Here is a 113558-nt window from a genome sequence, read left to right on the forward strand (position 1 = left end):
AGTACGGGATCACGTTGAGCCAGCGCGCCAGTCGCTGCATCTGCCGGCTCGGTTGCTTCGGCTGATTCATCGGGCGGCTCCCGCGAGGGCCGTGAGGCGGCCGGTCACCGCATCGCGGAGGCCGTCGGGCTCGAAGACCACCGCATCGGGCCCGAGTCCGGTGACCTCGCGGGCCAGCGCGTCCACCGACCGCACCTCCACGGTGAGCTCGGTGCCCGGGCGGCCCCGGAAGTCGGCATCGGCCTGGGTCGATGCGAGGCGGCGCAGGCCGTCGCCGCGGCCGCGGGCCACCCACAGTCGCGCGGTGCCCACCGGATCGCGCTCGGCGACGGTGGCCACCACGTGGGCATGCAGGTCGAAATCCTCGGGCGGCCGGACGGTGGCGGGACGGTCGAGCACTGCTCCCCCGCGCACCCGGGACAGCTTGAACGTGCGGACGGCGCCGCGGTCCACATCGTGGCCCACCGCGTAGGCGTTGCCGCGGAAGGTGACCACGCCCCACGGGTGCAGGGTGCGGTCGAGGAAGGGCTGCGTCGGGTTGGCGCGGTGGGCGAAGGAGACGAGGCGGCGGCGATCGATGCCCTCGAGCATCGCGATGAGCGCGGCCTCGGCCCCGCGGTCCGGAGCCAGGGCCGGGCCGACGCCCGCGCCGGGACCGTCCACATCGAGGCCACCGGCCCGGAGCTTCTGCACCGCGGACTGCGCCGCCGACGACATCTCGGGCGACTGCCACATGGCCGCGGCCACGGCCACGGCGGTGGCTTCCTCGGGGTCGAGGTCGACATCGCCGAGCGCGTAGTCGTCGAAGGCGATGCGGTAGCCCTGCGTGGAGTTGATCCGCGAGATCGGCGCCACCTCGATCGGCACGCCCAACTCACGCAGATCCGCCTTATCGCGCTCGAACATCCGCTCGAAGGCATCGTCGTCGGAGTCGCGGTCGTAGCCCGCCACGTTGGCACGGATGTAGTCCCGATCCACCGGGAACCGCGTGGACAGCAGGCAGATCACCAGGTTCGTCAAGCGCTCGATACGCGAAGTCGCCACGTGTCGATCTTACGTTCTAGGAGTCCGAATCGCTCACATCGACGCGATCAGCCTTTCCACCCGCTCGTCGACGTTGCGGAAGGGGTCCTTGCACAGCACGGTGCGCTGCGCCTGGTCGTTGAGCTTGAGGTGTACCCAGTCGACAGTGAAGTCGCGGTTCGCGGCCTGGGCGGCGGTGATGAAATCGCCGCGCAGCTTGGCCCGGGTGGTCTGCGGAGGCGTGTTGACCGCGGCGTCCACCTCCGCATCGGTGGTGATCCGGGCGGCCAGCCCGCGCCGCTGCAGCAGGTCGAAGACGCCGCGGCCGCGCTTGATGTCGTGGTACGCCAGATCGAGCTGCGCGATCTTCGGATCCGACAGGTCCATCGAGTACTTGTCCTGGTACCGCTGGAAGAGCTTGCGCTTGATCACCCAGTCGATCTCGGTGTCGACGCCGCTGAAGTCCTGCGACTCGACGGCGTCGAGGGTGCGCCCCCACAGGTCGACGACGCGGTTCAGCTGCTCGTCGGGCTCACGGGTGGTCAGGTACTCGACGGCCTTGGAGTAGTACTCGCGCTGGATGTCCAGCGCGCCCGCCTGGCGACCGCCCGCCAAGCGCACCTCGTGCCGGCCGGTGGTGTCGTGGCTGACCTCGCGGATCGCCCGGATCGGATTGTCCAGCGAGAAGTCGCGGAACTGCACGCCCGCCTCGATCATCTCCAGCACGAGGGTGGCGGTGCCCACCTTGAGCATGGTGGTGGTCTCGGACATGTTGGAATCGCCCACGATCACGTGCAGGCGGCGGTACTTCTCGGCGTCGGCATGCGGCTCGTCGCGGGTGTTGATGATCGGTCGGCTGCGGGTGGTGGCGCTGGAGACGCCCTCCCAGATGTGTTCGGCGCGCTGGCTGAGGCAGTAGGTGGCCGTCTTCGGGGTGAGCAGCACCTTGCCGGCGCCACAGATCAGCTGCCGGGTCACCAGGAAGGGCAGCAGCACGTCGGCGATGCGGGAGAACTCGCCCACGCGGCCGACGAGGAAGTTCTCGTGGCAGCCGTAGGAGTTGCCGGCGGAATCGGTGTTGTTCTTGAACAGGTAGATATCGCCGCCGATGCCCTCGTCCTGCAGCCGCTGCTCGGCGTCGAGCAGCAGGTCCTCCAGGACCCGCTCGCCCGCCTTGTCGTGCGTGACCAGCTGGAGCACGGAGTCGCACTCCGCAGTGGCGTACTCGGGGTGGCTGCCCACGTCGAGGTAGAGGCGCGAGCCGTTCTGCAGGAAGACGTTCGAGCTGCGGCCCCAGGAGACCACCCGCCGGAACAGGTACCGGGCGATCTCGTCGGGGCTCAGCCGACGGTGCCCGTGGAAGGTGCACGTGACACCGAACTCGGTCTCGATTCCCATGATTCGCCGCTGCACTTCTCGAACATACCCCGCCCGAGAGGGGCGCCGTCGTCGGCTCGTCGCTACGGGGCTCGACGACCCATCGGCGATCGCGATGCGCGCACGTCAGCCGTGCGAATCCGCTCAACTCCGAATCCCGTCGAGGCGGTCGCGAACCGCGGGCCTCGTGTCGGATTCGCGGATCGCTCTCAGTACTGCGTCCCGTTCCGGGGAGGGGCCGTCAGTAGGGCGTGGCGCGTTAGTCGCTCGCCTCCGCAGAGGAACTCAGCAGCTCGGCGACCCGCTCGTCCGTCAGGCGCTTGAAGGCGCGACGAGGACGGTTCCGGTCGAGCACCGCTACCTCCAGCTCGCCCGCCGCGAAGGTCTTCGGTTCAGTGGGGGCCGACGTGGAGGAGTTTCCGTTCGACGGTGCCGCGGCTCCGAGCGCCCTCGCAGCGAGCGCCAGTGCCGCGCCGAGTTCCAGGTCGTTCTCGTAGCCCTCGGTGAGCACCGGGCTGATCGCCTCGGTCTGTCCGCCCATCACGATGAAGGCCTTCTCGTCGCCGATCGAGCCGTCGTAGCCCACGCGGTACAGCCTCGCGGACGACGGGCCCGACGAATCGGGACCCGCGACCTCGGCCACGCACAGCTCGACCTCGAAGGGCTTGGCCTGCTCGGTGAACCCGGTTCCCAGCGTGGACGCGTAGGCGTTCGCCAGCGACCACCCGGTCACATCGCGGCGCGAGTACTGGTAGCCGCGGGTATCGGCGAACTGGATGCCCGCACGGCGCAGCGACTCGAACTCGTTGTACTTGCCCACGGCGGCGAAACCGATGCGGTCGTAGATCTCACTGATCTTGTTGAGCGAGCTCGGATTGTCGGCCACGAACAGCACACCGTCGGCGTACTTGATGACCACCACGCTGCGGCCGCGGGCGATGCCCTTGCGCGCCAGCTCCGAGCGATCACGCATGATCTGCTCGGCGGAGGCGTAGTACGGGAACGTCACTGGGCTCCTCCCCCGGGGTTCGTCGCGGAGCGCCGGGCGATCACGCGCTCGGTCGCCGCCGACACGGCCTCCTCGGACACCTCGACCGCACCGTCGGCGGTGATGGTGATCGCCGTGGGGTACAGATTGCGCAGCACGTCCGGGCCGCCCGTCGCCGTATCGTCGTCCGCGGCGTCGAACAGGGCCTCGGCCGCGACGTCGAGCGCACCGTCGGCGTCGAGGCCGGGCCGGAACCGCTTCTTGATGGACGACTTCGCCCACGCGGAGCCCGAACCGATGGCGTGATAGTCGATCTCGTCGTGCCAGTCACCCGTCACGTCGTAGGACACGATCCGTCCGCGGGTCTCGTCGTAGCCGACCAGCAGGGGCACCGCGACGAGACCCTGCAGCGCGGCACCGAAGTTGCTGCGCACCATGCCGCCGAGGCGATTGGCCTTGCCCTCGAACGTGAGTGGCACGCCCTCGATCTTCTCGTAGTGCTCCAGCTCCACCGTGAACAGCTTGACGATCTGCTTGGCGATGCCGGCCGTCCCCGCGATGCCGACGGCTGTCAGATCATCGGTGACGAAGGTCTTGACGATGTCGCGCTGCGCGATCAGATTGCCCATCGTGGCGCGGCGGTCACCCGCGAGCAGGACGCCACCGTCGAACTTGAGCGCGACGATCGTGGTGCCGTGCGGAACGTCGCGCGCACCGTCGGGCCCGGCGAGGCGACCCGGAAGCGCCTCCGGGGCCACGGCCGCCAGGTGCTCGACGAACGACGATCCGCCCGACAGGGGCGTCACTGGCCGCCCTTCTGCACGTAGGCGCGCACGAAGTCCTCGGCGTTCTCCTCGAGCACGTCGTCGATCTCGTCGAGCAGATCGTCGGTCTCGTCGGTCAGCTTCTCGATCCGCTCCTGGCCGGCACCCGACGGTGCACCCGTGGCGTCGTCCTCATCGCCGCCGCCACCACGCTTGACCTGTTCCTGAGCCATCTCGCTGCCTCCTTAGCGACCATCCGGGCTGCTCGGCCCGATGGTCCAACCCTACCGGCCCCGGTCTCGACCGCGCCGGTACACGCCGCCGATCGGTACGCTGAGAACCGTGGATCCGTACATGCCTCCGGGGTTGCCGGAACCGGTGCTCGTGACCATCGGGGACATCCATTGCACCCGCACCGAGGTGATCACGCCCGCCGGCACCTTCCCGATCGAGGGCACGCAGTGGGTGGTGGCCGATCAGACCATGACCACGCGCGTCACCCCGACATGGGCCGTGATCGTCGCCGTCGTCGTCGCGCTGGGTACCTGCCTGCTCGGGTTGTTCTTCCTGCTGGTCAAGGAGGATCAGACGCAGGGCTTCGTGCAGGTCACCGCGTTCGGGCCCGAGGGGCGTTCGTACACCACCGCGATCCCCGTGCAGTCCTTCGCGGCGGTCCAGGACACCTTCAATCGCGTCGACTACGCCCGCGGGCTCAGCGCCGGCTACTGAAGGTCCGGATCCCGCGCGGAGGCCCACTCAGAACCCGATGAACCCCGGGTCTCCCGTGGAGACCCGGGCGGTCGGCGAACACCGGCGGATCCGGCGGCGGATCCGCCACGGTCCAGGGCGAAAGCCGAGCGGGTAGTCGACCGACAGCCGGGGGAACTCCCCCGACCGAGTACGCAAGTGCCACTCGTGGTGATAAGTGAATCCACGGGCCGAGCGGGGCGCGTAGACGACTTCGGCGACATCCCGCCACGCCACGAATCGCGGCGCCATCGCCGCCGCAGGCGTGATGTGCATTCCGTCCGCGGTGAGTCGTAGCGGCGTCCGGCGACGCGCACGAAGGGCTCTCCTCAGCAGAACAGTCGTCCCCCAGACGAGGGCGACCGTCCCGACGCAGATCAGATAGGCGACTGGATCACCGCGCACTACTGCGTGGTAGAGCGAATATCCGGCCAGAAGCGCCAGGAGCAGAGCGCATGTCGCCACCACTGTGAATCCGACGCCGAACCGCATCCGGACACGCATCTCCGGCAGGTCCCGTCGAGCCGGGCCGGTGTTTAACATCAAGAATAGTCTATCCGATGCTGCGTGGCAGTCGAGCGGCAAGGGGCGCCGTCATCGGTCAGCGCCCTCCAGAGTACGGCGGTCGGGGGGCACGCAGGATCGCGGCGATGATCTGCGAGTCGAGTTCCGGCGCCGGGTGTGCGCCGTGGCCGCGACCGGCAAGCGCGAGGGCCCACCAGCCGCGTACCCGGCCGAGGGCGTAGCGCAGCACAAGGACGCGCCAGCCCGCCGACCGGTTCCCTGTTCGCCTTGTCCGAGGGCCCGGACGATCGGTGGACTCACGGAATCGCAGACTCCGCTGCTCCACCGATCGTTTGGTCAGGCTTCGCTCGCGCGAATCCCGTCGAGCCACTCGGACCGTCCCTGTACGTACGGGTCCAGTGGCACCACTTCAAGGTGCTGCACAAGCGATTCCTGAATTCCGAAGCCAGAGGCAATGACCGAGTACCGCTCGCCGCCGATCTCCACGTCCGGCACGGTGATCCGCCATTCCCAGGGACCGATTTTGGCCTCAGTGGACGCGTTGTGGCGCCAGCCCTGGGCGGAGGTCTCTCCGATCGAGATCGTTTCGCGGGCGTCATCCACGGCGGACTTGCTGTTGATCTGAATCAGCAGGCGCGGAACTCGGGCTACTGAAGACCAGTCCAGCTCGGAAGGACTGTCAACGAGGACTGCAAGTGTGGTCAATGACGCCGCGCTGTCTGTTGCCTGCTGACGCTGTCCTTGAGGTCCATCCGCTGTGCGGGTCATGGCCTGAACGCGTCCTTCGAGGAGTATGCGTTTCGAGATCTTCGGCAGCCCGCTCGGTTCAAGCGAGAAGGGGATTGCCCCCGTTCGACTTAAGTACGGATCCGGCTCGGGCGAGCCGCTGGTTGCAATCTGCATGCCCGCCACCCGGCTCAGGCGGGGCGCAGCCGGACCACCGGGATCGGGCGGCTGGTCTTGCGCTGGTACGCGGCGTAGCGGCCGCCGTTGTTGGAATCCGCCAGATCCCACAGCCGCTGGTAGTCGTCGTCGCCCGGCAGGAGCGCCGTCACGGTGGCCGGGAAGGAATCGGTGCCCACCTGAACGTTCACGGTGCCCGCCTTGACGATGTTGTGGTACCAGGCGGGATTGCGCGGGGCGCCGCCCATTGAGGCGACCACGATGTAGTCCTCACCGTCCTTGACGTAGGTGAGCACGGTGGTCCGCGGCTCCCCCGTCTTCGCGCCGACGGTCCGGATGATCAGGCTGGGTACCCCGAAGAGCAGCTTGTGGCCGATCCGGCCGCCCGAGCGCACGTACAGCTCACCGTGCGCCTCCAGAACCTTCGGGAAAGCCGTGGCGTACACCTTCGACAGTTCGCGCGTGATGTCCATGATCAGCCCTTCAGGGAGTCGACGAGTTCGCGGGCCGTGGCGGCGCCGTCGAGCAAGGCGCCCACGTGGTCCTTGGTGCCGCGCAACGGTTCCAGAGTGGGGATGCGGACCAACGAGTCGGCACCCACGTCGAAGATCACCGAATCCCAGCTGGCGGCCGCGACCTCGGTGCCGAAGCGGCGCATGCACTCACCGCGGAAGTAGGCGCGCGTGCTCTCCGGCGGCGTGGTGACGGCGGCCATGACCTGCTCCTCGTTCACCAGGCGTTTCATCGAGCCGCGCGCCACGAGCCGGTTGTACAGGCCCTTGTCGAGCCGCACGTCCGAGTACTGCAGATCCACCAGCGCGAGCTTCGACGCGGCCCAGCCGAGCCCCTCGCGCTGCCGGATGCCTTCCAGCAGCCGCAGTTTCGCGGGCCAATCCAGGGTGTCGGCGAGCAGCATCGGATCGTCTTCCAATGTGTCGAGCACCCGGACCCACGTCGCGTGCACGTCGAGCGCACGCGCGTCCTCGGAGCCCTCCAGGAACTTCCCGACCCGCTCGGCGTAGATCCGCTGGATCTGCAGCGCCGTGAGCTGCCGGCCGTCCGCCAGTTCGAGCGGGGCCTTGAGGGACAGATCCCGCGATACCTGGTGCACCGCGGTCACCGGGGCGGCCAGCTGCAGATCGGAGAGGTCCACACCGGCCTCGATCAGGTCCAGCACCAGCGACGACGTCCCCACCTTGAGGTAGGTGGAGGTCTCGGCGAGGTTCGCATCGCCGATGATCACGTGCAGGCGGCGGTACTTGTCCGGATCGGCGTGCGGCTCATCGCGGGTGTTGATGATGCCCCGCTTGAGTGTGGTCTCCAGGCCCACCTCGACCTCGATGTAGTCGGCGCGCTGCGACAACTGGAAGCCGGGCTCGTCGCCGTTGGCCCCGATGCCGACGCGGCCGCTGCCGGTGAAGATCTGCCGGGTCACGAAGAAGGGCGTCAGACCGGTGACGATCGCCGCGAACGGCGTGTCGCGGCGCATGAGGTAGTTCTCGTGCGTGCCGTACGAGGCGCCCTTGCCGTCGATGTTGTTCTTGTACAACTGCAATGCGGGCGCACCCGGCACCGTCGAGGCGTACCGCGCGGCCGCCTCCATCACCCGCTCCCCGGCCTTGTCCCAGATCACGGCATCGAGCGGATCGGTCACCTCGGGCGCCGAGTACTCGGGATGCGCATGGTCCACGTAGAGCCGGGCGCCGTTGGTGAGGATCATGTTCGCGGCGCCGATCTCATCGGCGTCGATGATCGGCGCCGGACCGGCGTTGCGCCCCAGATCGAAACCGCGCGCATCCCGCAGCGGTGACTCCAGGTCGTAATCCCAGCGGGTGCGCTTGGCCCGAGGCACGGCCGCGGCCGCCGCGTACGCGAGCACCGCCTGGGTGGAGGTGAGGATCGGGTTCGCTCCGGGATCCTTCGGAGCGGAGATGCCGTACTCGACCTCGGTACCGATGATGCGTTGCATACGGCCCAGCCTATCGGTGTGCGGTCAGTTCGACTTCCGCGAGATCCGGAACCACGTGACCGCCCAGAACACGGCCCCCATCACCACGAGCGCGCCGATCGCCAGCGCCCAGTTCTCGGGGTACGGATCCCACAGCGGATCGGCCGTGGTCACCTTCTGCACAGCGGGATTCGCCGGATCCGGGATCGAGGTGACCTTCTGCAGATCGATCGACGAGGCGCTCGCCGCGAAACCCCACCGCGAGGGGAACAGCCAGGACACCTGCTCCAGCCCGGTGCGACCGTGCAGGCCGAACAGGCCTCCACTCATCACCAGCTGCACCATGATCACCACCACCAGCAGCGGCATCACCTGCTCGCTCGACTTCGCGAACGCCGAGATCAACAGGCCCACCAGGGTGGACACACAGGCCAGCACCACGATGTCGAGCACCAGCTCGACCGAGGCGTTCTTGAACACCGCACCCTGCGTGCTCGGATGCTCGACGCCCGCCAGCACGATGCCCATCATGATGGCCGCCTGGATCGCGGCGGCGACGAAGTACACCAGCGTCTTCGCCGAGAGGTACGCCCCCGGGCTGAGCCCGACGGCGCGTTCGCGCTGGTAGATCGGTCGCTCACTCACCAGATCGCGGGAGGTGAGCGCCGCGCCCATGAAGCAGGCGCCCACCACCAACAGCACCAGGATCATCGCCGGACCGCCCGTGGTCTCCCCCGGCGCCAAGCCCGCGAGTCCGCGTTCGGCGGGCACGAGCAGGGTGATGCCGCCGAGCGCGATCGGCATCAGCAGGAGGAACACCAGGTAGCCGCGGTCGGCCAGGATCAGCCGGATCTGTCTCCGCGCCACCACCGACAGCTGTTTGCGGGTGGAGGTCTTCGGCGCCTTCGTCGGAGTGGGTGGCGCACCCGTCGGCGCGGGCGGGGGCGGCGCCGGATGCGCCGACCGGTACCGCTGCCACGCGACATCGGGCTGCTTGGCGACGAAATCGAAGATCTCGGCCCAGTCGCTGGTACCCATCGCCGCCTGGACGCCCTTCGGCGAACCGCAGTACGCGGTCTTGCCGCCGGGAGCCAGCAGCAACACCTGATCGCACATGTCGATGTGCGTGAGCGAGTGCGTCACCACGATCACCACGCGGCCGGCGTCGGCGAGGCGCCGCAGGGTCTGCATCACCTGCCGGTCGAGTGCGGGGTCGAGGCCCGAAGTCGGCTCGTCGAGGATCAGCAGCGACGGGCCCGTGAGCAGCTCCATCGCCACCGAGGCGCGCTTGCGCTGGCCACCGGACAGGCGATCGACGCGCGTCTTCTTGTGCTCGGTGAGCTGCAGCTCGGCCAGCACACCGTCGATCACCTGCTCGCGGTCGGCCTTCGACATATCGGGCGGCAGCCGCAGTTCCGCGGCGTAGCCGAGGGCCTGCTGCAGCGTGAGCTGGCGATGCAGCACATCGTCCTGCGGCACCATGCCGATGCGGGAGCGCATCGCGTCGTAATCGCGGTGCACATCGCGGCCCTCGAACTCGACCCGCCCGGCGGTCGGCGTCACCGCACCCGAGACCACCCGGGACACCGTCGACTTGCCGGCGCCCGAGGGGCCGATCACCGCGGTGAGCGTGCCCGGGGCGGCACGGAAATCGACGCCGTTGAGCAGCGTCTTGTTGCCCTCGACGGTGAGCGTGATGCCCTGCACCGCAAGGCCGGCGCCCGCGAACTCCTGGGGGCGCGGCCGGGTGAGCCTGCCGTTGTCGACCACGAGGTCGGAGTTGCCCACCGTGACCACGTCGCCGTCGCGCAGCGAGGTGGGGCCGGTGATCCGGCGGCCGTTGACCTGGGTACCGTTCGCCGAATGCAGGTCCTCGATGACCAGCCCCTGCGCGCCGGTGAGCAGTCGCGCGTGGCGCCGCGAGACCAACATGTCGGGGATCACGAGATCGTTGTCCGGGGTGCGGCCGATCGACAGCTCACCGCCGCCGGCGCGCGGCGCGGGGATCGGGGCCGCTTGGAACAGTCCGGTGTTCCCGGCCATCGCGCGCAGATGCGGCGCGAGCTCGGAGGCCGCCGAGACCGGCCGTGACTGCGGCGCCGGGGCCGGTTGCGACGGGGCGGGGCGGCTCGGCGGTGCGGGCTGCTGCGGCCGGGGCGGCAGCGGCTTCGGAGCCGACGGCGGGCGCTGCGCCGAGGGCATCCCCTGCGGCGCCCCGGTCGCGGGCTGCGACGGGTTCGACACCGGCGGCGTGGACCGCACGGGGTTGCTGCGCGGCGGCTGCGGCACCGGCGGATTCGACGGGCCCGACACCGGCTGCGGCGACGGACCGGATGCCACCGGCGGGCGTCCGTTCGCCGCGACGGCCACCGCGGCACCGGTGCGCGGATCGCCGAACATCAGCGACTGCGCGCCGTTCAACGCCACCGTCGGGCGGCGGACACCCGCGACGAACACACCGTTGGTGCTGCGATCCGTCAGCACCCAGCCCGTGGGCGTCATCGTGGCCACCGCGTGGGTGCGCGAGACCAGCGGGTGGTTGATCGTCACATCCGATTCCAGGGTGCGGCCGAAGGTCACCGTCTTGCCCGGCGCGAAGGTCAACGTCCGGCCGTCGACGGTGACGGTCAGAACGCCCGTATCAGTACTCATCACGCATCACTATAAAGACGCCCGTCTTGTCCGGCGCTTACGTGACGCTTGTTGCGCTTACAAGTACTGACCCGTGCTGCTCTCCGTGTCGATCGCGCGCGAGGCGCTGGCGTTCTTCCCGGTGACCAGCGTGCGGATGTACACGATCCGCTCGCCCTTCTTGCCGGAGATCCGCGCCCAATCGTCCGGGTTGGTGGTGTTGGGCAGATCCTCGTTCTCGGCGAACTCGTCGACGATCGATTCCAGCAGGTGGGAGATCCGCAGGCCGGGCTGTCCGGTCTCCAGGAAGCCCTTGATCGCGTGCTTCTTGGCCCGGTCCACCACGTTCTGGATCATCGCGCCGGAGTTGAAGTCCTTGAAGTACATGACCTCCTTGTCGCCGTTGGCGTAGGTCACCTCCAGGAACCGGTTGTCGTCGGTCTCGGCGTACATCCGCTCCACGACCCGCTCGATCATCGCCCGCACGCACGCCTCGCGATCGCCGCCGAATTCGGCGAGATCCTCCTCGTGGATCGGCAGTTCCGGCGTGAGGTACTTGGAGAAGATGTCGATCGCGCCCTCGGCGTCGGGACGCTCGATCTTGATCTTCACGTCCAGGCGGCCGGGCCGCAGGATCGCGGGATCGATCATGTCCTCGCGGTTGGACGCGCCGATCACGATCACGTTCTCCAGGCCTTCGACGCCGTCGATCTCGCTGAGCAGCTGCGGGACCACGGTGGTCTCGACATCGGAGCTGACGCCCGAGCCGCGGGTGCGGAAAATCGAGTCCATCTCGTCGAAGAAGACGATGACGGGCGTGCCCTCGGAGGCCTTCTCGCGGGCCCGCTGGAAGATCAGGCGGATATGCCGCTCGGTCTCGCCGACGAACTTGTTGAGCAGCTCGGGGCCCTTGATGTTGAGGAAGTAGGACTTCACCTCGCGCGAGTCCTCGCCGCGGATCTCGGCGATCTTCTTGGCCAGCGAGTTCGCGACGGCCTTCGCGATCAGCGTCTTGCCGTTGCCGGGAGGCCCGTACAGCAGCACGCCCTTGGGCGGACGCAGTGAGTACTCCTTGAACAGGTCCTTGTGCAGGAAGGGCAGCTCCACCGCATCGCGGATCAGTTCGATCTGCCGGCCCAGGCCACCGATGTCGGAGTAGTCCACATCAGGCACCTCCTCCAGCACCAGGTCTTCGACCTCGGCCTTCGGAATGCGCTCGAAGGCGTAGCCCGCCTTCGTGTCCACGAGCAGCGAATCGCCCACGCGCAGCTTGCGCTTCGGGACACCGAACTCGTCGTCGCCCTGCTGATCGCCGGTCTGCAGCGCCAGTGGCGCGGACAGGCGGACCACGCGCTCCTCGTCGGCGTGGCCGACGACCAGGGCGCGCGTACCGTCGTCGAGGATCTCGCGGAGCGTGCAGATCTCGCCCACGGCTTCGAAATCGCATGCCTCGACCACGGTGAGCGCCTCGTTGAGGCGCACGGTCTGGCCGATCTCGAACGAGGCCACGTCGAGGTTCGGTGAACAGGTGAGCCGCATCTTGCGGCCCGAGGTGAAGACATCGACGGTGTCGTCCTCGAAGGTGCCCAGGAGCACTCCGTAGCCCGACGGGGGCTGGCCGAGGCGTTCCACCTCCTCACGGAGCGTGAGCAACTGGGTCCGCGCATCGCGCAGCGTGTCGAGCAGCTTCGCGTTCCGGGTGGTCAGCGCGTCCACGCGTTCGCGGAGCGCGGCCTCGGAGCCGGCGGACGGGGAGGACGACGCCGGGGTCGTCGGACGAGTCGAATCGGATTCGGTCACGAATGCTCCCTTCGAGCGGGGTATATCTACGCTACCCCTTGTTGGATCGCCGCTGCGGACGCGGCGCGACCGTGCCGTCGGCCAACCGCCGGCAGGTGATGAGGAACGCGGTGTGGCCCTGCATCCGGTGCGACGGACGCACCGCGAGTCCCACCACGTGCCACTCCCTGACCAGGGCCTCCCAGGACCGCGGCTCGGTCCACAGGGCCTGCTCGCGAAGCGCCTCCACGACCTTCGACAACTGTGTGACGGTGGCCACGTACACGGTGAGGACGCCGCCGGGCACGAGCGCCTTACCCACCGCGTCCAGCACGTCCCACGGCGCCAGCATGTCGAGCACCACGCGGTCGACCTGCGGGCCGTCGTACTCCGCGAGATCCCCCAACTGCAGATTCCAGTTGTCGGGGCGGCCGCCGAAGAACTCCTCGACGTTCTTCGCGGCGTACTCCGCGTGATCCTCGCGGACCTCCCAGGAGGTCACGGAGCCCTCGGGGCCCACGGCGCGCAGCAGCGAGCAGGTCAGCGCACCCGATCCGGCGCCGGCCTCGAGCACCCGTGCGCCGGGGAAGATATCGCCCTCGGCCACGATCTGCGCCGCGTCCTTGGGGTAGATGACCTGCGCGCCGCGCGGCATCGACAGCACGTAGTCGGTGAGCAGGGGCCGCAGCGCCAGGTACGGCGTGCCGTTCACGGCCTTGACCACGCTGCCCTCGGGGGCGCCGATCAGCTCGTCGTGCCGGATGCCGCCCTTGTGGGTGTGGAACTCCTTGCCCGCTTCGAGGTGCACGGTGAACTTCCGCCCCTTGGCGTCCGTCAGCTGTACGCGATCGCCCACCTGGAAGGGGCCACTGTTTGCCATGGTCGACGATTCTCCCAGTACCTCGGCGCGCGAGCGCGGGGCGGTCCGCCGATGCTCGCTCCGGCGCTATTCGAGGACGATGAGGACGGTCTGATCATCCGCCGCCGCATCCGTGTAGAAGTCCCTGATCGCTGCGTAGGCGAAGACCAGGTAGTCGATCCCGTCCGTGGTGGTCCAGTCGGCGACGGGGCCGATCCCGTGCGCCGCTCGCACGGTCTGCGCGGTGATGACCTCGTCGGTCGGCCGTGTGGCGAGCACGCCTGCGATCGTGCGGACCTCGTCGGGCGGCACCAGGACGACGGGGCCGTAGCCGATCTCGGTATTCGGCACGGGGGCACCCGCATAGACCACGGGCACCGGTAACCGTTGTGCGGTGAGCACGGCGTGGAGCGCCTCGTGCGCTTGGTCGATGTCGATGACGCGGCCTTGCTCATCCCAGGCCTGCCGGGCCTCGTCGAACGCATCGAGGTCGAAATCGGTGGCGCGAAGGGCTGCGACCTCGGTGGGGGCGACGCGGAAATAGGCGGCGACGACGGACATACCGCCGACTCTAGCGCGAAACGGACACCCCGGCGGCGGGCGGAATCCGGTATATCGGTAGGACTGATACGTGGCTGACGACGCTTTCTTCCATCCCGCCGGCACGGCCGAGGCGCAGGGGCACGAGTACGAGGTCTTCGACCCCACGCCGGCGACGGCCAGCGTGTGGGCCGACACGATGCAGCACGGCGCGCCGCCGGCGGCCCTGATGGTGCGCTCGATGGAAAAGCTCGTCGGCGCCGGTGCGCGGGTGTCCCGGGTGACCATCGATCTGCTGGGCGTCGTCCCCATCACGCGGTCCCGGGTGCGGGCGTGGACCGTCCGTCCGGGGCGGACGATCTCGCTGCTCGCCGCCGAGATGGACTGCGTGGACGCGAACGGCGAGTACCGCACCGTCGCCCGCGCCCAGGCGTGGGTGCTCGCCGCATCGGACACCGCCGCGATCGCCCGGGACCGCTCCCCCGCGCTGCCGCCCGCGGGTGCCGAGCAGGGGGTGATGCCGGGATTCTTCTCGCACCTGCAGGACCAGGGCTTCCTGGCCGCGTGCGACTGGCGGTTCGTCGATCATCCCGACGGTCCGGACGGGCCGAAGCAGTGCTGGATCCGGGCGCGGATGCCGCTGGTCGCCGGTGAAGCCCCGTCGCCCCTGGTGCAGGTCTTCTCCGTGGTCGACGCCGCGAACGGGGTCTCCGCCTACCTCGATCCCACCGCCGTCACCTGGATGAACATGGACATGACGGTGCACCTGCACCGTTCGCCGCAGCCGGTGGACGGCTGGGTCGGCATCCTCGGTGACCAGCTGGTCGGAGGCGAGGGCATCGGCACCACGGTCTCGCGCCTGTACGACGGTGCCGGGGCCTTCGCCGTCGGCGCGCAGACCCTCCTCGTGGCCGCGCGCTGACTCATCGCCGCGCGCCGGCCGCGTTGGATCAGAAGCGGCAGCTCCGGATGTCGGTCATCAGAATCGCCTTCGCGCCGAGCTCCGCGAGATCGTCCATCACGTCGTTGGCGTTCGTGCGGAGCACCATGGCACGCACCGCGACCCAGTTGTCGTCGGCCATCGGCGCCACCGTCGGGGACTCCAGGCCGGGCGTCACGGCGATCGCACCGTCGAGCAGGGTGCGCGGGCAGTCGTAGTCCAGCATCACGTACTGCCGGCCGAAGACGACGCCCTTGAGCCGGGCGGTGAGCTGATCACGGCCGCGGGCGGTCACATCGGTCCGGGCGCGGTCCGAATCGGCGCCCCCGACCCGCTCGATGAGCACGCCCTCGGAGTCGCACAGGGACTCGCCGAAGGCCACCAGATTGTTCTGCCGCAGCGAGCGACCCGACTCGACGACGTCGGCGATCAGATCGGCCACACCCAACTGGATCGAGATCTCCACCGCACCGTCGAGCCGGATCACGTCGGCGTTGATCCCGCGCTGCGCGAGATCGCGCCGCACCAGGTTCGGGTACGAGGTGGCGACCCGCTTACCGTCGAGGTCGTCGACCGACCACGGCGTTCCCGCGGGGCCGGCGTAGCGGAAGGTGGAGCGGCCGAATCCGAGCGCCAGCCGCTCGGTGAACTCCGCGCCCGAGTCCAGCGCGAGATCGCGGCCGGTGATGCCCATGTCGAGCTCACCGGAGCCCACGTAGAGCGCGATGTCCTTCGGGCGGAGGAAGAAGAACTCCACCTCGTTGGCGTTGTCGATGACCGTGAGGTCCTTGGCATCCGAGCGGCGGCGGTAACCCGCTTCGCTGAGGATGGCGGCGGCGGCCTCGGAGAGCGCGCCCTTGTTCGGTACGGCGACCCGCAACATGGTTCGAGGTTCCTTCGGGAGAGTCAGAGGTAGGAGTAGACGTCGTCGAGCGTGAGGCCGCGCTTGATCAGCAGCACCTGCAGCCAGTACAGGAGCTGCGAGGCCTCCTCGGCGAGTTCCGCATCGCCCTGATGCTCGGCCGCGATCCACACCTCGCCGGCCTCCTCGAGCACCTTCTTGCCCAGGAAATGGATGCCGTTGTCCAGCGCTTCGACGGTCCCGCTCCCGGCGGGCCGCGTCCGGGCCTTCTCGGCCAACTCCGCGAACAGCGTCTCCATGGTCTTCACGGTGATCGATTCTCCCACGCCCACAGGACCGCAGGTGGGCGGGGCCCTAGAGTGGTCACCGTGAACGGTGCGACGACGGACGACGGGGCACCGTCGACCGCGCAGGACGCTCCGGGCTCCCCGCAGAAGCCGCCGAAGGGCGCCGCCCAGTACCGCTACGCACGGGCGCTGATCCGGGCGCGACTGCGCGTGGTCCGCGCGACCCGTGATCCCGACCGCTTCCTCCGCGAGAACTTCGACGAATTCGCGCAGCGGCATCCGTTGCTGGCCTGGGCGTGGGGCCTGCTGCATCTCGACTTCGCCGGCCTGTTCGTGGGTGGCCTGTTCCTCATGAGCAGTTTCACTGTCTCACTCGTTCCCCGGTCCTGGTTCTTCCAGGGCATCGTGGCCGGGATCAACGCGGTGATCGGCTACGGCATCGGCGTCTTCCTCAAGTGGGTGATCGTGGACCTGCTGGTGCGCACCCACCCCATCCGCGACGATCCGAGGCGCGCCCGGTTCGTGCCGCTGTGGCGGGCGCTCATCGTGCTGGGGGTTCTGGTGGGCGGGCTGTGGATGCTGGTGGTGTCGAAACGCTGGCAGGACGATGTGCGCGCGCTCATGGGCATGCCACCCGGCTCGAATCTCTGGTACCTGTTGACACCCATCGTCGCCTTCCTCGTGGCGGCACTGCTGATCTCGCTGTTCCGTGTGCTCCGGGACCTGGGGCTGTACCTGGCCCGACGGGCGAACCGGTATCTGCGCATTCCGCAGCCGGCAGCGCAGGTGCTCGGCTTCGCGGTGGTAGTGATCCTGGTGGTGATCGCCGTCAACGACGTGGGTGTGCGCGGCTTCACGGCGGGCGCGAACCGGCTCGCGTCGGCGTCGAACGACGAACAGGCCGCGGGCTTCCCCCGGCCCACGGCCCCGGAGCGTTCCGGATCGCCGGAGTCCTTCGCCGAGTGGGACGGCCTGGGCAAGGAGGGACGCAAGTTCGTCGCGGGCGGGCTGGGTGCAGCCGACCTGGCGCGGTTCACCACCGCGCCCGTGGTCGAGCCGATCCGGGTGTACGTGGGCCTGGAGAACGCGAAGAGCCCCGACGAGCGGATCGCCCTGCTGCACCGGGAACTGGCCCGCACCCGCGCGCTGGACCGCAAGTACGTGGTGGTCATCCCCACCACGGGATCGGGATGGGTGAATCCGACCGCCGCGCGCGCCGTGGAGCTGATGTACGGCGGCGACGTGGCGCTCGTGGCGATGCAGTACTCGTACCTCCCCAGTTGGATCTCCTTCCTCACCGACGGCGAGGCCTCGTTGCAATCCGGAAAGCGTTTGGTGGACGCGGTTCTCGGGGATGTGCGCGCCCGGCCCGAACCGGCACGCCCCAAGGTGCTGGTGCTGGGCGAGAGCCTGGGGACCCGTGCCGGTGAGGGCGCCTTCGACTCGCTCGTCGACATCCGGGACAAGGTGGACGGTGTGGTGTGGCTCGGGCCGCCCCGCGCCAATCCGATCCATTCGGCGGTCACGCAGCGGCGCGACCTCGGCACCCCGGAGGTCTTGCCCGCCTACACCGACGGGCTGATCGTGCGGTTCACCGACGGCGTGGTGCCGCTGTCGGACAACGGGGGCAGCGAGTGGCTGGCCCCGCACATCGTGTACGTGCAGCACCCGTCCGACCCCGTGGTGTGGTGGTCGACGGATCTGCTGTTCCGGCAGCCGGATTGGCTGCGCGAACCCGCCGGGCGGGACCGCAGTTCGGCGATGGCCTGGTACCCCTTCGTCACCTTCTGGCAGGTCTCCGCCGATCTCGCCAACGCCGCCGGGGTCCCCGACGGCCACGGGCACAACTACGGCACCGCCGTCGTGGACGCCTTCGCGGCTGTGCTCCCACCGCCGGGGTGGACGCCGGCCGATACCGAGCGGGTGCGGATGGCCGTCATGGCCAGCGCCGCGGTCGACGGTGCCGAGAAGTGAGGCGTACCGCCTTCGGCGCGTGATGCTGGACACCTTCCGGCGTTGCCGCCGTGCGTGTCCCGCGCGGGGCCGCTAGCGTCCCGAACATGAACCTTCGTTGGGTGATGGGTCGCGCCGGAGGTGCTCTGGCGGTGGGCGCTCTGGGACTCACCGCGATCACGGGGTGCGCCTCCTCGGATACCGATTCCTCCGATAGCGCCGTCAGTTTCAGTGCGGTCGCGCAAACGGGACCGGCATCCGCCGCCCCGTCCGCGCGGGCGGGCACAGGAGACCTCCCGGTCGCCGCGGCAGGAACGGTCTGCGGGTCGGTACCCACCGGAAACGGACCGGCCAGCGTGGTGGTGAAGACGGGGCACGCGAACTGCGTGGACGCCCTCCGGGTCGGAAAGGCGTACGCGGCGGCCGCATCCAACGCGCAGGGTCAGGCCGTCACCGTCGAAAGCGCCGGATGGCGCTGCGGCGCGCGGGTGACCGACGCGGTGGCCACCTGCTCGAACGGCGACAACGCTTTCACCGTCGGCTAACGGCTGAAGGTCTCCAGCCCGACGCCCGTCAGTCCGCCGAGGTGTTGCGCCCCGTCGGCGACGGGATGCTCGCCCACGGTGAGCACGGTGCATCCGGCGGCGAGCGCCGACCGCGCGCCGGTCGGCGAATCCTCGACGGCGATGCACTCGGAGGCGGGGAATCCCGCGAGCTCGGCACCGCGCAGATACGGATCGGCCGCGGGCTTGGGGTTCGGGATCTCGTCACCGCAGACGGTGGCGACGAACCGCTCCCGGCCCAGCGTGCCCAGCGCGTGCTCGGTGATCTCCCGGACCGTGTTGGTCACCAATACCAGCGGAACGCCGGCCTCCGCGAGCAGGTCGAGGGTCTCGCGCGCACCGGGCTGCCACGGGATACCCGCGTCGAACAGCTCGATCACGCGGCCGGACAACCACTTCTCGGCTTCCTCGTAGTCCCGCTCGGCCTCCGGCACGCCGGCGAAGTCGAAGATCTTGCGGAGCGAGTCGTCGACCGCATTGCCGAGCGTTTCCTCCCGGGCCTGCGCGGTGATCTCCGCGCCGAGGGACCGGGTGAACTCGGCCACCGCGATGTCCCACAGCTTCTCGGAATCCAGGAGGGTTCCGTCCATGTCGAACAGCACTGCGGAGGGAAGGCTCATGCGGTCAACCTTAAGATGCGTGCCCGCGTGCTCCTGCGGCGGCCGTGGACACCGAGCTGTTCAGTCATTCGTCACCCGCACGACCGCCGGCTGTGTTTGGGTTCGATCATGCGCAACCGTGCCCTGTCCTCCGCCGTCGCACTGACCGCTGCCGCCTCGCTCCTCGTGAGCTGCGGGACCGCCGGAGACACGTCCGCGCCGTCGTCGTCCTCGTCCGCGGCGGCCGCGGCGTTCACCGTGCCCGGTGTGGGCGATCTTCCGCCCGCCACGGCGAACCAGGTGCACCTGTTCGCCTTCAACGACTTCCACGGCAACCTGCAGCCGCCCACCGGCTCCACCGGGAAGATCGGCGGCAAGGATGCCGGCGGTGCCGCGTACTTCGCCACCGCCTTGCAGCGGCTCAAGCAGGCCTACCCGAACAACCTCACGCTGGCGGCGGGTGACCTGGTGAGCGCCAGTCCCCTGGTCTCGGCGCTGTTCCGCGATGAGCCCACGGTGAAGTTCCTGAACTCGGTGGGCCTGCAGGCCTCGTCGGTGGGCAACCACGAATTCGACCACGGCACCGTGGAACTGGAACGACTGCAGAAGGGCGGATGCGCGCCGGACGGCTGCGAACCGGGCGATCCGTTCACCGGCACCGCCTATCAATACCTGGCCGCCAACGTCACGAACGGGGCCGGCCAGCTCCCGCCCGGCACGGCCGCGTGGAAGATGTTCGAGGTCGCCGGCCGGAAGATCGCCGTGATCGGCACCGTGACCCCCGAGACCGCCACCATCGTGGCACCGGAGGGAGTGCGCGGCTACTCCTTCGGCGACGAGGCCGAGGCGATCAACCGGTACGTGCCGGAGATGAAGGCCGCCGGCGCCCAGGCCATCGTCGCGACGATGCACGACGGCGGCGCCCAGAAGGGTTCGGGTGAGGCAGACCCGAACGCGTGCACCAACGTCTCAGCGCCCACACCCGACCTCGCCGCGAAGATCGACCCGGCGGTCACGGCACTGGTCACCGGACACTCGCACCAGGCCTACGTGTGCACGATCGGTGGCCGCACCGTGACCCAGGCCGCGTCGTACGGGCGACTCATCACCGATATCACCCTCGACTTCGGCGCCGACCGCGTGACCTCGAAGGCCGTCAACCGCGTCGTGGGCCGCGACCTGCCGGCGGATCCGGCCACCGCACAGCTGGTGGACTTCTACGAGAAGGAGGCGAAGCCGCGCGCCGACCGCGTGATCGGCACGATCCCCTCCGATCTCAAGCGCCAGGCCTTCCCCGGCGGCGATTCGCCACTCGGCGACGTGATCGCCGACGCCATGCTGTTCACCACGCGCGCGCCGAACGAGGCGGCGGGCGTGGTGGCCTTCATGAATCCCGGCGGTGTCCGGGCCGACCTCAAGGGCGGTGACGTGACCTACGGCGCCGCGTACACGGTGCAGCCCTTCGGCAATCAGGTGGTCACCGTCTCGCTCACCGGTCAACAGATCATCGACCTGCTGGAGCAGCAGTGGCAGAACCCCGACAAGACCACGATCCTGGCCCCGTCGGGCATCAGCTACGCCTACGACGCCGGCGGCGCCCCGAACCGCAAGGTGATCCGGGACAGCGTGAAGGTGGGCGATCAGCCGCTGAACCCCGTCGCCGTGTACCGCGTGACCACCAACAACTTCCTCGCCGCGGGCGGTGACGGGTTCAGCGTGTTCACCCGCAGCACCGACCTCACGGTGGGCGGTATCGACCTGGACGCCCTGGAGAAGTACCTGCAGGCCACCCCGAACCTGCAGACGCCCACCAGCCGGGTCACCAAGCAGTAGTCGCGGGCGGGCCGCGGCTCGCCTCAGACGGAGCCCGCCTCCCCGAGCGCCGCGTGCGCTCCCCACGTCCACGGCACTAGGGACCGCCCGGGACGACACCGGTTGGAGTTTCGTCACGGTAGTTCGCGTACGCCCTCGGTGACGACGTAGACTTTTCTGGTCGAGAGGCGTTGCAACGGGACCGGTCCCCCGGTATCCGCCACGCTCGGCGGAGTTAAGGACGCCTTCCGCGATGGAAGGAACGTACGTGAGCTCCTTTGAGCCGAACATCCGCCCTGACTGCACCGATGAGCTGACGGCAACGCTCCGTCGGCGGATCATGGTGATCGACGGCGCGATGGGCACGGCGATCCAGCGGGACCGGCCGGATGAGGACGGCTACCGCGGTGAGCGGTTCACGGAGTGGCCGACGGCTCTTCAGGGCAACAACGACCTGCTCAACCTGACGCAGCCGCACATCATCGAGGGGATCCACCGCGAGTATCTCGAGGCGGGCGCAGACATCCTGGAGACGAACACGTTCAACGCGAACGCGGTCTCGCTCTCCGACTACGACATGGGCGAGCTGAGCTACGAGCTGAACTACGCCGGTGCCGCCCTGGCGCGCAAGGTGTGTGACGAGTTCAGCACCCCGGACAAGCCCCGCTACGTCGCCGGCGCCCTCGGGCCCACGACGCGGACCGCGTCGATCTCGCCGGAGGTCAACGACCCCGGGGCCCGCAACGTCTCCTACGACCAGCTGGTCGCCGCCTACCTCGAAGCTGTCAACGGCCTCGTCGACGGTGGTTCCGACCTGATCATCATCGAGACGATCTTCGATTCGTTGAACGCCAAGGCGGCCGTGTTCGCCGTCGAGACCCTCTTCGAGGAACGCGGGCGCCGCTGGCCGGTGATCATCTCGGGCACCATCACCGACGGCTCTGGGCGGACCTTGTCCGGCCAGGTCACGGAAGCGTTCTGGAACGCCATCAGGCATGCGAAGCCGATCGCGGTGGGTCTGAACTGCGCCCTGGGCGCCCCGGAGATGAGGCCCTACATCGCCGAGATGGCACGGATCTCGGACACCTTCGTCTCCTGCTACCCGAACGCCGGCCTGCCGAACGCCTTCGGTGAGTACGACGAATCTCCGGAGCACCAGGCCGCGTACCTGGCCGAATTCGCCGACGCCGGTCTGGTCAACCTGGTGGGCGGTTGCTGCGGTACGGCGCCGGCGCACATCGCCGAGATCGCCAGGGTCGTCGAGGGCACGCCGCCGCGGGAGATTCCGCAGCTCCCGGTTGCCACCAGGCTGTCGGGACTGGAGCCGCTCAACATCACCGCCGACTCCCTGTTCGTGAACATCGGCGAGCGCACCAACATCACCGGCTCGGCACGGTTCCGCAACCTGATCAAGGCGGAGGACTACGACACCGCCCTGTCAGTCGCCCTGCAACAAGTCGAGGTCGGTGCGCAGGTCATCGACATCAACATGGACGAGGGCATGATCGACGGCGTCGCCGCGATGGACCGGTTCACCAAGCTGATCGCGGCCGAACCGGACATCAGTCGCGTCCCGGTGATGATCGACTCCTCCAAGTGGGAGGTGATCGAAGCCGGCCTGAAGAACGTGCAGGGCAAGCCGATCGTCAACTCGATCTCGATGAAGGAGGGCGAGGAGAAGTTCATCCGCGAGGCGCAGCTGTGCCGCAAATACGGCGCCGCCGTCGTCGTGATGGCCTTCGACGAAGAGGGGCAGGCCGATAACCTGGAGCGCCGCAAGGAGATCTGCGGGCGCGCCTACCGGATCCTGACCGAAGAGGTCGGCTTCCCGGCCGAGGACATCATCTTCGACCCGAACTGCTTCGCGTTGGCGACCGGTATCGAGGAGCACGCGACCTACGGCATCGACTTCATCGAGGCCTGCGCCTGGATCAAGGAGAACCTGCCCGGGGTGCACATCTCCGGTGGCATCTCGAACGTGTCGTTCTCCTTCCGGGGCAACAACCCCGTGCGCGAGGCCATCCACGCGGTGTTCCTGTTCCACGCCATCAAGGCCGGATTGGACATGGGCATCGTCAATGCCGGGGCCCTCGTGCCGTACGACGCGATCGACCCCGAGCTGCGGGACCGCATCGAGGACGTCGTGCTCAACCGTCGCGAGGACGCGGCCGAACGGCTCCTGGAGATCGCCGAACGGTTCAACAAGTCCGAGAAGGCCGAGGATCCCAAGGCCGCCGAATGGCGCAGCCTCCCGGTCCGCGAGCGGATCACGCACGCGCTGGTCAAGGGCATCGACGCCGACGTCGAGACCGACACCGAGGAGTTGCGCGCCGAGATCGCCGCCGCGGGAGGGCGGCCGATCGAGGTGATCGAGGGCCCACTGATGGACGGAATGAACGTCGTCGGTGACCTCTTCGGTGCGGGCAAGATGTTCCTACCCCAGGTCGTGAAGTCGGCACGGGTGATGAAGAAGGCCGTGGCCTACCTGCTGCCGTACATCGAGGCGGAGAAGCAAGATTCGGGCACCGCGAGTAAAGACACCAACGGCACCATCATCATGGCGACTGTGAAGGGCGATGTTCACGACATCGGCAAGAACATCGTCGGGGTCGTCCTTCAGTGCAACAACTACGAGGTGATCGACCTCGGCGTGATGGTGCCCGCCGAGAAGATCCTGGCCGCCGCCAGGGAGTACAACGCTGACATCATCGGACTGTCCGGCCTGATCACCCCGTCTCTGGACGAGATGGTCAACTTCGCCGTGGCGATGGAACGCGAGGGGTTGGACATCCCGCTCCTGATCGGTGGCGCGACCACGTCCCGCGCGCACACGGCCGTGAAGGTAGCGCCCCGCCGCAGCGGTCCGGTGGTCTGGGTCAAGGACGCCTCGCGTTCGGTGCCGGTGGCTGCCGCGCTGCTCGACGACAGGCAGCGTCCAGCCCTGCTGGAGGCCACCGAGGCCGATTACGCCGCGCTGCGCGAACGGCACGCCCAGAAGAGCGAACGGCCCATGCTGACGCTGGAGAAGGCCCGCGCCAACCGGACGCCGATCGAGTGGTCCGCCTATGAGCCGCCGGTACCCGCCCAGGGTCTCGGCGTCCGGGAGTTCTTGGACTACGACCTCGCCGAACTGCGCGAGTACATCGACTGGCAGCCGTTCTTCAACGCCTGGGAGATGAAGGGCCGTTTCCCCGACATCCTCAACAACCCGGTCTCGGGCGAGACCGCCCGCAAGCTGTACGACGACGCCCAGGAGATGCTCGACACCCTGATCGAGGAGAAGTGGCTGACCGCCAATGGCGTGATCGGGTTCTTCCCGGCGAACGCCGTCGGCGACGATATCGAGGTCTACACCGACGAGACCCGTAGCGAGGTGCAGACCCGGCTGCACAATCTGCGCCAGCAGGGCGAGCACCGGGACGGCATCCCGAACCGGAGCCTCGGCGACTTCGTTGCGCCGAAGGACACCGGTCTGGCCGACTACGTGGGCGCCTTCGCTGTCACCACGGGCCTGGGCAGCGCCGCCAAGATCGCCGAGTTCAAGGCGGCTAACGACGACTACAACGCAATCCTGCTGGAGTCGCTCGCCGACCGGCTGGCCGAGGCCTTCGCGGAACGGATGCACCAACGCGTCCGCACGGAGTTCTGGGGATTCCAGCCCGACGAGCAACTGGACAACGAGGCGCTGATCGGTGAGAAGTACGTGGGAATCCGCCCTGCCCCCGGCTACCCGGCCTGCCCGGAGCACACCGAGAAGGCGACGCTCTGGGAGTTGATGGACGTCCACGAGCGGACCGGTATCGAGCTGACCGAGTCGATGGCGATGTGGCCCGGTGCCGCCGTCAGCGGCTGGTACTTCTCGCACCCGCAGTCGCAGTACTTCGTGGTGGGCCGGTTGGCGCAGGACCAGGTCGCCGACTACGCGAAGCGCAAGGGCTGGACCTTGCAGGAAGCCGAGCGCTGGCTCAGCCCCAACCTCGGCTACAACCCGGAGGACTGAGCCCCGACGTTCGTGCAGGAGCGAGGCGATCGCGTGACGAAGCCCCGCGTCGAAGCATGACTCGGTCGGCCCCGGCGCTACGCTTCTTCAGATGACGGACATGCGCAAGCTCGAACGTCCGGTGCTGATCGCGGCGTTCGAAGGATGGAACGACGCCGGGGATTCGGCGTCGGGCGCCGTGGAGCACCTCGAACTGATCTGGGACGCCCAGCCCCTCACCGAGCTGGACTCGGACGATTTCTACGACTTCCAGGTGAACCGGCCCACCATCAAGCAGATCGACGGCGTGACCCGCGCCGTCGAATGGCCGATGACCACCCTGTCGGTGTGCCGCCCGCCGAAGGCCGACCGCGATGTGGTGCTGCTGCGCGGCATCGAGCCGAACTTCCGGTGGCGTGCCTTCTGCGACCAACTGCTCGCGGTGTTCACCGAGCTGCGGATCGACACCGTGGTGATCCTCGGGGCACTGCTCGCCGACACGCCGCACACCCGCCCCGTCCCCGTCACCGGAACCGGCTACGACGCCGAGTCGGCGCGCCGGTACGGGCTCGAGGAGAACCGCTACGAGGGCCCCACCGGGATCACCGGCGTGCTCCAGGACGCGTGCGTGCGCTCCGGGTTCCCCGCGGTCTCCTTCTGGGCCGCGGTACCGCACTACGTCTCGCAGCCGCCGAACCCGAAGGCCACGGTGGCCCTGCTGCAGCGGGTCGAGCACGTGCTCGACCTCGCAGTTCCGCTCGCCGACCTGCCCGAGCGCGCCGAGGAGTGGGAATCCTCCGTCACCGAGATGACCTCCGACGACGACGATGTGGCCGCCTACGTGCGCGGACTCGAAGAGCGCGGCGACGAGGAGGCCAAGCGGGAGAACGCGGAGCGCCAGATCGACGGTGACGCGCTCGCGGCGGAGTTCGAGAAGTACCTGCGCCGCCGCGACCCCGGCACCGGTCCCTAGCGCACCAGCACCGGGACGAGCTGCTCGTCCTCGGTGAGCGAGCCGTGCTGTCCGATCAGGTGCGAGACCACGGGCTCGGTGGAGGGGCGCACCACGGTGTGCGCGCCCCGCATCGCCACCACCAGGTCGCCGATCCGTTCCCTGGTGCGGTCGAGTACGCGCGGGCCGAACCAGCCTGCGGCGGCCGCCTCATCGCGGGTCAGGATCCAGGCCCGCTGCCCCAGCGTCTCGGACCAGGCGGCCCGGACGTCGTCGAGGGCACCGTCGGTGGTGTGCACGTGCCGCACGCGCGGTTCGCCCGCCAGCAGCCGCACCCCGGCCCGGAGATCGCTCTCGGCGTCGAAGTCGATCCGGGACGCCTCCGGGGCCTCGATCATGCCGTGATCCGCGGTGATCACCAGCAGACAATCCGAGGGCAGCGCTGCGGCCAGGGATTCGGCCAACGTGTCCACCTGGCGCAGCTGCATCATCCACGGCAGCGAGCCGGGGCCGTAGACGTGCCCGAGCATGTCGAGATCGCCGTGGTAGGCGTAGCAGAAGGCGCGCTCGCCCGGGCCCGTCGAGGTGGCGGCCACGGCGCGGCCCACCACATCGCCGAGCGCGGCCGCCGCCACCGGATCGGCGCCGCGCAGCACCGCGCGACTGAGGCCGCTGCCCACGTGATCCTTCGGCGTCACCGTGGTCACCGCGACCCCGTCGGCGGCCATCGCATCGAACAGCGTCGGCGCGGGTTGCTGTTCCTCGGGAACCACCGTCGCGCGCAGGTCGTGCGGCCGCCCGGGTCCCGAGCTGTTCCACCCGAGCGCGTTGAGCACCGTGCCCTTCGGGACCCCGTCGCCGCACACCGCGAACGAGAGCCCGACGATGCCGTGCTCACCCGGCGGCAGACCGGTGCCGATCGACGAGATGCTCGTCGCCGTGGTGGAGGGGAAACCCGCGGTGATGTGCGTGGCGGTGAGCTCGGACAGGAACGGCGCCTGCGCCGCGTAGCGGTCCAGCAGCCGGTGGCCCAGCCCGTCCACCAGCAGCAGGCACACGCGCCGCGTGGGACGGAACCCCAGCAGGTTGGTGTACCCGGCAACCCCGAGTGCGGCGGCCGCCGAGGGCACGACGTCGGCCAGCGAGCCCGAGCCGTACCGCGGGACCACCTGCCCCATCGGAGCTATCCGATGCGCTCGATCGACACGACCGGCGTGGTGATCCGCCAGGTGCGCACATCCGGATCGTCGGCGGCGCGAACCCAGAACTGCGCCGATTCACCCACCCGGCAGCTCTTGATCCCCAGCAGGGGGATGTCCTCCGAGTCACGACGCAGCGAGCTGATGCTCCACTGCTCGTCCTCGGCGGTGCCGCCGATCCCGGGTGCGCGCATCAGCGTCATCTCCCCCAGGTCCAGCACATAGGTCGACGTGCGGGTCTGCACGGTCCACACGCCCTCGGTCAGATCCGGGGCCAGCTCGCTGACGGTCCTCACAGGCGAAATATAGCGCGACGAGCCGCTACGCCGATACCGCAACGCCGAGGAGGGCGTCGACTGCGGCCGCAACGGTGGCCGGACCGTCCGCATCCGGGCCGCCGACGGTGACCGCCCGCTCGGCCCACGCGTCGAGCGCCGCGAGCGCCTTCGGGGTGTCGAGATCGTCGGCGAGGTAGCGCCGCAGCCGCCCCACGAGTTCCGCGCCGTCGGGGCTCGACTCGGCGGCGAAAGCCCTGCGCCACAGGTCGAGTCGGGCCTGCGCGCGCGCCAGCACGTCGTCCGACCAGGTGCGATCGGTGCGGTAGTGGCCCTCGAACAGGCCGAGGCGGATGGCCGCCGGGTCGACGCCCGAGCGGCGCAGTTTCGAGACGAAGACGAGGTTGCCGCGGCTCTTGGACATCTTCTCGCCGTCCAGACCGATCATCGCCGCGTGCACGTAGTGCCGAGCGAAGCGGCGGGCACCGGTATCGGCCTCGACGTGCGCGGCCGAGAACTCGTGGTGCGGGAAGATCAGGTCGCTACCGCCGCCCTGGATGTCGAAGCCGACCCCGAGCCGGTTCTCGGCGATCGCGGCGCACTCGACGTGCCAGCCGGGGCGTCCCGGTCCCTGCGGGGACGGCCACGAGGGCTCGCCCGGCCGGGCCGCGCGCCACAGCAGCGCGTCGATCGGGTCGCGCTTGCCCGGGCGGTCCGGGTCGCCGCCCCGCTCGGCGAACAGGCGCTCCATGGTGGCGCGGTCGTAGCCGGATTCGTAGCCGAACTGCTCGGTGGCGTCGGCCCGGAAGTAGACATCGGGGAACTCGGGGTCGTCGACCACGTAGGCCGCGCCGCTCTCCAGCAGCCGGCCGACCAGCTCGACCACCTCGTCGATCGACTCGACCGCGCCGATGTAGTCCCGCGGCGCGAGCACCCGCAGCGCCTCCATGTCCTCGCGGAACAGGTCGGTCTCGCGGGCGCCGAGATCACGCCAGTCGATGCCGTCGCGGTCGGCACGCTCGAACAGCGGATCGTCCACATCGGTCACGTTCTGCACGTAGTGCACCTCGTGGCCGTTGGCCCGCAGCACGCGGTTGATCAGGTCGAAGGTGAGGTAGGTCGCGGCGTGTCCCAGGTGAGTGGCGTCGTAGGGGGTGATGCCGCACACGTACATCCCCGACACGGCGCCCGGGTTCACCGGGCGCACCGTCTGATCGGAGGTGTCGAACAGGCGCAGCGGCACCGACGGGCCGGAGAGGGTGGGAACGGCGGGAGACGGCCAGGAACGCATGTCCCCCACCCTATGCGTCGCGGGAGGAGCCGGTCTTCCGGGCCGGGTGGTGGACCCGGGTGGAACCACGGCGAGATGAGCGGAAGACCGACGCCGCGTGCCGCGACCAGCACGGACGGAGCTGAATCAGAAGGGCGGCCAGGGAATCGGGCGCTGCGAATCCGGGAGCGGCATGGTGCCGAGCTCTCCCAGCAGGCGCGCCCGATCGACGAGCGCCTGCTGTTCCTCGTCGGTGATCAGTCCGGTGAGGTCGGGCGGGGCGTCCGCGAATCGCGCGATATCGGCGAGCATGTCCTCGGCCACGAGGCGGCCCGCCCACCCCCACAGCACGGTCCGCAGCTTCGGCTGTGCGTGCAGGCAGATGCCATGGTCCACGCCGAACAGGCGGCCGTCGGTGCCGGTGAGGATGTGGCCGCCCTTGCGATCGGCGTTGTTGAGCAGCACGTCGAGCACGGCCATGCGCCGCAGCCGCGGATCGTCGGCGTGCGCGAGCACCACCTCGCGGATCCCGTCCTGCGCGGCGGAGTCCTCCACGTAGCCGGTGAACACCGGCAGGTAGTCCGCCGGAACCGCATCATCGTCGAAGATGTCGACGAGGTCGGTCGCATCGTCGCCGGTGTCGGGCTCGTCGATCCACCGCTGCACCATCCCGGGGCCCAGCGGACCGTCGCGCAGCACCGTCTCGGGGATCAGGCCCCAGCCGAGCGCCTCCGAGATCAGGTACGAGGAGACCTCGCGGCCGGCCAGGGTGCCGTCCGGGAAGTCCCACAGCGGCGCCTCGCCGCGCACGGGCTTGTACACCGCACGATCGCCGGTGTCCCGGGTCGAGCCGTCACCCAGCTCGCACAGCAGTGTCGCGTTCGAGGCGGTGGTGATCCGACCGAGGATGGTCAGGTCGGCGGTGGCGAGGTCCACCTAGGAGGCCTCGGAACCGAAGGCGCCACCACGGCGGTATCCGTTGAGCCGCACACACATGTGGCCGTCCGGATCGAGCGGCGACCCGCACAGCGGGCAGGCGGGACGACCCGCGCCGATCACCCGGTCCGAGCGGGCGGCGAACTCGCGGGCGGCGGCGGGCGAGAGGAACACCCGCACCGCATCGGGGCCCTCTTCGGCATCGTCGGCCAGCACCACGGACTCGTCGAGCTCCTGCTCGGTGATCGCCAGCAGCTCGATCACCACGGCTGCGGCATCGGCGTCCCAGCCCAGGCCCATCGTGCCCACCCGGAACTCGGCGTCGACCGGCATCACCAGCGGCTGCAGATCGCTCACGGGGGCATCGGCGGGCGGCATCTCGGTGCCGAACCGGCGGGCCACCTCGTCGAGGAGCGCGCCGATCCGCTCGGCGAGAACCTGCACCTGCTGCTTCTCCAGCAGCACCGAGATCACCCGGGAATCGTGGACGACCTGCAGGTAGAAGGTGCGGTCGCCCGGTTGTCCCACGGTGCCCGCCACGAAGCGATCGGGCGTGCGGAAGATGTGCACGGAACGGCTCATGCCACCTCCCCGGTTCGTCGCGAGTGCTGCATCATCGGCTTCCAGTATCTCTCGGACGCGCTCATGCGCCGCTCTCGCCTCCCACGGTGGCCTCCTTGGGTGGCTGTTTCGGCAGCCGGACGGTGCCCGTCGAGTTCACGCAGTGCACGGCGGGCCGGTCCGGCCCGTAGCCGATGATCGACACCGACGCCGGGGCCACGAAGATGCGCTGGAACTGGTCGAGATGGGTGCCGATGGCATCGGCCACCACGGATTTGATCACGTCGCCGTGGCTGCACGCGACCCAGACGGCACCCGGACCGTGCTGCTCGGTGATCCGCCGATCGTGTTCGCGGATCGCGGCCACCGCACGGGCCTGCACGTGCGCGAGTCCCTCGCCGTCGGGGAAGACGGCGGCCGAGGGCTGCTGTTGCACCACCTTCCACAGCGGTTCGTGCAGCAGCTCGGAGATCGGCCGCCCGGTCCACGTGCCGTAGTCCACTTCGACGAGCCGGTCGTCGATGGACGTGCGCAGGTCCTGCGCGGCGAGCAGTGGTGCCAGCGTCTGCTCGCACCGGAGCAGGGGCGAGCGCACGGCCTCGACCAGGTCGACCCCGGCGAGGCGCCCGACGAGGTCCGCGGCCTGCGCGCGCCCGGTGTCGTCGAGGGCGACGCCTTCGGTGCGTCCCGCGAGCACCCCGGAGGTGTTCGCGGTGGAGCGGCCGTGGCGGATCAGGATGACCGTCATATCGACGAGTCTAGGTGCGCACCGATCAGCGCCCGTCGCCGCCGCGGAAGGCGCTGTAGGTCTCCCACACGCCGAGCAGCACCAGGACGATCCCGAACGGGCGACCCTGGAACCAGAAGAACCGGAGGTCGGGGAAGGCGAGCGCGAGCACCGCGCCGACCACGATGAGCGCGGGACCGACGAGCTTGCGGGGCGTGAGCGAGGAGGTGGACTGCGGCTTATCGGGCGGTGAGGTGGACATGCACCGATTCTCACGGGCGGCCGGGGATCTGTCGTCCCCCGTTCGGCGGACGCGTGATCCCCGGATCGGGGCCGTGCGCTCACCTAGACTCGGCGGCACGCGATGTCCGCGTCCGTGAAGGAGCTGCGCCCGTGCACGATGAGACCTCCCTGACCATCGGCCGCGTCAACCGGGTACTCGGTGAGCGCATCCGGCCGGCCATCCACTCGGCGCGGATACCGCTGGAGGTGGCGGCCAACCAGCTGCCGGGCGAACCGATTCCGCCGGCCGAGGCGCTGGCGCTCGAGTACGGGCCCTTCGCCGACGACCGCCGCTGGGGTCCGGCGTGGGGCACCACCTGGTTCCGGCTGCGCGGCGAGGTCCCGGCCGAGTGGGCGGGCAAACGCGTCGAGGCACTCATCGACCTCGGATTCGATGTGAACCAGACCGGCTTCCAGTGCGAGGGCCTGGCCTACCGCCGCGGTCCCGACGGTGCGCCGGTTCCGGTCAAGGGCATCAACCCGCGTAATCAGGCGGTCGCGGTGAGCGAAAGCGCCGCCGGCGGTGAGCAGGTGGAGCTGTTCATCGAGGGCGCCGCGAACCCTGTGATCTTGGACTACCACCCGTTCCTGCCCACCCGGCAGGGCGACGTGCTCACCTCGTCGCCCGAGCCGCTGTACCGGGTGCGCGCGCTGGACCTCGCCGTTTTCGAGCCGGAGGTCTTCGGGCTGGCCCTGGACATCGAGGTACTGCTGGAACTGCAGGCCGAACTGCCCGAGACGCAGCCGCGGCGGATGCGGATCCTGCAGGCGCTCGACGACTGCCTCGATGCGCTCGACCTGCAGCGGATCACCGAGACCGCCGCCGATGCCCGGGCCGCGCTCGTGGATGTGCTCGCCGCCCCGGCCGATGCCAGCGCGCACCGGATCGCCGCGATCGGACACTCGCACATCGATTCCGCGTGGCTGTGGCCGCTGCGCGAGACCATCCGCAAGGTCGCGCGGACCACCGCGTCGATGACCACCCTGCTCGACGAGCAGCCGCAGTACCTGTACGGCATGTCCAGCGCGCAGCAGTACGCCTGGGTGAAGGAGCACCGCCCCGAGGTGTGGGAGCGGATCCGCGCCGCCGTCGCCGACGGCCGGTTCCTGCCGATCGGCGGTATGTGGGTCGAGTCCGACACCGTGATGCCCACCGGCGAGTCGCTGGTGCGGCAGTTCTCCTACGGTCAGCGGTTCTTCGAGCGCGAGTTCGGGATCCGGAGCAGGGGTGTGTGGCTGCCCGACAGCTTCGGCTACTCCCCCGCGCTGCCGCAGCTGATGCGCCGGGCCGGCTTCGAATGGTTCTTCACCCAGAAGATCTCGTGGAATCAGCGCAACGTCTTCCCGCATCACACCTTCTCGTGGGAGGGCATCGACGGCTCGCGGATCTTCACCCACTTCCCGCCGATGGACACCTACTGCTCGTCGCTGTCGGGCATGGAGGTCGCGAAGGCGGCCCGCCAGTTCAAGGAGAACCGGGTGGCCACGCGGTCGATCGCGCCGGTCGGCTGGGGCGACGGTGGCGGCGGCACCACCCGCGAGATGACGGGCAAGGCGGAGCGTCTGGCGAACCTGGAGGGCAGCGCCCGCGTCGACTGGGTGCATCCGGACGACTTCTTCGACGCCGCGAAGGCCGAGCTCCCCGACCCCGCGGTGTGGGTGGGTGAGCTGTACCTGGAACTGCATCGCGGCACGCTCACCAGTCAGCACGCCACCAAGGCGACGCACCGCCGGTGCGAGCAGGCGCTGCTGGAGGCCGAGCTGTGGTCCGCGACCGCGGCGGTACAGCGCGGTGCGACGTACCCGTACCAGGAGCTCGACGCGCTGTGGGAGCAGGTGCTGCTGCACGAGTTCCACGACATCCTGCCCGGCACCTCGATCGCCTGGGTGCACCGCGAGGCCGTCGCCGTGCTCACCGAGGTGCTCACGCAGGCACAGGAACTCGCCGCCGAGGCGCGCGCGGTGCTCGCCGGGACCGGCGAGGTGGACCTGGTGTTCCGGCCGGTGCACACCCCCGTCGACGGTGACGGTGCGCTCGGCGCGGCCCCGGCCGCACCGGCGGGCGAGGCGGTGGTGCTCACGCCGAAGGACGGCGGCTTCCGCATCGCCAACGATCTGGTGTCGGTCACCGTCTCCCGTGACGGTCTGGTGACCTCGGCGATCGATCTGGCCACCGGTAGGGAGGCGATCCCGGAGGGGCGCGCCGCCAACCTCTTCCAGCTCCACCAGGATTCCCCAACGCCTGGGACGCCTGGGACATCGACCGCTACTACCGCAATCGGGTCGAGGACCTCAGCGCGGCGACGTCGATCAGCGGCGCCGTGGTCGAGGGCAGCGCCGAGATCGTCGTGGAGCGGTCGTTCTCGGCATCGTCGCTGCGGCAGACGATCTCCCTGGCACCCGGCTCGCGGACGCTGCTGCTGCGCAACCGGATCGACTGGCACGAGACGGAGAAGCTGCTCAAGCTCGCCTTCCCCCTCGACGTCTTCGCCCGCGAGACGGCCGCCGAGACCCAGTTCGGATTCCAGCGCCGCACGACCCACGTGAACACCAGCTGGGAGGCCACGAAGTTCGAGACCTCCATGCACCGTTTCGTGCTCGCCGAGGAGGACGGATTCGGCGTGGCCGTGATCAACGATTCGGTGTACGGCTACGACACCGCTCGCGACGAGAAGGACGGCGCGATCACGACCACGGTCCGGGTCTCGTTGCTGCGCGCGCCCCGGTTCCCCGATCCCGACACCGATCACGGCGTGCACGAGATCACCGTGGGCCTGGTGGTCGGCGCCGATCCGGCGATCGCGACCACCGAGGGCCAGCGGCTCAACGCCCCGCACACGGTGGTGCGCGGCGCGGAACCGGTGGCGCCGCTGGTGACGCTCGCCGGCGAGGGCATCGTCATCTCGTCGGTCAAGCTCGCCGACGACCGCTCGGGTGATGTGATCGTGCGCCTGTACGAGGCCCTGGGCCGACGCGCGAGCGGATCGCTCACCGTGGGCTTCCCGCACGGCGGTATCCGCGAGGTCAGCCTCATCGAGGACGAACTCGACGATACGCGGGTGGGCGGCGATCTGGTGTTGCGCCCGTTCGAGGTGCGGACGCTGCGGATCAGTCGACGCTGACCAGCACCCGGCCGGTGGCGCGCAGGGCGTCGGCGACCGCGGTATCGGACGCCGGAACCAGCGGCAGGCGCACGTCGGGCGTGGCGATCCGGCCCTGCGCGGCGAGTACGCCCTTGATGACGGTGGGATTGGGCTCACTGAACAGGGCCGATGCCAGCGCAGCGAGGGAGCCACCGATCAGGCGCGCCTCCTCGATGCGGCGCTCGCGCCAGGCGGCGACGAGTGCGGCGAACTCCCCCGCGGCCACGTTCGCGCTCGCGGAGATCGCGCCGTGGCCGCCGAGGGCCAGGATCGCGCTCACGAACGCATCGTCGCCGGCGAGCACCGCGACCCCGTCCGGCACCTCGGCCAGCAGGCGCACCGTGGTCTCCGTGACGCCGCCCACGGCGTGCTTGAAGCCCGCGACGCCGTCGATCGCGGCGAGATCGAGGAGGGCGGGCAGACCGAGCGTGCGGCCGGTCCGTTGCGGGATGTCGTAGACGATCACGGGCACCGGGCTGGCCGCGGTGATGTGGCGGTAGTGCTCCACCACGCCGGCCTCGGACGGGCGGGTGTAGTGCGGGACGGCGACCAGCGCGTAGTCGGCGCGCGGGTGGATGCCGCGGAGGGCCTCGGCGCAGGCGGCGGTGGCGTTCGAGCCGGCGCCCACGGTGAGGACCGCGCCGCGGTCGGTGCACACGCCGGCGATCCGGTCGATGATCACGGCGCGCTCGGCATCGGTGAGGGTGGCGGGTTCGCCGGTGGTGCCGAGCGCGACGAGGCCGTCGGCGCCGTCGTCGAGGTGATCGTGGGCGAGGCGCTCCAGCGCCGGGAGGTCGACGGTGCCGTCACTGTTGAACGGGGTGATGAGCGGGACGTGGAGGCCGGTGAGCTGCATGGCTCTACGGTCGCTCGATTCGAGCTTCAGCACCAGCGCGGAAATCCGACTTCGAGCGTAAGCTGATCTGATGCTCGATGTGCACCGTCTGCGCCTGCTCCGGGAACTCTCGCTGCGCGGCACGATCGCCGCGGTCGCCCAGGCCCTCGACTACACCCCGTCGGCGGTCTCGCAGCAGCTCACCACGCTGGAACGGGAAGCCGGGACGCCCCTGCTCGAACGCACCGGCCGCAGCGTCCGGCTCACCGAGGCGGGCCGGCTCCTCGTGGGGCACGCCGATGCGGTGCTGGCCCGCCTGGAACAGGCGCGCGCCGACCTCGACGCGCTCGGCGGCAGCGTGACCGGCGAGCTGCGGATCGGTGCCTACCCCTCCGCGATGCGCACGGTGATCACCCCCGCGCTGATCCGCCTCTCCGCCGACCATCCGCAGCTGCGGGTCCGGGTCACCGAGATCGACCCCGCCACGGCGCCGGAGGCGCTCCGCTCCGGGAAGCTCGACGTGGCGCTGCTGCACCGGTACGACTGCCTGCCCGGGCGCGACGATCCCTCGCTCGACACCGAGCCCCTGTTCGAGGAGGCCGTACACCTGGCCACACCCGCCGACAGCACCGGCGCACTGGCGGACTTCGCCGCCGCGCAGTGGATCTCGGGAACCGTGGGCACGATGTGCGACGACGCCACGGTGCGTACCTGCGAGGCCGCGGGATTCACACCGCGGGTGCGCCACCGCACGGACGATTTCGCCGCGGTCCTCGCGCTGGTCGATGCCGGACAGGGCGTGGCGATCGTCCCGGACGTGGCCGCCGCCGATGCGCCGTCCACGGTGCGCCTCGCACCGCTCGACATCCGGCGCCGCACGGCGCTGGCCTACCGCCGCGGCGCCGCCCGCGACCCGCTCGTCGGTGCGGCGCGCAGCGCGCTCACTGCGCGCTGATCACGCCCGCCTGCAGCAGCCCGAGCACGGTGACGCCCACGATGATGCGGTAGCCCACGAACCAGTTCAGCGAGTGCTTGGAGACGAAGTCCAGGAGCCACGCGATCGCGGCGTAGCCCACGATGAAGGCGATCACGGTGGCCACGAGCAGCTGCGGGCCGGAGGCGTGCAGGCCCGGGCCGCCCTTCTCGAAGGCGTCCGGGAGGCTGAACAAGCCGGATGCCGTGACCGCGGGGATCGCGAGCAGGAAGGACAGCCGCACCGCGGCCTCGCGGGTCAGCCCCAGGAACAGGCCGGCGCTCGACGTGGCGCCCGAGCGGGAAACGCCGGGGATCAGGGCGAGACACTGCGCCAGTCCCATCATGATGCCGTCGCGAGCGGTCACCTGCTCCAGCGGACGCTGCCGGTTGGCGTAGTACTTACTGCTCACGTACTCGGCGGCCAGGATGACGAACGAGAAGACGATGAGCATGGTGGCCACCAGGTACAGATCCCGGGCGGCCGTGCGGATCTGATCCTTGAACAGATACCCCAGCACGCCGATCGGAATGGTGCCGATGATCACGTACCAGCCGATCCGGTAGTCCACCCCGCGCTGCGTCTTGTCCGTCAGGCCGCGGAACCAGGCCACCACGATCCGGTAGATGTCCCGGGCGAAGTAGATGAGCACCGCGAGCTCGGTGCCGAGCTGCGTGACCGCGGTGAACGAGGCGCCCGCATCGTCGCCGAACCAGATCTCCGAGACGATCCGCAGGTGGCCCGAGGACGAGACGGGCAGGAACTCCGTCAGGCCCTGCACCAGGCCGAGCACGATCGCCTGAATCCATGTCATGTCCACCCGGGCAGGCTACCGGCCGGGGGCCGTGGCGGCCGCAGACGGTAACTTCGAAGCATCATGAGCCGCACATTCCTCGCCCCGGTCGTCGCCGTCCTCGTCTCGGTGTCCCTCGTGTCGGCGGGCTGCTCGTCGACCCCGGCCCGGGAGGACCGCCCGACGATCACCCCCGCGACCCCGGCGGTCGCCCCGGAGCCCGCCGCGGCGCCCGCCGGTCGGGTGACCCCCGCGGCGCCCGGCGAAGGTCTCGCCTTCGACCCGGTGAGCCGGCGGCTGGCCGCCATCACCGACGGTGCGGTGGTGCTGTACTCGGTCGACGAGGGCCTCAAGGAGACCGGGCGGGTGGCGATCGAGGGCCGTGCGAACCAGGTGGTCCCCAATGCCGGTGGCGGATTCCTCGTCGCGGCGAAGGGCCTCGTCGGTGTCATCGCGAAGGACGGCGACGCCATCGAGGCGGGCTCACCGCGCTTCGACGGCGACGTGCTCACCGTCGCGGCGTACCCCGATGGCGGACACCTGGCGTTGGCGGGCACCGCCGACGGGAGGATCGTGGTCCTGGACCGCAACGTGAGCACGCCGGTACGCACCATCACCGGCCCGGTCGAGGCGAGCGTCGTCATGGTCCGTGACGGCAAGGCGGCCGTCGTCGACCGCCGCCAGGCGTCGATCACCGAGCTGGACCTCGACGGCGGCAAGGCCGGCAAGTCGCTGCGCGTGGGGCGCGGCATCACCAACGCGGTCATCGACCCGTTCGGCCGCATGCTCTCGGTGGACACCAGCGAGGATCAAGTCCTGGCGTACTCGATAGCCCCCTTCATGCTGCGGTTCCAGTACCCCGTGGCGAGCGCGCCCTGGGCCGTGGTCTACGACGAGACCGCCAAGCTGATGTGGGTCACGCAGACGGCGACCAACGAGATCGCGGGCTACGCTCTCGGTTCGGGCATGCCGGACCCGAAGCTGCGTTTCCCCACGATCCGCCAGCCGAACGCGGTGGCCGCCGACGCCGAGACCGGCACGGTGTACGTGCAGTCGGCCACCGGCGGCGGCATCCAGGCGATCCCGACCAGGTAGGAGGCCCGATGGCAGCGGGCACGGCGCGGGGGGACGCGGGCGATCCGTACTCCGGCGAGGAGTACGATTTCCTGCCGTTGCGATTGCCGCGGGACGTCTCGCGGGTGACCGCGGCGATGCGCCTCACGATCGAGGCCGAATTCGGCGGCTGGGAGTTGTCCCGGGTGCGGCTCTACACCGACGGGTCGCGCCGGGTACTGCTGCGCCGTCGCCGCACGAAGACCTCCGGCATGCTGCCGCCGGACGCCACGAAGGGGCTGTAACACCATGTCGTCACTGACGTCGTCCGCGTACCGGCTGTTGCTGCGCACCATGTTCCTGGTGGCACCCGAGCGGATCCACCACCTCGTCTTCGGGTTGATCCGCGGCACCACGGCCGTGCCGCCGGTGCGCACCGGGATCCGCCGCACGCTCGCCTTCCGCGATCCGATCCTGGCGCAGACGGTGTTCGGCGTCGACTTCCCATCGCCCCTGGGTCTGGCCGCCGGGTTCGATAAGAACGCCCGCGCCGTCAACGGCTGGGGTCCGCTCGGCTTCGGCTTCGCCGAGATCGGCACCGTGACCGCCCACGCCCAGCCCGGCAACCCCGAGCCGCGGCTGTTCCGGCTCCCCCAGGATAAGGCCCTGATCAACCGGATGGGCTTCAACAACTACGGCTCCGGCGCCGCCGCGAACGAGCTCCGCAAGCGCGACGCCGGACCGACCGCCGTGCCGATCGGCGCCAACATCGGCAAGACCAAGACGACCCCGCTCGACGGCGCCGCCGACGACTACCGGGTGAGCGCCATGCTGCTCGGACCGCTCGCCGACTTCATCGTGGTCAACGTCTCCTCGCCCAATACCCCCGGCCTGCGCGACCTTCAGGCCACCGAATCGTTGCGGCCCGTCCTCCAGGCCGTGCTCGACACCGTGACGGTGCCGGTGCTGGTGAAGATCGCCCCCGATCTCGCCGACGAGGATGTGGACGCCGTCGCCGATCTGGCACTGGAACTGGGGCTCGCGGGCATCGTGGCCACCAACACCACGATCAGCCGGGAGGGCCTGAACACCTCCGCTGCGGAGATCGAGGCGATCGGTCCCGGCGGACTGTCCGGCCACCCGGTCAAGCAGCGCTCGCTGGAGGTGCTGCGGCGCCTGTCGGCCCGGGTCGGCGACCGGCTGGTCCTGATCTCGGTGGGCGGGATCGAGGACGTCGACGACGTCTACCAGCGCATCCGCGCCGGCGCCTCCCTCGTGCAGGTGTACACCCAGTTCATCTACGGCGGCCCGCTGTGGGTGCGCACCGTGCAGAAGCAGCTCGCGGAGCGGCTGCGCGCCGACGGCTTCGCATCGATCTCCGAGGCCGTCGGCGTCGACCGCTAGCTAGATCTGCGCGTAGGTCGCGGTCAGCCTGGCGCGCGCGATCGCCGCGCCGAACAGGTTGAAGCCCAGGAACGCCGGGGTCGCGTTGTCCGGCAGCTCCAGCTTCGCCACGCCGAGGGCGTGCACCACGAAGATGTACCGGTGCGGTCCGTGGCCGGCGGGCGGCGCCGCACCGAGGAAGCGCTTGATCCCACCGTCGTTGGTGAGGGTGACCGCACCGTCGGGCAGCGAACCGGGCGCGCCGTTGCCGGCGTCCTCGGCGAGCTCGGTGACCGAGGCGGGAATGTTGGCCACCGCCCAGTGCCAGAAACCCGAGGCGGTGGGCGCGTCCGGGTCGTAGGCGGTCACGGCGAAGGACTTCGTCTGCTCGGGGAAGCCCGACCAGGACAGCTGCGGCGAGACGTCCTGTCCACCCGCGCCGAAGATCCCGCTCAGCTGCGGGGTGGCGAGCGTCGCCCCGTCGGTGAACGTGGTGGAGGTCAAGGTGAACGTGGGCAGCTGCGGCAGCGGCGCGTACGGATCGAACTTCTCGGTCATGGTGTCCTCTCGATCATCAGTACTTTTGGGGGTCAGGAGTTGAGCAGGAAGTGCTCGAAGACGCGGGTGCCGAACAGCAGCGAGTCCACGGGGACGCGCTCGTCCACGCCGTGGAACAGGGCCGCGAAGTCCAGCTCCTCCGGCAGCTTGAGCGGTGCGAAACCGAAGCAGCGGATGCCGAGCTTGGCGAAGGCCTTGGCGTCGGTGCCGCCGGAGAGCATGTAGGGCACCGTCTGGCCGTCCGGATCGAAGGTGTGGATCGCGGTGTTCATCGCGTCCACGAGCGCACCGTCGAAGGAGGTCTCGTAGGGTTCGAGCTTGGTGATCCACTCCCGCTCGATATCCGGTCCGAGCAGCTCGTCCAGTTCCTTCTCGAAGGCCTCCTGGCGGCCCGGCAGCACGCGGCAGTCGATCACGGCCTCGGCGGTCTGCGGGATCACGTTGGCCTTGTAGCCGGCGCGCAGCATGGTCGGGTTGGCGGTATCGCGCAGCGTCGCGCCCACGATCCGGGAGATGCCGCCGATCTTCGCGAGTTGGCCTTCCAGATCAGGGGATTCGACGTCGATGTCGATGGTCGACTCGAGGTCCAGCGCCTGCAGGAACTCGCGGACGGTGTCGGTGAGCACCAGCGGGAACCGATGCCGGCCGAGCCTGGCGACCGCCTCCGACAGCACCGTCACGGCGTTGTCCTCGTGCACGAACGAGCCGTGTCCGGCGCGGGCCTTGGCGGTGATCCGCATCCAGCCCAGGCTCTTCTCCGCCGACTCCACGAGATAGAGCCGCTTCTTGCCGCCCGCGGGTGTGTCCACGGTGAGCGAGAACCCGCCCACCTCGCCCACGGCCTCGGAGACGCCCTCGAACAGGTCCGGACGGTGCTCGACCAGCCAGTGCGAACCCCAGGTGCCACCGGCCTCCTCGTCGGCGAGGAAGGCGAAGACGATGTCCCGCGGCGGCACCGTCCCGGTGGACTTCAGCTGGCGGGCCAGCGCCAGCATGATGCCGCACATGTCCTTCATGTCCACCGCGCCGCGGCCCCAGACGTAGCCGTCCTCGACCGCCCCGGAGAAGGGGTGCACCGACCAGTCCGCGGGTTCGGCGGGAACCACGTCGAGGTGTCCGTGCACCAGGAGTGCGCCGCGACCCGATTCAGCGCCCTTGAGGGTGGCGAAGACGTTGCCGCGGCCGGGTTGTCCGGACTCCAGGTACTCGGTCTCGTACCCCACCTCGTCGAGCTGGGCCTGGACCCAGCGCGCGCACTCGGCCTCGCCCTTGGTGGTGGCGAGCTCGCCGGTGTTGGACGTGTCGAAGCGGATCAGATTGCTGACGGTGTCGACGACCTCGTCGAGCGCGTTCACTGCACTGGTAGCCACGCTCTATACCTACCACGCGGCCGCCGCCACCGATCGGCGCCCGCAGGCACCCCGACGTGCCGATTTGGTGCAGCGGGCGGGCGTGGATTACTGTGAACAAGCTTCCCGCGCGGGTGGCGGAATGGCAGACGCGCTAGCTTGAGGTGCTAGTGTCCTACTAATGGACGTGGGGGTTCAAGTCCCCCTCCGCGCACAGACGAAAGACCCCGGTATCGCACCGGGGTCTTTCGCTTTTCCCGGCTCGAATCCCCGTGATCCTCAGATCGCGTGCTGCGGAGCCAGCTCCACCCGGTGCGTCGCGGCCCAGGGGATGTCAGGATGCAGCGAGGAGAAGCTGTACTCCACGCTGTCTCGACCGCCGGACTCGTCCAGCTTCAGGCCCGACAACCTGCCCGCGGCCAGGAGCCGGCCGTCGGCGTCGTAGATCCGCGCGTCCCGGTCGGCGACCGCGTCGTAGTCCGCGTGGAAGGCCTCGTACAACTCGGTCCCGCTGAACGTGTCCATGGCTCCATGGTGCTCCCGACGAGCCGTCGGTAGGGCCGGTTCCGACGATCGCGTGCGCGCCGGACGCGGCGCACGCGAATTCTTACGGATGCCTGACAGCCCTGCCCGATGTCCGTTTCCGCCGGATCCGGTCGCTACCGTCGAACCAGTGACCATCGACCGGAACTTCATGCAGACCATGGGGCTTCACGTGATCCGTGCCGGCCTCGTCCTCAATCTCGGCTGGCAGGGCCTCGGCAAGTTCACCGCTGCCGAGGCCACGGCGATCGAGCCACTGATCAGCGGAAGCCCCCTCATGTCGTGGACGCTGCGACTGTTCGACCTGCGCACGGTGTCGTCGGGTATCGGCGTCATCGAGCTGCTGACGACGATCGCCCTGATCGTGGGCATCTGGTCGCGACCGGCCAACGACATCGCCGTGGCCGCCGCGTCCCTCACCTTCCTCGGGACCTTCTCCTTCCTGTTCACCTCCATCGACTACGACTGGGGCCTCCTGCCGCCGAGCGGCTTCCTGCTCAAGGACCTCGTGCTGTTGGGCGCATCGCTCGCGCTGCTGCGCACGGCGCGATCCGCGGTGCGGCCCGATCCGAACCGCGAGACCGTCGCGTCCGGCTGACCGGCATCTGGCAGTCTGACCGTGTGCCCATCTCGCTCGAGCTGCCCCGCATGCACAAGGTCCGCGACATCACGCCGGTCACCCGGTTCGGTGTCGGCGGTACCGACCTCGGAATCGCGTGCCGGGTGGGTCGCGAGATCCTGTACGTCTTCGGCGACACCTTCGAGGGGCTGACCATCGGGGCGGGCGACTGGCGCTCCCCCGTCGGATTGTTCGGCACCGCTACGGGTCTCATCACCCGGCCCGCGGGGCCGGACTCCAGGCGCGCGCGGCAGCTGCTGGACTACAGCCACGACACGGGCGAGTTCTCCACGATCCTTCCCACCACCTGCATCGAGGTCGACGGGGCGCTCTACCTGCACACCATGACGATGCAGAGCCTCGATACCGTGGTGCGGACGGCCCTATGGCGCTCGGACGACCGCGCGGCCACCTGGCGGGAGGTGGCCCGGTTCGACGCCCGCCAGGCCGACGGGTGCCGGAACATGTGGGCCCTGTGCCCCGCGCCGGACGGCTACACCTACAACCTGTCCACCGGCGGCCTCAGCCGGGACAAGGGCCTGCGGCTGCACCGCCTCCGCACGGAGCTGCTCGCCACGCTCGCGCCCGGCGTCGACGTGCCCTGGGAGCCGTGGGGATGGCGCCCGGACACGGGCTGGCGGTGGGGCAACCCGCCCACCGATCTGGCGCTCGGCAGTGGCTACGGCGAACTCTGCCTGGCGCTGATCGACGGGGTCTGGGTGATGACCTACTTCGACGCGGCGCACTACCGGATCGCGGCGCGGTTCGCCGAGCGGATCGACGGCATCTGGTCCGAGCCGGTGACCCTCCTGCAGGGGTCGTCGTGGCAGGACGAGGATCACGCCGATGGCCGCGTCGCGCAGCTCTACGGCGGCTACCTGGTTCCGGGCTCCACCCTGCGCTCGGCGCGATTGGTGGTCTCGCAGTGGAACACCCAGAACAATCATCCGTACAAATCGATGATGTTCACGGGCCCCTTGCGGGTGCAGTAGCGTCCGGAGAATGTTCGGTACGCGCGTACTCACCGCCGTCCTGTCGGCCGCCTGCCTGTTCGGCGTGGCGGGCCCCGTCGCGGCGGGGCCCGCAGCCCCGGCCCCGATCGGCACGCTCGTCTCCCGAGGGCCACTCGGCGCACCGGAAGGGCTGGACGGTGCGGTCACGGCCACCCGGATCGCGTACACCTCGCGCACACCCGCGGGTGCCCCGATCACAGCGACCGGCGGCGTGTACGTACCGCCCGGTCCGGCCCCCGCGGGCGGATGGCCGCTGGTGGCGATGGGCCACGGCACCTCGGGCGTGGATCGCCGGTGTGCCCCGACCGACGCCACCGACCAGTTCGGCAATGCGCCGTATCTGGCCGACCTGGTGCGCCGCGGTTTCGCCGTGGTGCTCCCCAACTACCAGGGCCTGGGCGGCGAGGGCCTGCACCCGTACCTGGACTCCACCTCGGAGGGACTCGACGTGCTCGGCTCCGTCCGCGCCGCGCGGGCGCTGCCGATCCGATTCACCCCGGACACAGTGCTGTACGGCAACTCCCAGGGCGGTCGCGCGACAGAAGCGGCCGCGGAGCTCGCGCCGACCCGCGCACCGGAACTCCGGTTCGCAGGCAACGCCCTGGTCTCCCCCGCTCTGCGCCTGGACATCCTGGCCCAGATCGACCAGGGCCGGATGTCCCTGCCGCAGTACTCGGTCATGCCGATGGTGGTCCGCGGCGCGCAGGCCGTCGATCCGTCGATCCGCACCGAAGCCGTGCTGCGTGGCCCGATCCTGGCCCAGCATGACGCGCTCCTCTCGTGCACCGCCCGGACCCCGGCCACGCTCGACCTCAGCAGTGTCACGGCCGACGATGTGCGCCCCGAACCCGGGACGCGGGCACGACTGGCCGCCTTCTTCGACCGGAATCAGCTACCGCGCCAGGCGAATCGCAGCGTCCCGGCCCTCGTGGTCTACGGCAAGAGCGACGACCTCGTGCTCCCGCAATGGACGCGCCGCGGGATCGCCGACCTCTGCCGCGCGGGCGTCCCGGTGCAGGTGGCCGCCCGCACCGGCGGCCACACCGACAAGCGCGATATCGCCACGGTCGGCGACTGGATCGGCGACCGGTTCGCTGGACGGCCGGTGGCGCCGAACTGCGCGGCTTAGCCGTTCTCCCCTGATTCGCGTACCAGCCCGTCCTCGATGAACCGGACGGTCTGCTCGATCAGTGGCCGCATCAACTCTTGGACCTCGGCGTCCGCGACCGGCCGCCCCAGAATGACCGCGCCGAGCTGCGGGACCATGAAGGGCGCGGCCTGCAGGCCGATCGCGACGAACATCGCGATCGCCGCCCGTAGCGCGTCCTGCTCACCGCTCACCTGCTGCAACCGCTCGACCTTGCGCCGGTAGAAGTCCCGGCGGCCGTCGCTGAACGGCGGTGTCTGCCCCTGGTCGGCGTCGTAGTGCAGCGATTCCCACATGAGCAGGCGCACCAACTCGGGATCGCGGCGGTGATGTTCGAACGCGGCCATCACGTGATCGGTGAGGCTCTGACCTTCGAGGAACGGCGTCTGCTCGGCATGCTCCGTCAGCGCCTTGGCCATGACCACCTCGAACAGCCCCTCCTTGCTCCCGAAGTAGCCGTAGATGCGCTCCTTGTTGACGCCGGCTTCTTCGGCGATCCGGGCCACGCGGGCACCGTCGAATCCGCGCCGGGTGAATTCCGCGCGGGCGGCCTCGATGAGCGCCTCGCTGGTGGGCGTCGATTCGTACTGTGCGGTGGTCTCGGTCACGGCCGCAACCCTACCGCCAACCGAACGGTTGACGCGCCAACCGAACGGTTGGTAGCGTCGCCGCCATGACGACCGCGCCCCCGATTCCCCTGTCCCGGAACGCCGCCGCCTCCTGGCGCACCGGCGTGATCGGCGCCGCCGCCGCGCTGCCGATCGTCGGCCAGCTCTACGTCGTACTGCCCTTAGCGCCGCAGGTGCTCGCGCTGCCCGGCACCTCGTCGTCCACCGTGCCGGTCGCGACCACCGCATTCGCGCTGGTGTACGCGGTCGGAATCCTGCTGCTCGGCCCTCTCGCCGACCGATTCGGTGCCCATCGCCTCATGCTCGCCAGTGCCGCGGCAACCGCTGTTACCACCGCACTCGTGGCGTTCGCGCCCACCTCGACGTGGTTCTTGCTGGGGCGCGCCGCTCAAGGGCTCGCCGCCGCCGCGTTCACCCCGGCCGCGCTGGCCTTCATCGCGCGCACCACCGCACCGTCGGCCCGGGTTCCGCTGAACACCGCCGTCATCGGCGCAGGGCTCGGCTCGGCGGTGGTCAGTCAGGTGACGGCGCAACTGCTCGCCGCGTCAGCGGGGCTCACCGGCGTCTTCCTCGTCTGTGCCGCGGCGACCGCCGCCGGTGCCGTCGCGATCGCGCTACTACTCCCGGCCGACCCCGTGCCCGCCGGACAGCGCCCGTCCGCCATGGAGGTCTACCGCGCTGTTCCGGGCCTGCTGCGGCGGCCGCGACTGCTGCTGCTGTACGGCACCGGGCTCACCTTCCTGAGCGTGCTCGTGGCGATCTACACCGCCCTCGCCGCCGACGGCCGCTGGTCTCCCGGCACGCTGCTGATACTGCGTGCCAGCTCGTTGCCCGCGGTGGTGCTCGCCGGCCTCCTGATCCTGCGCCTCGGCGACGTACCCGCGCGCCGCCGGATCCTCGGCGCTGTGGCCCTCGGGGTGCTCGGTGCGGCGACGTGCGCCGCCGGTGGCACCGCGGCGGTCGGTGCGGGACTGTTCGCCCTCGTCGGCGCGATGGCGCTGGCCGCGCCCTCAGTGGTCGCCGAGGTCACCCGGCTCGGCGCACCGGCCGTCGGGGCCGCGGCCTCGCTGTACACCGTGACCATCTTCGGGGGCGCGAGCCTCGGCGCCCCTCTCGACGCAGCGCTGGGCGGCGAATTGCCCCGGGTCGCACTCGGCGGAGCCGTGATCCTGGCGCTCGGCGGGATCACCGCGGCCATCGCCACCCGGCCGGAGTGATCAGGCGATTCCGGGCACCTCGGTGGCGGCGAAATCGGCCAGCGCCTCGGTCACGATCTGCGGGATATCGCCCGAGACGTTGACGGTGACACCGAACTCGTCCGGCTCCAGCGGCTCGAGAATGGCCAGCTGCGAGGCCAACATGTCGGCCTTCATGAAGTGCCCCGCACGCCCCTGCATCCGCTCCAGCAACAGCTCCTCGTTGCCGGTGAGGAAGACGAAGTAGACGCTGGCGCCCGCGGCGCGGATCCGGTCCCGGTAGACCCGCTTGAGTGCGGAGCAGGCCACCACCGTGGGCCGCCCCGCCACCATCTCGTCGCGCAGATGGGCGCCGATCGTGGCGAGCCACGGCCACCGGTCCTCATCGGTCAGAGGCCGACCCGAGGCCATCTTGGCGCGGTTGGCGTCACTGTGGAAATCGTCACCGTCGGCGAAGCTCCGGCCCAGGCGGGAGGCCAGCTCGGCCCCCACGGTCGACTTCCCGGAGCCGGACACTCCCATCACGCAGATCTGGATAGTGGACACTTGTCGAGTACATCACGACCCGCCGCAGTACCCGGCAGGAAAGGCCCCATGTCCGACCCGATCTCCGCCGAAGACCTCGCCGCGTTCCACCGCGTCCTCGAGGCGGCGGCCGCCCTCGACGCCGACGATCCGCAATCGATCGAGGTACAGCGGTCGGTGGGGCACATGTTCAAGATGCTCAAGCGGATGCGCCGCAAGGAGTCCCGGGCCAAGGTCCGCGAGGCCGATCGCGACGTCCTCGAGCGCACCGCGACCGGCAACGCCGAGCGCATCGACGACGAGACCGCCGGCATCCTGCTGACCACGCCCACCGCCGGCGACAGCGCGGGCGAACTGCTGCGTCCGCAGAGCTGCTACATCTGCAAGCAGCCGTACACCCGGATCGATGCCTTCTACCACCAGCTCTGCCCGGAGTGCGCCGCGTTCAGTCACTCCAAGCGCGATGCCACCACCGATCTCACGGGCCGCCGCGCCCTGCTCACCGGTGGCCGCGCCAAGATCGGCATGTACATCGCCCTGCGCCTGCTGCGCGACGGTGCCGATCTCACTATCACCACCCGCTTCCCCACCGACGCCGCGCGCCGGTTCGCTGCCCTGGCCGACAGCGACGAGTGGCTCGACCGGCTGCACATCGTGGGCATCGACCTGCGCGACCCGTCGCAGGTGAGCGCGCTCGCCGATGCGGTCGCCGCCCGCGGGCCGCTGGACATCATCATCAACAACGCCGCGCAGACGGTGCGCCGCTCGCCCGGCGCGTACTCCGCCCTGGTCGACGCCGAGGCCGGCGATGTGCCGCCGCAGCTCGCCGAGCGGATCATCCGCTTCGGCCGCGCCAGCTCGGCCCACCCGGCGGCTCTCACCGAGGCCCTCGACGGGCACACCCTCGACCGCTCGGGCGATGTCAGCGCCCTGGACCCCGCGGCCCTGACCGCGCTCGCGCTGCGCGGCGGATCGTCGTCGGCGGCGCGCATCGAGGACGGCAGCGCCATCGACGCCGGCGGCCTGCTGCCCGACCTCGTGCACACCAACTCCTGGGTGCAGACCGTGGAGGAGGTGCAGCCGCTCGAACTGCTCGAGGTGCAGCTGTGCAACTCGGTGGCGCCGTTCATCCTGATCTCGAAGCTTCGGCCCGCCCTCGCGGCGTCGCCCGCGCGGCGCAAGTACGTGGTGAACGTCTCCGCGATGGAGGGCCAGTTCGGCCGCGGCTACAAGGGGCCCGGCCACCCGCACACCAACATGGCCAAGGCCGCGCTGAACATGCTCACCCGCACCTCCAGCGCGGAGATGCTGGAGCAGGACGGCATCCTGATGACGGCCGTCGACACCGGCTGGATCACCGACGAACGTCCGCACCACACCAAGATGCGCCTCGCCGAGGAGGGCTTCCGCGCCCCACTCGACCTGGTCGACGGTGCCGCCCGCGTCTACGACCCGATCGTGCAGGGCGAGGCCGGCGTGGACCTCTACGGCTGCTTCCTCAAGGACTACAAGCCCTCACCGTGGTGATGGGCGGCCGATCGCTAGGGTGATTCCGTGGCGGAAACGAAGGTCCTGTTCGACTGCGATACCGGTGTCGACGACTCCCTGGCCCTGCTCTACCTGCTGGCCAAGCCCGAGGTGAACATCCTGGGAATCGTGTCCACGGCCGGCAACGTGCCCGGGCCCCAGGTGGTCGAGAACAATCTCGCCTGGCTGGAACTGCTGGGGCGCACCGATATCGATGTCTTCGTCGGTTCCGACTCCCCCGTCTCGGCGCCGCTCATCACCACTGAGGAGACGCACGGTCCGTTCGGCGTCGGCTACGCCGAACTGCCCACGCCCACCCGCACTCCGGCGGACCGGTCGGGTGCCCAGGCCTGGTCCGATCTGACCCGGGAGCATCCGGGCGAGGTGGTCGGTCTCGTCACCGGCCCGTGCACGAACCTCGCGCTGGCACTGCGCGACGATCCGGGCATCCTCGCCCGCCTGCGTCGGCTCGTGATCATGGGCGGCGTCTTCTGGCACCCCGGCAACACGACTCCCACCTCGGAGTGGAACGTGGCCGTCGATCCCGAGTCGCTGTGGGAGGTCTTGCGCGCCTACGGCGAGCTCGACGGCACCGGGGTACCGCTCCCGATCCTGTGCCCGCTCGACCTGACCGAGACGATCGAGCTCACCCCCGACCACATCGTGCGGCTCGCCGATGCCGCGGGGAGCAGCCCGGCCGAGGTGCTCGATCCCCAGGACCCCGATGGCACCCGCTCCACCGCGAGTGACCCCGTGGTGCGGGCCACCTCGGATGCGGTGCGGTTCTACTTCGAGTTCCACCGCGACCACGACCTCGGCTACATCGCGCACATGCACGACCCGTTCGCCGCCGCCGTCGCGCTCGATCCGTCGATCGTGCGCACCAGGGCGTACCCGGTCGACGTGGAGCTGAGCGGGGCATTGACCCGCGGCACCACCGTCGCGGACGTGCACGGCGCCTGGAATCGCCCGGACACCGCCCAGATCGCCGTCGCCACCGATCCGGTGGCCTTCTTCGACGATCTGCTCGATTCGATCGCGAGGCTCGCCCGTGACCGCGTCTGACGCACAGATCGCGGCCTTCCTGCAGGTGGCCGCGGAGACGCTGGACACCGTGGACGCGGTGCTCGGCGATCTCGACGACACCACGGTGAACCTGGCCACCCCCGGCGGCAACTCCGTCTTCGCGCTCGTGACCCACGTACGGGGCGCGCTCGGTTACTGGGGCGGTTCGCTGCTGGCCGGCGAGGACATCCCGCGCGACCGCTCCGCGGAGTTCCACGCGACCGGCACCGTCGAGCAGGCGCGCGGCATCGTCGCCGGGCTCCGCACCGACCTCGCGCGCTGGGCGCCCGTGGCCGCCATCGGGATCCGCAACCCGCAGGCGCGCGGCACCACCCGCCGCGATGCGGCCGCGGCCACTCCCGAATGGGTGCTCACCCACATGCTGCGGGAGCTCACCCAGCACACCGGGCACATGGAGATCTGTCGCGACGTGGTCGTGCGCGGCGCACACTGAAGCCGTGCTCATACCGAAGGCGATCGCGGAGGGCGTCCGCGACGGCACCGTGACCACTCAGTACCGCCGCTGGGACGCGCCCCGCGTGAAGGTGGGCGGAACCCAGCTCACTCCGGCGGGCCTGCTGCGGTTCACGCGCGTCACCAAGGTGCCCGACGTCGAGAAGATCACCGATCGCGCCGCGCGGGCGGCCGGGATGAAGGACGCCGCCGCGCTGCGCCGGGCCCTGCGGCCCCGCGATCCCGATGCCCCGCGCCGGGAGCGCTCGGCGCGGGGCGGCGAGCACGTCTACCGCGTTCACCTCGAATGGGCCGGAGAGGACCCGCGGCTCGCGCTGCGGGAGGCCCTGCCCGACGACGCCGAACTGGCGACGATCGCCGCCCGCCTCGCCCGGCTGGACGCCCGCCCCACGGGGCCCTGGACCCGCGACATCCTGGAGTGGATCCGCGATCACCCGCGCATCGTCTCGAAGGAACTCGCCACCGAGCGCGGGGTCGAATTGCTGCCGATGAAGGTCGACATCCGCAAGCTCAAGGGCATGGGACTGACGATCAGCCACGAGGTCGGCTACGAACTCGCACCGCGCGGCGCCGCGTACCTCGAATGGCTGGCCGCGCGCGATACAAAGACGGCGACCGATGACTGCACGCCGAATTAGGCCCGCCGCCGCCAACCAGGGAGAGAAACAATGACCACCTTCCTGTTCGGCGAACTGAAGTCAGAGTTCCTAGCAACGCCAACGTTGGTGCGACTCATTGCAGAGCCAGGACGACGGCCTGCAATCGCAGTCAAATGCTCGGCTTTGCAACTGCGATACTTTCTAACAACAGACTCGATAACGATCACTATCGTAACACTCAAAGAAGGCCAAATCATTTACGCCCTAGCCATGCCGGACCAGCCAGTCGGTGAGGCCTTTATCTGGTCGGTGCTCGAAAATGAATACGAGCGTGAGTCTCTACGCTTGATTCTTTGAGGAAGTGCCGTAGACCTACATCTGTTTAATGAAATCGCAATCAATGTGGCTACGATACAGGTCAAATTTAATCTGGATTTGGTCGAGTCATTGATTGACCCTGACCGAATCGAAATCAGTCGATCGGGATTCGTGGACTCTCGCGAATTGTTGCTTGAGACTCTTGCCTCGGTAGGTCGGAGTAACACGAATGACTCCCCGGGGATCCGCCTCGATGCAACGTTTCGTGGAGCGTGGCAACACCCTTCTTCGTGGTACTACACGAGCGGCAATAACTTAGCCACGCATCTTTCCGTATTCGATCCGAACGAAGGGGGACAGCAGGAGGCGTTGTGCTTATGGATCGCCGACGTACTCGAGCCAGGTTGCGCCTTCCTGAGCCCGTCAGTCACGCCAGCGGTGGGTAACAAGGGGCCTCGCGAACTGTGCGATGTGCTACTCACGTCCGGCGAACATACGTTCGTCATTGAATCGAAGTCCCTGTCGGTGCTCGGGCGATCGGTCCTTCCCTCGCGAAGCGACTTGCGAATGGATGTCGAGAAGCATATTAGGAAAGCTATCAAGCAGGTAACCGGTGCAGCCAAGTACCTTAAACTTGACTATCCGGTTCAAAACTCATCGGGCGAGATTGTGGACCTCAACAGGAATGTTCCGTTTCACCTCGTCATACTGATCCCGGACTTGTCTCTACTGAATACCTCAGAGGGCTTCGGCGCTGAGTTCATTGCCGAACACATCACGAAAACGCATTGTTACGTGCATATCTTGGATCCAAGCCAACTGCTTCGCGCGGTGCAAGCGGCAGCAATGATCGCGCGACGCTCCTCGCTTTCGCCTGTCGGCGCTCTCGATCTACACCTTTCAAAGCGGGTAGAAGTTGCTTTGCAGAGAGACACCCCGGATATCGACTTTCTCGTTAGATTCGGCGTGGACGCACAAGGAATGCCCTCTGCGTCCGAGCGACCTTAGATGCGGTCAGGCAGGTTGCTCGGAATCCGCCGCGTCCTCGGCGGTCGACTTGGCCCAGCGGTAGTCGGCCTTGCCGGCCGGCGTGCGCTTGACCTGGTCCACGAAGACCACGGTGCGCGGGACCTTGTACCCGGCCAGCTCGCCGCGCGCGAAGGTCTGGATGTCCTCGATGCTGGGCCGCTCCTGGCCCTCGGCGACGGCGACGACGGCGGCCACCCGCTGCCCGTACCGGGCGTCGGGGACCGGGACCACGAGCGCGTCCGCGATGGCGGGGTGGCCGTGCAGGGTGGCCTCCACCTCCTCGGCGTACACCTTCTCGCCGCCGGTGTTGATGCACTGGCTGCCGCGACCGAGGAAGACGATGCCGCCGTCCTCCGCCGGGTACCCCATATCGCCGAGCACCGAGATGCGGCGGCCGTCCTTCAGCGTGGGGAAGGTGCGCGCCGACTTCTCGGGATCGTTGTAGTAGCCCAGCGGCACGTTGCCGACACGGGCGATGTAGCCCACCTCGCCGGGCGTGGTGATCTCCTCGAACTGCTCGTCGACCACCATCATCTTGTCGGTGGGCGGGGCGTGCAGGTTGCCCTCGTCGTCGAGCTGCATGACGCCGTCGTTGCCCGTCTCCGAGGCGCCGAAGTTGTCACGCAGGATCAGCTCGGGCTTGATCGCGGCCATCCGGTCGCGCACGTGCTTGGACCAGATCGCGCCGCCCGAGGTGATCGAGAACAACGAGGAGAAATCGGCGGTGTCCTTCTGCTTCTCCATCTCCTCCACCAGCGGGATGCCCATGGCGTCGCCCACGATGAGGATGGTCTGCGTCTGATCACGGGCGATGTTCCGCACGATCTGCTCGGCGTTGAAATCGCGTTCCAGGATGATCCGCGATCCGAGCACGAAGAAGGTGAACAGGGAGTAGGCCCCGGCGCCGTGCATGAGCGGCGCCGCGATCAGGAAGGCCAGCGGCGGGAAGGATTTCGCGCCCTCGCCGACCTCGTCCAGCGAGGTGCGCGGTTCGCCACCGTACGGGACACCCGCGGAGAGCGGCTTGCGGAAGAAGTCGTCGTGCTGCCACACCACGCCCTTCGGGTAGCCGGTGGTACCGCCGGTGTAGATGATGTAGTGCTCCTCGCCGGTGCGGGGCTCGAAGTTCCGTTCCTCGGAGAGGTTTTCGGACTCGGAGAAGGGCACCACCTCGACGGTGCGGTCGCCGAGGGCGGCGGCCGCGGTTGCCAGTTCGGGCGTGGTCTCCCCCACCACGAAGACCGTGCGCAGATCCGGGAGGGCGGGCAGCAGCGAGGCGAGGGTCCGCTGATGCTCGGGCAGTTCGACGATGATCGCGACCGCGTCGGAGTTGGTGAAGATGTACTCCAGCTCGGGGGCGGTGTACCGGTAGTTGACGTTCACCGGTACCGCGCGGATCTTGATGAGACCCAACAGGGATTGCACGTGCTCGACGCTGTTCTTGAGGAACAGGGCCACGTGATCGAACGCGCCCACGCCGTGGGCCGCGAACAGGTGCGCCACGCGATTGGTCTGGGCGTCCATATCGGCGTAGCTGGTCTGCTCGCCGTTGTAACTGAGCACGATCCGTTCGGGCACCGCGTCGACGACCGCCTCGAAGATGTCGGCGAGGTTGAACTTCATGAGCACTCCTGTCCCTGACCTGCCGCGTCGGCACACCGGCAGAACGTGTTCTAGTTCTATCAGGTGTACCCCCGCCCTGTCTGCGGTTCCGCAGGGAATCGGACAGTCGTTTTAGAACACGTACTAGTCGTCTTCGCCGCGTGCGACGACGGCCACCACCGACCGTGCCTGATCGACGATCGCGGCCAGGTTGGCCCGGTACTCCGGCGATGCGGTCACGGCCCGGTCCGTAGGCAGGCCGTCGAGCACCGGGGTGTGCACGTGCCCGCCGGGAACGGACGCGCCGAGCCGATCGCGCACCAGCGTCACGCGGTAGCCGATCTCGTTGGAGAGGTAGTCGCCACCCGCACCCTGCCGCGCCATCGCGGACGCGGGCGGCGCCTCCGTGGTGGTGGTCGACGGGAGCTTCGGCAGATCGCACACCGTGCTGGTCGCGGGATTCGGGCCCGCGGCGTAACTGATCTCGGAGTTGCGGGCCACCGGGTACCGGCCCTGCGCCGCCGCGCTGATCGCCGCCATCGGCAGGGTGCTCCGAGTCCACTGCGGGGCCTGCGCGGCGACGGGCGCCGGACCGCGGTAGCAGGCCGCCTCGTTGTCGGAGGCGCCACCGCGCCACACCCCGTTGATCGCCTCCAGATCGAACTTGCCGGGCCTGCCCTGGCTGATCGTGGTGAAGCCCACCGCCCGCGACGGCCCGGGCGCCAGGAACGGCGTCACGGCGCGTTCCACCATCCCGGCCCCGAAATCGCGCCACCGCACTGGGAACAGCATCGCCACCACCGTGACCCTGCCCGCAGGCGTGTCGATCACCGTGCCGTCCAGGGCGAGCGCGATCGCCCCCGACGGATTGCCCTGCCGGATATCGCGGTTGAGCCGGAACGGGTCGAAACCCGTGACCAGGACCGTGCGGCCCGACGGTGCGCGGCGCTGCCCGCGGGAGACCTCGTCGATGGTGGTCACGATGCGCGTGCGCTCCGCATCCGTCACGGCGGGACGCCAGGCGCGCACCGCCCGGATGAGCGCGAGCCGCGCCCAGTACAGCGGACGGTCGTCCGCGGTGAACCCCGCGCCTGCGCCCTGCGCCCGCCGGACCGCGGCGCGGAACAGTTCGGACGAGACCCGTGCGGCGGCGCGCTCGGCCTCGGCGGCCGTGGACGCACGCCCGAGCGCATCGTCGAGGTCGCGCACGTACCGGTCGAAGCCCGCGTCCGCCACCAGTCGTGCGGGGACATCGCCGGCGTCGTACAGGCGCTCCTCGGCGGTCACCACGGTGGCGGGGCCGTCGGCGGCGGCGACTGCGGGGCTGATCAGAGCGGCGGTCAGGGCGAGGATCACGGCGGGAATCAGGGAGCGGCGCATCGCCCGAATCTAGTGCCCCGCGCGCCGCGCCACCCGGCGAACGGCAGGTGGTACGCGCGACGAAGGAGATTCGTTCACGGCGCGGCGAACCCTCGTCAAAGCGATCGAGTGCGACGACAGTTCCCGGGCATGACCACCTCGCTCACCCGTACCCCGTCCGATGCCGAACTCGACGCGACGTTCGGCCCCGTCTACGCCCGGATCGCCGAGGGTGCCGTCGAGCGCGAGCGCGGCCGGGTCCTGGCGCACGCGCCCATCGCCCTGCTCAAGGAGGCCGGCTTCACCGCACTGCGGGTCCCCGCAGAGTTCGGCGGCTCCGAGGTCACGGTCCGGCAGTTCTTCCGCCAGCTGATCAACCTCGCCGCCGCGGACTCCAACCTGCCGCAGGCCCTGCGGGTGCACCTGCTGTTCGTCGAGGACCAGCGCCTGGCGAAGACCGCCGCCGGCGATGCCTGGTTGCGCGCCTCCGCCGAGGGCACAGTGGTCGGCAACGCCATCACCGAACCCGGCGCGGGATCGGTCGGCGGCTACCAGACCACGCTGACCCGCGACGGCGACGGATATCGCCTCAACGGCACCAAGTTCTACTCCACCGGCACCCTGTACGCCGACCACATCCTGGTGGCCGCGGATCTCGACGGCGAGCGGGTCGCGGTACTCGTGGACGCCGACTCCCCCGGAGTCGAGAAGGTCGACGACTGGAACGGTTTCGGACAGAAGCTCACCGCGAGCGGAACCACCGTCTTCACCGACGTCTTCGTCCCCGCGGACCGGTTCCTCGGCGAGGGCTACGGCGCCCCCGGCCCCACCTACGCCACCTCGTACCTGCAGCTCGTGCAGTTGGCCGGGCTCGCCGGTACCGCCCAGCGCGCCACTGACGACACCGTGGCCTGGGTGCAGGCGCGCACCCGCACCTTCTCGCACGCCGCCGCCGACCTGCAGCGCGACGATCCGCTGGTGCAGCAGGTGATCGGTCGCCTCTCCAGCGCCGCGTTCACCGCGAAACAAGCCGTTCTGGCCGTGGCCGACGTGCTCGACCAGGCGCTGGCGGGCCGAGAACTGCACGAGGACCTGCTGCCGGAGGCCGAACTCGCCGCGGCGCACGCACAGATCGCCGTGATCGACCTCGTGCTCAAGGCCACCACCGACCTGTTCGAGGTGGGCGGAGCGTCCCTCGTGGACGCCGATCTCGCGCTCGATCGGCACTGGCGCAACGCCCGCACCCTCGCCGTGCACAACCCCGCGATCCAGAAGGCCCGCGCGATCGGCGATCTCCTGCTCAACGGCGCCGAGCTCCCGTACGCCTGGAACGCCGGCGCCCGCACGCAGACCGCTCACACCAACTGACCCCGCAACGAAAGGCACGACCATGACGCAGACCCGCATCGCCATCATCGGCGCAGGAGTGGTGGGTGCCACCGCCGCGCTCGTCCTCGCCCAGCGCGGCCACCAGGTGGACCTGTACAGCGAGCGCACCGCGCAGCAGCTCCGCGACGACGTCCCCGCCACCGGAACGGCCGTGCTGTTCGGGCACTCCCGCGACGTCGACCACACCCTGGTCCCCGAGCTGTACCCCGACGCTCCCGTGTCCACCGGCATGAACACCCGGCTGCAGACGGGCGAGCCCGGCGGCCTGGAGCAGGTCCTCGCCTTCGATCCCGACTTCCGGTACACCGCCGCGGGTATCGACGTGCGCCTGCGGGCGTACGACCGGATCCGGCTGTTCGAGGAGGCGGGTGGGAACTTCATCGTCGACACCGTGACCCCGGACGGTCTCGACGCCATCGCCGGGCAGCACGATCTGACGCTGGTCTCCACCGGCAAGGGCGGCCTGTCCGGACTGTTCCCGGTCGACGAATCGCGCACCGTCTACCGCTCCCCGCAGCGGCACCTGCTCGCCGCCGCCTTCACCGGGCTCGGCCACGGCGACGACGTCTTCACCGCACGCGGTCACGGCGCGGGCGCCCACAACGTCTTCAACCTGCACACCGACCACGGCGAGATCTGGATCGGCCCGTACTGGCACAAGGACGCGGGCGCCACCTGGAGCGTGCTCGGCTTCGCCAAGCCGGACGGTGGCTGGGTGGAGCGGTTCAACGAGGTGACCGACCCGCAGAGCGCGCTCGAGGTGGTGGTGGGGATCTACCGCGACTACTTCCCCGACGATCTGCCGGACATCGAGAAGCTCCGCGTGATCGAGGAGGACCGCCACCCCTGGCTGCGCGGCGCGGTGACGCCCACGGTGCGCCAGGGCGTCGGGTTCACCCGCAGCGGCCACCCCGTCGCCTCGCTCGGCGACACCTCGATCGCCTTCGATCCGATCGCCGGACAGGGCGCGCAGACCGGCCTGATCCAGGTCGCGGCGCTCGTCAAGGCCATCGAGGATCGCGGCCCGAACTTCACCGCGTTCACCGCCGATTGGATCCGCGATCAGTTCGACCGGCACTGGGAGGAGCGCGGCCACGCCGCGGCCGAGGTGACCCGGCTGTTCCTGGGCGATCCGGACTACGCCTTCGCCGCCGGGCCCCTGTTCGCGGGTGCCACCGCCGACGACGCCGTGGGCGCCGCCCTGTTCGGTCTGCTCTCGGTGCCGGACCCCATCCTGGAGCTCAAGACCGAGGAGGATGTGCAGCGGTTCATCGAGGAGGCGAAGGCCGCCGCCCTGGTCCGCAGCTGACCGAAAAGCGCACGATCCGACACCGGAAATCCGATATTTCTCCATGGCGCTCGGGCCGCGAGTAGGGTCCGGCGGAATGGACCTGTTGCGGACCAAACCCATCGCCCGGATCAAGGCCGACGGTGCCGCCGAGGGGGGCCTCCGGCGCAACCTCGGGCTCGTCGACCTGGTGGGGTTCGGCGTCGGCATCGTGATCGGGACCGGCATCTTCACCCTCACCGGCATTCAGGCCAAGGTGAACGCCGGTCCGGGCATCGCGCTGTCCTTCGTGGTGGCCGGCGTCGTGAGCCTGTTCGCGGCCCTCTGTTACGCCGAGCTCGCCGCCGCGGTACCGACCGCGGGCAGCGCCTACACCTACGCGTACGCCACGATCGGCGAGGTCTTCGCGTGGATCATCGGCTGGGACCTGCTGCTGGAGTTCGGGCTCGGCGCGGCTGTGGTCTCGCGCAGCTGGTCCGGCTACCTGGCGGATCTGCTCGGGCTCCCGCCGAGCCTGTTCACCGAAGAGGCACCGGTCAACGTGGGCGCCATCCTGATCATCCTGGTGCTCGGCCTGGTCGCGGCGTTCGGGATCCGCGAGTCGGCACGCGTCACCAACGGGCTGGTCCTGATCAAGGTGGCGATCTCGGTGTTCGTGGTGGCCGTGGGCGCCTTCTTCGTCACCCGGTCGAACCTGGTCCCGTTCATCCCGGACGCGGTCCCCGCGTCCTCCGAGGGCAGGGCCATCGACCGCCCGCTGATCGAGACCCTCCTCGGCGGCGCGCCCTCGCACTACGGGATGGCGGGCATCCTCACCGCCGCGGCGATCGTCTTCTTCGCGTACACCGGGTTCGAGGCGGTGGCGAACCTCGGCGAGGAGGCCAAGCGGCCCGAACGCGATATGCCGCGGGCGCTGATCGGCACGCTGCTCGCGTGCACGCTGCTGTACGTGCTCGTCTCACTCGTGCTCACCGGGATGGTGAAGTACACCGACATCGACGAGAGCGCGCCGCTGTCCAAGGCCTTCGAGTTCGTGGGCGCCCGGTGGGCGGGTGACCTGGTCGCCGTCGCGGCCGTCGCGGGCCTGACCTCCGTGATCCTGGTGGAGCTGGTGACGATGGGGCGCATCGGCTACGCCATGGGCCGCGACGGCCTGCTCCCGCAGTCGGTGGCGAAGGTCTCGCCCAAGTACGGCACTCCGGTCCGGTTCACCGTGATCGTGGTGGTCGTGTGCGCGCTGCTCGGCGGCTTCGTGCCGATCGAGGAGCTGTCCGAGATGGTCAGTATCGGCGCCCTGTTCGCCTTCCTCCTGGTCTCCCTCGCCGTGCCGGTGCTGCGGCGCACGAAGCCCGATCTGGAGCGCCCGTTCAGGGTGCCCCTCTCCCCGCTGGTCCCGATCCTGTCGGGTCTGGCGTGCGTGGCATTGATGACGAATCTCGCGATCGCGACCTGGTTGCGATTCCTGGTGTGGTTCGCCCTCGGCCTCGCCATCTATCTTCTCTATGGGCGCCGACATTCGGTTCTGGGCCGTGAGGCCGCCGCCGAGAGGGAGTGAGACGTTGACCGAACCACTGCGTGTGGGACTGATCGGCGCCGGACCGTGGGCGCAGGAAACACATGCCCCCGCGCTCGCCGCGCATCCCGGGATCGACTTCGTCGGGGGCTGGGCCCGCAACCCCGCCGCGGCGGATGCGCTGTTCCCGCGCACCTTCGACTCACCCGAAGCCCTGTTCAGCGCCGTGGACGCCGTGGCCTTCGCCGTCCCGCCGAACGTGCAGGCCCCGCTCGCGATCGCCGCCGCGCAGGCGGGCAAGCACCTGATCCTCGACAAGCCGATCGCCCTGGACCTGGACGCGGCCACGCAGCTGGCCGCCGCGGTCTCCGCCGCGGGAGTCCGGTCGATCGTCGCCTTCACCCGGCGCTTCGCCCCGGAGACGCGCGAGTTCGTCGACCGCGCCTGCGCGATCACGCCCGTCGCCGTGGAGGCGCAGTGGCTGTCCGGTGCGGCACTGAGCGGCAAGTTCGCCGCCTCGGCCTGGCGCCAGGAACAGGGCGCCCTGTTCGATGTGGGCCCGCACATCCTCGACCTCGTCGACGCCGCCGCCGGACCGGTCTCGTCGGTGTCCGCCGCTCGATACGACGCGCCCAGCGACACCTGGACGGTGCAGCTCGACCACGCCGACGGTGCCGCATCGTCGATCTCCCTGTCGCTGCGGACGCCCGCGATCCCCACCGTGATGCGCGTGTCCGCGCACTCCACCACCGGAATCGCCGTACTGGACAGCCGTGAGACCTCGTCGGCGGAGTGCTTCCGGGTGCTGCTCGACGAGTTCCTGGACTCGATCGCCACCGGCGTCGACCACCCGCTGGGTGTGCTCCGCGGGCTCGCGCTGCAACGGGTGATCACGCAGATCCAGGAGGCGCAGTGTCCGTCGGGCGGGTGAGCCCGCCGCCGGCCGAGACCCCGTTCGACGACGGCTTCTACCGAGCCGTGGTGGACCGGTCGGTCGACGGCTTCTTCGTGCACGACGAGGAGGGGCGCCTCGTCGCCGTCAACGACCAGGCGTGCACCAGCACCGGGTACACCCGCGACGAGCTCCTGCAGATGAATGCCCTCGACATCGTGCAGGTGACCACGGACCTCGCCCGGAGCGGCTGGGCTCTCGCCTTCGCCGGCGAGACGATCCTGATCCCCGCGATGCACCGCCGCAAGGACGGGTCCCTGTTCCCCATCGAGGCGCACATCTCGAGCCAGGTGATCGACGGTCGCCGGTACATCGTGGGCCTCACGCGTGACATCACCGACCGCGTCGAGGCCGATGCCGCCAAGCTGGAGGCCACGCGACGGCTCGAGGCGCGCATGGAGGCGACGCGGACCTCCTCGCAGCAGGTGGCGAATCTGCTGCAGGCCGTGATCGACGCCGCACCGGACCTGGTGTACATCAAGGACCGGCAGGGTCGGTACCTGTACATCAACGCCGCCGTCGCGGAGCTGGCCGGCGTCGCCCGCGAGGACGCGATCGGATACGACGACACGGTGCTCTTCCCCGGTGCGCTCGCGAAGGAGCTGATGGCCACCGATCGCGACATCATGGACACCGGCATCGGCCGCGAGGTCGAGGAGTATCCGTTCGTCGACGGGGTCAAGCGCACGTACCTGTCGAACAAGTCCCCGCACCGCGACGCCGAGGGCCGCGTGATCGGCCTGATCGGCATCTCGCGTGACATCACCGCGAGCCGGATCGATCAGGAACTGTTGCGGCACAGCGAGGCCCGGTGGCAGTTCGCCATCGACGGGGCGGGCGACGGCATCTGGGACTGGGATGTCCCCTCGGGAGCGGTCTTCTTCTCCCATCAGTGGAAGGCCATGCTCGGCTACTCCGACGACGAGGTCGGCGCCACGGTGTCCGAGTGGGTCGAGCGGGTGCACACGGACGATTTCGATCGCTGCTGGGCCATCGTGCGAGGTGTGGTCCAGGGCCGTGCGACGGAGTACGAGTTCGAGCACCGCATGCGGACCAAGGATGGTGCGTGGCGTTGGATCCTGAGCCGGGGCCGGGTGATGGAGCGCGACGCCGAGGGCTTGCCGAGCCGCCTGATCGGGACGCACACCGACATCACCGAGCGGCACGAGAACGAGGACGAGATCCGCGAACTCACCGAGCGGCTGCAGTGGCGGGCGGATCACGACGATCTCACCGAGCTGTTAGGGCGCACCGCCTTCATCGAGCGGGCGACCCGGATCGTCGAAGAGCGCCGGACGGACGGCGCCACGCTCGCCCTGCTGTGGATCGACCTCGACACGTTCACCCGGATCAATGATTCCCTCGGGCACGATCTCGGCGACCACGTGCTCGCGGAGGTGGCCCGGCGGCTGGCGGCGTCCGGCCGGCCCGACGATCTGGTCGCCCGGCTGGGTGGCGACGAGTTCGTCGTCCTGCGCCCGCGGGTCGACGAGGGCGACGATCTGCCGGCGTGGACCGAAGACGTCCGGCTCGCCCTCGCGGAACCCATGGATGTGGACGGGATCCTGCTCACGGTCACGTGCTCGATCGGTCTCGTCGAGTCGAACGGCTCGGACGACGACGTCACGCAGTTGCTGATCGACGGTGATACCGCTCTGTTGCAAGCGAAACGGGCGGGCCGTAACCGCATCGTCCGGCACACCACCGGGCTGCGTGCGACCCAGCACCAGCGCGCCGATCTCGCCGCACACCTGCGCTCCACCATCGAGACCGGCGACATCATCGTGCGGTATCAGCCGGTGATCGACCTCGCCACCGGGGCGATGGTGGGTGCCGAGGCGCTCACCCGACTGATCGGCCCGGGCGGTGACGAGCTCACGCCGCCGCAGTTCCTCCCGCACCTGGAGGCACTGGGCCTGATGCCCTCGCTCGCCTCCCTCGTGCTGCGCCGGGCCTGCGTCGAATTCGCCTCCGCGCCCGACCTGGGGTGGGTGTCGGTCAACCTCGCCTCGGAGGACCTCTCGGCGCCGCACCTTCCCGCCACCGTCGCGCGGACCATCGAGGCGACCGGTCTGGCCGCGGAGCGGTTGATCCTGGAGATCAACGAGCGGGTGGTTCCGGAGCCGCACATCCTGGCCGCGACCCGGCGACTGGCCGAGCTCGGGCCGCGGATCGCACTGGACGACTTCGGGACCGGTTGGTCGAGCCTCGCGCAGCTCAAGGACCTCGAGCTCGCCCTGGTGAAGATCGACCGGTCGGTGGTCACCGCGTCGACGGTGCACGACAATCCGCAGTTGGAGGCCATGCTGGCGGCCGCGATCGCGATGGCCCGGGCGCTCGACCTGGAGGTGATCGCCGAGGGCATCGAGCGGCAGGCGGAATCATCGGCGCTCGTCGCCGCCGGGGCGCAGTTCGGCCAGGGATACCTCTTCAGCCGCGCCATCGACTTCGACGAGCTGCGCCGGTGGCGCGCCTCCCGCGACCACGAGGGCCTGCTCGGCTGATCCGGCGCTATCCGGGCGTTCGCGGCCGCCGACGCGCCGCCGCGTCCGTCGCTACGCTGAGGACATGACGAACCCCGGTGATGCCCGCGACTCCGCGCCGAACGATGCACCTGTCGACGCACCCGGTGACGCACCCATCGACGCCGAGATCGTCGACCTGCCGGCGGCGCCCGTCGCCCCCACCCGCGCCGATGTCACCGGGTACACCGAGGGCGGGGTTCCCACCTTCGACCACGTCCGTGAGGTGATCGAGCGACGCACCGCCACCGCGATCGGCGGCGAGGAGCTCGCGCACGGCACGGCGGCCGGGCAGGACGCCGAGCGGGCCTTCGCCGAGCGGGAGAAGGCGGCCAAGGCGAAGCTCGACGAGATCCGCGCATCGCTACGGGCCTCGTCGCCCGAGAAGGACTGACCCGGGCTCAGGCCAGGTTGCCGGCCAGGTATTCCGCGTAGGCCGGAAGGTCGAGCTGACCATGGCCGGACAGTCCGATCACGAGGACCTCGTCGGAGTGCTCCCGCGCGTAGCTCGCGGCGGCCGCGATGGCGTGGGTCGATTCCGGGGCCGGCACGATGCCCTGGCTGCGGGCGAACTGCACGCCGGCGGCGAAGGCCTCGTTCTGCTCGATCGCCACGCCCTCGACCAGTCCGAGCTCCACCGTGTGGCTCAGCGCGGGCGACATGCCGTGGTAGCGCAGCCCACCCGCGTGGATCGGGTCGGGAACGAAGTCCATGCCCAGGGTGTGCATCTTCAGCAACGGGGTCAGGCCCGCCACGTCGCCGTGGTCGTAGCGGTACTCCCCCTTCGTGATCGACGGGCAGGCCGCGGGCTCGGCGGCCACGATCCGCGGGTTCTGCCGGCCGTGGATCTTCTCCCGCAGGAACGGGAACGCGAGACCCGCGAGGTTGGAACCGCCGCCCGCGCAACCGAAGACCACGTCGGCGCCCTTCTCGTGCAGATTCAGCTGGTCCACCGCCTCCAGGCCGATCACGGACTGGTGCAGCACCACGTGATTGAGCACGCTGCCCAGCGCGTACCGGGCGTCCGGGTCCTGCGCGGCCACCTCGACGGCCTCCGAGACGGCCATGCCCAGGCTGCCGCTGGTGTTCGGGTCCTTCTCCAGCATCGCGCGGCCCGACGCGGTGAGATCCGAGGGACTGGGATGCACGGTGCCGCCGTAGGTGCGCATGAGGTGACCGCGGTAGGGCTTGGAATCGAACGAGGCCCGCACCTGCCAGATCTCCACGTCGATGCCGAACTGGGCGCCGGCGAAGGAGAGCGCGCTCCCCCACTGTCCGGCACCGGTCTCGGTGGTCAGCTTCTTCACACCGTCGAGCGAGTTGTAGTAGGCCTGCGCCACCGCGGAGTTGGTCTTGTGCGAACCCACCGGGCTCACACCCTCGTACTTGACGTAGATCCGGCAGCTGGTGCCGAGTGCGTTCTCGAACTTCCGCGCACGGATGAGCGGCGACGGCCGCCACAGGGCCAGGATCTCGCGGACCGGCTCGGGGATCTCGTGGTACGCCTCGGTGGACCCCTCCTGCGCGATCAGGCCGCTCGCGAACAGCGGCGCCAGATCCTCCGGCTGCACCGGCTGCTTGGTCCCCGGATGCAGGTGCGGTGGGATCGGGGTCGAAAGCTCAGCGGCCAGGTTGTACCAGTGAGTGGGTACCTCCACCACGGTGATGTCGCGCTGATCGAGGTCCTGCGAGTGAGTCATGGATCACACCCTAGAACGCGTCCTCGCCGCTCTCGGCCGGGAGGTCCGAAGTCGGCCAAATCGGACTCGCCGGGAGGCAAGGCAGAATGGAAGCACGAGGCCTCCTTCACGAAGGTGATTGATACCAGTGACGCCACTGCTGGACGTACCGCTCACCGCGGGCATGCTGCCGGTCGCGCTCGCCGTCGCGGGCGCCGCCGGTCTGGCAGTGCTGCTCCTCGGCGTCCGGCGCGGTAGGCCCGCGCGCACCATCGCCGCGTGCATCGTCGGCGCGATCACCCTGACCGCGGTCCTCGACTACCTGGTGGAGTACGTGTGGCGGCCCTTCCCCGACCGGCTCGACCCGGCGGTACTGCTGTGGGTGGCGGTGGCGCTCACCGGGCTGCTGCTGGCGGCGGTCCGCATCGTCGAACGCCGCAGCTGGCGCACCGCCGCGGCCAGCGGCACCGCGGTGGTGGCCGTGTTCGCGATGGCCGCGGCGGAGGTTAACATCGTCTACTCGGCCTACCCCGTGGTCGAGGACCTGATGCCCGTCGAGTACCCGAACACGGTGCCGACGCCCGCGGCGGGAACCAGCCCCGCCCGCGGCAAGGTCGTCAATGCCACGATCCCGGCCACCTCATCGAAGTTCACCGCGCGCCCGGGCCTGGTGTACTTCCCGCCGGCGTACCTCTCCGCGTCGAGGGAGCGGCTTCCGGTGCTGGTGCTGCTGGCCGGGCAGCCGGGTGGTCCGCGGGACTGGTTCGTGGGCGGCAAGCTGGCGCGCACCATGGACGCCTACGCGCAGCGCCACGGCGGCGTGGCCCCGGTGGTCGTGGTCCCGGATGCGACCGGCGGCCCGCTGGCCAATCCCCTGTGCGCCGACACCAAGCGGGCGAAGGCCGCCAGCTATCTCGGCGTCGACGTTCCCGCGTGGATCCGGCAGAACCTGCCGGTGAACCCGGATCCGTCGGCGTGGGCGGTGGGCGGGTTCTCCTACGGCGGCACCTGCGCCCTGCAACTGGCCACCGGATTCCCGGACGTGTACCGCACCTTCCTCGCCCTCTCCGCCGATGCGGAGCCCGATCTCGGTGGCCCGGCCCGCACGATCTCCGAGGGCTTCGGCGGTGATCGATCGGCCTTCGAGCGGAACAGTCCGTTGGTCCGGATGGCCGCACGGACCTATCCGGACACCGCCGGTGTGGTGGTGGTGGGCACCGACGATCCCTCGGTCCAGGCGTCCTCGGTGAAGATCCGCGCCGCGGCGGCACGCGCGGGCATGAGTGTGCGGGAGCGTCGCCTCCCCGGCGGCCACAGCTTCGCGGTGTGGACCCCCGGCCTGGCGGCGGAGCTCGACTGGCTGGGCCAGCGCATGGGCCTCGGCGACTGATCAGGTCTGCAACAGCGCGGCCGCAGCGAAATCGCCGGCGTGCGCGAAAGCCGCCAGCACCACCGGTTCGCCTCGATCGATCCGGCCCTGAGCCAGCGATGTGGCGAGCGTGTGGGGCACCCCGACCGCGAACAGGTTGCCGCACTCGTCGAAGGTGTCGGGATGGCGCTCCGGCGGGAGTTCCAGCGCCTCACGCCAATTCCGCAGGAAGGTCCGGTTCGGCTGATTCGTCACGAGGTGGCCCACCTCGGGTCCGCGCAGTCCGCCCGCCGCGGCGGCGGCGAGTGCCACCTCGGGGACGAGCCGGTTGCCCCGCGCGAGGACCTTGGCGATCTTCGACTCGGTGAAGCCCACGTGGAGCTGCCCGCTGCCCGCCTCCCAGTACTTGCGCGGCGGATCGATCGCGGCCGTCATATCGCCGGCGTACTCGCTGTGCTGCGCGAGCACCACCTCGCGCACCGTGATGCCTTCGCCGTCCGCTGCGGCGGAGACCACCGCGGCGGCGGCACCGTCGCCCGGGATGGCGGCCTGCGGAAGTGTGCGCACGCGGTCCTGGGTGAAGACGTTCCCGGCCGCGTTCGTCGCCGTGAGCAGCAGTGCCGTGCGGGCGGTGCCCGCGGCGAACAGGGTGCGGGCCAGGTGCAGCATCAGGATGAACGCGGCGCAGCCGCCGTTGTGCAGATCGAGCACGAGCGAGGGCGACAGCTTCAGCCGCCTCGCCACGTCGCCGCCGCACCCCACCACCGGGAGGTCGGGCAGCTGGGAGTGGGTGAGGATCACATCGACCCCGGCCACGGCGGCGGCAGCGGGCTCGGGCAGCCGTTCGATCGCCGCGCACATGAGGTCGACATTGGACTCCTCGGGCCCCGCATGATGCCGGAACGCGGGAGGCGCGAACATCGGGTTCTCGGACAGCGTCCGGCTGTCGGCGTCGGCGAATTCCCGGAAGTACGAGGCGGGTACGCGGTTCGCGGGTAGATAGGACGCGAGGCCCATGATGTGGGTGTCCATCACGCCATCCACTCCGGACGGATGGGCAGTCCTCGCGCGTGCCGATGCTCGGCGATGGCGGTGAGGTTGTCGAGTTCGAGCTGGTGGCCGGCCGAGAACATGTCCCAGAAGTCGCCGACCCAGACGGGGCGTTCGGGTGGCGCTGTCTCGGGGTACGGGTTCTCGTCGTAGAACGGATGGTGGCAATTGGTCCAGAGCACCACGGAACCCGGCTTGTTGAAGACGGCCTGCGCGTCCACCACCCGCATCAGGTAGATCATCCACAGGTGTTTCCCCTGATCCCAGGCGCAGTGGTAGTCCACGGTGCGAGCGGTGGGCTCGGCGACGGTGCGGGTGTAGATCTCGGTCTGGTCGCCGAGCATGTCGCGGGCCACCCACAGTCCGGGTTCGTCGGTGCGCTCGAAACCGCGCAGGCTGTACGTCCACTCCTCCAGCGAACGGGTGTCGGCGAGCCATGCGTACAACTCGTCCGGCGGCGCGTTCACATAGCCCTGCACGGTGCAGAAGTCGCCGAAGACCTGCTGGTGCGGGTATACCGACCGGAGCCGGTCCAGCACCAGTGGAGTGGCGACCGGGCGCGGATGGCTCTCGATCCGGATGGTTCCTTCGATGTCGTCCAGGGGCGGGATCATCGGGGCTCCTTCGCGGTGGCGGGCAGGATGGCGGCGAACGGTGGGATCTCAAGCGGATCGGTGTCGATCACCAGGCACTCCGGTCCGTCGCGCGTCTCGGCGAGATCGAGGGCGGCCGTACGGATCTCGTCGACGGTGCCGGCGGTGCGCACCCGCATGGTGGGGAACATCGCGGCCAGCCCGTCGCCGATGCGGGTGTGCCGGAACAGGTTCAGGCTGGGGAGATCGGAGAAGAAGCGCTCCTCCCGGGCCACGCACATGCCGTGGGCGTCGTTGTTGAACACCACCAGCAGCACCGGCGCGTTCGCCTCGATCGCGGTGTGGATCTCCATACCGTGCATGTAGAAGGCGCCGTCACCGGCGAGGATCACCGTGCGGCGCCCGGTGGCGATCGCGGCGCCCACGCCGGCGGCGATGCCGAAGCCCATCCCGCCCATGCCGAGGGCCACCACGAACCGGGAGCCGGTGCCCAGCGGGAGGCGATGCACGGCGGCGGCGCCGGCGTTGCCGGCATCGGCGAAGACGAGGGCGTCCGGCGGGATGGTCTCCGCCAGGGTGTCGACGGCGTCCGCGCAGGTGATCCGGCCGCTCTCCGGGCGAGGCACGACGATCGGCTCGGGCCCGGCCGTGGTCCACGGGGGCCGGTCCGGCCCCGGACCGAGCCCGGTGACGAGGCCGCGGATGTACCCCGGTACGTCGGGAGCCGGTTCGTGTACGGACACCTCGAACAGCGGCGGCTGCGCATCGGCGTGCACGGTGAAGGTCGCTCGGAGGGCGGGCTCCAGCCCACCGCGATCCATGACATCGAGATCGGTGCCGAGGGCGAGGATCAGATCGGCTTCCCCCGCCGCACGGACGACCGACGGGTGGCCCATCACGCCGGACACGCCCACGGTGCGCCCGTCCCCGAGCGCCAGGTCTCGGCCGTTCGGTCCCACCGCGATCACCGCGCCCGTCGCCCGGGCCAGGTCACCCACCGCGCGGCCGACGCGGGCCCGCGACGCCGCACCGCCGAGCAGGATCAGGGGTCGCCGCGCCGCCCGGAGCGCGTCGATCACCTCGGCGGACGGCGCGATGGTGGGCGGTGACGCGTAATGACGCTCGGCCGGCATCTCCTGCGCGTCCGCGACCTGGACGTCCTTGGGGAGGAGAAGGGCCGCGGGGAGCCCGCTGTCGAGGGCGTCGAAGGCGCCCGCGAGCGCGGGCCCGAGGTCCGACGGTGCGCCCACCCGCGCCGAGTATCCGGTGACGGCGCGGAACAGGGCCGGAGCGTCGACACTGCGCGGCGCGTTGCACATGTCCTGGAACGCGCCGTGCCCCTCCGAACCGGTGGGCGGGCAGCCGATGAGGGCGAGCACCGGCACCCGGGACTGGTACGCCTCCGCGAGTGCGGGAACGCAATTCATCGCGGCGCCGCCCGATGTCGCGATCAGGCAGCTGGGCCGACCGGTGATGCGGGTGGCACCGTCGGCCATGGCGCCCGCGCCGAACTCGTGTTTGGCGATGGTCAGCCGGACCCGCCGGTCGCGGGGCGCGCGGAGCAGTGCCGCGAACAGATCCTCCGAGTTGGCGCCGTGGATACCGTACGCGTTACGAATCCCATACCCATACAACGCATCTGCTAGTGCACTTGCGCAGTTCGGCGTCACATCAGCCACAGTAGGCCCGTGTGACTCGCACCACAAGGAAGGTCCGCAGGACGAAGGATTGACCGTCAGATGCATTGCACCGGAATGTATCTGCGTACCGGACTATTCGGGCGCGGAACCCCCGTCGAAAGCGGCGAGGAGGCGTTGTGCGGCCAGCGCCGGGGTCAGGCTTCCGTCCTGCACTCCGGCCTCCACCTCGCCGCGCACGAAACGCACACCGTCGGACCGCTCGACCCGGCCCAGCACGGCGTCGCGCACCATGGTCCAGGTCCACTCCACCTGCTGGTCGCGGCGGCGCCGGTCGAACTCCCCCGCGTCCCGCAGCGTCCGCTGGTGCCGCAGGATCTCGTCCCAGAACTCGGGGACGCCGGTGCCCTCCAAGGCGCTCATGGTGAGCACGGGCGGGCGCCACAGCGAGCCCTTCGGATGGATCAACCGCAGCGCGCCGGACAGTTCGCGCGCGGCCACCCGGGCCTCCACGATGTGGTCACCGTCGGCCTTGTTCACCGAGACCACATCGGCGAGCTCCAGCACGCCCTTCTTGATCCCCTGCAGTTGATCACCGGTCCGCGCCAGGGTGAGGAAGGCGAAGGTGTCCACCATGTTCGCCACCGTCACCTCGGACTGGCCCACACCCACGGTCTCCACCAGGATCACGTCGAAGCCCGCCGCCTCGAGCAGCACGATCGTCTCGCGCGTGGCCTTGGCGACGCCGCCGAGGGTTCCGGAGGTCGGAGACGGCCGGATGTAGGCACGCGGGTTCACCGCGAGCGTCCCCATCCGCGTCTTATCGCCGAGGATCGAGCCGCCGCTGCGCGTGGACGACGGGTCCACCGCGAGCACGGCGACTTTGTGCCCCAACGAGATCAGGTGATTGCCCAGGGCCTCGATCGTGGTCGACTTGCCCACCCCGGGAACGCCCGTGATCCCCACCCGGGTGGAGATCGGAGCGTCCGGTGCCGGCGTCAGCTCCAGCAGCAGTTCCTGCGCCAGCGCCTGGTGATCGGCCCGCCGCGACTCCACGAGCGTGATCGCCCGCGCCAGCACCGCCCGGGTGTCGGCCCGCACGCCCTCGGCGAGCTCGGAGACGGTGATCACGCCAGCTGGTACCCGAGGTTGCTACCGAGGTTCTGCAGGAGATCGACGGCGGCATCGGCGATCACGGTGCCGGGCGGGAAGATGGCCGAGGCGCCCGCGGCGTACAGGTCGTCGAAATCGCCGGGCGGGATCACACCGCCCACCACGATCATGATGTCGGGCCGACCCACCGCCGCCAGCGCATCGCGCAGCGCCGGCACCAGGGTGAGGTGACCGGCCGCGAGGCTCGACACCCCGACCACGTGCACGTCGTTATCGGCGGCCTGCTGGGCCACTTCCTCCGGGGTGGAGAACAGCGGGCCCACATCCACATCGAAGCCGAGGTCGGCGAAGGCGGTGGCGATCACCTTCTGGCCGCGATCGTGGCCGTCCTGCCCCATCTTGGCGATCAACACGCGCGGACGGCGGCCGTCGGCCTCCTCGAACTTCTCCACCAGCGCCGACGCGGCGGCGATGTTGCTGGCGGCTCCGGCCTCGTCGCGGTACACGCCACTGAGGGTACGGATCTCGGCCTGGTGCCGCCCGTAGACCTTCTCCAGCGCGTCCGAGATCTCACCGACGGTGGCCTTGGCGCGGGCCGCGTCGATCGCCAGCGCGAGCAGGTTGTTCTCCATGCCGCCCTCGGACGAGGCGGCGGCGCGGGACAGGTTATCCAACGCGGCCTGCACCTGTGCGTCGTCCCGCTCCGCGCGCAACTGCTCCAGCTTGGCGAGCTGTTCGGCGCGCACGCGCGAGTTCTCGACCTTGAGGATCTCGATCTCCGCGTCCTCGGGCACCTGGTACTTGTTCACCCCGATCACGGGCTGGCGGCCGGAATCGATGCGGGCCTGAGTGCGGGCGGCCGCCTCCTCGATGCGCAGCTTCGGGATGCCCTCGGCGATCGCCTTGGTCATGCCGCCGGCCTCCTGCACCTCCCGGATGTGGGCGCGGGCGCGCTCGGCCAGCTCGTGGGTCAGCGTCTCCACGTAGTAGGAGCCGCCCCACGGGTCGATCGGACGCGTGGTGCCCGATTCCTGCTGCAGCACCAGCTGGGTGTTACGGGCGATGCGCGCCGAGAAGTCGGTCGGCAGCGCGATGGCCTCATCGAGCGCATTGGTGTGCAGCGACTGGGTGTGGCCCTGCGTGGCGGCCATCGCCTCGACACAGGTCCGGGCGACGTTGTTGAAGACGTCCTGCGCGGTGAGGCTCCAGCCGGAAGTCTGCGAATGCGTGCGCAGCGACAGCGATTTGCTGTTCTTCGCGTCGAAACCGGCGACCAGCTCGCTCCACAGCAGGCGGGCGGCGCGGAGCTTGGCCACCTCCATGAAGAAGTTCATGCCGATGCCCCAGAAGAAGGACAGCCGGGGTGCGAACTTGTCCACGTCGAGGCCCGCCTCGATGCCGGCCTTGATGTATTCGACACCGTCCGCGAGGGTGTACGCCAGCTCGAGATCGGCTGTGGCCCCGGCCTCCTGGATGTGATAGCCCGAGATCGAGATCGAGTTGAACTTGGGCATCTGCTGGGAGGTGTAGGCGAAGATGTCGGAGATGATCCGCATCGACGGCGCCGGCGGATAGATGTAGGTGTTGCGCACCATGAACTCTTTGAGGATGTCGTTCTGGATGGTGCCGGCGAGCTTGTCCGGCCCCACCCCCTGCTCCTCGGCGGCCACCACGTACAGCGCCAGGATCGGCAGCACGGCGCCGTTCATCGTCATCGAGACGGAGACGCCGCCCAGATCGATGCCGTCGAAGAGCTGGCGCATGTCCAGGATCGAGTCGATCGCCACACCTGCCATGCCCACGTCGCCGGTCACGCGCGGGTGATCGGAGTCGTATCCGCGGTGGGTCGCGAGGTCGAAGGCCACCGAGAGCCCCTTCTGGCCCGCGGCCAGGTTGCGGCGGTAGAAGGCGTTCGATTCGGCGGCGGTCGAGAAGCCCGCGTACTGCCGGATGGTCCACGGCTGGTTGACGTACATCGTGGGGTACGGGCCGCGGATGAAGGGCACCGCGCCCGGGTACGAATCGACGGGGAACCCGGCCTCGGCCACGGCGTCGCGGTCCGCGCGGGTGTACACGGGCTTGACGTCGATGCCCTCGGGCGTCGACCACACCAACTGGTCCGGGGTGTACGCGTGCGCCTGCGCGGCGCCGTCGACGAAGGCGTCGACGTCCGCGGCCGACGGCGCGGCGGGAGCCGGCGTCGTGGACTCGAACGAGACGTCGGCGAAGCTGCCGATCGTGGTGTCAGTCATCACGCCCCCAATCGGGTGAGCAGGTCGTCGAGCACGGCAGCCGCGTCGATCTTCGCGTGCAGGTAGAAGTCGATCAGGCCGTCGCCCACGGTGCCCGGGGCGCCCGCCAGCAGCACGAGGTAGCCCTCGTCGCGGAGCGAGCGGGCCAGCGTCTCGCCCTCGTCGGCGTAGCCGCCGTCGGAACCCGCGAGGACCACGATCTTGGCGCCCGGCGAACCGTCCACGGTGGCGGTCCCGGCCACCTGCTCATCGGCGTCCAGCACGGTCTCGATGCCGCCGGAGGCCAGCAGGTTGGTCAGGAAGGTCGAGCGGCCGTTGTGCGCCGCGACGGAACCGATGGTCACCATCCGGATCCGCGGCCGCACGCCGTGTTCGCGCAGGAACGAATCCGAGCGCGTGCGGAGCGCCTCGAACGGGGCGGCGTAGGCGCGGAGCACGGGCCCGTTGGTGGCGGCCGACGGTGCGATCGGCGCCTCGGCGAGGTTCGGGAATTCGTTGACGCCGGTGAGCTTGCGGGCGCGGCGCGAGACCGCGGCGTCGCGGCGCTCGGCGGCCTCGCCGAGCCGGTTCGCGATGGTCTCGTCCTCGACGCCGCGGGCGAAGCCGCCGTCCCGCTCGACGGCCTGCAGCTCGGCCCATGCCGCGCGGGCGAGATCGTCGGTGAGGGATTCGACGTGCCAGGAACCGGCGCCGGGATCGGCGACGCGGCCGAGGTTCGACTCCTCCAGGAGCAGGAGCTGGGTGTTGCGGGCGATGCGCCGGGAGAACGCCGGCGAGTACCCCTCGACGCCGCCGGGCAGGGCCGCGTCGTATCCGAGGGTGGTCACGTAATCGGCGCCACCCACGCCCGCGCCGAACGCGGCGACGGTGCCGCGGAGCATGTTCACCCACGGATCGCGCTGGCTGGTCGCGGCGAGCGAGGTCACCGCGTGCACCGGGGCGTTCCCCGCTTCGGGGTGCCCGAGCTGTTCCGCGACGCGGGCCCAGACGGTGCGCCAGGCGCGGATCTTGGCCAGCGTGAGGAACTGGTCGTCGGTGGCGGCCAGCCGGACCGTCACCTGGCCCAGTGCGGCGGCCACGGACAGTCCGGCGGCGGTGAGAGCGCGGATGTGGTCGAGGCCGGCGGCGGCCGCGAGGCCGAGTTCCTGGGCGCAGGTGGCGCCGGCGTTGTGCAGGTCGGCACCGTCGACCACGAGGGCGCGCACGTCCTCGGCCCGGGCGTCGGCCGTGCGGGCCAGCGCGACGGCCTCCTCGTCGGAGACATCGGAGCGACCGACCACGGCCGAGGTGAGCGGCGCGGCGCCGAGGCTGACGCGCACCAGGTCGGCACGGTACTGATCGCTCCGGGCGGCGGTGTCGAGCGCGGCGAGCACCTGGTCGGCCGCCTCGACGGCGTGCGAACCGGCGGTGAGCAGGATCGGAGCCATGTCCGGGTACACGCCGTCGAGCAGGACGCCGGGGTCGCGCCGGGTGATCCACAGCGCGCTCGCGCCGGATTCGAGGGCGCCCAGGACATCGGCCGCGTCGGTCTCGGGTCCGAAGACCTCGGCCACGCGCCATCCCAGGCGGACATCGGGCGTCGGCGAACCGCCGCGGGTGTACGGGTACGCCCCCGGCAAGGGGGCCTCGGGCAGTTCGTCGCGCTGCGAGTACAGCGGCGCGATGAGGACGCCGTCGTCCTCGGTGGGGGTGGTCAGGGCCGCGATCGGATCCTCCGGCGGCGTTCCGCCGCGCGACTTCGCGAGCACCGCGCCGACCGATTCGCGCCATGCATCGTAGGGATTGTCTGCCACGCGCCCTCCTCACCTGTGGCCCAGCACACCTGCGGGCCTGTGGCGCCGTGCCATCACAGCGGCGTCCGAGAACTCACGTTAACTGATTCGACTATCTACGCCCCAGTAGGGTCGCGCCGCTGCGCCGGTCAGGCGCGTATCTTGGCTCGACGTGGGTGCCAACGAAACTCGGTTCCGTCCCGGCGACCGGTCGTTGGTGATCCGGGCGGTGATCGGCTGCGCGGTCGTGCTCACCGTGGTGGCGGCGGGCCTGTTGCTGCCCCATCCCGCCCCGTCGACGATCCGGGCCTGGGCCGATTCGACGGGACCGTGGTTCCTGGCGCTGTTCTTCCTCACGCACGTCGTGGTCACGGTGTTCCCGATCCCGCGCACGATGTTCACGGTGTCGGCCGGATTCCTGTTCGGCCCCGTCGTGGGCATCACCGTGTGCATGACGGCGTCGACGCTCGCCGCGGTGATCGCCTTCCTCGGGGTGCGCGCGATCGACCGGCGCTATCCGTCGGAGGTGATCGCGCGGGTCCGCGAACACCCGGCCTACGCGCCGATCGCCGCCCGTCTGCGCACCCGGGGATGGCTCGCGGTGGGATCGCTGCGGCTCATCGCACCGGCGCCGTTCTCGCTGGTCAACTACGCGTCCGCGCTCTCGCCGGTCCGGTTCTGGCCGTACACGGTGGCGACGGTGGCCGGCCTCGCCCCCGGAACCATCGCCGTGGTGCTGCTGGGCGATGCGCTCACCGGCCGGTCCGAACCCTGGCTGGTGGCGATCAGCATCGGCCTGATGTCGATCGGACTGCTCGGCCTGGTCGCCGACGCCCGGATGCCCGCAAGCCGTAAGCCTTGATCAGGGGCAGCGCAAGCGTCTGAGCTTGCTAGCGGAGTCCGAGGAGCGCCGGGAGGTCGACGACGCCGCCGAGCACGTGGTCGGCACCGGCCGTCGCGAGTGCCTCGGGATCGGCCTTCCCAGTGAGCACGCCCACCGAGATGGCACCGGCGTTGTTCGCCGCCTGCACGTCGACGGCGGTGTCCCCCGCCGCCAGCACGCGGCGGACGTCGCGGGCGCCCGTCTTCTCCATCGCGCGGTGGATCAGGTAGGGCGCCGGGCGGCCCGCCGCGACATCGGAGGTGGTGACCACCGCGTCGACGGTCGCTTCGGGATCGTCGCCGATCCGCCACCCCAGGGCGGCGAGTAGTGGGTAGGCCACGGCGTCGTCGAATCCGGTGGTCAGGGCCACCGGGATACCGCGCCCGCGGAGCTCGGCGAGCGCTTGCGGCACACCGTCGATCGCGGTGGGTGGGGTGCCGGCGTAGGCCTGCCCGAGGCGCTCCCGGAAGCGCTCGAACCCGGCGGCGACGCGCTCGGCGGTGGGCTCGACACCTCCGATCCGCAGCAGGTTGGTGATAGCCTCGACCTTGTCGGTCCCCATCCAGGCCTGCAGATCCGGCTGCGCAACCGGGGCTCCGCCGTCCTCGACCGCGCCGCGCAGCGCCTCGTAGACCGCACCGCCGTCGTCGATCGTGGTTCCGGCCATGTCGAGGGCGACGAGGTCGACGGGAACGGTCATGCGTTTCTCCTGACGGGAAGGGATCGGAGCGTCGCCGCGGGTGCGGCGAAGAGGCGGTTCTCGACGGTCACGGTGGTCACGCCGGGCACATACCGGTCCTCGGAGTACTCGACGACGTCGCCTGCGGAATCAGTGGTGATCCGGCGGACCCGCAGCAGCGGAGATCCTTCCGGCACTGCGAGATCTGTGGCGTCCTCGACGGTGGCGGCCACTGCGTCGAGCTGATGGGTCGAGGCGAAGAGATCAGCGCCCGCGTCGAGCAGGAATCGGTTCACGGATCCGGAATCCGGGTCGAACTCCATCAGGCGGCGGCCCAGTTCCCAGGTGAAGTACATCTCCTCGCGCAAGGCGGGCGCACCGTCGAGCGTGCGGACCCGGCGCAGTTCCAGGACCGGGTCTCCCGCCGCCACCTGCAGCCGTTCCGCGATCTCCTCGGTGGCGGGAATCCGGGCCTGGAGGGTGGTGCGCTGTCCCGGCTCACGGCCCTGCTCGGTGGCCCACGCGGTGAACGATCCCAGCGCACTGGCGGAATGGCTCGGCACGTTCCGGCGCACCACCGGCGAGCGCCCCTGTCCGCCGACGATCAGGCCCTCGGCGCGCAGGGTCGCCAGGGCTTGCCGCACCGGACCACGCGAGGTGCCGAACTCCTCACACAGGGAGGCCTCGCTGGGCGCCTGCTCACCCTCCGGCCAGTCCCCCGAACCGATCCGCGTGCGGAACTCGGCCGCGAGACGTTGGTGGAGCGGCTGACCTGCTGTCATGACCTTGAGTATACAAGTGCGCCTGGCATCAACGAGGTCGATGCATGAACGGTCGATGAACGAATATCTACACGGATGTACGCCGGGACAACTTGTATAGACATCTACCGCAGGGGCTTGTTCGAAACGGGGTGCGCACGCCAAGCTCGACGACATGGACAGCGCAGCGGACATCGTGATCGTGGGAGCCGGCGTCGTGGGACTCGCCCACGCGGCCGAAGCCCTCGCCCGCGGCCTGCGCGTGACGGTGCTGGAGCGCGATGCCCGCGCCGTGGGCGCCTCCGTACGCAACTTCGGTCACGCCTGTGTCACCGGGCAGTCCGGCGACCTCGCCGAGCTCGCCCACCTCGCGCGGGAGCGGTGGCTCGACCTCGACGACCGCGCCCGGCTCGGTGTCCGCGCGACCGGCGGACTCGCCGTCGCACGTCACGCCACCGAGCTCGCCGTCCTCGAAGAACTCGCCGCCGCCCGGCCCGGCGACGTCGAGCTGCGCACCGCCGCGTCCACCCGCTTCGAGCTCCCCGGCGGCGCCGACGACATCGTGGGAGGCGCAGCGCTCCTGGCGGACCTGCGCGTCGACCCGCGGACCACCGTCGGGCGCCTCGCCGCATGGATCGACGCCCAGGATCGCGCCGCGGTCCTCTTCCGCACTGCCTACCTCGGCTTCGACGGCACCCACGCCGTCACCAGCCGCGGCCGGATCTCTACCGACCGCGTGATCGTCTGCGTCGGCCACGATCTCGACCACCTCTACCCGGAGACGGCGGAGGAACACCGGATCGACCGCTGCGCCCTGCAGATGGCGCGTGCCGCCGACCCGGGTGCGCCGATCACCCCCGCGGTACTCACCGCGACCTCGCTGCTGCGCTATCCGGCCTTCGCCGGTACCGCCGCCGCAGGCGCGCTCCGCGACCGGATGCGCGCCGAGCGACCCGACCTGCTCGACATCGACGCCAACGTCATGTTCACCCAGCGGCCCGACGGCACGCTGCTCATCGGCGACTCGCACCACACCGAGGCCACCGTGGCTCCCTTCCTCGACGAGACGATCGCGGACACCCTGCGCACCGAGGTGGCACGGGTGCTCGGGATCGCGGATCTGCGGATCGTCGAACGGTGGCAGGGCGTGTACGCCTCCAGTCCGCTCCGCCCCTACGTCGTCGCCGAGCCGCAGCCGGGACTCCATGTGCGCGTGGTGACCTCGGGTGTCGGCATGACCATTGCGCACGGGCTCGCCCGCCGCCACTTCCCCGCCTGATCCCTCCCCGACCAGAACACCCTCTTCCACCGCTTCCGACCTCCCTCGAAGGGCGATATCCCATGCGCATCACCCGATCCCTCACCGCGGCGGTCACCGTCGCCGCCGTCCTCGCCGTCTCCGCGTGCGGCGGCACCGGCGGCGGGTCCGGCTCCGCCGACACCGTGACCGTTTACAGCGCCGACGGCCTGGCCGACTGGTACAAGGCCGAATTCGCCGAGTTCACCAAGCAGACCGGGATCAGCGTCTCGCTCGTGGAGGCGGGCTCCGGCGAGGTGGTCTCGCGCGCCCAGAAGGAGAAGGCCAACCCTCAGGTCGACGTGCTCGTCACCCTGCCGCCGTTCATACAGCAGGCGCAACAGCAGGGTTCGCTCGCGCCCGCCGGAATCGACACCGGCTCGGTGCCCGCCGAGCTCAAGGCGAAGGACGGCACCTACTTGGCCGTGGTCAACAACTACTTCGCGATGATCCGCAACACCGCCGCGCAGCCCAAGCCCACCGACTGGGCCGAATTCACCGGCCCCGCGTACAAGCAGAAGATCCAGTACTCCACGCCCGGCAAGGCCGGTGACGGCACCGCCCTCCTGCTACTGCTCCAGCAGATCATGGGCGAAGAGGCCGCGCTCGCCTACCTCACCGATGTGCAGCCCAACAACGTCGGTCCGTCGACGTCCACCGGCAAGCTCGGCCCGAAGGTCTCGAAAGGCGAACTGAGCGTTGCAAATTCGGATGTGCAGATGGCGCTCGCCGCGATCGCCGCTGACAAGGTGGCCTACGAGGTCTTCTACCCGTCCTTCGCTGGGAAGCGCAGCACGCTCCCGCTGCCCTACTACATGGGGCTCGCGGACAAGGCGCCGCACGCCGCGAACGGCACCAAGCTCATGGAGCACCTGCTGTCCAAGGACGTCCAGCAGAACGTTCCCGCCCGCGCCTGGGGCGCCCCGGTACGCACCGATGTCACCCCATCGGGCCCGCAGTGGGACGCTTTCCGCGCAGCGATCGACGGCGTCGAGATCTGGTACCCGAACTGGGATCAGGTACTCACCGGGCTCGACGCTGATATCAAGGCCTACGAGAAGGCCACCGGCCAGTGACCCGCCCGGAAGGCGTGATCCGCGCGCCGCGGGGACTCGCCGACGACGAGGTGGACCGCACCGTCCGCCGTCGAGCGGCGGTGCGGCTGGACCGGGTGAGCGTGCGTTACGGCGACACGACGGCGCTGCGCGAGTGCAGCTTCGAGGTTGCCCGCGGTGAGACCGTGGCACTGCTCGGTCCGTCCGGATCGGGAAAGTCGACGGCGCTCAAGGCGATCGCCGGCTTCGAGCAGGTGGCCTCGGGCTCCGTGACGATCGACGGGCGCGATGTGACGCGCCTCTCGCCCGCCAAGCGCGGAATCGGCATCGTGGTGCAGAGCTACGCCCTCTTCCCGCACATGACGGTCCGCAAGAACGTCGCCTTCGGCCTCACGGCCCGCGGCGCCGACCGCGCCTCCGTCGCGCCTCGCGTCAACGAGGTGCTCGCGATGGTGGGGATGAGCGACTACGCCGACCGGCTGCCCGCGCAACTGTCCGGCGGACAGCAGCAGCGCGTCGCGATCGCCCGCGCGCTCGCGACCCGTCCCGGCGTGATCCTGCTCGACGAGCCGCTCTCGGCACTCGATGCGGGCATGCGCAAGGACATGCTCGGCGAGTTGCAGCGGCTGCGTGCCGAACTCCCCGAGGTCGCCATGGTCTACGTGACCCACGATCAGAGCGAGGCGCTGGCGCTCGCGGACCGGATCGCCGTGATGCGGGATGCGCGGCTGGAGGCCATCGGGAGCACCGTGGAGCTCTTCCACACTCCGCCGACCGCCTTCACCGCCACCTTCCTCGGCGGCGCCGATGTGCTCGCGGTCAGCGACGTCCGCGACGACGGGCTCGGATTGCGCGCCGCCTACGGATCCGCCGTCCTCACCACCACGCGCACGGCGCCGGCCGGAGCGGACCGGATCGGCTTCGCGGTGCGCCCGTGGGCGTGGCGATTCACCCGCACCGCACCGGCCAACGGCGTGCGCGTGACCGTCGAACAGGAGCAGTGGCGCGGCGCCGTCCGGCATCTCACCGCACGGGTCGCGGATACCGGCCAGTGCATCGGCGTGGACGTCCCGGTGCTCACCGAGGCGCCGATGAAGGCCGAGACGCTCTGGGCCGCAGTCGACCCCGCCGAGGTCATGGTGATCCCGCTCGACGAGGCGGGGGCATCCGCATGAGCACCGCTGTCGTCCGGCCGCTCATCCCGGCGGGCGTCGGTGTGCCGCGCTGGGTGTGGGCCCTTCCGCCGGTCGCCCTCATCCTCGTGGCCGTGGTGTACCCGCTGACCGGGATCGTCGCGCGGACCTTCACCGATAAGGCCGAGCGCCCGGCCGGCCTGGCCACGTGGCGCGAAACCCTCAGCGAAGGCGCAGTTCTCCGGGCGCTGGGCACCACCGTGCAGGTCGCGGCCCTGTCCACGATCGGCTGCCTGGTCGCGGGGACCTTCCTGGCGCTGGTCCTCGCCTTCGTCCCGTTCCCGGGTTCCCCGGCGGTGGTGCGGCTCATCGAGGTGGTGGTCTCCTTCCCGAGCTTCCTGATCCCGCTCGCCCTGGGAGTGCTGCTCGGCCCGGTGGGCGTGGTGAACGCGGCCGTCTCACCGCTCGGGCTCTCGACGGGATCGTTCACCACCTCGCTGTGGGGCGTCGTGCTGGCGGAGATCGCCTTCTACACACCGTTCGTGGTGCGACCGATGCTCGCCGCCTTCGGGCAAGTGCCGACGGCGCAGATCGATGTGGCCTCGTCGCTGGGTGCGGGCCCGCTGCGGATCGTCGCCCGGGTGATCCTGCCCGCCGCGTTCCCCGCCCTCGCGGCCGCCGCCTCGCTGACCTTCCTGCTCACACTCAACGAGTTCGGGATCGTGCTGTTCACCGGCGCCAAGGATGTGATCACGCTGCCGATGCTGGTGTACACCCGCTCGATCGTGGGGCAGGACTTCGCGACCGCGGCCGTGCTCGCCACGGTCCAGCTCGCGATCTCGGTGGCGGTCTACCTGCTGTACCGCTCGCTCACCCGGAAGGTCCGCTGATGCTGGTACGGAACGGAGCGGCCCGGGTCGCGGTGTGGCTCGTCTTCGGCGTGGTGCTGCTGGCCCTGGTGATCACGCCCGTCGTGGTCACGCTGGTCACCGCGTTCAGCGCCTCCTGGACCTCGGTGTTGCCGTCGGCGCTGACCACAGACCACGTGCGCGACGCCTTCACCCCGGAGAACGCGGCCAGCATCGGGGTCTCGGTGCAGACGGCGATCATCGCCTCCGCCCTGGCCGTCGTCGCCGGCACCTGGGCTGCGCTCGCGGTGCCGGGGCTGCCACCGCGCCTGCGCGGCGCGGCGGACGCCTTCTTCCATCTGCCGGTGGCGGTGCCGTCGGTGGTGGTGGGTCTCGGTGTGCTGGTGGCCTTCTCGGCGCCGCCCGTGATTCTCGGGGGTACACCCGCGATCGTGATCCTGGTGCAGGCGATCCTGGTGTTCGCCTTCGCCTATTCGATGGTCTCCGCCGCTGCGGTCCGGCTGGATCCGATGCTGGACAAGGTGGGCGGATCGCTCGGCGCCGGGCCGCTGCGGCTCCTGGTGCAGGTACGACTCCCGCTGCTGTTCCCCGCCATCGCGGCGGCGTCGGGGCTGTCCGTGGCGCTGTGCATGGGTGAACTCGGCGCGACGATCATGGTGTACCCCGCATCCTGGCGCACCCTGCCGGTCACGGTGTTCACCCAGTCCGATCGGGGCGACATCTTCGGTGCCGCGGCCAACACCACGCTGCTCGTGTTGGTCACCGTGGTGATCCTGGGCGGGCTCTCGGCGCTCCGGCGGCGCGACCGGAGCTGACGGCCAGCAGGGTCGAGACCACATCACGCGGTGGGGCGTCCTTGCGCCGCACCGCGCGCAGCTCACGCCGCAGATCGATGCCGGTGGTGGGAATCTCGACCAGCCGACCGTCGCTGAGCTCCGCCGCCACCGCGAGCTCACTGAGGACCGCGGCGTGGTCGCCGACGCCCACCATGATCTTCACCGCGGCGTTGGTGCCTAGCGCGACCGCGTCGGGATTGGGCGAGAGGTTCTTCCGGGCGAGTGCCGCCACCAGTGCGTCGCGGGTGCCGGCCCCGGGTTCGCGGGTCACGAGGGACAGGCCGGTGAGTTCCTCCGCCGTCACCGGGCGGTCTGCGGGCCGCCGGGTCAGACGGTGTCCGGGTGCCGCGACGAGGACCAATCGGTCAGTGCGGACGGTGCGAGAGGCCAGGTCGCGGGGCACCGTCGGGCCCTCCACGAAACCGAGGTCGGCGATGTGCCCGCGCACGTCGGCGAGGACCGCAGCCGTGTTGCCGACCGTCAGGTGCACCGGCTCGTCGGTGTGCTCGCGGAGCCGCGCGAGCCAGGCCGGCATGAGGTACTCGGCGATGGTCTGGCTGCATGCGATACGCACGGTGTGATCGGAGCGCAGCGCTTCCGCACCGGTCTGCAACGCCGACATCGCCGCCACCACCGACCGGGCCCACTCGGTGACGGCGGCTCCCTCCGGGGTCAGCTCGGCGCCGCGGGTGCGCCGGTCGAGCAGATCGAGGCGGAGCTGCCGCTCCAGGTGCCGCAACCGCGAGCTGGCGCTGGGCTGGGAGATCCCGCATTCGCGCGCGGCGGCCGAGATCGACCCCAGATCGGCGACCGCGACCAGCAGGCGCAGTGATTCCACCGCGGGCATGTCCATAGTGTCATTCTATGGGTAGATAGACGAGCTGTGGCTACCGGAAGGGAAGTTCCGAGGCCAGTGTGGTCGGTATGCACGTGATGACCACCGCCCCCAGCGCCGTCGAGCCCACCCGGTCCGGACTGCTGCGCGATCTGCGGAGTCCGTGGCACGCCGTATCCAACCTGACGCCGAACTGGTTCGCCTCGGTGATGGGTACCGGCATCATCGCCAACGCGGCCGTGGGACTGCCCGTGCACGTGCCGGGCCTGCGCGCGGTCGCGGCCGCCGTGTGGGCGCTGGCGGCGGTCCTGCTCGCGGTGCTCACGATAGGCACCGTCGCGCACTGGGTCCGGTATCCAGGATTCGCCCGCAGGCACCACCGTGACCCGGTGATCGGAAACTTCTACGGCGCGATGGCGATGGCCTTCCTCACCGTCGGCATCGGCGCAATTCTGGTGGGCCGGGATTGGATCGGGGTGAGCGCCGCGCTCGTACTGGGCGTGGGACTGTGGGTGATCGGCAGCGCCTTGGGCCTGTTCTTCGCCCTCCTGATACCGGTGCTGATGCTCCGCGGTGGCCACTACCGTGCGGATGCGGCGTTCGCCGGATGGCTGATGCCCGTCGTCTCCCCCATGGTGACCGCGGCAGGCGGCGCAGCGCTGATGCCGTACACCGCCGAAGGGGTCGTGCGCAGCTCGCTGCTCTGGTTCAGCTACGGCTGCTTCGCGTTCACGCTCCTCGCCTCCCTCGTGGTGCTGCCCTCGGTGGTGGTGCGCCTCGTGCGCGGCCCCGCGTGGGCCGCGCCCGTGGTGCCGACCGCCTGGATCGTGCTCGGCCCGCTGGGGCAGTCGATCACCGCCGCGAACGGCCTCGGTTCCGCCGCGCACGTGGCCGTCGGCGCGGATCTCGCCACCGCCCTCCAGCGCTTCGGCACGGACTACGGCTGGACCGTCACCGTGGCGGTGCTGATGTGGACGGGCGTGGCGCTCCTGCTGACCGCGCGCACCGCCCTGGGTACCGCGGAGGGACTCCCGTTCGCCCCGACGTGGTGGTCCTTCACCTTCCCCGTCGGCACCTGCGTCACCGGATTCTGCGCGATGTCGGCGGCCACCGGCGCCGCCGGGTACGCCGTGCTCGCCGTCGCCTACTTCATCGGCCTGGTCGTCGGCTGGGTCGCCGCCGCTCGCGGTACCGTCAGCCGGGCGCTCGTCAGCGGCGCTCTGCTGCGGCACCCCGATCTCGCGGAGTGAACTCCCAGCCTTTCAGCAAGCCATTTCCCTTGCGTTAGCCGGATGCAAGCTCGTAGACTTGCGCGATGATCGTTCTCACCGCGGACCAACGGGGCAGCCGCTCGGACTCCGATCGAGTCGAGGCGGCACAGGCCGCCCTGGCGCCCTTCGGCTGGCTTCGCCCGCCCGACCGTACTGCGGGTGACGAACTGCAGGCCGTCACCGACGATGCGGGCGTCGCGGTCGATGCGGCCCTGGCGCTCCTGTCCGACGGGCACTGGAGCGTCGGGATCGGGACCGGACCGGTCGAGACACCGCTGCCCCCGCAGACGCGGGCGGGCCGCGGCCGCGCCTTCGAGGCGGCACGTGAGGCGGTCGAGGCGGCCAAGGGCGCGGCGGTTCCTCTGCAGGTCCGTGGCCACGACGCCCACGCTGCGGCCCGCGCCGAAGCGATCCTGTCGGTGCTCGGCCTTATCGTGGGCCGCAGATCGAGGGAAGGGCAGGAGGTGGCGGCGTTGTTGAACACCGGCATCACGATCACGGCCGCAGCGGAACGGCTCGGCGTCTCGCGGCAGGCCGCCTCGCAGCGGGCGGCCGCGGCGGGGTGGGCGGTGGAGCCGGCGGGCCGGTCGCTCGCCGTCGAACTGCTCACGGAGGCCGATGCGGCGGCGGAGGCACTCGGATGATCGTCGCGGTGGTCGTCCTGCTGGTGCTCGCCGGCGTGGCCGGAATCCTGGCCGGCAGGGCGGGAACGGACGGCCGAGCGGGACTGATCCGCGCGGCGGCGCCACTGGTCTTCCTGGCGGCGGCTGCGGTCGTGGCGCTGGCCGCCCCCGCGGCGAGCGGATTCGGGCTGGCCACCGTACGGGTGGCGGCGGTGCTCGCCGCCATGGCGGGAGGCAGCGTTCTGGTCACCGCCACGTTCGTGCTCGCCGGTGCCAACGGCCGGGAGCAGGAGGAGCCCACGGAGGCACCCGCGAGTGTCGCCGGCTCGGCAGCAGCATCCCCGGAGGAGGCCGTCGAAGAGACCGATGCGGAGGTGGTCGAGGAGCCGCTGCGCGGCGGGCTCGCGATCGGCATCCTGGAGCGCGCGGCGATCGCCGTGTGCATCCTCGCCAATTTCGCCGCCGGCCTCGCCGTGATCGTGGCGGCGAAGGGACTGGCCCGTTATCCGGAACTGCGCAACCCCGGCGCCGCCGAGCAGTTCATCATCGGCACCTTCGTCTCGGTGCTCTGGGCTGCAGGCTGTGCCGGGGTCGCGGTGGCCGTCGGCAGGTAGCTCAGGCCTCTTCCTGCGGCTCGGTGACAGGGAACCCCGGTTGCTGCACCTGATACGGCGAGCGCTGCGGCGGAGACACGGGCAGTGGCGCCGTCATCGGCTCCGGTGCCGCCGGAGCGTGGGGCGGCACGAGGCGGTCGGCCGGTGCCTCGGTCACCACGACCGGGGCCACGGGTTCCGGATTGTCGAACCAGCCGTCGGTGTCGATCTCCCGGTGCTCCTCGGGCTGCTGCTCCTGCGTCGGCTCGAAACGGAACACCCCATCGGCGCCCTGGGTTCCCAGGTTGCGCATGAATCCCTGCAGCGCGGCGTTGAAGTCGCTCGGCACCACCCACACCTTGTTCGCATCGCCCTGTGCCATCTCGGGCAGCGTCTGCAGGTACTGGTAGGCCAGCAGTTCCGGTGTCGGCTTGCCCGATTTGATGGCCGAGAACGTGGTCTCGATCGCCTTGGCCTCGCCCTGCGCCTCCAGATACGCGGCGGCGCGGCGGCCCTCGGCACGCAGAATCTCGGCCTGCCGATCGGCCTCGGCCGCGAGGATCGCGGCTTGCCGCTCACCCTCGGCAAGCAGGATCCGGCTGGCCTTATCGCCCTCGGCCGATTTGATGGCCGCCTCGCGATGCCCCTCGGCGGAGAGGATGGTGGCCCGCTTCTCGCGGTCCGCCTTCATCTGCTTCTCCATCGACTCCTGGATGGTGGGCGGCGGGAAGATCGACTTCAGTTCCACCCGGGCGACCCGCAGGCCCCACCGCGACGTGGCCTCGTCCAGCACGCCGCGCAGCTGGCCGTTGATCTTCTCGCGGGAGGTGAGCGTCTCTTCCAGAGTCATACCTCCGACCACGTTGCGCAGGGTGGTGGTGGTGATCTGCTCGACGCCCACCACGTAGTTGCTGATCTCGTAGACCGCGGCCTCGGGGCGCGTCACCTGGAAGTAGACGACCGTGTCGATCTGGACCGTCAGATTGTCCTGCGTGATCACCGGCTGGGGCGGGAACGAGACCACCTGCTCGCGCAGGTCCACGCGGGCCCGGACGGTGTCGATGAACGGGATCAGCAGCGCGAGCTGTCCCGAGACCGTGCGCGTGTAGCGACCGAGCCGTTCGATCACTGCGGCCTGCGCCTGCGGCACCAACACCAACGATTTGAACAAGATGAACGCCGCTGCGATGACCAGAAGCACGAGTACGGCGATGCCGATTTCCATTGCTCTTCCCTTTCTTCGCCGGCGATCCGGCTCAGCTGTCCACGACAATGGCGACGGCGCCGTCGATCTCGACGATCGTCACCTCGACTCCGGCCGGGATGGGCGCACCGTCGTACGGTGTGCGCGCCGACCACTCCTCGCCGCTCACCAGAACACGGCCGCCGTCGGCGGAGACGTCCGCGGAGACCACGGCCTTCATTCCGGGGAGCGACTCCAGGTACGACGGCGCGTCGCCCCGCTTGCGTTCGACGTAGCGCCGCAGCGGAGGCCTGGCGAGTACCAGCAGTAACACCGAAGAGACCACGAAGACGATGCCCTGAGCCCAGGGCGGGAGATCGAAAACGCCTGTCGCCCCGGCGGTGACGAGCGCTCCGCCGCCGAGCATCAACAGCGTGAACTCGCCGGCCGCCGTTTCCGCGACGGCCAGCAGAATCGCTCCGATCAGCCACAGCGCCGCTGCCATACCTCGATCCTGCCAGAAGTCGGACATCGGTGACGGCGACCAGAATGAGTTAGGGTCACCTGAGTAGCTGATCGGAGGGGACGATGCACACCCAGGGCGAGAGCCGGTACTTCACCACGCGCGACGGACGGCGGTTGCACGCGGCGGTGCTGTCCGGTCCGGAGGCGCCGATCGCGGTCTTCGAGGCGGGGGCCGCGGCGAGCCGATCCTCTTGGGCCGCCGTACAACCCGCGGTCGCGCAGTTCACGACGGCGATCGCCTACGATCGGTCCGGCCTCGGGCGCAGCGCCCCCGATCCCGGTGCCCGCACCCTCGACCGGATGGCCGACGACCTCAACGACCTGCTCGACGACATCGGAGCCGACCGGAGGCCCGATCAGCGCTTCATCCTGGTGAGCCACAGCGCCGGAGGACCGATCGTGCGGCTCGCGGCCTCCCGCCGTCCCGACCGGGTGGCCGGCCTGGTGCTCGTCGATCCCACCGACGAGGCCGCAGACGTCTTATTCGGCACGGGATTCAAGGTCGTCGAGTCCGCGATGATCGCGGCGAGCCGGATATTGGCCCGTGTGGGTCTGCTCGGCAGACTCTTCGCCGGGCAGCTCCACGGTGCGCCCACAGACGTCCGTGCCGATATGGAGCGCGAGGCCTTCACGCCTGGGGTGATCGACACCCAGGCGAGGCAGGCGAAGACCTTCCTGCGCGAACTGAAGACTTGGCGTACGAACGCCCCCGCGCTCGGCACCATCCCGGTCACCGTGATCTCCGGGGCGAAACCAGGCGACGGCATGTCCGCATCCATGCGGGCCGCCGCGAACGCCTCGCACGCCACGCGGGCTGCGGCGTCGCCGGCCGGCAAGCACGTCCTGGCACCGAATTCGAGCCATTACGTGCCGCTGACCGACCCGCAGATCATCATCGACGAGATCCGCGCCCTCGCAGACTGATCAGAGCGGAAACGGCGGGGCGCCCACACCGACCAGTCGGTAGGTGCCCCACACCGTCTTGTCGGTCACCAACGCCGGCGCGTCGGTTCCACCGCCGACCGACACCGTCACGCTGCCGCGTGGCATCTTCTTCAGCGCCGCACCGATCTCCAGATCGTCGACGGTGCCGTACCAGTGGTACTTGCCGTCCAGGGGTTCGAGGTGTCCGGCCAATCGCACCGGCGACGACGCTTCGTAGTCGCCCGACCGCAGGATCGCGACGCCCGCGTACACGCCCTCATCGCGGACGTGCTCGTTCGACAGGTCGATCGCGTCCCGGTCCGGCCGCGACGGCGTGCGACGCCCCTTGCCGATCCAGCGCGCCGTGACCGGCGGCCGGGACAGCATCCGGGTGGCGCCCTCGGCGTAGGCCCACCGCAACCACGCCTGCAGCGTGGTCAGTTGCAACGCGCGCTCCGCGGTGCCCATCAGCACCAGGTTCGGCACACCGTCGATCAGCATGCCCAGGTACGCCCGGTCGGCGTCGTCCGGTCCGACCGCCGCTGGCGGACTGACGCGGGGGTCGAGCGCAGGAACCGTGATCGGCAGGCGCGCCCCGGAGACCACGAGCAGGTCGTAGTCGGTCTCCCCCGCCGCGGTCGTGAGCGACCACGCGTCCCGGTCGGGGTGGAACCGAGCGGCGATCACCTCCGACGGTGCCACGACGGTGCCGGCGAGTCCGGGCACCGCGGCGTCGGCGACGACGGCGATCCGCGCCTGCGTCACGCGAGGAACCCCGCGCGCTTCCAGGACCAGCGGGCGATGGGCCCCATGAGGCCGACGGATTCGAGGAACCGTCCCAGATCGCGGAAGCCGTCCTGCTTCGCCTTGAGGTGGTGCGGATTCGTCACCGCGGCGCGGTACGCCACCTTCGGATCGAGGCCGACGCGCGCGTACATCCGCGGGTTGGCGAAGAGCATCCGGAACCCGAAAGCCGCCAGCGCGTGCAGGTTTCCGACCAGGAGCGTCTGGGCCCGGCTCCGGGTGGGCATCCCGCGGCGGGCGCCGTCACGGGCGTAACCGATGTGCCGGGCCTCCTCGGTGACGTGGATCTGCATCAGCCGCGCCACGATCGGCTGCAGCTCGGGATCGTCCTTGATCTGGCGCTGCTGGGCATCGAAGATCTCCTCGCCGACCAGTGCGGCGATCCACACGGCCTGTCCCCGGATCACCGGTGCGAGAACGTACTTGACCACGCCGAGCTGCCAGCCGCGGAGCCGGAACGGGCGGGTGCCGATGCGATCGATCACCTTGCCGAACATCACCATGTGGCGGCACTCGTCGCCCATCTCGGTGAGCGAGTAGAAGGAGTCCCGGGAGGTGGGGTCGGCGGAGAGCAGCTCGCGCAGCAGCAGCCGGTTGAGCAGGTTCTCGAACCAGATGCCCATGGACAGCAGGTTGGTGACCTCCTGCTTGGACAGCTCGATGCGCTGCTCCTCGGTCATCTGCTCCCACAGGTCGGTCCCGTAGAGGGTGCACATGTGCGGCGGCAGGAAGTACCGGTCGGGGTCGATGGGGGCATCCCAGTCGATGTCGACGACGGGCGCGTAGGAGCGCTTGACGGAGCCGCCGAGCAGTCGGTCGGCGACATTCTCACGGGTACGTTCCGGCAGAGTCGTGTCGGTCATGTGGCGAACGTAACACCCGTGCCAGACAGAGTCCAGCATTGTGTCTATCCCTGCACGTCGCAGGCCTGTCTATTCGGCGAACTGCGCCCTGGCCGGGAGTACGAACATCCGGGCGTACCGTCGACCGGCTTCGAGGTTCGCCGTGCTCGGGCCCGCGTGGTCGGGGCCGTCCGCGGCACCGTCGACCGGCGGCAGCGGCGTGAGCAGTAGTGAATGCAGTTGCCGCACGAAGAAATCCGCGAAGGCCTCCACGTCGGCGTCGTCGCGGTACTCGCCGCGGCGGATCTCCCGCAGGAAGAACTGCCGCCCCTGCTGCATCTGCGGAGAGTCGCCGTGCACGTAGGGCAGCAGCAGGCCGGGGCTCACGGCGAGTACGCGCTGCAGTGCGCGGTGTTCCCGGAGGTACGCATAGGCGTAGGCGAAGCCCGCCGCGAGCCGCTCGCGGTTGTCCTCGATCCCGTCGGCGTAGTCGTGGATTCGGCTGTAGAACTTCTCCAGCTCGCTCGATACGACGGCATCGACCAGGGCTTCTTTGCCGGTGAAGTGTTGGTACAGGGTGGCCCGGGCGAGACGGGCGCGTTTGGCGAGCGCCCCCATCGAGATCCGGGTCAGACCCGCCTCGTCCACCCAGTCGAGTGCGGCACGCAGAATCTGCGCGCGGGTATCGGGTCGGGTCTGCGGTGCGGCCACCAGGAGATCGTAATCCGAAACAACTGCGATTCAGGACCGGAACACCCCAGTGCTTTACGATCACGAAGACCGCATCGAAGTAGTGTCAAGGGGACGTATGCAGGAACAGGCCACCGGCGGATTGATCCTCGCGCTGATCGCCCTGGCATATCTCCGACCGGGCCGGGTCGACGCACTAGGACGGTTTCGTGACTCCCAGCAGGCATTGGTCATCGCGGGGCTGGTGGTCGCGGTACTCGGAAACAGCGTCCTGGTGGCGGTGACGGAACCGGACAACGCTCTGTTTCGCGATCCGTCCTGGGCGGTGGTGCTCCCGCTCACCGCCGCCCTCGTGATCGTCGGTGCAGCGGTCAGTGTCCGCTCGGCCCCGTCCTCGCCGGAGCGGATGAATGCTCCGGTCGCGCCTGGTCGCAGGGAACTCATCGGCGTCCCGTCGATCTGTGCGCTGTATGCGCTGCTCGCGCTCTGGCGGGTCGTGGACGTTGGCCGCGGCAATCGGGCCGCGTTCGATTACGCCCCGCCATTGCCCCCAGCCGTGACCGATCGCTATGTGAATGAACCGCTTCCGACGTACGAGTCGTACGTTGCCGAGGGCTGGGTGGTCGCCGTCGCCTGCGCCGTCGTCGCGGTGGCGCTCACTGCGATGGCCGCGGCGCAGGGCATCGTCCGGCGTGACGACCCCGATCGCCCGGGAGTGGCGCAGCACGTCGCCCGATTGGGGGCAGCAGCTGCACTCATCGCAGGGACGGGTACCGCCCTCCTCGCGGCGGGACGGATCGACCGCATCGGCGCCGAGAACACGCGCCGCTACGAGAGCGCGCAGGTCATGCTGCGCGAGGCCGGCGTTTCGTTCGATGCTCTCGTCGCGCCCCGCAACCTCACGGGCGCGTCGAGCTCGCTCGAGAACGTAGCCAATCTGCCCAACCTCATTGGCTGGACGCTGCTGCTGCTGGTGATCGGCCGGGTGTTCGTCACCAACGGCATTCGCCGCCCGGACGGGGAGTTCAACCCTCCGGTTCGGTGACGAAGTCCACGAGCCGTTCGACCGCACCGATGAGTGAGGAGTCGAGGTCGCGGAACGAGGAGACCGCGCCCTGCACCCGGCGCCACCCGTCCTGGGGCGTGCCCCAGCCGAGGCGGGCGCAGGTACCGGTCTTCCAATCCTCCCCGCGCGGAACGTCGGGCCAGGCCGTGATGCCCACGGCGGACGGCTTGACCGCGGCCCAGATGTCGATGAACGGATGGCCGGTCACCATCACGTACTTGCCCAGCGACTGCGTCATCCGGGATTCCTTCGACCCGTCCACGAGGTGATCGGCCAGGACCCCCACCCGGCGGCCGGGTCCGGGCTGGAACTCCGCGAGACGGGCACCCAGGTGGTCCAGTCCCTCCAACTGCTCCACGACGACGCCCTCGACCCGCAGATCGTGCCCCCACACCCGCTCGACGATCGCCGCGTCGTGGATGCCCTCCACCCAGATCCGGCTCGGGAGCGCCACCTTCGCCTTGACTCCCTCCACGCGCGTCGACCCCGAGGCGCTGCGCTGAGGGCCCGACGCGGTGGTGACGCGCGGTTTGACGAGCGTCACCGGCGCGCCGTCGATGAGGAAGGCCGCCTTCCGCATCGCGAACAGCCGCACCGCACCGCGCGCGTCCTCGAGCTTGACGAAGTCACCGTCGTAGCTCTTGTCGAATCCGACCACGGCCCCGCAGAATCCGGTGGCCGCGTCCTCCGCGACGAGACCGCGCTCGGCCGCGACCTCGGGAACGGTGCGCGCCCGCTTGCTCGCGTGCCCGGCGTAGATGTCTCCATAGCTGTTCGCCACGCCGAACAACGGTAGTGCAGGAGGTGGCCCGAATCGGGGATCTACGGCGCCGGGTCGACGTACTGGGTGAAGCCGTAGCGTTCGTGCGGGCCGATGGCCCCGAACTCGAACAGGCCCTCCCCCTCCTCGGTACTCCCGTCCGGATGCCGGACGGTGCAGGACGCGAGGTACTCGATCGGGACCAGCATCGTCAGGTTCGGATCGAGCTCGGAGACGCGGAACCGGCGCCCCTCCACCTTCTGATCGCCCTGCCACATCCCGTGCCGCCAGTCCTGGTCGAGGCCGTAGCCGGTGCCGAAACCGAAGTGGTTGGCGGTGCGGATGCGCACGTCCACCTCGGTGCGCGCACCGTCGGCGGTGGTGAAGACGAGCCGGGCGGCCGATGCCTGCCGGGTGCCGCTGACGAAGTCGATCTCGTGCGCCACGTGACCGAGCCATCGCGGCTCGCTCCCGTCGTGCGGGATCCACGTGGCGTCCTCGACGACCGGCCTCCCGTGCACGTCCTCCTGCAGGACGACGCAGACGGTGGCCTCGGCGATGGTGAGCACCGAGTAGATCCAGAAGAAGTTGCCGGCCTCGGTGACGCGTCTGCCGGGCGGCTCCGCCTCGCCGACGGGACGCACGCCCCACGACCGGTCGCGGTTCCCGCGCCAGGTGCTCGCGTCGAACCGCTGCCCGTCCACGGTGAGTGCGCCCGCCCACGTGCCGACCTGGACGAATCGCTGGGTGTCGAAGGTGACCCGCTCCAGCTGGCGATGGAAGTGCCGGGGTTCGAGGTGCGCGGGACCGGTCGCGGTGAAGGTCAGATCGAAGGACAGGTCGTGATCCTCGCCGGGGTCGAGCTCCACCCGCAGCCGGGACAGACCGTCGATCACGGTGAGCCGCAGCGGCCCGACGACGGTGTCGGTGCGGTCGGCACCGAGCGCCTTCGAGGCGCGGAAGACGATCTGATCGTCGCCGTGCCGTGCGACGGCGAAGCAGTCGATCACGCCCAGATTCGGATAGACCCCGAGACCGAGAACCAGGAAGGGATCGTCGGCGGTTCCGTTGTGGGCGTTGAAGTAGTACCGGTCGTAGAAGTTCCGGTCGGAGGTGGCGGGATGCCGGACCACCTCCGCGACCTGGTGGATCGGGTAGTCGTCGAAGGGCGACAGCGGCGAGCCGCTCTTCGGATCCGCCGTCATCCGACGGACTCCCAGTACGTGCCGTCGATCATCTTCTCGATGCTCGCGCGGTGCAGGATCATGTCGTCGGGATTCTCGGCGGGCGCCGCCGCACCGAAATCGATGGCGCGGGTCTGGATCCGGTACATGATCACGCCGTGCACGATGGCCGCGTAAGCGGTGTAGAAGTCCATCTCGCGCGGGGTATGGCCGGTGGTCTGCGCGTACCGTTGCTCGACATCGCTGCGGCGCAAGAAGTCCGGGAGGCCCGGTAGGCCGGCCAGCTCGGCGAGGTCCTGGAAGAACCGGTGCAGGTACACGAACCAGCCCAGGTCCAGTTCCGGCGGGCCGATGGTGGCCATCTCCCAATCGAGCACGGCGATCGGCGTGTCCTCCGCGTAGATCAGGTTGCCGATGCGGGCGTCGCCCCAGTTGAGGACCGCGTCGTCGTGCGCCGGGAGGTGCTCGGCCGCCCACACCAGTGCACGGTCCAGGATCGGCGCCCGACGGTGGCCGTCGGCGGCCCAGTCGTAGAACTCGCCGAGGCGCCGCAGGTGTGCGGCCAGCGCGCTCTCCCCCGGCTTCTGTCCGGGCATCGGAAGCGGCGCCGCGGGCACCGGGACCGCGTGGATCGCGGCGATCACGTCCACGGAGGCGTCGCGCAAGGCCGCGCGGTCGGCGGTGGTCGCCTCGGGCCGCCAGGCGCCGAAGGTGTACGGCATCACGTCGGGCGGGACCTCGCCGTCGATCCGTTCCATCACCAGGAACGGCGCGCCCAGGATGGCCGGGTCCTCCTCGACCCACAGACACGACGGTGCGGGAACGCCGTGGTCGGCGGCGTGCCGCATCACGGCGAACTGCGCCGGCAGGTCGTAGCTGGGGAAGACCGGGTCGGATTCGGCGCGGGGCGCCACCCGGATCACCAGGCGACGCTCCTCGCCGCCGAGGCGGACGGTGCCGAGCAGCGTCTCGCTGGACATGCCGTTGCCCTCGGGGAGCTGCAGGTCCACGATGCGGGCGCCGGGTTCCCGGGCGTCGAACCAGGCCGCGAGCTGTTGCTGGACCTCCTCCGGTCGCCGCTGGGAGGAAGCCGGGCGGGCCTGCTCGGCGAAGGTCTCGGACTCGGTCATGCCGGTCAGGGTAGGCCCGTGAGCACTTTGCTAGAACATGTTTCACCGAATCGTCGGGGGGTCGCCCGTGTCGACCGTCCGCGCGAACGGGCCTACCCTTGATCCTCATGACCTCCGTGGCAACCCTCGCCCGACGCGCCACCGCGGGGCCCGCGCAGGGCTTCGCGGTGTGGTCCGCGGCATGGCTGGCCGGGTCCGCCGGCACCGACGACGTGCTCACGGCGCTCGCCGAGTGGGCACCTGTGCAGTCCGTGGTCGACGGTGATCTGCCGGATCTGCTGGCCGAACTGCGCGCACTCGATCCGCACACCGTCCGGCTGCTGCTCCCGGCCCCCGGCGACGCCCGCGGTCTCCCCGCGGGCACCGACCTGGAGGACGCGGCGATGGCCCGGGGCGAGGTGGTGTTGTTCGACGGCGCCACCGCGACCATCGCGCTGGTGCCCACGCCCGAGGCCGGCGACGTGATGCGCTGGCAGGCCTTCCTGCACGAACCGCCGCTGGTCAACCCCGATCCGATCGCCCTCGGTGCGGCCGAACACTCGCTGCGTGACGCGGTGCGCGAGGCCCCGTCGGCGCTGGCGAGCCTGCCCCCGGCGCCGGACGCGTCATCCGATCCGCGACGGCTGGTGATGGATCTGACCCGGTACCTCGGCGCACATCGTCTGCCGCACGGCGCCTCGGAGCGGGCGCACCGGGTGCTCGACAGTGCGGGGATGGTGGAGGCGATCCTGCTGGTGGCGGGTGCCGAGAATCCGTACGCCGGACTCACCCTGGCCTCCGCGCAGGGCGGCGACGCCGCCTACCGGGACCTGTGGCGCACCGTCCGCGCCGCCCGCGTCGCCGCCGTCAATGCGGTGTGCCGCGAGGAACTGCGGACCTCGTTCTGAAACCGGCGTCCCACCGGGTCATGATCGACATGTCGCACCCTGAGCTGGATGCGGCCCGGTTTCAGGTGCGGGTGGGCCGCCGGACCGCCGGGCAGCAGCCGACCACGCACGGCGCACCGTCGACACTGACACCGAGCCCCGCCGACCGGCCGGCGATCGCGTCCTCGACGAGCGCCACCACCATCTGCGCGAACCGCGGATCCTGACCGCAGGTGGCGGCGCGGGCGAAGGGCATGCCCAACTCCCCCGCCAGATCCTTGGCCTCGGTGTCCAGGTCCCAGATCACCTCGAGGTGGTCGGAGACGAAACCGATCGGCACCACGGCCACACCGGGAACCCGCTCGTCCCACAGGGATTGGATGTGATCGCAGATGTCCGGTTCGAGCCACGGCACCTGCGGCGGGCCCGACCGGGACTGCCAGACCACGTCGTAGTCGCCGGTGCCGATCCGGGCGGCGACGTTGTCAGCGGCGTCGCGCACCTGCCGCGAGTACAGGTTCGTCACGCCGGGCGGACCGGCCGCCTCGTCCGCGGCGTCCGGGATCGAATGCGCCGTGAACACCAGCCGCGAACCGGAAGGCACCTCCGCGAGCGCGGCGCTCGCGGCATCGGCGAAGCAGTCCAGGAACAGTTCGTGATCGGAGAACTGCGGCAGCTTGGTCAGCTGCGGAGCGTCCTCGACCGCGGCGCGCGCCCGGGCGATGTCCTCGTCGTACTGCCGGCAACCCGAGAAACCGCCCCACGCGGAGGTCGCGAAGACCAATGCGCGCCGCACCCCGTCGGCCTTCATCTGCGCGACGGTGTCCTCGACCATCGGGTGCCAGTTCCGGTTCCCGAAGTAGACCGGCAACTCCAAGCCGCGGTCGGCGAGCACCCCCTCGACGGCGGTGATCAGCTCCCGGTTCTGGGCGTTGATCGGCGAAACGCCGCCGAACCGCAGGTAGTGCTGCTCGACGGCGTCCAGGCGCTCAGGAGGTACGCCCCGACCCCGCGTGACGTTCTCGAGGAACGGTCGCACGTGGTCGGGGTGCTCGGGCCCCCCGAAGGAGAGCACGAGCAGGGCGTCGTAACTCACTGCTGGTTGATGAAGTCCTCGGGGAACCAGGTGTTGTGGCTGGCGCCGCCGTCGACGTAGACGATCGAACCGGTGGTGCCGGGCAGCCAGTCGGACAGCAGCGCACACACGCTCTTGCCCACGACCTCCGGGTCGTCGACGTTCCAGCCGATGGGCGAGGCGCCGTCCCAGTAGGTGTTGAGCATGTTGAGCTTCTTGGCGTCATCGGTCGCGGTGCCCGAGATCGCCTTCGCCGCGAGGGTCTTGATCGGGCCGGCGGCCACCAGGTTCGAGCGGATCTTCTTGGCGTAGCCCACCTCGCGGGCCACGTAGCGGTTCACCGACTCCAGGGCCGCCTTCTGCACGCCCATCCAGTTGTAGTCGGGCAGCGCGGTGCGCGGATCGAAGTCCATGCCCACGATGGAGCCGCCCTCGTTCATCACGGGGAGCACGGCGCGGGCCAGCGAGGCGTAGCTCCAGGCCGAGATCTCGAAGGACTTCGCCACGTCGGGACCGGGGCCCTCGAGGAAGGGCAGCGCGTCCGGGCCCATCAGGGTGCGGGGCGCGAAGGCGATCGAGTGCAGCACACCGTCGATGCCCTCGGGCGCGAGCTCGCGGATCTTGTCGGCCAGGACGCCGAGGTACTCCTCGTCGGTCACGTCGAGCGGGATGGCCGGGGGCACCTCCTGCGGCAGGCGCTTGGCGATCCGGTCGATCAGGCGGAGCCGGTCCGGGATGCCGGTGATGATCACCTTGGCGCCCTGCTCCTGGGCCACCTTGGCGGCCGAGAAGGCGATGGAGGCATCGGTGATGATGCCGGTGATGAGGATGGTCTTGCCTGCGAGCAGTCCGGTCACGGACGTGCCTCCTTCTGGGGTTGGCTGGTGCGACGGTGCGGTGTCGGCTTGTGGCCGGAGCGGGGCCTAGTGGCCCATCCCGAGTCCGCCGTCGACGTTGATGACGTTGCCGGTGACGTAGGCGGAGTCGTCCGAGGCGAGGAACGAGACCACGGCGGCCACCTCCTCCGGCTGGCCGATGCGCTTCGCCGGGATGCCCTGCTTGATCAGCGGTTCGGTCATGTCGGCGGGGAGATCGCGGGTCATGTCGGTGTCGATGAGCCCCGGCGCGATCACGTTGGCGGTGATGTTGCGCGACGCCATCTCGCGGGTGACGGAGCGGGCGAGACCGACGACGCCGGCCTTCGACGAGGCGTAGTTGGCCTGACCGCCGGTACCGGCGAGACCGACGACCGAGCCGAGGTAGATGAAGCGGCCCCAGCGGTTCTTGAGCATGTCGCGGGTGGCGGCCTTGGTGACGCGGAAGGCACCGGTGAGGTTGGCGTTGATGACCTTCTCGAAGCTCTCCACGCTCATGCGCATGACCAGCGTGTCCTCGGTGATGCCGGCGTTGGAGACGACCACCTCGACGGGGCCCTGGTGCTCGGCGACGGTCTTGAACGCGGCGTCCACCGAATCGTTGTCGGTGACATCGCACTGCACGCCGAACAGGCCCTCGGGGGCACCCGAACCGCGGTGGGTCACGGCCACCTTGTGACCGTCGGCGGCGAGGCGCTGCGCGATGGCGAGGCCGATGCCGCGGTTGCCGCCCGTCACGAGCACGGAACGGGGCGTGAAGTCAGAAGAGTTCGACATGGCTGCCAACTTAGCAATCACGCTCACCCGCCGGGAAATCTCGGTCGATCCACCCGCGTGTCCGCGCCGCCGTCAGGGCAGGCGACGGTTCATGCCCACGGCCGCCGCGGCGCCCGCCAGGATGATCAGGGTGCCCCACAGCATCCAGATGCGGGAGTTGTCGCCCTTCTGCATCTCCCAGCCGATCTCGTCGCGCAGGCTCCCGTAGGCCTCGTTGAGGTCGCTCAACGACGACGCCGCGAAGAACTGGCCACCCGAGAGCTCCGCGATCTTCTTGAGCGAGGCATCGTCCACGGGCACCGGGATGTTCTGTCCGCCGATGTTCACGCTGCCGCTGGTGGTGCCGAAGGAGATGGTGGAGATGGGGATCCCCTCCTCCTTCGCCTTACGGGCGGCGGTGAACCCGCCGCGCGGATCGTCGAGATCGGTGGGCACCGTCTGCTTGCCGTCGGACTCCAGGATGATCCGTGCGGGCGGCGAGTTGTCCTTGCCGCCCAGCACGTCCCGGATGTTCTTGATCGACTGGATCGAGGTGTAGATGCCCTCGCCGGTGGCCGTGCGCTGCGCCAGTTCGAGCTTGTCGACGGCATTGAGCGCCAGGCTGCGGTCGGGGGTCGGCGAGACCAGCAGCGAGGCCGTGCCCGCGAAGGAGACGATGCCCAGGTTCACACCGTTCGGCAGTTCGGTGACGAACTTCTTCGCCGCCTCCTTGGCCGCGGTCAGCCGGTCCGGCTCCACGTCCTTGGCCTCCATGGACAGCGAGACGTCGATGGCGAGCACCACGGTGGCGCGGTTGCGCGGGACCTTCCGCATCGCCTGCGGGCCGGACAGCGCGACCATGAGCAGCACCAGGCCGATGGCCAGCAGCGCGATCGGCAGGTGCTTCCACCGGTTCTTCGTGGGCGGCGCCACCGAATCGAGCACCGAGGTGTTGGCGAACTTCAGGGTCCGCTTCTGCCGTCGCTTCTCGTTGTAGACGTACCCGGCGAGCAGTGCGGCGACGACGAGGATGCCGAGCAGCCAGATCGGGTCGGCGAGCGAGGTGAGACCGCCCATCTACGAAGCACCAGCCAATCCACGTCGGCGCGCGGCGACGAACCGCACGATGTCGGCGAGCCAGTCCCGGTCGGTGCGCAGTTCGAGCACGGGGGCCCCGACGCCGCGGAGCGTGCGGGCCACCTGCTGCCGGTGCTTCTGCGCCGCATCGGCGAAGCGGGACTGCAGCTCGGGGGTCACGGTGAGTTCGCGGACCGCGCCGGTCTCGGCGTCGCGGAGCGCGATCTCGCCGACCGCGGGCAGCTCGACGTCGCGCGGATCGAGGACCTCGACGGCCAGCACCTCGTGCTTGGCGGCCAGTCCCCGCAGCTCGCGGACGTAGTCGATGTCGCCGAGGAAGTCGCTGATCACCACGACCAGGCCGCGGGGTTGTTCGGGCCGCCGCAGCGAGTCCAGCGCCCCGCGCAGATCGCCGCGCGTGCCCTCGGTGGCGCGCGGCGCACCCGCGATGGTGCGCAGCACGAGCTGCCGGTGCGCCCGTCCCGCTCGCGGCTGCACGCGCAGCATGGTGGTGCCGTTGGTGACGATGCAGCCGACGCGGTTCGCGGCACCGGCCACGAGGTGGGTGACGGCCGCCGACGCGGCGACGGCGAGATCGCGCTTCGTGCCGCCGACCGAGCCGAAGTCCATCGACGCCGACAGGTCGACCACGATCCAGGTCTGCAGTTCGCGGTCGGCGATCATCTGCCGCACGTGCGGGTGCGTGGTGCGTGCGGTCACGGACCAGTCCATGAGCCGCACGTCGTCGCCCGGGGTGTACGGGCGTGATTCACCGGGCTCGGAACCGGGACCCGGCAGCAGGCCCTGGTGGTCGCCCTTGAGCACACCGTCGAGACGGCGACGGACCAGCAGTTCGAGCGTCTTGAGCGACGCCTGCATGCGGGCCTCGTCGACCTCGCCTCCGGCGAAACTCGGGAGCGGGCTGGCGGACACCGATCAGCCCTGCGACTGCGTCGCCTGCTGCGGCGCGGCCTGCTGGTGCGCCGTCTGCTGGACCGGGGGCTGCTGCGGGTAGGCCGGCGCCTGCTGGGGCACCGACTGGCCCACGACCTGCGGCAGCGCGATGGTCTGCAGCACCCGGGTGATGGCCTGATCGGCGGTCACTTCGTCGGCCAGGGCGTCGTAGCTCATCACGAGGCGGTGGCGTAGCACGTCGGGGATGATCTCGACCACGTCCTGCGGGACGACGTAGTCGCGGCCGCGGAGCAGGGCGAGCGCGCGGGCCGCGGCGACGATGCCGAGGGTGGCGCGCGGCGAGGCGCCGTAGGTGATCCACGAGGCCACATCGTCCAGGCCGTACTCGCGCGGGGTGCGGGTCGCGGCGATCACCCGGACCACGTAGTCGACCAGCGCGTGGTGCACGAAGACCTCGCTGGCGGCGCGCTGCAGGCGGATGATCGTGGCGGGATCGAGTACCTGGGAGGCGGTGGGCGGCGTGGTGCCCATGCGGTAGACGATCTCCCGCTCCTCCTCCACCGAGGGGTAGCCGACGACCACCTTGAACAGGAAGCGGTCGCGCTGCGCCTCGGGCAGCGGGTACACGCCCTCGTTCTCGATCGGGTTCTGGGTCGCGAGCACCAGGAACGGGTCGGGCATCGGGAAGGTCTCGCCGCCGATGGACACCTTGCGCTCGGCCATCACCTCGAGCAGGGCCGACTGCACCTTGGCCGGTGCGCGGTTGATCTCGTCGGCCAGCAGGAAGTTCGCCTTCACCGGTCCGATCTCGGTGTCGAACTGTTCCTTGCCCTGGCGGTAGATGCGGGTACCGACGAGGTCGGAGGGCACGAGGTCCGGCGTGAACTGGATGCGGGAGAAGGAGCCGCCCACGACGGTCGCGAAGGTCTCCACGGCCAGCGTCTTGGCCACACCGGGCACGCCCTCGAGCAGCACGTGTCCCTTGGCGAGCATGCCCACCAGGATCCGCTCGACGAGCTGGTCCTGGCCCACGATCACACGCTTGACCTCGTAGACAGCCCGCTCCAGCAGCTTGACCTCGTCGCTCGTCGCGGTGCCCTGCCCCTGAGAGTGAGTCACGCAAGTCCCCTTCGTCGTCTCGTCCCCCGGCCCGGTTCCGGACCTTCTCGACAGCCCGCCGCCGGGCCCGTCACCCGAGGGTACTGAATGCCCGCCCGGATCCGGCGGGACCGGCGCGTCGCGCGTCAGCTGTTGATGACGCGGACCACCGTCGACAGGAAGGTCGAGGCGTCGAACGGGGCGACGCGCACCGCGCCACCCGACTGCGGCGATTCGAGGATCTGGTTGTTGCCGAGGTAGATCGCGACGTGCTGGGTACCGCCGGGGCCACGGAAGACCATGTCGCCGCGCTTGATCTGGCTGACCGGGTACTGCTTGCCCGTCGTGTACTGGTAGCCGGAGTACTTCGGCAGGGCGATGCCGACCGCCGCGAAGGCGTAGGCGGTGAAGCCCGAGCAGTCGAAGCCGATCCGGTTGTAATCGCCGAAGCTGTCGGCCACGCCGCCGTCGCGGACACCGCGGGTGGCGCCCCAGGCGTTGCCGCCTCCCCAGGCGTACTGGACGCCGATCACCGACATGCCGCGGGCGATGACCGCGTCGATGGCCTGCGCGCCCGAGAGGTTCGCGGCGCTCTGGAGGGCACCCGCGGAGGGCGCGGGGGCCGACGGTGCCGCCGGCGCGGAAGCCGACGGGGCGGACGGCTGGACTGCGGTCGCGGCGGGCGTGATCCCGAACAGCGATCCCGCCTGGTTCACCAGGTTCTGCGCGAAGGTGCGGGCTCCGGCGAGCGGATCGGCGGTGTTCACCGTGGCATCCGTGCCACCCGCGGGCGCTGCGGCCGCGGGTGCGGCGGCAGCGCCGGGAACGGTGGGGACAGCTGCGGCGCCGGGGGCGGTCACCGTCTGGCTGCGCTGCTCGTCCACGACGTACTGCGCGTAGACCTTCTGCTGCGTCTCGCGGTCCTCCGCACGCTTGGCGGAGTCGAGCGCCCGCTGCGCGAGCTCGCGCTGCGTGGTGAGCGTGGCCTGCTCCTGCTCCTGCGTGGTGAGCGTGGCCACGGCCTGGGTGATCGAGTCCTCGGCCTGCTTCTTCCGATCGGAGGCCGCGGCGGTGGCGGCATCGGCCTGCACCTTGGCGGCGCGGGCGGCGGTGCGGGACGCCTCGGCACGGGCCTTGGCCGCCTTGAGGTCACCGAGAGCGGCGCGCTGCTTGTCCGCCACGATGCGCAGGGTGGTGGCCCGCTCCAGGGTGGCGTTGGGATCCTCGCCACCGAGGGTGTTCACGAGCGCGCCGGCGGTGTTGCCCTGCTGGTACGCGGCACGGACCACCTGGTCGAAGCTGTCCTGGGCCGACTTGATCCGGGTGTCGGACTGGGCGACCGCGGCCTCGGAGACCTTGACGGCGCCGGAGGCGGCGGAGGCGGCGTTCTGCGCCGACTGCAGGTCGACCACCGACTGGTTGACCGACTGGCGCTTGCTCGCGACGTCGTCGCGGAGGTTGGCGATCTTCTGGTCGGCCTGCGCGATCTTGTCGACCAGCGCGGCGACCACGTTGCCCGGTGCGCCGGAATCACCGACGGGTTCGGCGGCGACGGAAGCGAAGGTACCCACGGCGAGAGAGCCCGTGGTGACGGCCGCGAAGAGCGACCGCACGGCGAAGGTGGTGGCTGAGTGTGCCGTACGCCTCAAGGTGTCTCCTCAGTCTGCGTTCACGCCCGATGAGTACGCGTTTACAACACGCACAACATTGGTTCCATGAGTACCGTACGACACTTTGGCAACAAGAGAAAACACGAAACGGCGAATTACATTCATGTGACCACTAGTGCGTGGCGCGTGACCTGCGATGATCTAAGAAAACGTGAATGCGGATCGATATCGCTGCTCGGACTGAGTTACAGCGGTGGAATTATCGAAAGAATGCGCTATTACGCGTTCGAAGAATGGGACAGATCATCGACCGGGGCGGCCGCGTCGGGCCGCAGACCGGCCGCCTTCCGCTCGGCGTCGATCGCCCGGCTGCGGTTGCGGGTCTTCACCCGAGCGACCCCGGCCAGCGCGGCCACGAAGAGCACGAGCGCCACGGTGAAGCCCGCCCACGGAAAGGTGGCGTTGTCGGCGATGTCCACGAAGTCCTTGGCCGCGGCCGGCGGATTGCTGAGCACCAGGCCGGTGGGCTTGTGCCCGTCCTGCGCCTTCTCGATCTGATAGCGACTGAGCTGGCCGGTGGAGAAGCCGGCCACCTGGCTGGGCGACATCACCAGGACCGACATCGCCCCGCCCTCCTGGCGTGCCAGCTCGGTGCCCAGGTCGCGCAGTGAAGTATCGGGCTTGTAATCGTGCGCCAGCACGATCACCTTGAAGTTCTCGATCCCCTTGGCCTGTGCGTCTTTGACCACGGCGGCCAGCTGCGCCTCCGAGCCCTTGTATGCGGGATTGAGGATGGCCACCCCGTCGTCGGCGAGGTCGGCCTTGAGCGCGGTGAAATCCACGTCGGTCGGCACTTCGGTGAGAATCGGCAGGGGGCCCATGACCTCAGGCTACGACACGGCCCCGTGGGCTCCGTGAACAAGGCAGAATGAGCACCGTCCGTCGAGTGTCGGCCCCCCTGCACTCTCACAGGACAAGCGTACTGTATTATCGATTACACGCACCGGCACAGCCCGTCGGTGCACACCACACAACGTTGAGTGGAGCTGACGTGAGCAAGAGCATCGATTCCTTCTCGTCGCGCGGCACGCTCGAGGTAGGCGATCAGTCGTACGAGATCTTCCGCCTCAGCGCCGTACCCGGCACCGAGAAGCTGCCTTATGCCCTCAAGGTCCTTGCAGAGAACCTGCTGCGGACCGAAGACGGCGCCAACATCACCACCGATCACATCAACGCCCTGGCGAACTGGGACCCGTCGGCCGAGCCGAGCGTCGAGATCCAGTTCACGCCGGCGCGCGTGATCATGCAGGACTTCACGGGTGTGCCCTGCATCGTGGACCTCGCCACCATGCGTGAGGCCGTCACCGCCCTCGGCGGCGACCCAAACAAGGTCAACCCGCTGTCCCCCGCCGATATGGTCATCGACCACTCGGTGATCCTGGACGTCTTCGGCCGCGCCGACGCCCTTGAGCGCAACGTCGACCTCGAGTACGAGCGCAACGGCGAGCGTTACCAGTTCCTGCGCTGGGGCCAGGGCGCCTTCGACGACTTCAAGGTCGTCCCGCCCGGCATGGGCATCGTGCACCAGGTCAACATCGAGTACCTGGCGCCCGTCGTGATGACCCGTAACGGTCAGGCCTACCCCGACACCTGCGTCGGCACCGACTCGCACACCACCATGGAGAACGGCCTGGGCGTCCTGGGCTGGGGCGTCGGCGGTATCGAGGCCGAGGCGGCCATGCTGGGCCAGCCCGTCTCGATGCTCATCCCGCGCGTCGTGGGCTTCAAGCTGACCGGTGAGATCAAGCCGGGCGTCACCGCCACCGACGTGGTGCTCACCGTGACCGACATGCTGCGTCAGCACGGCGTCGTCGGCAAGTTCGTCGAGTTCTACGGCAAGGGCGTCGCCGAGGTGCCGCTGGCCAACCGCGCCACCCTGGGCAACATGAGCCCCGAGTTCGGTTCCACCGCAGCGATCTTCCCGATCGACGGCGAGACCATCAACTACCTGCGCCTCACCGGCCGCACCGACCAGCAGCTCGCGCTGGTCGAGGCGTACGCCAAGGAGCAGGGCATGTGGCACGACCCGGAGCACGAGCCCGCCTACTCGGAGTACCTCGAGCTGGACCTCGGTTCCGTGGTTCCGTCGATCGCCGGCCCGAAGCGTCCGCAGGACCGCATCCTGCTCAGCGAGTCGAAGGTCGCCTTCCGCAAGGACATCCACAACTACGTCGAGCAGAACAACCCGGCGCCCGAGACCAAGCTCGACGAGGCCGTCGAGGAGTCCTTCCCGGCGTCGGATCCGGCCGCCCTGTCCTTCGCGGACGACGGTGCCGTCAACGTGCAGTCGGCCGCCAACGGCGCCGAGGGCCGTCCCTCCAAGCCGGTCACGGTGACCGGCGAGCGCGGCACCTTCGTGCTCGACCACGGCGCGGTCGCGGTCGCGGGCATCACCTCCTGCACCAACACCTCGAACCCGTCGGTCATGCTCGGCGCGGCGCTGCTCGCCCGGAACGCGGTCGAGAAGGGCCTGACCACCAAGCCCTGGGTCAAGACCAACATGGCCCCCGGCTCGCAGGTCGTCACCGACTACTACGAGAAGGCCGGCCTGTGGCCGTACCTCGAGAAGCTCGGCTACTACCTCGGTGGCTACGGCTGCACCACGTGCATCGGCAACACCGGCCCGCTGCCCGACGAGATCAGCAAGGCGATCAACGACAACGACCTCACGGTCACCGCCGTGCTGTCGGGTAACCGCAACTTCGAGGGCCGCATCTCCCCCGACGTCAAGATGAACTACCTGGCCTCGCCGCCGCTGGTCATCGCGTACGGCCTCGCCGGCACGATGGACTTCGACTTCGAGACCGACTCCCTGGGCAAGGATCACGACGGCAACGACGTCTTCCTCAAGGACATCTGGCCCTCGGCGCAGGAGATCGACGACACCATCAAGGCCGCGATCAGCCAGGACATGTTCCGCAAGTCCTACGAGACGGTCTTCGCCGGCGATCACCGTTGGCAGAACCTGGACACCCCCGAGGGCGACACCTTCGCGTGGGACGAGAACTCGACGTACGTCCGCAAGGCGCCGTACTTCGACGGCATGACGATGGAGCCGGAGCCCGTCTCCGACATCTCGGGCGCCCGCGTCATGGCGCTGCTGGGCGATTCGGTCACCACCGACCACATCAGCCCCGCCGGCCCGATCAAGCCCGGTACCCCGGCCGCGCAGTACCTCGACTCGCACGGTGTGGCCCGCAAGGACTACAACTCGCTGGGCAGCCGGCGCGGTAACCACGAGGTGATGATCCGCGGCACGTTCGCGAACATCCGCCTGCAGAACCGCGTGCTGGACACCATCGGCCTCGAGGGCACGCAGGGTGGCTACACCCGCGACTTCACCCAGGAGGGCGGCCCGCAGTCGTTCATCTACGACGCGTGCCAGAACTACCAGGCCGCGGGCGTCCCGCTTGTGGTCCTGGGCGGCAAGGAGTACGGCTCGGGCAGCTCGCGCGACTGGGCGGCCAAGGGCACCAGCCTGCTGGGCGTCAAGGCCGTGATCGTCGAGTCCTTCGAGCGCATCCACCGGTCGAACCTGATCGGCATGGGCGTGGTCCCGCTGCAGTTCCCGAAGGGCGAGTCCTGGAAGAGCCTCGGCCTCGACGGCACCGAGACCTTCGACATCGCGGGCATCACCGAGCTGAACAAGGGTGTGACCCCGAAGACGGTGCACGTCACGGCGACCAAGACCGACGGCACCAAGGTCGAGTTCGACGCGGACGTGCGCATCGATACCCCCGGTGAGGCGGACTACTACCGCAACGGCGGCATCCTGCAGTACGTGCTGCGGAACATGGTCAACAGCTGACCGAAGGTCTGAAGTAGACGCGTGACGGCGGGTCCGGCCCCAGCGGCCGGGCCCGCCGTCCTCGTACTGGAGAGTTACCGTCCCCGTAGGCAGGACAGGAGACAACCGTGCCCAAGGTGAGCGACGACCACCTCGCCGCGCGCAGGCGTCAGATCCTCGACGGTGCGCGGACCTGTTTCGCCGAGTTCGGCTACGACGGGGCGACGGTGCGCCGCCTGGAAGCGGCCACCGGGCTCTCGCGCGGGGCGATCTTCCACCACTTCCGCGATAAGGACGCGCTGTTCCTTGCGCTGGCCCGCGAGGACGCCGAGCGGATGGCCGATATCGCCGCCACGCAGGGCCTGGTGCAGGTGATGCGCGATATGCTCGCCCATCCCGAGCGGTTCGACTGGCTGGGCACTCGCCTGGAGATCGCCCGGCGGCTCAAGAACGACAACGACTTCCGCGCGCAGTGGACCGAGCGCAGCGCCGAGCTGACCGCCGCCACCTTGCGGCGCCTGGAACAGCAGAAGCAGCGCGGCAGGCTGCGCGATGATCTGCCGACGAACGTGATCCTCGGCTATCTCGACCTGGTCCTCGACGGCCTGGTCACCCACCTCGCCTCCGGCCGCCCGACGGACGGCCTGGAGGCGGTGCTCGACCTGGTCGAGGAGAGCGTGCGCCGCCGCGAGGACTGAACTCCCGCTACATCCCGGCCGGCGGCGTGGCGTAACAGAAGACGGCGCCGTTGACATCGGTGGCGGCGGCGAGCGTGCCCCACGGCGTGACCTCGCCCGGCTGCACCACGGTGCCACCCGCCGCGGTGATCCGCGCTCCGGCGGCCGCCACATCGTCGACCGCAAGGTAGATCTGCCAGAACGAGGGCGTGCCCTCGGGATACACGCCGGACGCGAACAGCGGCGCCGAATCCATGATGCCCGCGACGCCCTCCTTGGCGCCGTCCGCCGCCGGCACCAGCACCTGTGCGTAACTGTCCGGGCCCACGGCGTCCGCGTCTCCCCCGGTACCGATCTCCTCGAACTCCCACCCGAAAACGGTGCGGTAGAACTCCTTCGATGCGCCGTACTCGCGGCTCTGGCAGTCGAACCAGTACGGCGTGCCCGGGACGCCACGCTGCACGAAGCCCGGGTGAGTGCCCGGCTCCCACACGCCGATCGCGGCGCCGGCCGGATCGACGACGAAGCCGAACCGCCCCAGCTCGCCCACCGGCGAGGGCGGCACGATCACGGCGGCACCCGCCTCGGTGGCGGCGGCGATCGACGCATCGGCGTCATCGGTGCGCAGGTACACCGACCACATGTCCCCCGGCCCCTCACCGCCGTCGGTGGCTCCCATGAGCCCGGCCACGAGATTGCCGTTGACGCGGAAGTTCCGGTAGCCCCCGAACTCCGGATCGGCGGGATCTGCCTCCCAGCCGAACACCGCCCGGTAGAACTCCACCGCCGCATCGACATCGCGGCTCATCAGATCGATCCAGACGGGTGCCCCGACGGGCGCTGTGTACTCGGTCATGCCCACTACCGTGGCACAGCCCACCGACATGCGCCGGGAGTCCGCGGGATCAGCGCGGGGCGACGGCGTGCAGAGGCCGCGCCGCCGTGATCGTGACCGCGGCGCCGAGCTCCGGGGCCTCGGTCACCGGCACGTCGAGCCGCACCGTCGTCTCGCCGACGGTGGCGGTGACGGCGCAGTGCTCACCCCGGAATCCGACGCTGCGGACCCGATGCGCACCGCCGGCGATGAGGGTGAGTTCACCGGGGCGGGCGAGCACCTCGACGGGTCCGGTCGCACTGTGCCGCAGCGGGATCCGGCCCAGCGCGCACACGGCGTGATCGCCGCTCGCGGTCCCGGGCAGGGCTGTGACCTCGCCGAACAGGCGCGCGACCTCGGTATCGACGGGGGCGGTGTAGACCTCCTGCGCCGGACCGGCCTGGCGCACGGCACCGTCGACCAGCACCACCACGGAGTCGGCCATCGCCAGTGCCTCCTCCGCATCGTGGGTCACCAACAGCGCGGTCGCGTCCTCGGCGCGCAGGGTCTGACTCACGTGCTCGCGCAGCCGGGTGCGCAGCGCGGCGTCGAGCGCCGAGAAGGGCTCGTCGAGGCCGATCACCGCGGGCCGCGGCGCCAACGCACGGGCGAGCGCTACTCGTTGCTGCTGTCCGCCGGACAGCTCCGCGGGGCGGCGGTCGGCGAGACCGTCCAGGCCCACCGTGGCGAGCAGTCCGGCGACCCGATCGTCACGTCCGAGCACCCGCCGCCACCGCGGTCCCAGACCGAAGCCCACGTTGCCGCGCACCGTCAGGTGGGCGAACAGCGCCCCTTCCTGCGGTACGAGGCCCACGCTCCTGCGTTCGGGCGCAACGTCGATCCCCGGTGCCGCGACCACCGCACCGTCGATCTCGATGCTCCCGGCGGGAGCGCGTTCCAGGCCCGCGATCGCTCGCAGGAGGGTGGTCTTTCCGCAACCCGATGGGCCGACTACCGCGGTGACGGCGCCGCGGCGCACCGTGAGATCGATCTCTCGGAGCACCTCGGTGCGGCCGTACCGCACCGACAGTCCGCGCACCACGACGGCGTCGTTCATCGTTGTCCCTCCCGGGTGAGCAGCATCGACAGCGCCACGGTGGGCACCGATGCGACCAGCACGAGCAGCAGGCCCAGCACGGCGGCGCGGCCGTAGGCCACGTCGTTGTTCAGGCTCCACATGTGGGTGGCGAGTGTAGAGGTCCCCACCGGCGCCAGCATCAGCGTGGCGGGCAGTTCCTTCGCCACCGACAGGCACGCCAGCGCCGCGCCCGCGGCGATCCCGGGTGCTGCCAGGGGTAGGCGCACCCGCGCGAAGGTCGCCGCATCGGAGGCCCCGAGGGTGCGGGCGGCATCCGGCACCCGCGGCGGGATCGCGTCGAGCGCCTGCCGGGCGGGGCCGAGGCACACCGGGAGGAAGAGCACCGCGTAACAGGCGATCAGCAGCGGGGTGGTGAGGTACCAGTCCGGCAGCAGCCGGATCCCGACGAAGACGGTGGCCAGCGCCACGGTGACGCCGGGCAGCGCGTATCCGAGGTACGAGACCGCTTCGATCGGTCCGGCCCCGGGGCCCGGCGGCCGGGCCGTGTACACCGCCACCGGCAGCGCGGCGAGAGCGATCACGGCGGCCGCGGTCACCGAGAGCATCAGGGTGGCACGCAGATCCGGCCAGGCCCAGGCGAGCGCGCCGCCCACGGTGGTGAAGCCGAGCCGGGTGGATTCGGTGATCTCGCGCAGCAGCCCGGCCACCGGCACGGCGATCCCGGCCAGCAGCACCACCGCGCTGACGACCCACGCCCCGACGGCACCGGAACGGGCCGTGGGGCGTTCCGCGGTCGCCGCCGACGGTGCGTCGCGCCGCATCCCGCGCTCGGCGGCGGCCAGGGCGATCGCGACCACCGCGAGGACGCATCCGTAGATCGCCGGGGTGCTGCGGTCGTAGGCGCCGTTGTAGGCGTTGTAGATGCCCACCGTGAAGGGCTCGTAGCGCACCACCGCGGGGCCGCCGAAGTCACTGATCGCGTACAGCGCCACCAGGAGTGAGCCGCCGGCACAGGCGGGCCAGACGCGCGGAAGGGTGACCCGCGCGAACACCGCGACCGGACCGAGGCCGAGCGTGCGCGCCGCGTCCTCCTGCCCGCGGCCCATCCCGGTGAAGGCGGCGGCCGCCGGCAAGAGCACCAGCGGATAGCACGCGAGTACCAGGATCAACGCCGCCGCCCAGAAGCCCTCGAAGCCCGGGAACAGCCGCGTCCACACGAATCCCGCCACGTACGACGGGATCGCCAGGGGCGCCGCCAGCAGCCCGATCAGGACGGACCGCCCGCGGCCCACCGCACTGGTCACGACCCGGGCAAGGCCCACACCGAGCGCCGCCGCGGCCACGGTGACGACCGCCGCGAGCCGCACGGTGTTGCCGGCGAGCTCGGCGGTGCGCGGGCGCAGCAGGATGGTCCGCGCACCGTCGAGACCGAGCTCCGAGGCCCGCATCACCAGGTAGCCGACGGGCACGAGCACCGTCGCGGCGACCGCCGCCGCGACGAGCCCGAGCGCCGCCCGGCCGGGGCTAGAGCGCACCCACCTCGGTGAGCAGCTTCTCGGTGCCCTGGGTGTCGGAGAGCTGGGCGTAGTCGATCTTCGGCGGCTTCAGATCGGCCAGCGGCGGCAGTCCGGGAACGGAGAAGGGCACGCCCGCGACCACCGGGTACTCGCCCGTCTTGGTGGCGAAGTACTCCTGCGAGGAGTTCGTCAGCAGCTGCCGCACGAACTCGATCGCCTGCGGCTTGTTCGTGGAGCTCTTGAGTACCGCGGCACCCGCGAGGTTCACAAGTCCGCCGGGATCGTTGTCGAAGAACTTGAGCTTGGAGGGCACCGCCGCCTCGCCCTTCTCCTTGACCGCCTGCGCCCAGTAGTAGTGGTTGATCAGGCCCGATGCCACAGTGCCGGAGTTCACGGCGTCGAGGATCTTGCCGTTGCCCTCGAACTTCTTGGGCTCGTTGGCGAGGAATCCCTGCAGCCAGGCCTTAGCTCCGTCCTCGCCGCGCAGCACGCGCAGTGCGGTGACGAAGGACTTGAAGGAGGCGTTGGTGGGCGCGTACCCCACCTTGCCCTTGAACTTCGGATCGAGCAGGCCGTCGATCCCCGCGGGAAGATCGGCGTCGGCCACCTGCGCGGGGTTGTAGACGAGCACCCGCGAGCGTGCCGACGTCGCGGCCCAGGTGCCGTCGCCGGACCGGTACTGCGCCGGGATCTTGTCGGTGATGTCGCTCGGAAGCGGTTCCAGCAGACCGGCCTTCGCGAGCGCACCGAGTTCACCGGCGTCCTGACCGAAGTAGACGTCCGCCGGACTGCGGTCGCCCTCCTCCAGGATCTGGTTCGCCTTCTTGTCGTAGGCGACGTTCACGGCCACGGTGCCCTTGATCTGCTCGATCAGTGGCCCCACGAGCTCCTTGGAACGACCCGAGTAGAGGGTGATCGCGGGACCGGCCGCCGCCGAAGCGGTGGACGCCCCGGGGTCCGGACTCGATCCGCTGCCGCACGCGGTGAGCGTGCCCACCGTCAGGACCGCTGCTCCTCCGAGCGCCGCCCACCGTCGAAAACCACCCATGCCTCTAATCCCTTCGTCGCGCCCGCGCTCTGGAGCGTTGGCAGGAACATACCCGACGAAACGGACAATAGGCGAGGTTTACCTTTGCGTACTTGTACGAGGTGAGAGCTGTTTTCGAACCGACACGGAAGCGTCGTCAGATCTTCGCGACACCCCGGGCATCGCGGTACACGGCCTGGACGCCGGACTGCGACATCGGCGCGGACTGGATCTTCGCGTCGGACGCCACGACGGCCTGCAAGGTGACTCCGGCGACGAGGAAGTCGGCCACCGATCGGCGGGTGTGGTCCGCGGAGGTCACCAGCACCGCTCCGTTGCCGAAGCCGTTCTGGCGCATGAGCGCCGCCGAGTTGATCGCGTTCCCCTGTGTGGAGCCCGCGCCGTTCTCGGTGTAGATACGCGTGGCGGAGAGCCCCTGGCCGATCAGCCATTCCTTCATCGCGGCGGCCTCGGTCTTGCCCGCCTTCGGGTTCCCGCCGGTCACGATCACCGGAAAGGCCGGGTAGGCCTGGGCCACCGCGAGTCCCTTGCTGAGTCGTTCGACGAGGATCGGGCGCAACCCGCCGTTGTCCTCGAGGCCGAAGCCGAGGATCACGATCGCGCTCCCTGCGGCGACACCGCCCGGCACCTGGTCGGTGAGCGGGAACGTGAGGGCCTTGTTGACGTTGGTCATCAGGGCCACCACCTTCTGCGCGTGATCGACCGGCATCTGATTGATCGCGGCCTGCGCTCCCGCGGTGTCGCCCGCGGCCTGCTTGGCGATGGCATCGTCCGTGAGCGACGAGGTCGAGGCGCTGACTGCCGGTGCGGCCGCGGCCGGACCGACCGCCAGAGCCGCCGACGCAGCCACGGCCACCGTCAGTGCCGCGAGTGAACGAAGAAATCCAGAGACACGCATGTTGCCCTCCGTGACAAATGAGTCTACGGATGGGAAAGTACACTACTGTGGTGCGTGTTGCATACGCGACGAATGTTTCGTGTGATCAGCTCGGTTTGATCGCCCACTGATCCTCGCCACGCATCGGACCCACCGTGTAGACGAGAGTCGCGCTGCCTCCCGTGGTGTCCCGTGCGGCGCATCGGAACGATCCACCCGGCGGCAGCGCCTTGAGCCCCGTGCCGCAGTCCACCGAGACCGCCGCGTTCACCTGCTTCGAGACGCTCGGCGCCAGCGTGGGGCCGGCCGAGCCGAGGTCGAAGAGCTTCTGGAGCGTCACGAACTCCACGGCCATGTCGTCGTCCTTGACCGTCACCTCCACCGGCACCGTGGCCTCGCGCACCATGGCCTCGCAGGTGAACCGATACCCGGGCTTCGGTCTGCGCTCGGAGTCGTCGCAGTTGACGACGTCCACTTTCGCCCCCAGCTTCGCGTACTCCGCGTTGAGCTTGTCCGCGATGTCCCTGGTCAAGGCCTCGAAATCGATCGACGGCCCGAACAGGGAACAACTCGCGAGTACCGGAGTGACGACGAAGGGCAGCAACCACGACTTCTTCGGGCTCATGGCCGGACAGTAGCCGACGCAAGGACCGCGCGATCGCATCATTTGCGGTCGAAAGCCCCTCTGCGCCACCCGCTTCCCATCAGTTGGGCGAAGGCAGTGCGAAGCCGAGCTCGCGGAGCACGGCGCGCGCCCGGTCGGGATAGTCGGTGATCAGGCCATCGGCACCGTCGGTGAGCAGGGCCCGCATCGTCGCGGGATCGTTGACCGTCCACGGGATCACCGACAGTCCCAGGGCGTGCGCCCGGGAGATCAGTTCAGGCGTGGTGAAACGCACGAACCCCGGATCGCCGACCCCGCCGTCCTGCGGATCGCCCTGCACCGGCGAGATCGCGGTGAGTCCGGGGATCGTCGCCTTCGCCGCGCGCACCCAGTCGCCGCCGTAGCCGTCCACGTCGAGTCCCAGCCACGGGGAGGCGCCCGGTTTCCCGGTCTGCAGGAACTGCTCTCCGTTGGTCAGTGCCACCAGGCCGACGCCGGGGAGCAGCGGCCCGATCTCCCGCAGTGCCGTCCAGTCGAAACTCTGGATCGTGACCTGCCGCGCGAGCCCGGACCGGGAGATCTCCCCCGCCACCGCCGCCACGAACTCGCCGCGGGGCGCGGTCTGCTCCGGTGCCGCCGCCTCCACCTTGGTCTCGATGTTCATCCGCACCGGCGAGTGCCGCGACCGCACCAGATCGAACAGCTCGCGCAGTTCGGG

General features: G+C 69.9%; 108 protein-coding genes, 1 tRNA gene and 1 pseudogene (2 of these 110 cut by a window edge). 45 read left to right on the forward strand and 65 right to left on the reverse strand.

Features of this window, described 5'->3' with window-relative positions; genetic code table 11:
• From TTY48_RS16890 to TTY48_RS16915, 6 genes are all read right to left on the reverse strand, one after another.
• Positions 1 to 70, reverse strand: partial view of a YafY family protein gene (locus TTY48_RS16890; RefSeq protein WP_255585795.1) — the 5' portion only. It extends 905 nt beyond the left edge of the window; only the first 70 of its 975 coding nucleotides appear in the window; its start codon is at positions 68 to 70; its stop codon lies beyond the left edge, outside the window.
• Positions 67 to 1044, reverse strand: a complete 978-nt coding sequence (locus TTY48_RS16895) for a YafY family protein (protein ID WP_220658814.1) — start codon at positions 1042 to 1044, stop codon at positions 67 to 69. The genes TTY48_RS16890 and TTY48_RS16895 overlap by 4 nt, the downstream gene beginning before the upstream one ends.
• A 33-nt stretch (positions 1045 to 1077) precedes the next feature.
• Positions 1078 to 2436 carry a Pup--protein ligase gene (gene pafA, locus TTY48_RS16900; protein WP_220658815.1) on the reverse strand — a complete coding sequence of 453 codons (1359 nt, stop codon included), beginning with the start codon at positions 2434 to 2436 and terminating at the stop codon, positions 1078 to 1080.
• Positions 2437 to 2659: 223 nt separating this feature from the next.
• Positions 2660 to 3409, reverse strand: a complete 750-nt coding sequence (prcA, locus tag TTY48_RS16905; protein WP_220658816.1) for a proteasome subunit alpha — start codon at positions 3407 to 3409, stop codon at positions 2660 to 2662.
• The gene (gene prcB, locus TTY48_RS16910; protein WP_220658817.1) at positions 3406 to 4194 is read right to left on the reverse strand and encodes a proteasome subunit beta; all 789 of its coding nucleotides are present in this window, start codon (positions 4192 to 4194) and stop codon (positions 3406 to 3408) included. Before prcB ends, prcA begins: the two co-directional genes overlap by 4 nt.
• Complete coding sequence (locus tag TTY48_RS16915; protein ID WP_220658818.1) at positions 4191 to 4385, reverse strand: ubiquitin-like protein Pup; 195 nt, start codon at positions 4383 to 4385, stop codon at positions 4191 to 4193. Before TTY48_RS16915 ends, prcB begins: the two co-directional genes overlap by 4 nt.
• Positions 4386 to 4494: 109 nt before the next feature.
• On the opposite strand from TTY48_RS16915, the gene TTY48_RS16920 reads away from it, so the two are divergent.
• Complete coding sequence (locus TTY48_RS16920; protein ID WP_220658819.1) at positions 4495 to 4881, forward strand: hypothetical protein; 387 nt, start codon at positions 4495 to 4497, stop codon at positions 4879 to 4881.
• A gap of 879 nt (positions 4882 to 5760) precedes the next feature.
• Here the strand turns inward: TTY48_RS16920 and TTY48_RS16925 are convergent.
• The 7 genes from TTY48_RS16925 to TTY48_RS16955 all read right to left on the reverse strand — a co-directional run bounded on the left by TTY48_RS16925 (position 5761) and on the right by TTY48_RS16955 (position 14105).
• Positions 5761 to 6336, reverse strand: a complete 576-nt coding sequence (locus TTY48_RS16925; protein WP_220658820.1) for a hypothetical protein — start codon at positions 6334 to 6336, stop codon at positions 5761 to 5763.
• 5 nt (positions 6337 to 6341) lie between these two features.
• Positions 6342 to 6800 carry a nitroreductase family deazaflavin-dependent oxidoreductase gene (locus tag TTY48_RS16930; protein WP_255585796.1) on the reverse strand — a complete coding sequence of 153 codons (459 nt, stop codon included), beginning with the start codon at positions 6798 to 6800 and terminating at the stop codon, positions 6342 to 6344.
• Between the two features lie 2 nt (positions 6801 to 6802).
• A complete protein-coding gene (dop, locus tag TTY48_RS16935; RefSeq protein WP_220658821.1) occupies positions 6803 to 8296 on the reverse strand; it encodes a depupylase/deamidase Dop in 1494 nt (497 codons plus the stop codon).
• 24 nt (positions 8297 to 8320) lie between these two features.
• Positions 8321 to 10927: an ATP-binding cassette domain-containing protein gene (locus TTY48_RS16940; protein ID WP_220658822.1), complete on the reverse strand. Its 2607-nt coding sequence runs from the start codon at positions 10925 to 10927 to the stop codon at positions 8321 to 8323.
• 57 nt (positions 10928 to 10984) lie between these two features.
• Entirely contained in the window at positions 10985 to 12706 is a 1722-nt protein-coding gene (gene arc / locus TTY48_RS16945; RefSeq protein WP_220658823.1) for a proteasome ATPase, read from the reverse strand.
• A 31-nt stretch (positions 12707 to 12737) separates the two neighbouring features.
• Positions 12738 to 13565: a tRNA (adenine-N1)-methyltransferase gene (locus TTY48_RS16950; RefSeq protein ID WP_220658824.1), complete on the reverse strand. Its 828-nt coding sequence runs from the start codon at positions 13563 to 13565 to the stop codon at positions 12738 to 12740.
• A gap of 66 nt (positions 13566 to 13631) precedes the next feature.
• Positions 13632 to 14105, reverse strand: a complete 474-nt coding sequence (locus TTY48_RS16955; protein WP_220658825.1) for a DUF1877 family protein — start codon at positions 14103 to 14105, stop codon at positions 13632 to 13634.
• Positions 14106 to 14175: 70 nt separating this feature from the next.
• On the opposite strand from TTY48_RS16955, the gene TTY48_RS16960 reads away from it, so the two are divergent.
• The gene (locus tag TTY48_RS16960) at positions 14176 to 15006 is read left to right on the forward strand and encodes a thioesterase family protein (protein WP_220658826.1); all 831 of its coding nucleotides are present in this window, start codon (positions 14176 to 14178) and stop codon (positions 15004 to 15006) included.
• A gap of 28 nt (positions 15007 to 15034) precedes the next feature.
• On the opposite strand, the gene hisG is transcribed toward TTY48_RS16960, so the two are convergent.
• Both hisG and TTY48_RS16970 read right to left on the reverse strand, forming a co-directional pair.
• Positions 15035 to 15907, reverse strand: coding sequence for an ATP phosphoribosyltransferase (gene hisG / locus TTY48_RS16965; protein WP_220658827.1), 873 nt, complete (start codon positions 15905 to 15907; stop codon positions 15035 to 15037).
• A gap of 23 nt (positions 15908 to 15930) precedes the next feature.
• Entirely contained in the window at positions 15931 to 16212 is a 282-nt protein-coding gene (locus TTY48_RS16970; RefSeq protein ID WP_220658828.1) for a phosphoribosyl-ATP diphosphatase, read from the reverse strand.
• A 150-nt stretch (positions 16213 to 16362) separates the two neighbouring features.
• On the opposite strand from TTY48_RS16970, the gene TTY48_RS16975 reads away from it, so the two are divergent.
• Positions 16363 to 18147, forward strand: coding sequence for an alpha/beta hydrolase (locus tag TTY48_RS16975; protein WP_374758741.1), 1785 nt, complete (start codon positions 16363 to 16365; stop codon positions 18145 to 18147).
• Positions 18148 to 18233: 86 nt separating this feature from the next.
• Positions 18234 to 18671 (forward strand): hypothetical protein, encoded by a 438-nt coding sequence (locus TTY48_RS16980; RefSeq protein WP_220658830.1) that lies wholly within the window; start codon positions 18234 to 18236, stop codon positions 18669 to 18671.
• Here TTY48_RS16980 and TTY48_RS16985 read toward each other — a convergent pair.
• Complete coding sequence (locus tag TTY48_RS16985) at positions 18668 to 19309, reverse strand: HAD family phosphatase (RefSeq protein WP_220658831.1); 642 nt, start codon at positions 19307 to 19309, stop codon at positions 18668 to 18670. The genes TTY48_RS16980 and TTY48_RS16985 overlap by 4 nt on opposite strands.
• A gap of 108 nt (positions 19310 to 19417) precedes the next feature.
• On the opposite strand from TTY48_RS16985, the gene TTY48_RS16990 reads away from it, so the two are divergent.
• The 3 genes from TTY48_RS16990 to TTY48_RS17000 all read left to right on the forward strand — a co-directional run bounded on the left by TTY48_RS16990 (position 19418) and on the right by TTY48_RS17000 (position 26052).
• A complete protein-coding gene (locus TTY48_RS16990) occupies positions 19418 to 21121 on the forward strand; it encodes a bifunctional UDP-sugar hydrolase/5'-nucleotidase (RefSeq protein WP_220658832.1) in 1704 nt (567 codons plus the stop codon).
• A 232-nt stretch (positions 21122 to 21353) separates the two neighbouring features.
• Positions 21354 to 25100 carry a methionine synthase gene (metH, locus tag TTY48_RS16995; RefSeq protein WP_220658833.1) on the forward strand — a complete coding sequence of 1249 codons (3747 nt, stop codon included), beginning with the start codon at positions 21354 to 21356 and terminating at the stop codon, positions 25098 to 25100.
• Between the two features lie 91 nt (positions 25101 to 25191).
• Positions 25192 to 26052: a PAC2 family protein gene (locus TTY48_RS17000; protein ID WP_220658834.1), complete on the forward strand. Its 861-nt coding sequence runs from the start codon at positions 25192 to 25194 to the stop codon at positions 26050 to 26052.
• On the opposite strand, the gene TTY48_RS17005 is transcribed toward TTY48_RS17000, so the two are convergent.
• The 7 genes from TTY48_RS17005 to TTY48_RS17035 form a co-directional block, all read right to left on the reverse strand.
• Positions 26049 to 27209, reverse strand: coding sequence for an alkaline phosphatase family protein (locus TTY48_RS17005; RefSeq protein WP_220658835.1), 1161 nt, complete (start codon positions 27207 to 27209; stop codon positions 26049 to 26051). The genes TTY48_RS17000 and TTY48_RS17005 overlap by 4 nt on opposite strands.
• A 5-nt stretch (positions 27210 to 27214) precedes the next feature.
• Complete coding sequence (locus TTY48_RS17010) at positions 27215 to 27526, reverse strand: hypothetical protein (RefSeq protein WP_220658836.1); 312 nt, start codon at positions 27524 to 27526, stop codon at positions 27215 to 27217.
• Between the two features lie 25 nt (positions 27527 to 27551).
• Positions 27552 to 28796: a cysteine--1-D-myo-inosityl 2-amino-2-deoxy-alpha-D-glucopyranoside ligase gene (gene mshC, locus TTY48_RS17015; protein WP_220658837.1), complete on the reverse strand. Its 1245-nt coding sequence runs from the start codon at positions 28794 to 28796 to the stop codon at positions 27552 to 27554.
• Between the two features lie 126 nt (positions 28797 to 28922).
• A complete protein-coding gene (locus TTY48_RS17020; protein ID WP_220658838.1) occupies positions 28923 to 29711 on the reverse strand; it encodes an SCO1664 family protein in 789 nt (262 codons plus the stop codon).
• Entirely contained in the window at positions 29712 to 30293 is a 582-nt protein-coding gene (locus tag TTY48_RS17025) for a DUF3090 domain-containing protein (protein WP_220658839.1), read from the reverse strand. It lies immediately after the preceding gene.
• A 61-nt stretch (positions 30294 to 30354) separates the two neighbouring features.
• Positions 30355 to 31020, reverse strand: coding sequence for a histidine phosphatase family protein (locus TTY48_RS17030; RefSeq protein ID WP_220658840.1), 666 nt, complete (start codon positions 31018 to 31020; stop codon positions 30355 to 30357).
• Between the two features lie 25 nt (positions 31021 to 31045).
• Positions 31046 to 31261: a hypothetical protein gene (locus TTY48_RS17035; RefSeq protein ID WP_220658841.1), complete on the reverse strand. Its 216-nt coding sequence runs from the start codon at positions 31259 to 31261 to the stop codon at positions 31046 to 31048.
• A 773-nt stretch (positions 31262 to 32034) separates the two neighbouring features.
• Between TTY48_RS17035 and TTY48_RS21400 the strand changes: the two are divergent.
• Both TTY48_RS21400 and TTY48_RS21405 read left to right on the forward strand, forming a co-directional pair.
• Positions 32035 to 33183, forward strand: a pseudogene (locus TTY48_RS21400) (alpha-mannosidase); the annotation flags it as partial.
• A 356-nt stretch (positions 33184 to 33539) separates the two neighbouring features.
• Positions 33540 to 34403, forward strand: a complete 864-nt coding sequence (locus TTY48_RS21405) for a glycoside hydrolase family 38 C-terminal domain-containing protein (RefSeq protein ID WP_255585880.1) — start codon at positions 33540 to 33542, stop codon at positions 34401 to 34403.
• Here TTY48_RS21405 and dapA read toward each other — a convergent pair.
• A complete protein-coding gene (dapA, locus tag TTY48_RS17045) occupies positions 34390 to 35280 on the reverse strand; it encodes a 4-hydroxy-tetrahydrodipicolinate synthase (RefSeq protein ID WP_220658842.1) in 891 nt (296 codons plus the stop codon). The genes TTY48_RS21405 and dapA overlap by 14 nt on opposite strands.
• 70 nt (positions 35281 to 35350) lie before the next feature.
• On the opposite strand from dapA, the gene TTY48_RS17050 reads away from it, so the two are divergent.
• The gene (locus tag TTY48_RS17050) at positions 35351 to 36214 is read left to right on the forward strand and encodes a LysR substrate-binding domain-containing protein (RefSeq protein ID WP_220658843.1); all 864 of its coding nucleotides are present in this window, start codon (positions 35351 to 35353) and stop codon (positions 36212 to 36214) included.
• On the opposite strand, the gene TTY48_RS17055 is transcribed toward TTY48_RS17050, so the two are convergent.
• The gene (locus TTY48_RS17055) at positions 36201 to 37046 is read right to left on the reverse strand and encodes an undecaprenyl-diphosphate phosphatase (RefSeq protein ID WP_220659603.1); all 846 of its coding nucleotides are present in this window, start codon (positions 37044 to 37046) and stop codon (positions 36201 to 36203) included. The genes TTY48_RS17050 and TTY48_RS17055 overlap by 14 nt on opposite strands.
• Positions 37047 to 37109: 63 nt before the next feature.
• Between TTY48_RS17055 and TTY48_RS17060 the strand changes: the two genes are divergently transcribed.
• Genes TTY48_RS17060 through TTY48_RS17070 form a run of 3 tightly spaced genes read left to right on the forward strand, consistent with a single transcriptional unit; the run spans position 37110 to position 39482 of the window.
• Entirely contained in the window at positions 37110 to 38120 is a 1011-nt protein-coding gene (locus tag TTY48_RS17060; protein WP_220658844.1) for a YncE family protein, read from the forward strand.
• Positions 38121 to 38128: 8 nt separating this feature from the next.
• Positions 38129 to 38383 (forward strand): DUF5703 family protein, encoded by a 255-nt coding sequence (locus tag TTY48_RS17065; RefSeq protein ID WP_220658845.1) that lies wholly within the window; start codon positions 38129 to 38131, stop codon positions 38381 to 38383.
• A 4-nt stretch (positions 38384 to 38387) separates the two neighbouring features.
• Positions 38388 to 39482 carry a quinone-dependent dihydroorotate dehydrogenase gene (locus TTY48_RS17070; RefSeq protein ID WP_220658846.1) on the forward strand — a complete coding sequence of 365 codons (1095 nt, stop codon included), beginning with the start codon at positions 38388 to 38390 and terminating at the stop codon, positions 39480 to 39482.
• Here the strand turns inward: TTY48_RS17070 and TTY48_RS17075 are convergent, their stop codons facing one another.
• Positions 39483 to 40019, reverse strand: a complete 537-nt coding sequence (locus TTY48_RS17075; RefSeq protein WP_220658847.1) for a YbhB/YbcL family Raf kinase inhibitor-like protein — start codon at positions 40017 to 40019, stop codon at positions 39483 to 39485.
• 32 nt (positions 40020 to 40051) lie between these two features.
• Positions 40052 to 41389, reverse strand: a complete 1338-nt coding sequence (locus TTY48_RS17080) for a M20/M25/M40 family metallo-hydrolase (protein WP_220658848.1) — start codon at positions 41387 to 41389, stop codon at positions 40052 to 40054.
• A 107-nt stretch (positions 41390 to 41496) separates the two neighbouring features.
• Between TTY48_RS17080 and TTY48_RS17085 the strand changes: the two genes are divergently transcribed.
• A tRNA-Leu gene (locus TTY48_RS17085) sits at positions 41497 to 41582 on the forward strand.
• A 65-nt stretch (positions 41583 to 41647) separates the two neighbouring features.
• Here TTY48_RS17085 and TTY48_RS17090 read toward each other — a convergent pair.
• The gene (locus tag TTY48_RS17090; RefSeq protein ID WP_220658849.1) at positions 41648 to 41893 is read right to left on the reverse strand and encodes a hypothetical protein; all 246 of its coding nucleotides are present in this window, start codon (positions 41891 to 41893) and stop codon (positions 41648 to 41650) included.
• 148 nt (positions 41894 to 42041) lie between these two features.
• On the opposite strand from TTY48_RS17090, the gene TTY48_RS17095 reads away from it, so the two are divergent.
• The 3 genes from TTY48_RS17095 to TTY48_RS17105 are packed head-to-tail and all read left to right on the forward strand — an operon-like array spanning position 42042 to position 44672.
• Positions 42042 to 42509 (forward strand): DUF417 family protein, encoded by a 468-nt coding sequence (locus tag TTY48_RS17095; RefSeq protein ID WP_220658850.1) that lies wholly within the window; start codon positions 42042 to 42044, stop codon positions 42507 to 42509.
• 23 nt (positions 42510 to 42532) lie between these two features.
• Positions 42533 to 43522 carry a DUF4185 domain-containing protein gene (locus TTY48_RS17100; protein ID WP_220658851.1) on the forward strand — a complete coding sequence of 330 codons (990 nt, stop codon included), beginning with the start codon at positions 42533 to 42535 and terminating at the stop codon, positions 43520 to 43522.
• A gap of 10 nt (positions 43523 to 43532) precedes the next feature.
• Positions 43533 to 44672, forward strand: coding sequence for a lipase family protein (locus TTY48_RS17105; protein ID WP_220658852.1), 1140 nt, complete (start codon positions 43533 to 43535; stop codon positions 44670 to 44672).
• Here the strand turns inward: TTY48_RS17105 and TTY48_RS17110 are convergent.
• Positions 44669 to 45298 (reverse strand): TetR/AcrR family transcriptional regulator, encoded by a 630-nt coding sequence (locus tag TTY48_RS17110; RefSeq protein ID WP_255585798.1) that lies wholly within the window; start codon positions 45296 to 45298, stop codon positions 44669 to 44671. The genes TTY48_RS17105 and TTY48_RS17110 overlap by 4 nt on opposite strands.
• Positions 45299 to 45363: 65 nt before the next feature.
• Between TTY48_RS17110 and TTY48_RS17115 the strand changes: the two genes are divergently transcribed.
• Complete coding sequence (locus TTY48_RS17115) at positions 45364 to 46536, forward strand: MFS transporter (RefSeq protein WP_255585799.1); 1173 nt, start codon at positions 45364 to 45366, stop codon at positions 46534 to 46536.
• Here TTY48_RS17115 and TTY48_RS17120 read toward each other — a convergent pair whose 3' ends face one another.
• Positions 46537 to 47037 carry a gluconokinase gene (locus tag TTY48_RS17120; RefSeq protein ID WP_220659604.1) on the reverse strand — a complete coding sequence of 167 codons (501 nt, stop codon included), beginning with the start codon at positions 47035 to 47037 and terminating at the stop codon, positions 46537 to 46539.
• A 72-nt stretch (positions 47038 to 47109) separates the two neighbouring features.
• Between TTY48_RS17120 and TTY48_RS17125 the strand changes: the two genes are divergently transcribed.
• The 6 genes from TTY48_RS17125 to TTY48_RS17150 are packed head-to-tail and all read left to right on the forward strand — an operon-like array spanning position 47110 to position 52031.
• Positions 47110 to 48567 carry an SDR family NAD(P)-dependent oxidoreductase gene (locus tag TTY48_RS17125; RefSeq protein ID WP_220658855.1) on the forward strand — a complete coding sequence of 486 codons (1458 nt, stop codon included), beginning with the start codon at positions 47110 to 47112 and terminating at the stop codon, positions 48565 to 48567.
• A gap of 27 nt (positions 48568 to 48594) precedes the next feature.
• Positions 48595 to 49632, forward strand: coding sequence for a nucleoside hydrolase (locus tag TTY48_RS17130; RefSeq protein WP_220658856.1), 1038 nt, complete (start codon positions 48595 to 48597; stop codon positions 49630 to 49632).
• Complete coding sequence (locus TTY48_RS17135) at positions 49619 to 50086, forward strand: DUF664 domain-containing protein (protein ID WP_220658857.1); 468 nt, start codon at positions 49619 to 49621, stop codon at positions 50084 to 50086. Before TTY48_RS17130 ends, TTY48_RS17135 begins: the two co-directional genes overlap by 14 nt.
• 4 nt (positions 50087 to 50090) lie before the next feature.
• Complete coding sequence (locus TTY48_RS17140) at positions 50091 to 50744, forward strand: ASCH domain-containing protein (RefSeq protein WP_220658858.1); 654 nt, start codon at positions 50091 to 50093, stop codon at positions 50742 to 50744.
• 30 nt (positions 50745 to 50774) lie between these two features.
• Entirely contained in the window at positions 50775 to 51062 is a 288-nt protein-coding gene (locus TTY48_RS17145) for a hypothetical protein (protein WP_220658859.1), read from the forward strand.
• 45 nt (positions 51063 to 51107) lie between these two features.
• The gene (locus TTY48_RS17150; RefSeq protein WP_220658860.1) at positions 51108 to 52031 is read left to right on the forward strand and encodes a hypothetical protein; all 924 of its coding nucleotides are present in this window, start codon (positions 51108 to 51110) and stop codon (positions 52029 to 52031) included.
• A 6-nt stretch (positions 52032 to 52037) separates the two neighbouring features.
• On the opposite strand, the gene TTY48_RS17155 is transcribed toward TTY48_RS17150, so the two are convergent.
• Both TTY48_RS17155 and TTY48_RS17160 read right to left on the reverse strand, forming a co-directional pair.
• Positions 52038 to 53675: an AMP-binding protein gene (locus TTY48_RS17155; RefSeq protein ID WP_220658861.1), complete on the reverse strand. Its 1638-nt coding sequence runs from the start codon at positions 53673 to 53675 to the stop codon at positions 52038 to 52040.
• Positions 53676 to 53798: 123 nt separating this feature from the next.
• Entirely contained in the window at positions 53799 to 55034 is a 1236-nt protein-coding gene (locus tag TTY48_RS17160) for a hypothetical protein (protein WP_220658862.1), read from the reverse strand.
• Between the two features lie 129 nt (positions 55035 to 55163).
• Here TTY48_RS17160 and TTY48_RS17165 point away from each other — a divergent pair, with 129 nt between their 5' ends.
• From TTY48_RS17165 to TTY48_RS17190, 6 genes are all read left to right on the forward strand, one after another.
• Positions 55164 to 56381, forward strand: coding sequence for an acyl-CoA dehydrogenase family protein (locus TTY48_RS17165; protein ID WP_220658863.1), 1218 nt, complete (start codon positions 55164 to 55166; stop codon positions 56379 to 56381).
• A gap of 22 nt (positions 56382 to 56403) precedes the next feature.
• Positions 56404 to 57711, forward strand: coding sequence for a styrene monooxygenase/indole monooxygenase family protein (locus tag TTY48_RS17170; protein WP_220658864.1), 1308 nt, complete (start codon positions 56404 to 56406; stop codon positions 57709 to 57711).
• Between the two features lie 76 nt (positions 57712 to 57787).
• Entirely contained in the window at positions 57788 to 59245 is a 1458-nt protein-coding gene (locus tag TTY48_RS17175) for an amino acid permease (protein ID WP_220658865.1), read from the forward strand.
• A gap of 4 nt (positions 59246 to 59249) precedes the next feature.
• Positions 59250 to 60134, forward strand: a complete 885-nt coding sequence (locus TTY48_RS17180) for a Gfo/Idh/MocA family protein (RefSeq protein ID WP_220658866.1) — start codon at positions 59250 to 59252, stop codon at positions 60132 to 60134.
• A complete protein-coding gene (locus TTY48_RS17185; RefSeq protein ID WP_220658867.1) occupies positions 60116 to 62659 on the forward strand; it encodes an EAL domain-containing protein in 2544 nt (847 codons plus the stop codon). Before TTY48_RS17180 ends, TTY48_RS17185 begins: the two co-directional genes overlap by 19 nt.
• 64 nt (positions 62660 to 62723) lie before the next feature.
• On the forward strand, positions 62724 to 63071 hold the full coding sequence (locus TTY48_RS17190; protein WP_220658868.1) for a hypothetical protein: 348 nt from the start codon (positions 62724 to 62726) through the stop codon (positions 63069 to 63071).
• A gap of 7 nt (positions 63072 to 63078) precedes the next feature.
• Here TTY48_RS17190 and TTY48_RS17195 read toward each other — a convergent pair whose 3' ends face one another.
• Positions 63079 to 64377: a TrpB-like pyridoxal phosphate-dependent enzyme gene (locus TTY48_RS17195; protein WP_220658869.1), complete on the reverse strand. Its 1299-nt coding sequence runs from the start codon at positions 64375 to 64377 to the stop codon at positions 63079 to 63081.
• A gap of 127 nt (positions 64378 to 64504) precedes the next feature.
• On the opposite strand from TTY48_RS17195, the gene TTY48_RS17200 reads away from it, so the two are divergent.
• A complete protein-coding gene (locus TTY48_RS17200; RefSeq protein ID WP_220658870.1) occupies positions 64505 to 65746 on the forward strand; it encodes an alpha/beta hydrolase family protein in 1242 nt (413 codons plus the stop codon).
• Here TTY48_RS17200 and TTY48_RS17205 read toward each other — a convergent pair whose 3' ends face one another.
• From TTY48_RS17205 to TTY48_RS17230, 6 genes are read right to left on the reverse strand one after another with little or no spacing between them, the layout of a single operon-like run.
• Positions 65747 to 66757 (reverse strand): 3-oxoacyl-[acyl-carrier-protein] synthase III C-terminal domain-containing protein, encoded by a 1011-nt coding sequence (locus tag TTY48_RS17205; RefSeq protein WP_220658871.1) that lies wholly within the window; start codon positions 66755 to 66757, stop codon positions 65747 to 65749.
• On the reverse strand, positions 66757 to 67389 hold the full coding sequence (locus tag TTY48_RS17210; RefSeq protein ID WP_220658872.1) for an SRPBCC family protein: 633 nt from the start codon (positions 67387 to 67389) through the stop codon (positions 66757 to 66759). Before TTY48_RS17210 ends, TTY48_RS17205 begins: the two co-directional genes overlap by 1 nt.
• Positions 67386 to 69113 carry a thiamine pyrophosphate-binding protein gene (locus TTY48_RS17215; protein WP_220658873.1) on the reverse strand — a complete coding sequence of 576 codons (1728 nt, stop codon included), beginning with the start codon at positions 69111 to 69113 and terminating at the stop codon, positions 67386 to 67388. The genes TTY48_RS17210 and TTY48_RS17215 overlap by 4 nt, the downstream gene beginning before the upstream one ends.
• A gap of 27 nt (positions 69114 to 69140) precedes the next feature.
• On the reverse strand, positions 69141 to 70133 hold the full coding sequence (meaB, locus tag TTY48_RS17220) for a methylmalonyl Co-A mutase-associated GTPase MeaB (protein WP_220659605.1): 993 nt from the start codon (positions 70131 to 70133) through the stop codon (positions 69141 to 69143).
• Entirely contained in the window at positions 70133 to 72370 is a 2238-nt protein-coding gene (scpA, locus tag TTY48_RS17225) for a methylmalonyl-CoA mutase (protein ID WP_220658874.1), read from the reverse strand. The genes meaB and scpA overlap by 1 nt, the downstream gene beginning before the upstream one ends.
• Positions 72370 to 74163: a methylmalonyl-CoA mutase family protein gene (locus TTY48_RS17230; RefSeq protein ID WP_220658875.1), complete on the reverse strand. Its 1794-nt coding sequence runs from the start codon at positions 74161 to 74163 to the stop codon at positions 72370 to 72372. Before TTY48_RS17230 ends, scpA begins: the two co-directional genes overlap by 1 nt.
• Positions 74164 to 74314: 151 nt before the next feature.
• On the opposite strand from TTY48_RS17230, the gene TTY48_RS17235 reads away from it, so the two are divergent.
• A complete protein-coding gene (locus tag TTY48_RS17235) occupies positions 74315 to 75004 on the forward strand; it encodes a TVP38/TMEM64 family protein (RefSeq protein ID WP_255585800.1) in 690 nt (229 codons plus the stop codon).
• Between the two features lie 28 nt (positions 75005 to 75032).
• Here the strand turns inward: TTY48_RS17235 and TTY48_RS17240 are convergent, their stop codons facing one another.
• Complete coding sequence (locus TTY48_RS17240; RefSeq protein WP_220658876.1) at positions 75033 to 75725, reverse strand: phosphonatase-like hydrolase; 693 nt, start codon at positions 75723 to 75725, stop codon at positions 75033 to 75035.
• Positions 75722 to 76486, reverse strand: a complete 765-nt coding sequence (locus tag TTY48_RS17245) for a GntR family transcriptional regulator (protein WP_220658877.1) — start codon at positions 76484 to 76486, stop codon at positions 75722 to 75724. The genes TTY48_RS17240 and TTY48_RS17245 overlap by 4 nt, the downstream gene beginning before the upstream one ends.
• A 154-nt stretch (positions 76487 to 76640) precedes the next feature.
• Here TTY48_RS17245 and TTY48_RS17250 point away from each other — a divergent pair, with 154 nt between their 5' ends.
• The 5 genes from TTY48_RS17250 to TTY48_RS17270 all read left to right on the forward strand — a co-directional run bounded on the left by TTY48_RS17250 (position 76641) and on the right by TTY48_RS17270 (position 81634).
• Entirely contained in the window at positions 76641 to 77744 is a 1104-nt protein-coding gene (locus tag TTY48_RS17250) for a TIGR03364 family FAD-dependent oxidoreductase (RefSeq protein WP_220658878.1), read from the forward strand.
• A gap of 62 nt (positions 77745 to 77806) precedes the next feature.
• Positions 77807 to 78838 (forward strand): 2-aminoethylphosphonate ABC transporter substrate-binding protein, encoded by a 1032-nt coding sequence (locus tag TTY48_RS17255; protein ID WP_220658879.1) that lies wholly within the window; start codon positions 77807 to 77809, stop codon positions 78836 to 78838.
• Positions 78835 to 79992, forward strand: coding sequence for an ABC transporter ATP-binding protein (locus TTY48_RS17260; RefSeq protein ID WP_220658880.1), 1158 nt, complete (start codon positions 78835 to 78837; stop codon positions 79990 to 79992). The genes TTY48_RS17255 and TTY48_RS17260 overlap by 4 nt, the downstream gene beginning before the upstream one ends.
• Entirely contained in the window at positions 79989 to 80840 is an 852-nt protein-coding gene (locus tag TTY48_RS17265; RefSeq protein ID WP_374758718.1) for a 2-aminoethylphosphonate ABC transporter permease subunit, read from the forward strand. The genes TTY48_RS17260 and TTY48_RS17265 overlap by 4 nt, the downstream gene beginning before the upstream one ends.
• The gene (locus TTY48_RS17270; protein ID WP_220658881.1) at positions 80840 to 81634 is read left to right on the forward strand and encodes an ABC transporter permease; all 795 of its coding nucleotides are present in this window, start codon (positions 80840 to 80842) and stop codon (positions 81632 to 81634) included. Before TTY48_RS17265 ends, TTY48_RS17270 begins: the two co-directional genes overlap by 1 nt.
• Here TTY48_RS17270 and TTY48_RS17275 read toward each other — a convergent pair.
• The gene (locus TTY48_RS17275; protein WP_220658882.1) at positions 81579 to 82508 is read right to left on the reverse strand and encodes a LysR family transcriptional regulator; all 930 of its coding nucleotides are present in this window, start codon (positions 82506 to 82508) and stop codon (positions 81579 to 81581) included. The two genes, TTY48_RS17270 and TTY48_RS17275, sit on opposite strands and share 56 nt — an antisense overlap.
• 71 nt (positions 82509 to 82579) lie before the next feature.
• On the opposite strand from TTY48_RS17275, the gene TTY48_RS17280 reads away from it, so the two are divergent.
• The 3 genes from TTY48_RS17280 (at position 82580) to TTY48_RS17290 (ending at position 84998) form a co-directional block, all read left to right on the forward strand.
• The gene (locus tag TTY48_RS17280; protein WP_220658883.1) at positions 82580 to 83740 is read left to right on the forward strand and encodes a TDT family transporter; all 1161 of its coding nucleotides are present in this window, start codon (positions 82580 to 82582) and stop codon (positions 83738 to 83740) included.
• 65 nt (positions 83741 to 83805) lie between these two features.
• The gene (locus TTY48_RS17285) at positions 83806 to 84405 is read left to right on the forward strand and encodes a hypothetical protein (protein WP_220658884.1); all 600 of its coding nucleotides are present in this window, start codon (positions 83806 to 83808) and stop codon (positions 84403 to 84405) included.
• The gene (locus TTY48_RS17290; RefSeq protein ID WP_220658885.1) at positions 84402 to 84998 is read left to right on the forward strand and encodes a hypothetical protein; all 597 of its coding nucleotides are present in this window, start codon (positions 84402 to 84404) and stop codon (positions 84996 to 84998) included. The genes TTY48_RS17285 and TTY48_RS17290 overlap by 4 nt, the downstream gene beginning before the upstream one ends.
• Before the next feature lies 1 nt (position 84999).
• Here TTY48_RS17290 and TTY48_RS17295 read toward each other — a convergent pair whose 3' ends face one another.
• Positions 85000 to 86202 (reverse strand): SPFH domain-containing protein, encoded by a 1203-nt coding sequence (locus TTY48_RS17295; protein WP_220658886.1) that lies wholly within the window; start codon positions 86200 to 86202, stop codon positions 85000 to 85002.
• A gap of 31 nt (positions 86203 to 86233) precedes the next feature.
• Positions 86234 to 86665: an NfeD family protein gene (locus TTY48_RS17300; RefSeq protein ID WP_220658887.1), complete on the reverse strand. Its 432-nt coding sequence runs from the start codon at positions 86663 to 86665 to the stop codon at positions 86234 to 86236.
• 83 nt (positions 86666 to 86748) lie between these two features.
• On the opposite strand from TTY48_RS17300, the gene TTY48_RS17305 reads away from it, so the two are divergent.
• On the forward strand, positions 86749 to 87609 hold the full coding sequence (locus tag TTY48_RS17305) for an alpha/beta fold hydrolase (RefSeq protein WP_220658888.1): 861 nt from the start codon (positions 86749 to 86751) through the stop codon (positions 87607 to 87609).
• Here the strand turns inward: TTY48_RS17305 and TTY48_RS17310 are convergent, their stop codons facing one another.
• The 3 genes from TTY48_RS17310 to TTY48_RS17320 form a co-directional block, all read right to left on the reverse strand.
• The gene (locus tag TTY48_RS17310) at positions 87610 to 88374 is read right to left on the reverse strand and encodes a DUF4873 domain-containing protein (protein ID WP_220658889.1); all 765 of its coding nucleotides are present in this window, start codon (positions 88372 to 88374) and stop codon (positions 87610 to 87612) included.
• A complete protein-coding gene (locus tag TTY48_RS17315; RefSeq protein WP_220658890.1) occupies positions 88371 to 89276 on the reverse strand; it encodes a diiron oxygenase in 906 nt (301 codons plus the stop codon). The genes TTY48_RS17310 and TTY48_RS17315 overlap by 4 nt, the downstream gene beginning before the upstream one ends.
• 69 nt (positions 89277 to 89345) lie before the next feature.
• The gene (locus TTY48_RS17320; protein ID WP_220658891.1) at positions 89346 to 89966 is read right to left on the reverse strand and encodes a TetR/AcrR family transcriptional regulator; all 621 of its coding nucleotides are present in this window, start codon (positions 89964 to 89966) and stop codon (positions 89346 to 89348) included.
• 97 nt (positions 89967 to 90063) lie between these two features.
• On the opposite strand from TTY48_RS17320, the gene TTY48_RS17325 reads away from it, so the two are divergent.
• Positions 90064 to 90990 carry a hypothetical protein gene (locus TTY48_RS17325; RefSeq protein ID WP_220658892.1) on the forward strand — a complete coding sequence of 309 codons (927 nt, stop codon included), beginning with the start codon at positions 90064 to 90066 and terminating at the stop codon, positions 90988 to 90990.
• Here the strand turns inward: TTY48_RS17325 and TTY48_RS17330 are convergent.
• From TTY48_RS17330 to TTY48_RS17340, 3 genes are read right to left on the reverse strand one after another with little or no spacing between them, the layout of a single operon-like run.
• Positions 90971 to 91792 carry a DUF3097 domain-containing protein gene (locus TTY48_RS17330; protein WP_220658893.1) on the reverse strand — a complete coding sequence of 274 codons (822 nt, stop codon included), beginning with the start codon at positions 91790 to 91792 and terminating at the stop codon, positions 90971 to 90973. The genes TTY48_RS17325 and TTY48_RS17330 overlap by 20 nt on opposite strands.
• A 41-nt stretch (positions 91793 to 91833) precedes the next feature.
• A complete protein-coding gene (locus TTY48_RS17335; RefSeq protein WP_220658894.1) occupies positions 91834 to 92976 on the reverse strand; it encodes a hypothetical protein in 1143 nt (380 codons plus the stop codon).
• Positions 92973 to 94085 (reverse strand): phosphotransferase family protein, encoded by a 1113-nt coding sequence (locus TTY48_RS17340; protein WP_220658895.1) that lies wholly within the window; start codon positions 94083 to 94085, stop codon positions 92973 to 92975. The genes TTY48_RS17335 and TTY48_RS17340 overlap by 4 nt, the downstream gene beginning before the upstream one ends.
• 107 nt (positions 94086 to 94192) lie before the next feature.
• Here TTY48_RS17340 and TTY48_RS17345 point away from each other — a divergent pair, with 107 nt between their 5' ends.
• Positions 94193 to 94972, forward strand: a complete 780-nt coding sequence (locus TTY48_RS17345; protein ID WP_220658896.1) for a hypothetical protein — start codon at positions 94193 to 94195, stop codon at positions 94970 to 94972.
• 61 nt (positions 94973 to 95033) lie between these two features.
• Here TTY48_RS17345 and TTY48_RS17350 read toward each other — a convergent pair whose 3' ends face one another.
• The 8 genes from TTY48_RS17350 to TTY48_RS17385 all read right to left on the reverse strand — a co-directional run bounded on the left by TTY48_RS17350 (position 95034) and on the right by TTY48_RS17385 (position 103238).
• Positions 95034 to 96047 carry a ferrochelatase gene (locus TTY48_RS17350; RefSeq protein WP_220658897.1) on the reverse strand — a complete coding sequence of 338 codons (1014 nt, stop codon included), beginning with the start codon at positions 96045 to 96047 and terminating at the stop codon, positions 95034 to 95036.
• Positions 96044 to 96883 (reverse strand): NADH-dependent enoyl-ACP reductase InhA, encoded by an 840-nt coding sequence (gene inhA / locus TTY48_RS17355; RefSeq protein ID WP_220658898.1) that lies wholly within the window; start codon positions 96881 to 96883, stop codon positions 96044 to 96046. Before inhA ends, TTY48_RS17350 begins: the two co-directional genes overlap by 4 nt.
• A gap of 66 nt (positions 96884 to 96949) precedes the next feature.
• Positions 96950 to 97678: a 3-oxoacyl-ACP reductase FabG1 gene (fabG1, locus tag TTY48_RS17360; protein ID WP_220658899.1), complete on the reverse strand. Its 729-nt coding sequence runs from the start codon at positions 97676 to 97678 to the stop codon at positions 96950 to 96952.
• A 72-nt stretch (positions 97679 to 97750) separates the two neighbouring features.
• The gene (locus TTY48_RS17365; protein ID WP_220658900.1) at positions 97751 to 98734 is read right to left on the reverse strand and encodes a VWA domain-containing protein; all 984 of its coding nucleotides are present in this window, start codon (positions 98732 to 98734) and stop codon (positions 97751 to 97753) included.
• The gene (locus TTY48_RS17370) at positions 98735 to 99613 is read right to left on the reverse strand and encodes a DUF58 domain-containing protein (RefSeq protein ID WP_255585881.1); all 879 of its coding nucleotides are present in this window, start codon (positions 99611 to 99613) and stop codon (positions 98735 to 98737) included.
• A gap of 57 nt (positions 99614 to 99670) precedes the next feature.
• Positions 99671 to 100897, reverse strand: coding sequence for an AAA family ATPase (locus TTY48_RS17375; RefSeq protein ID WP_374758743.1), 1227 nt, complete (start codon positions 100895 to 100897; stop codon positions 99671 to 99673).
• Positions 100894 to 102396 (reverse strand): NlpC/P60 family protein, encoded by a 1503-nt coding sequence (locus TTY48_RS17380; RefSeq protein ID WP_220658903.1) that lies wholly within the window; start codon positions 102394 to 102396, stop codon positions 100894 to 100896. Before TTY48_RS17380 ends, TTY48_RS17375 begins: the two co-directional genes overlap by 4 nt.
• 239 nt (positions 102397 to 102635) lie before the next feature.
• Complete coding sequence (locus TTY48_RS17385; RefSeq protein WP_220658904.1) at positions 102636 to 103238, reverse strand: DUF6676 family protein; 603 nt, start codon at positions 103236 to 103238, stop codon at positions 102636 to 102638.
• A 170-nt stretch (positions 103239 to 103408) separates the two neighbouring features.
• Between TTY48_RS17385 and acnA the strand changes: the two genes are divergently transcribed.
• Together acnA and TTY48_RS17395 are read left to right on the forward strand one after the other, a co-directional pair.
• On the forward strand, positions 103409 to 106225 hold the full coding sequence (gene acnA, locus TTY48_RS17390) for an aconitate hydratase AcnA (protein WP_220658905.1): 2817 nt from the start codon (positions 103409 to 103411) through the stop codon (positions 106223 to 106225).
• 107 nt (positions 106226 to 106332) lie between these two features.
• Complete coding sequence (locus TTY48_RS17395) at positions 106333 to 106902, forward strand: TetR/AcrR family transcriptional regulator (RefSeq protein WP_220658906.1); 570 nt, start codon at positions 106333 to 106335, stop codon at positions 106900 to 106902.
• A 7-nt stretch (positions 106903 to 106909) separates the two neighbouring features.
• Here TTY48_RS17395 and TTY48_RS17400 read toward each other — a convergent pair whose 3' ends face one another.
• From TTY48_RS17400 to TTY48_RS17430, 7 genes are all read right to left on the reverse strand, one after another.
• Complete coding sequence (locus tag TTY48_RS17400) at positions 106910 to 107737, reverse strand: VOC family protein (RefSeq protein ID WP_220658907.1); 828 nt, start codon at positions 107735 to 107737, stop codon at positions 106910 to 106912.
• Between the two features lie 49 nt (positions 107738 to 107786).
• Entirely contained in the window at positions 107787 to 108812 is a 1026-nt protein-coding gene (locus TTY48_RS17405; protein ID WP_220658908.1) for an ABC transporter ATP-binding protein, read from the reverse strand.
• On the reverse strand, positions 108809 to 110329 hold the full coding sequence (locus tag TTY48_RS17410; RefSeq protein WP_220658909.1) for an iron ABC transporter permease: 1521 nt from the start codon (positions 110327 to 110329) through the stop codon (positions 108809 to 108811). Before TTY48_RS17410 ends, TTY48_RS17405 begins: the two co-directional genes overlap by 4 nt.
• The gene (locus TTY48_RS17415) at positions 110319 to 111359 is read right to left on the reverse strand and encodes an iron ABC transporter substrate-binding protein (RefSeq protein WP_220658910.1); all 1041 of its coding nucleotides are present in this window, start codon (positions 111357 to 111359) and stop codon (positions 110319 to 110321) included. The genes TTY48_RS17410 and TTY48_RS17415 overlap by 11 nt, the downstream gene beginning before the upstream one ends.
• 136 nt (positions 111360 to 111495) lie before the next feature.
• Positions 111496 to 112257 (reverse strand): YdcF family protein, encoded by a 762-nt coding sequence (locus TTY48_RS17420; RefSeq protein WP_220658911.1) that lies wholly within the window; start codon positions 112255 to 112257, stop codon positions 111496 to 111498.
• A gap of 85 nt (positions 112258 to 112342) precedes the next feature.
• Positions 112343 to 112861, reverse strand: coding sequence for a DUF4333 domain-containing protein (locus tag TTY48_RS17425; protein ID WP_220658912.1), 519 nt, complete (start codon positions 112859 to 112861; stop codon positions 112343 to 112345).
• Between the two features lie 79 nt (positions 112862 to 112940).
• Positions 112941 to 113558: the 3' portion of a glycerophosphodiester phosphodiesterase family protein gene (locus TTY48_RS17430; protein WP_220658913.1), read on the reverse strand. It continues 420 nt past the right edge of the window; 618 of the gene's 1038 nt are visible here — the last part of the coding sequence; its start codon lies off the right edge, out of view; it ends in the stop codon at positions 112941 to 112943.

The organism is Tsukamurella sp. TY48 (assembly GCF_019656655.1).
Lineage (GTDB): Bacteria > Actinomycetota > Actinomycetes > Mycobacteriales > Mycobacteriaceae > Tsukamurella > Tsukamurella strandjordii.

What these genes read in the sequence shown, in the direction of transcription:
- TTY48_RS17285 (WP_220658884.1), top strand. Translation starts at nt 83,806, where the DNA reads ATGATCGTTCTCACCGCGGACCAACGGGGCAGCCGCTCGGACTCCGAT.
- TTY48_RS16985 (WP_220658831.1), bottom strand. Translation starts at nt 19,309, where the DNA reads ATGAGCCTTCCCTCCGCAGTGCTGTTCGACATGGACGGAACCCTCCTG.
- TTY48_RS17075 (WP_220658847.1), bottom strand. Translation starts at nt 40,019, where the DNA reads ATGACCGAGAAGTTCGATCCGTACGCGCCGCTGCCGCAGCTGCCCACG.
- TTY48_RS17420 (WP_220658911.1), bottom strand. Translation starts at nt 112,257, where the DNA reads ATGCGTGTCTCTGGATTTCTTCGTTCACTCGCGGCACTGACGGTGGCC.
- dapA (WP_220658842.1), bottom strand. Translation starts at nt 35,280, where the DNA reads ATGCAGCTCACCGGCCTCCACGTCCCGCTCATCACCCCGTTCAACAGT.
- metH (WP_220658833.1), top strand. Translation starts at nt 21,354, where the DNA reads ATGGAAGGAACGTACGTGAGCTCCTTTGAGCCGAACATCCGCCCTGAC.
- TTY48_RS16930 (WP_255585796.1), bottom strand. Translation starts at nt 6,800, where the DNA reads ATGGACATCACGCGCGAACTGTCGAAGGTGTACGCCACGGCTTTCCCG.
- TTY48_RS17300 (WP_220658887.1), bottom strand. Translation starts at nt 86,665, where the DNA reads ATGGCAGCGGCGCTGTGGCTGATCGGAGCGATTCTGCTGGCCGTCGCG.
- TTY48_RS16980 (WP_220658830.1), top strand. Translation starts at nt 18,234, where the DNA reads ATGAACCTTCGTTGGGTGATGGGTCGCGCCGGAGGTGCTCTGGCGGTG.
- TTY48_RS17005 (WP_220658835.1), bottom strand. Translation starts at nt 27,209, where the DNA reads ATGGGGCAGGTGGTCCCGCGGTACGGCTCGGGCTCGCTGGCCGACGTC.
- TTY48_RS16915 (WP_220658818.1), bottom strand. Translation starts at nt 4,385, where the DNA reads ATGGCTCAGGAACAGGTCAAGCGTGGTGGCGGCGGCGATGAGGACGAC.
- TTY48_RS17425 (WP_220658912.1), bottom strand. Translation starts at nt 112,861, where the DNA reads ATGAGCCCGAAGAAGTCGTGGTTGCTGCCCTTCGTCGTCACTCCGGTA.
- TTY48_RS17400 (WP_220658907.1), bottom strand. Translation starts at nt 107,737, where the DNA reads ATGACCGAGTACACAGCGCCCGTCGGGGCACCCGTCTGGATCGATCTG.
- TTY48_RS17365 (WP_220658900.1), bottom strand. Translation starts at nt 98,734, where the DNA reads ATGGGCGGTCTCACCTCGCTCGCCGACCCGATCTGGCTGCTCGGCATC.
- TTY48_RS17000 (WP_220658834.1), top strand. Translation starts at nt 25,192, where the DNA reads ATGACGGACATGCGCAAGCTCGAACGTCCGGTGCTGATCGCGGCGTTC.
- TTY48_RS17060 (WP_220658844.1), top strand. Translation starts at nt 37,110, where the DNA reads ATGAGCCGCACATTCCTCGCCCCGGTCGTCGCCGTCCTCGTCTCGGTG.
- fabG1 (WP_220658899.1), bottom strand. Translation starts at nt 97,678, where the DNA reads ATGTCGAACTCTTCTGACTTCACGCCCCGTTCCGTGCTCGTGACGGGC.
- TTY48_RS17405 (WP_220658908.1), bottom strand. Translation starts at nt 108,812, where the DNA reads ATGAACGACGCCGTCGTGGTGCGCGGACTGTCGGTGCGGTACGGCCGC.
- TTY48_RS17385 (WP_220658904.1), bottom strand. Translation starts at nt 103,238, where the DNA reads ATGGGCCCCCTGCCGATTCTCACCGAAGTGCCGACCGACGTGGATTTC.
- TTY48_RS17030 (WP_220658840.1), bottom strand. Translation starts at nt 31,020, where the DNA reads ATGACGGTCATCCTGATCCGCCACGGCCGCTCCACCGCGAACACCTCC.
- TTY48_RS17335 (WP_220658894.1), bottom strand. Translation starts at nt 92,976, where the DNA reads ATGACGGCGGATCCGAAGAGCGGCTCGCCGCTGTCGCCCTTCGACGAC.
- TTY48_RS17160 (WP_220658862.1), bottom strand. Translation starts at nt 55,034, where the DNA reads ATGCGCCGCTCCCTGATTCCCGCCGTGATCCTCGCCCTGACCGCCGCT.
- TTY48_RS17340 (WP_220658895.1), bottom strand. Translation starts at nt 94,085, where the DNA reads ATGACCGAGTCCGAGACCTTCGCCGAGCAGGCCCGCCCGGCTTCCTCC.
- TTY48_RS17240 (WP_220658876.1), bottom strand. Translation starts at nt 75,725, where the DNA reads ATGACCGTTCCCGTCGACCTCGTCGCCCTCGACATGGCCGGAACCACG.
- TTY48_RS17105 (WP_220658852.1), top strand. Translation starts at nt 43,533, where the DNA reads ATGTTCGGTACGCGCGTACTCACCGCCGTCCTGTCGGCCGCCTGCCTG.
- TTY48_RS17035 (WP_220658841.1), bottom strand. Translation starts at nt 31,261, where the DNA reads ATGTCCACCTCACCGCCCGATAAGCCGCAGTCCACCTCCTCGCTCACG.
- TTY48_RS17025 (WP_220658839.1), bottom strand. Translation starts at nt 30,293, where the DNA reads ATGAGCCGTTCCGTGCACATCTTCCGCACGCCCGATCGCTTCGTGGCG.
- dop (WP_220658821.1), bottom strand. Translation starts at nt 8,296, where the DNA reads ATGCAACGCATCATCGGTACCGAGGTCGAGTACGGCATCTCCGCTCCG.
- TTY48_RS17345 (WP_220658896.1), top strand. Translation starts at nt 94,193, where the DNA reads ATGACCTCCGTGGCAACCCTCGCCCGACGCGCCACCGCGGGGCCCGCG.
- TTY48_RS17305 (WP_220658888.1), top strand. Translation starts at nt 86,749, where the DNA reads ATGCACACCCAGGGCGAGAGCCGGTACTTCACCACGCGCGACGGACGG.
- TTY48_RS17050 (WP_220658843.1), top strand. Translation starts at nt 35,351, where the DNA reads ATGCTCGATGTGCACCGTCTGCGCCTGCTCCGGGAACTCTCGCTGCGC.
- TTY48_RS17415 (WP_220658910.1), bottom strand. Translation starts at nt 111,359, where the DNA reads ATGGGTGGTTTTCGACGGTGGGCGGCGCTCGGAGGAGCAGCGGTCCTG.
- TTY48_RS16940 (WP_220658822.1), bottom strand. Translation starts at nt 10,927, where the DNA reads ATGAGTACTGATACGGGCGTTCTGACCGTCACCGTCGACGGCCGGACG.
- TTY48_RS16950 (WP_220658824.1), bottom strand. Translation starts at nt 13,565, where the DNA reads ATGGCAAACAGTGGCCCCTTCCAGGTGGGCGATCGCGTACAGCTGACG.
- TTY48_RS17315 (WP_220658890.1), bottom strand. Translation starts at nt 89,276, where the DNA reads ATGACCGACACGACTCTGCCGGAACGTACCCGTGAGAATGTCGCCGAC.
- TTY48_RS16990 (WP_220658832.1), top strand. Translation starts at nt 19,418, where the DNA reads ATGCGCAACCGTGCCCTGTCCTCCGCCGTCGCACTGACCGCTGCCGCC.
- TTY48_RS17145 (WP_220658859.1), top strand. Translation starts at nt 50,775, where the DNA reads ATGACCACCTTCCTGTTCGGCGAACTGAAGTCAGAGTTCCTAGCAACG.
- TTY48_RS17250 (WP_220658878.1), top strand. Translation starts at nt 76,641, where the DNA reads ATGGACAGCGCAGCGGACATCGTGATCGTGGGAGCCGGCGTCGTGGGA.
- TTY48_RS17175 (WP_220658865.1), top strand. Translation starts at nt 57,788, where the DNA reads ATGGACCTGTTGCGGACCAAACCCATCGCCCGGATCAAGGCCGACGGT.
- TTY48_RS17065 (WP_220658845.1), top strand. Translation starts at nt 38,129, where the DNA reads ATGGCAGCGGGCACGGCGCGGGGGGACGCGGGCGATCCGTACTCCGGC.
- TTY48_RS17255 (WP_220658879.1), top strand. Translation starts at nt 77,807, where the DNA reads ATGCGCATCACCCGATCCCTCACCGCGGCGGTCACCGTCGCCGCCGTC.
- TTY48_RS17210 (WP_220658872.1), bottom strand. Translation starts at nt 67,389, where the DNA reads ATGATCCCGCCCCTGGACGACATCGAAGGAACCATCCGGATCGAGAGC.
- TTY48_RS17275 (WP_220658882.1), bottom strand. Translation starts at nt 82,508, where the DNA reads ATGGACATGCCCGCGGTGGAATCACTGCGCCTGCTGGTCGCGGTCGCC.
- TTY48_RS17265 (WP_374758718.1), top strand. Translation starts at nt 79,989, where the DNA reads ATGAGCACCGCTGTCGTCCGGCCGCTCATCCCGGCGGGCGTCGGTGTG.
- TTY48_RS17055 (WP_220659603.1), bottom strand. Translation starts at nt 37,046, where the DNA reads ATGACATGGATTCAGGCGATCGTGCTCGGCCTGGTGCAGGGCCTGACG.
- TTY48_RS17125 (WP_220658855.1), top strand. Translation starts at nt 47,110, where the DNA reads ATGTCCGACCCGATCTCCGCCGAAGACCTCGCCGCGTTCCACCGCGTC.
- TTY48_RS17090 (WP_220658849.1), bottom strand. Translation starts at nt 41,893, where the DNA reads ATGGACACGTTCAGCGGGACCGAGTTGTACGAGGCCTTCCACGCGGAC.
- TTY48_RS17165 (WP_220658863.1), top strand. Translation starts at nt 55,164, where the DNA reads ATGACCACCTCGCTCACCCGTACCCCGTCCGATGCCGAACTCGACGCG.
- hisG (WP_220658827.1), bottom strand. Translation starts at nt 15,907, where the DNA reads ATGTTGCGGGTCGCCGTACCGAACAAGGGCGCGCTCTCCGAGGCCGCC.
- TTY48_RS17245 (WP_220658877.1), bottom strand. Translation starts at nt 76,486, where the DNA reads ATGACAGCAGGTCAGCCGCTCCACCAACGTCTCGCGGCCGAGTTCCGC.
- TTY48_RS17155 (WP_220658861.1), bottom strand. Translation starts at nt 53,675, where the DNA reads ATGAAGTTCAACCTCGCCGACATCTTCGAGGCGGTCGTCGACGCGGTG.
- TTY48_RS16955 (WP_220658825.1), bottom strand. Translation starts at nt 14,105, where the DNA reads ATGTCCGTCGTCGCCGCCTATTTCCGCGTCGCCCCCACCGAGGTCGCA.
- TTY48_RS17190 (WP_220658868.1), top strand. Translation starts at nt 62,724, where the DNA reads ATGACGAACCCCGGTGATGCCCGCGACTCCGCGCCGAACGATGCACCT.
- TTY48_RS17070 (WP_220658846.1), top strand. Translation starts at nt 38,388, where the DNA reads ATGTCGTCACTGACGTCGTCCGCGTACCGGCTGTTGCTGCGCACCATG.
- TTY48_RS17205 (WP_220658871.1), bottom strand. Translation starts at nt 66,757, where the DNA reads ATGGACACCCACATCATGGGCCTCGCGTCCTATCTACCCGCGAACCGC.
- mshC (WP_220658837.1), bottom strand. Translation starts at nt 28,796, where the DNA reads ATGCGTTCCTGGCCGTCTCCCGCCGTTCCCACCCTCTCCGGCCCGTCG.
- TTY48_RS17115 (WP_255585799.1), top strand. Translation starts at nt 45,364, where the DNA reads ATGACGACCGCGCCCCCGATTCCCCTGTCCCGGAACGCCGCCGCCTCC.
- TTY48_RS17280 (WP_220658883.1), top strand. Translation starts at nt 82,580, where the DNA reads ATGCACGTGATGACCACCGCCCCCAGCGCCGTCGAGCCCACCCGGTCC.
- TTY48_RS17270 (WP_220658881.1), top strand. Translation starts at nt 80,840, where the DNA reads ATGCTGGTACGGAACGGAGCGGCCCGGGTCGCGGTGTGGCTCGTCTTC.
- TTY48_RS17325 (WP_220658892.1), top strand. Translation starts at nt 90,064, where the DNA reads ATGCAGGAACAGGCCACCGGCGGATTGATCCTCGCGCTGATCGCCCTG.
- TTY48_RS17170 (WP_220658864.1), top strand. Translation starts at nt 56,404, where the DNA reads ATGACGCAGACCCGCATCGCCATCATCGGCGCAGGAGTGGTGGGTGCC.
- TTY48_RS17195 (WP_220658869.1), bottom strand. Translation starts at nt 64,377, where the DNA reads ATGACTCACTCGCAGGACCTCGATCAGCGCGACATCACCGTGGTGGAG.
- scpA (WP_220658874.1), bottom strand. Translation starts at nt 72,370, where the DNA reads ATGACTGACACCACGATCGGCAGCTTCGCCGACGTCTCGTTCGAGTCC.
- TTY48_RS17215 (WP_220658873.1), bottom strand. Translation starts at nt 69,113, where the DNA reads ATGCATCTGACGGTCAATCCTTCGTCCTGCGGACCTTCCTTGTGGTGC.
- TTY48_RS17290 (WP_220658885.1), top strand. Translation starts at nt 84,402, where the DNA reads ATGATCGTCGCGGTGGTCGTCCTGCTGGTGCTCGCCGGCGTGGCCGGA.
- TTY48_RS17120 (WP_220659604.1), bottom strand. Translation starts at nt 47,037, where the DNA reads ATGGGAGTGTCCGGCTCCGGGAAGTCGACCGTGGGGGCCGAGCTGGCC.
- TTY48_RS17295 (WP_220658886.1), bottom strand. Translation starts at nt 86,202, where the DNA reads ATGGAAATCGGCATCGCCGTACTCGTGCTTCTGGTCATCGCAGCGGCG.
- TTY48_RS17370 (WP_255585881.1), bottom strand. Translation starts at nt 99,613, where the DNA reads ATGCAGGCGTCGCTCAAGACGCTCGAACTGCTGGTCCGTCGCCGTCTC.